The sequence below is a fragment of the Paenibacillus uliginis N3/975 genome, assembly GCF_900177425.1.
GTDB lineage: Bacteria > Bacillota > Bacilli > Paenibacillales > Paenibacillaceae > Paenibacillus_AQ > Paenibacillus_AQ uliginis.
In genome coordinates, this window is sequence record NZ_LT840184.1 from 3,251,277 (window position 1) to 3,366,619 (window position 115,343).

Annotated in this window: 109 protein-coding genes and 6 pseudogenes (2 of these 115 cut by a window edge); 77 read left to right on the forward strand and 38 right to left on the reverse strand. The window is 40.4% G+C overall.

Annotation, left to right across the window (positions count from 1 at the left end):
• Together B9N86_RS15275 and B9N86_RS15280 are read left to right on the forward strand one after the other, a co-directional pair.
• Positions 1-2,062, forward strand: a pseudogene (locus B9N86_RS15275) (AAA family ATPase); it begins 161 nt to the left of the window's first position.
• Positions 2,063-2,462: 400 nt separating this feature from the next.
• On the forward strand, positions 2,463-3,059 hold the full coding sequence (locus B9N86_RS15280) for a chloramphenicol phosphotransferase CPT family protein (RefSeq protein WP_208914044.1): 597 nt from the start codon (positions 2,463-2,465) through the stop codon (positions 3,057-3,059).
• A gap of 216 nt (positions 3,060-3,275) precedes the next feature.
• Here B9N86_RS15280 and B9N86_RS15285 read toward each other — a convergent pair whose 3' ends face one another.
• Positions 3,276-4,136 carry an AraC family transcriptional regulator gene (locus tag B9N86_RS15285; RefSeq protein ID WP_208914045.1) on the reverse strand — a complete coding sequence of 287 codons (861 nt, stop codon included), beginning with the start codon at positions 4,134-4,136 and terminating at the stop codon, positions 3,276-3,278.
• 403 nt (positions 4,137-4,539) lie between these two features.
• Here B9N86_RS15285 and B9N86_RS30355 point away from each other — a divergent pair, with 403 nt between their 5' ends.
• Both B9N86_RS30355 and B9N86_RS15290 read left to right on the forward strand, forming a co-directional pair.
• Positions 4,540-4,827, forward strand: coding sequence for an S-layer homology domain-containing protein (locus B9N86_RS30355; protein WP_244562709.1), 288 nt, complete (start codon positions 4,540-4,542; stop codon positions 4,825-4,827).
• Positions 4,828-4,914: 87 nt separating this feature from the next.
• Entirely contained in the window at positions 4,915-5,760 is an 846-nt protein-coding gene (locus tag B9N86_RS15290; protein WP_244562710.1) for a hypothetical protein, read from the forward strand.
• Positions 5,761-6,190: 430 nt separating this feature from the next.
• Here the strand turns inward: B9N86_RS15290 and B9N86_RS15295 are convergent, their stop codons facing one another.
• Entirely contained in the window at positions 6,191-6,700 is a 510-nt protein-coding gene (locus tag B9N86_RS15295) for an RrF2 family transcriptional regulator (protein ID WP_208914046.1), read from the reverse strand.
• Between the two features lie 449 nt (positions 6,701-7,149).
• Here B9N86_RS15295 and B9N86_RS15300 point away from each other — a divergent pair, with 449 nt between their 5' ends.
• On the forward strand, positions 7,150-7,680 hold the full coding sequence (locus B9N86_RS15300; RefSeq protein ID WP_208914047.1) for a GNAT family N-acetyltransferase: 531 nt from the start codon (positions 7,150-7,152) through the stop codon (positions 7,678-7,680).
• Between the two features lie 766 nt (positions 7,681-8,446).
• Here the strand turns inward: B9N86_RS15300 and B9N86_RS15305 are convergent.
• Positions 8,447-8,953, reverse strand: coding sequence for an RrF2 family transcriptional regulator (locus B9N86_RS15305; protein ID WP_208914048.1), 507 nt, complete (start codon positions 8,951-8,953; stop codon positions 8,447-8,449).
• Positions 8,954-9,173: 220 nt separating this feature from the next.
• On the opposite strand from B9N86_RS15305, the gene B9N86_RS15310 reads away from it, so the two are divergent.
• Positions 9,174-9,833 carry an FMN-dependent NADH-azoreductase gene (locus tag B9N86_RS15310; RefSeq protein ID WP_208914049.1) on the forward strand — a complete coding sequence of 220 codons (660 nt, stop codon included), beginning with the start codon at positions 9,174-9,176 and terminating at the stop codon, positions 9,831-9,833.
• A gap of 343 nt (positions 9,834-10,176) precedes the next feature.
• Positions 10,177-10,554, forward strand: a pseudogene (locus tag B9N86_RS30360) (MFS transporter); the annotation flags it as partial.
• Between the two features lie 22 nt (positions 10,555-10,576).
• Here B9N86_RS30360 and B9N86_RS30660 read toward each other — a convergent pair.
• Entirely contained in the window at positions 10,577-10,702 is a 126-nt protein-coding gene (locus B9N86_RS30660) for a hypothetical protein (protein ID WP_280175013.1), read from the reverse strand.
• A 127-nt stretch (positions 10,703-10,829) separates the two neighbouring features.
• On the opposite strand from B9N86_RS30660, the gene B9N86_RS15315 reads away from it, so the two are divergent.
• From B9N86_RS15315 to B9N86_RS15330, 4 genes are all read left to right on the forward strand, one after another.
• Entirely contained in the window at positions 10,830-11,759 is a 930-nt protein-coding gene (locus B9N86_RS15315; protein ID WP_208914050.1) for a DMT family transporter, read from the forward strand.
• 79 nt (positions 11,760-11,838) lie between these two features.
• Positions 11,839-12,144: a hypothetical protein gene (locus tag B9N86_RS30025; protein WP_210190583.1), complete on the forward strand. Its 306-nt coding sequence runs from the start codon at positions 11,839-11,841 to the stop codon at positions 12,142-12,144.
• Between the two features lie 57 nt (positions 12,145-12,201).
• A complete protein-coding gene (locus tag B9N86_RS15325) occupies positions 12,202-12,495 on the forward strand; it encodes a MazG-like family protein (protein ID WP_208914052.1) in 294 nt (97 codons plus the stop codon).
• Positions 12,496-13,161: 666 nt separating this feature from the next.
• Positions 13,162-13,827 carry a carboxylesterase family protein gene (locus tag B9N86_RS15330; protein WP_208914053.1) on the forward strand — a complete coding sequence of 222 codons (666 nt, stop codon included), beginning with the start codon at positions 13,162-13,164 and terminating at the stop codon, positions 13,825-13,827.
• 367 nt (positions 13,828-14,194) lie between these two features.
• Here B9N86_RS15330 and B9N86_RS15335 read toward each other — a convergent pair whose 3' ends face one another.
• On the reverse strand, positions 14,195-14,593 hold the full coding sequence (locus B9N86_RS15335) for a hypothetical protein (protein WP_208914054.1): 399 nt from the start codon (positions 14,591-14,593) through the stop codon (positions 14,195-14,197).
• Positions 14,594-15,479: 886 nt separating this feature from the next.
• On the opposite strand from B9N86_RS15335, the gene B9N86_RS15340 reads away from it, so the two are divergent.
• From B9N86_RS15340 to B9N86_RS15360, 5 genes are all read left to right on the forward strand, one after another.
• Entirely contained in the window at positions 15,480-15,833 is a 354-nt protein-coding gene (locus B9N86_RS15340) for a GNAT family N-acetyltransferase (protein WP_208914055.1), read from the forward strand.
• Between the two features lie 247 nt (positions 15,834-16,080).
• Positions 16,081-16,764: a Type 1 glutamine amidotransferase-like domain-containing protein gene (locus B9N86_RS15345; protein ID WP_208914056.1), complete on the forward strand. Its 684-nt coding sequence runs from the start codon at positions 16,081-16,083 to the stop codon at positions 16,762-16,764.
• Between the two features lie 50 nt (positions 16,765-16,814).
• Complete coding sequence (locus B9N86_RS15350) at positions 16,815-17,555, forward strand: hypothetical protein (RefSeq protein WP_208914057.1); 741 nt, start codon at positions 16,815-16,817, stop codon at positions 17,553-17,555.
• A gap of 61 nt (positions 17,556-17,616) precedes the next feature.
• On the forward strand, positions 17,617-17,841 hold the full coding sequence (locus B9N86_RS15355; protein WP_044876916.1) for a hypothetical protein: 225 nt from the start codon (positions 17,617-17,619) through the stop codon (positions 17,839-17,841).
• A gap of 575 nt (positions 17,842-18,416) precedes the next feature.
• A complete protein-coding gene (locus B9N86_RS15360; protein WP_208914058.1) occupies positions 18,417-18,812 on the forward strand; it encodes a hypothetical protein in 396 nt (131 codons plus the stop codon).
• Here the strand turns inward: B9N86_RS15360 and B9N86_RS15365 are convergent.
• A protein-coding gene (locus tag B9N86_RS15365) for an IS5 family transposase (RefSeq protein WP_208914059.1) occupies positions 18,747-19,516 on the reverse strand; the annotation gives its coding sequence in 2 pieces (ribosomal slippage) (positions 18,747-19,180 and positions 19,180-19,516; 771 coding nt in all). The genes B9N86_RS15360 and B9N86_RS15365 overlap by 66 nt on opposite strands.
• A gap of 257 nt (positions 19,517-19,773) precedes the next feature.
• On the opposite strand from B9N86_RS15365, the gene B9N86_RS30785 reads away from it, so the two are divergent.
• The 48 genes and pseudogenes from B9N86_RS30785 to B9N86_RS15605 all read left to right on the forward strand — a co-directional run bounded on the left by B9N86_RS30785 (position 19,774) and on the right by B9N86_RS15605 (position 64,289).
• Positions 19,774-20,001, forward strand: coding sequence for an integrase (locus tag B9N86_RS30785; RefSeq protein WP_342192552.1), 228 nt, complete (start codon positions 19,774-19,776; stop codon positions 19,999-20,001).
• On the forward strand, positions 19,991-20,176 hold the full coding sequence (locus B9N86_RS30790) for a tyrosine-type recombinase/integrase (protein WP_342192553.1): 186 nt from the start codon (positions 19,991-19,993) through the stop codon (positions 20,174-20,176). The genes B9N86_RS30785 and B9N86_RS30790 overlap by 11 nt, the downstream gene beginning before the upstream one ends.
• Positions 20,177-21,104: 928 nt before the next feature.
• Positions 21,105-21,362, forward strand: a complete 258-nt coding sequence (locus B9N86_RS30365; RefSeq protein WP_244562712.1) for a hypothetical protein — start codon at positions 21,105-21,107, stop codon at positions 21,360-21,362.
• A gap of 612 nt (positions 21,363-21,974) precedes the next feature.
• Entirely contained in the window at positions 21,975-22,910 is a 936-nt protein-coding gene (locus B9N86_RS15380) for a S66 peptidase family protein (RefSeq protein ID WP_208914060.1), read from the forward strand.
• A 664-nt stretch (positions 22,911-23,574) separates the two neighbouring features.
• Positions 23,575-23,715, forward strand: a complete 141-nt coding sequence (locus tag B9N86_RS15385; protein ID WP_208914061.1) for a hypothetical protein — start codon at positions 23,575-23,577, stop codon at positions 23,713-23,715.
• 193 nt (positions 23,716-23,908) lie between these two features.
• Complete coding sequence (locus tag B9N86_RS15390; RefSeq protein WP_208914062.1) at positions 23,909-24,118, forward strand: hypothetical protein; 210 nt, start codon at positions 23,909-23,911, stop codon at positions 24,116-24,118.
• Between the two features lie 347 nt (positions 24,119-24,465).
• Complete coding sequence (locus B9N86_RS15395; RefSeq protein WP_208914063.1) at positions 24,466-24,951, forward strand: VOC family protein; 486 nt, start codon at positions 24,466-24,468, stop codon at positions 24,949-24,951.
• Between the two features lie 487 nt (positions 24,952-25,438).
• A complete protein-coding gene (locus B9N86_RS15400; protein WP_208914064.1) occupies positions 25,439-26,002 on the forward strand; it encodes a helix-turn-helix domain-containing protein in 564 nt (187 codons plus the stop codon).
• Positions 26,003-26,617: 615 nt separating this feature from the next.
• The gene (locus B9N86_RS15405) at positions 26,618-26,776 is read left to right on the forward strand and encodes a hypothetical protein (protein ID WP_208914065.1); all 159 of its coding nucleotides are present in this window, start codon (positions 26,618-26,620) and stop codon (positions 26,774-26,776) included.
• Positions 26,777-27,574: 798 nt separating this feature from the next.
• Positions 27,575-28,801 carry a CynX/NimT family MFS transporter gene (locus B9N86_RS15410; protein WP_208914066.1) on the forward strand — a complete coding sequence of 409 codons (1,227 nt, stop codon included), beginning with the start codon at positions 27,575-27,577 and terminating at the stop codon, positions 28,799-28,801.
• A 687-nt stretch (positions 28,802-29,488) separates the two neighbouring features.
• Positions 29,489-29,836 (forward strand): VOC family protein, encoded by a 348-nt coding sequence (locus B9N86_RS15415; RefSeq protein ID WP_208914067.1) that lies wholly within the window; start codon positions 29,489-29,491, stop codon positions 29,834-29,836.
• A gap of 300 nt (positions 29,837-30,136) precedes the next feature.
• Complete coding sequence (locus B9N86_RS15420) at positions 30,137-30,619, forward strand: DUF2975 domain-containing protein (protein ID WP_208914068.1); 483 nt, start codon at positions 30,137-30,139, stop codon at positions 30,617-30,619.
• Between the two features lie 10 nt (positions 30,620-30,629).
• Positions 30,630-30,851, forward strand: a complete 222-nt coding sequence (locus B9N86_RS15425; RefSeq protein ID WP_208914069.1) for a helix-turn-helix domain-containing protein — start codon at positions 30,630-30,632, stop codon at positions 30,849-30,851.
• 23 nt (positions 30,852-30,874) lie between these two features.
• Positions 30,875-32,119, forward strand: coding sequence for a DUF4153 domain-containing protein (locus tag B9N86_RS15430; RefSeq protein ID WP_208914070.1), 1,245 nt, complete (start codon positions 30,875-30,877; stop codon positions 32,117-32,119).
• A gap of 187 nt (positions 32,120-32,306) precedes the next feature.
• On the forward strand, positions 32,307-32,984 hold the full coding sequence (locus B9N86_RS15435; RefSeq protein ID WP_208914071.1) for a hypothetical protein: 678 nt from the start codon (positions 32,307-32,309) through the stop codon (positions 32,982-32,984).
• 305 nt (positions 32,985-33,289) lie between these two features.
• The gene (locus B9N86_RS15440) at positions 33,290-34,006 is read left to right on the forward strand and encodes a dihydropteridine reductase (RefSeq protein WP_208914072.1); all 717 of its coding nucleotides are present in this window, start codon (positions 33,290-33,292) and stop codon (positions 34,004-34,006) included.
• A 608-nt stretch (positions 34,007-34,614) separates the two neighbouring features.
• Positions 34,615-35,241 carry a hypothetical protein gene (locus tag B9N86_RS15445; protein ID WP_208914073.1) on the forward strand — a complete coding sequence of 209 codons (627 nt, stop codon included), beginning with the start codon at positions 34,615-34,617 and terminating at the stop codon, positions 35,239-35,241.
• A gap of 294 nt (positions 35,242-35,535) precedes the next feature.
• Positions 35,536-36,018 (forward strand): DUF2975 domain-containing protein, encoded by a 483-nt coding sequence (locus B9N86_RS15450; protein ID WP_208914074.1) that lies wholly within the window; start codon positions 35,536-35,538, stop codon positions 36,016-36,018.
• A gap of 10 nt (positions 36,019-36,028) precedes the next feature.
• Positions 36,029-36,247, forward strand: a complete 219-nt coding sequence (locus tag B9N86_RS15455) for a helix-turn-helix domain-containing protein (RefSeq protein ID WP_208914075.1) — start codon at positions 36,029-36,031, stop codon at positions 36,245-36,247.
• Positions 36,248-36,445: 198 nt separating this feature from the next.
• Complete coding sequence (locus B9N86_RS15460) at positions 36,446-37,123, forward strand: response regulator transcription factor (protein ID WP_208914076.1); 678 nt, start codon at positions 36,446-36,448, stop codon at positions 37,121-37,123.
• Between the two features lie 69 nt (positions 37,124-37,192).
• The gene (locus B9N86_RS15465; RefSeq protein ID WP_208914077.1) at positions 37,193-38,932 is read left to right on the forward strand and encodes a DUF885 domain-containing protein; all 1,740 of its coding nucleotides are present in this window, start codon (positions 37,193-37,195) and stop codon (positions 38,930-38,932) included.
• A 19-nt stretch (positions 38,933-38,951) separates the two neighbouring features.
• Positions 38,952-40,223, forward strand: coding sequence for a sensor histidine kinase (locus tag B9N86_RS15470; RefSeq protein ID WP_208914078.1), 1,272 nt, complete (start codon positions 38,952-38,954; stop codon positions 40,221-40,223).
• 1,231 nt (positions 40,224-41,454) lie between these two features.
• The gene (locus B9N86_RS15475; RefSeq protein ID WP_208914079.1) at positions 41,455-41,790 is read left to right on the forward strand and encodes a hypothetical protein; all 336 of its coding nucleotides are present in this window, start codon (positions 41,455-41,457) and stop codon (positions 41,788-41,790) included.
• Positions 41,791-41,886: 96 nt separating this feature from the next.
• On the forward strand, positions 41,887-42,375 hold the full coding sequence (locus tag B9N86_RS15480) for a YfbM family protein (protein WP_208914080.1): 489 nt from the start codon (positions 41,887-41,889) through the stop codon (positions 42,373-42,375).
• 208 nt (positions 42,376-42,583) lie between these two features.
• Positions 42,584-42,877, forward strand: coding sequence for a P-loop NTPase family protein (locus B9N86_RS15485; RefSeq protein WP_208914081.1), 294 nt, complete (start codon positions 42,584-42,586; stop codon positions 42,875-42,877).
• Between the two features lie 268 nt (positions 42,878-43,145).
• A complete protein-coding gene (locus B9N86_RS15490) occupies positions 43,146-43,670 on the forward strand; it encodes an SDR family NAD(P)-dependent oxidoreductase (RefSeq protein ID WP_208914082.1) in 525 nt (174 codons plus the stop codon).
• Positions 43,671-43,717: 47 nt separating this feature from the next.
• The gene (locus B9N86_RS15495; protein ID WP_244562713.1) at positions 43,718-44,494 is read left to right on the forward strand and encodes a phosphotransferase enzyme family protein; all 777 of its coding nucleotides are present in this window, start codon (positions 43,718-43,720) and stop codon (positions 44,492-44,494) included.
• Positions 44,495-44,604: 110 nt separating this feature from the next.
• Complete coding sequence (locus B9N86_RS30665; RefSeq protein ID WP_280174936.1) at positions 44,605-44,733, forward strand: hypothetical protein; 129 nt, start codon at positions 44,605-44,607, stop codon at positions 44,731-44,733.
• A 572-nt stretch (positions 44,734-45,305) separates the two neighbouring features.
• Positions 45,306-45,733 (forward strand): annotated as a pseudogene (locus B9N86_RS15500) (recombinase family protein); the annotation flags it as partial.
• Positions 45,734-45,950: 217 nt separating this feature from the next.
• The gene (locus B9N86_RS15510; RefSeq protein ID WP_208914085.1) at positions 45,951-46,877 is read left to right on the forward strand and encodes a serine hydrolase domain-containing protein; all 927 of its coding nucleotides are present in this window, start codon (positions 45,951-45,953) and stop codon (positions 46,875-46,877) included.
• Positions 46,878-47,098: 221 nt separating this feature from the next.
• Complete coding sequence (locus tag B9N86_RS15515) at positions 47,099-47,575, forward strand: DUF4367 domain-containing protein (RefSeq protein WP_208914086.1); 477 nt, start codon at positions 47,099-47,101, stop codon at positions 47,573-47,575.
• A 391-nt stretch (positions 47,576-47,966) separates the two neighbouring features.
• Entirely contained in the window at positions 47,967-48,176 is a 210-nt protein-coding gene (locus tag B9N86_RS15520; protein ID WP_208914087.1) for a DUF6366 family protein, read from the forward strand.
• 785 nt (positions 48,177-48,961) lie between these two features.
• The gene (locus B9N86_RS15525; RefSeq protein ID WP_208914088.1) at positions 48,962-50,017 is read left to right on the forward strand and encodes a serine hydrolase domain-containing protein; all 1,056 of its coding nucleotides are present in this window, start codon (positions 48,962-48,964) and stop codon (positions 50,015-50,017) included.
• A gap of 86 nt (positions 50,018-50,103) precedes the next feature.
• Complete coding sequence (locus B9N86_RS15530) at positions 50,104-51,129, forward strand: polysaccharide pyruvyl transferase family protein (RefSeq protein ID WP_208914089.1); 1,026 nt, start codon at positions 50,104-50,106, stop codon at positions 51,127-51,129.
• Between the two features lie 228 nt (positions 51,130-51,357).
• A pseudogene (locus B9N86_RS30370) lies at positions 51,358-51,600 on the forward strand (MarR family transcriptional regulator); the annotation flags it as partial.
• A gap of 779 nt (positions 51,601-52,379) precedes the next feature.
• Positions 52,380-53,258 carry an EamA family transporter RarD gene (gene rarD, locus B9N86_RS15535; protein ID WP_208914090.1) on the forward strand — a complete coding sequence of 293 codons (879 nt, stop codon included), beginning with the start codon at positions 52,380-52,382 and terminating at the stop codon, positions 53,256-53,258.
• A 191-nt stretch (positions 53,259-53,449) separates the two neighbouring features.
• Positions 53,450-53,740 carry a hypothetical protein gene (locus B9N86_RS15540; RefSeq protein WP_208914091.1) on the forward strand — a complete coding sequence of 97 codons (291 nt, stop codon included), beginning with the start codon at positions 53,450-53,452 and terminating at the stop codon, positions 53,738-53,740.
• 403 nt (positions 53,741-54,143) lie between these two features.
• The gene (locus B9N86_RS15545; RefSeq protein ID WP_208914092.1) at positions 54,144-56,177 is read left to right on the forward strand and encodes a DUF5054 domain-containing protein; all 2,034 of its coding nucleotides are present in this window, start codon (positions 54,144-54,146) and stop codon (positions 56,175-56,177) included.
• 216 nt (positions 56,178-56,393) lie between these two features.
• Positions 56,394-56,648, forward strand: coding sequence for a hypothetical protein (locus B9N86_RS15550; RefSeq protein WP_208914093.1), 255 nt, complete (start codon positions 56,394-56,396; stop codon positions 56,646-56,648).
• Between the two features lie 23 nt (positions 56,649-56,671).
• Complete coding sequence (locus B9N86_RS15555; protein WP_208914094.1) at positions 56,672-56,872, forward strand: hypothetical protein; 201 nt, start codon at positions 56,672-56,674, stop codon at positions 56,870-56,872.
• 762 nt (positions 56,873-57,634) lie between these two features.
• Positions 57,635-57,814 carry a hypothetical protein gene (locus B9N86_RS15560; protein ID WP_425298547.1) on the forward strand — a complete coding sequence of 60 codons (180 nt, stop codon included), beginning with the start codon at positions 57,635-57,637 and terminating at the stop codon, positions 57,812-57,814.
• 724 nt (positions 57,815-58,538) lie between these two features.
• Complete coding sequence (locus tag B9N86_RS15570) at positions 58,539-58,802, forward strand: hypothetical protein (protein ID WP_208914095.1); 264 nt, start codon at positions 58,539-58,541, stop codon at positions 58,800-58,802.
• A gap of 327 nt (positions 58,803-59,129) precedes the next feature.
• A pseudogene (locus B9N86_RS30375) lies at positions 59,130-59,249 on the forward strand (IS256 family transposase); the annotation flags it as partial.
• A 211-nt stretch (positions 59,250-59,460) separates the two neighbouring features.
• Positions 59,461-60,477, forward strand: a pseudogene (locus tag B9N86_RS15580) (S66 family peptidase).
• Positions 60,478-60,662: 185 nt separating this feature from the next.
• The gene (gene wecB / locus B9N86_RS15585; RefSeq protein ID WP_208914097.1) at positions 60,663-61,193 is read left to right on the forward strand and encodes a non-hydrolyzing UDP-N-acetylglucosamine 2-epimerase; all 531 of its coding nucleotides are present in this window, start codon (positions 60,663-60,665) and stop codon (positions 61,191-61,193) included.
• 531 nt (positions 61,194-61,724) lie between these two features.
• Entirely contained in the window at positions 61,725-62,069 is a 345-nt protein-coding gene (locus tag B9N86_RS15590; protein WP_208914098.1) for a hypothetical protein, read from the forward strand.
• Positions 62,070-62,885: 816 nt separating this feature from the next.
• Positions 62,886-63,116 carry a hypothetical protein gene (locus B9N86_RS15600; RefSeq protein ID WP_208914100.1) on the forward strand — a complete coding sequence of 77 codons (231 nt, stop codon included), beginning with the start codon at positions 62,886-62,888 and terminating at the stop codon, positions 63,114-63,116.
• Positions 63,117-63,248: 132 nt separating this feature from the next.
• Positions 63,249-64,289 carry a HEPN domain-containing protein gene (locus B9N86_RS15605; protein WP_208914101.1) on the forward strand — a complete coding sequence of 347 codons (1,041 nt, stop codon included), beginning with the start codon at positions 63,249-63,251 and terminating at the stop codon, positions 64,287-64,289.
• A 307-nt stretch (positions 64,290-64,596) separates the two neighbouring features.
• Here B9N86_RS15605 and B9N86_RS15610 read toward each other — a convergent pair whose 3' ends face one another.
• The 9 genes from B9N86_RS15610 to B9N86_RS15645 form a co-directional block, all read right to left on the reverse strand.
• Positions 64,597-66,549, reverse strand: a complete 1,953-nt coding sequence (locus tag B9N86_RS15610; protein ID WP_244562714.1) for an alpha/beta fold hydrolase — start codon at positions 66,547-66,549, stop codon at positions 64,597-64,599.
• 60 nt (positions 66,550-66,609) lie between these two features.
• Complete coding sequence (locus B9N86_RS15615) at positions 66,610-67,191, reverse strand: TetR/AcrR family transcriptional regulator (protein WP_342192578.1); 582 nt, start codon at positions 67,189-67,191, stop codon at positions 66,610-66,612.
• 515 nt (positions 67,192-67,706) lie between these two features.
• A complete protein-coding gene (locus B9N86_RS15620; RefSeq protein WP_208914103.1) occupies positions 67,707-68,003 on the reverse strand; it encodes a hypothetical protein in 297 nt (98 codons plus the stop codon).
• A gap of 130 nt (positions 68,004-68,133) precedes the next feature.
• Positions 68,134-68,379, reverse strand: a complete 246-nt coding sequence (locus tag B9N86_RS15625; protein WP_208914104.1) for a hypothetical protein — start codon at positions 68,377-68,379, stop codon at positions 68,134-68,136.
• 639 nt (positions 68,380-69,018) lie between these two features.
• A complete protein-coding gene (locus tag B9N86_RS15630; RefSeq protein WP_208914105.1) occupies positions 69,019-69,201 on the reverse strand; it encodes a hypothetical protein in 183 nt (60 codons plus the stop codon).
• 291 nt (positions 69,202-69,492) lie between these two features.
• Positions 69,493-70,152 (reverse strand): alpha/beta fold hydrolase, encoded by a 660-nt coding sequence (locus tag B9N86_RS30795; RefSeq protein WP_342193877.1) that lies wholly within the window; start codon positions 70,150-70,152, stop codon positions 69,493-69,495.
• Entirely contained in the window at positions 70,043-70,525 is a 483-nt protein-coding gene (locus B9N86_RS30800) for an alpha/beta fold hydrolase (protein ID WP_342192580.1), read from the reverse strand. Before B9N86_RS30800 ends, B9N86_RS30795 begins: the two co-directional genes overlap by 110 nt.
• A gap of 336 nt (positions 70,526-70,861) precedes the next feature.
• Positions 70,862-71,929, reverse strand: coding sequence for a HAMP domain-containing sensor histidine kinase (locus tag B9N86_RS15640; protein WP_208914106.1), 1,068 nt, complete (start codon positions 71,927-71,929; stop codon positions 70,862-70,864).
• Entirely contained in the window at positions 71,926-72,600 is a 675-nt protein-coding gene (locus tag B9N86_RS15645) for a response regulator transcription factor (RefSeq protein ID WP_208914107.1), read from the reverse strand. Before B9N86_RS15645 ends, B9N86_RS15640 begins: the two co-directional genes overlap by 4 nt.
• A 150-nt stretch (positions 72,601-72,750) precedes the next feature.
• Between B9N86_RS15645 and B9N86_RS15650 the strand changes: the two genes are divergently transcribed.
• A complete protein-coding gene (locus tag B9N86_RS15650; protein ID WP_208914108.1) occupies positions 72,751-75,123 on the forward strand; it encodes an ABC transporter ATP-binding protein/permease in 2,373 nt (790 codons plus the stop codon).
• A gap of 163 nt (positions 75,124-75,286) precedes the next feature.
• Here B9N86_RS15650 and B9N86_RS15655 read toward each other — a convergent pair whose 3' ends face one another.
• From B9N86_RS15655 to B9N86_RS15665, 3 genes are read right to left on the reverse strand one after another with little or no spacing between them, the layout of a single operon-like run.
• Positions 75,287-76,402 carry a Ger(x)C family spore germination protein gene (locus tag B9N86_RS15655; RefSeq protein ID WP_208914109.1) on the reverse strand — a complete coding sequence of 372 codons (1,116 nt, stop codon included), beginning with the start codon at positions 76,400-76,402 and terminating at the stop codon, positions 75,287-75,289.
• Positions 76,399-77,502, reverse strand: a complete 1,104-nt coding sequence (locus B9N86_RS15660; RefSeq protein ID WP_208914110.1) for a GerAB/ArcD/ProY family transporter — start codon at positions 77,500-77,502, stop codon at positions 76,399-76,401. The genes B9N86_RS15655 and B9N86_RS15660 overlap by 4 nt, the downstream gene beginning before the upstream one ends.
• Positions 77,495-79,027 carry a spore germination protein gene (locus tag B9N86_RS15665; protein WP_280174937.1) on the reverse strand — a complete coding sequence of 511 codons (1,533 nt, stop codon included), beginning with the start codon at positions 79,025-79,027 and terminating at the stop codon, positions 77,495-77,497. Before B9N86_RS15665 ends, B9N86_RS15660 begins: the two co-directional genes overlap by 8 nt.
• A 376-nt stretch (positions 79,028-79,403) precedes the next feature.
• Between B9N86_RS15665 and B9N86_RS15670 the strand changes: the two genes are divergently transcribed.
• From B9N86_RS15670 to B9N86_RS15700, 7 genes are all read left to right on the forward strand, one after another.
• Positions 79,404-80,969 (forward strand): helix-turn-helix domain-containing protein, encoded by a 1,566-nt coding sequence (locus tag B9N86_RS15670; protein WP_208914111.1) that lies wholly within the window; start codon positions 79,404-79,406, stop codon positions 80,967-80,969.
• A gap of 255 nt (positions 80,970-81,224) precedes the next feature.
• Complete coding sequence (locus B9N86_RS15675; RefSeq protein ID WP_208914112.1) at positions 81,225-83,192, forward strand: iron ABC transporter permease; 1,968 nt, start codon at positions 81,225-81,227, stop codon at positions 83,190-83,192.
• A 13-nt stretch (positions 83,193-83,205) separates the two neighbouring features.
• The gene (locus tag B9N86_RS15680; RefSeq protein WP_208914113.1) at positions 83,206-84,231 is read left to right on the forward strand and encodes an ABC transporter substrate-binding protein; all 1,026 of its coding nucleotides are present in this window, start codon (positions 83,206-83,208) and stop codon (positions 84,229-84,231) included.
• Positions 84,231-85,052 carry an ABC transporter ATP-binding protein gene (locus B9N86_RS15685; RefSeq protein ID WP_425298548.1) on the forward strand — a complete coding sequence of 274 codons (822 nt, stop codon included), beginning with the start codon at positions 84,231-84,233 and terminating at the stop codon, positions 85,050-85,052. The genes B9N86_RS15680 and B9N86_RS15685 overlap by 1 nt, the downstream gene beginning before the upstream one ends.
• Before the next feature lie 334 nt (positions 85,053-85,386).
• Positions 85,387-86,472 carry a GerAB/ArcD/ProY family transporter gene (locus B9N86_RS15690; RefSeq protein ID WP_208914114.1) on the forward strand — a complete coding sequence of 362 codons (1,086 nt, stop codon included), beginning with the start codon at positions 85,387-85,389 and terminating at the stop codon, positions 86,470-86,472.
• Between the two features lie 3 nt (positions 86,473-86,475).
• The gene (locus B9N86_RS15695; protein WP_244562715.1) at positions 86,476-88,002 is read left to right on the forward strand and encodes a spore germination protein; all 1,527 of its coding nucleotides are present in this window, start codon (positions 86,476-86,478) and stop codon (positions 88,000-88,002) included.
• A 1-nt stretch (position 88,003) separates the two neighbouring features.
• A complete protein-coding gene (locus B9N86_RS15700) occupies positions 88,004-89,161 on the forward strand; it encodes a Ger(x)C family spore germination protein (protein ID WP_208914115.1) in 1,158 nt (385 codons plus the stop codon).
• 80 nt (positions 89,162-89,241) lie between these two features.
• On the opposite strand, the gene B9N86_RS15705 is transcribed toward B9N86_RS15700, so the two are convergent.
• The 8 genes from B9N86_RS15705 to B9N86_RS15740 all read right to left on the reverse strand — a co-directional run bounded on the left by B9N86_RS15705 (position 89,242) and on the right by B9N86_RS15740 (position 99,433).
• Positions 89,242-89,724 carry an SRPBCC family protein gene (locus tag B9N86_RS15705; protein WP_208914116.1) on the reverse strand — a complete coding sequence of 161 codons (483 nt, stop codon included), beginning with the start codon at positions 89,722-89,724 and terminating at the stop codon, positions 89,242-89,244.
• 89 nt (positions 89,725-89,813) lie between these two features.
• Positions 89,814-91,676: an ABC transporter ATP-binding protein gene (locus B9N86_RS15710; RefSeq protein WP_208914117.1), complete on the reverse strand. Its 1,863-nt coding sequence runs from the start codon at positions 91,674-91,676 to the stop codon at positions 89,814-89,816.
• On the reverse strand, positions 91,673-93,397 hold the full coding sequence (locus B9N86_RS15715; RefSeq protein WP_208920421.1) for an ABC transporter ATP-binding protein: 1,725 nt from the start codon (positions 93,395-93,397) through the stop codon (positions 91,673-91,675). Before B9N86_RS15715 ends, B9N86_RS15710 begins: the two co-directional genes overlap by 4 nt.
• Positions 93,398-93,699: 302 nt before the next feature.
• Positions 93,700-94,737: an acyl-CoA dehydrogenase family protein gene (locus B9N86_RS15720; RefSeq protein WP_244562716.1), complete on the reverse strand. Its 1,038-nt coding sequence runs from the start codon at positions 94,735-94,737 to the stop codon at positions 93,700-93,702.
• Positions 94,738-94,932: 195 nt separating this feature from the next.
• Positions 94,933-96,381 (reverse strand): cardiolipin synthase, encoded by a 1,449-nt coding sequence (cls, locus tag B9N86_RS15725; protein ID WP_208914119.1) that lies wholly within the window; start codon positions 96,379-96,381, stop codon positions 94,933-94,935.
• 393 nt (positions 96,382-96,774) lie between these two features.
• The gene (locus tag B9N86_RS30805; RefSeq protein ID WP_208914120.1) at positions 96,775-98,544 is read right to left on the reverse strand and encodes a DUF3658 domain-containing protein; all 1,770 of its coding nucleotides are present in this window, start codon (positions 98,542-98,544) and stop codon (positions 96,775-96,777) included.
• Positions 98,545-98,561: 17 nt separating this feature from the next.
• Positions 98,562-98,879 (reverse strand): ATP-binding cassette domain-containing protein, encoded by a 318-nt coding sequence (locus B9N86_RS30990; protein WP_208920423.1) that lies wholly within the window; start codon positions 98,877-98,879, stop codon positions 98,562-98,564.
• Between the two features lie 323 nt (positions 98,880-99,202).
• Positions 99,203-99,433 (reverse strand): hypothetical protein, encoded by a 231-nt coding sequence (locus B9N86_RS15740; RefSeq protein ID WP_208914121.1) that lies wholly within the window; start codon positions 99,431-99,433, stop codon positions 99,203-99,205.
• Between the two features lie 334 nt (positions 99,434-99,767).
• Between B9N86_RS15740 and B9N86_RS15745 the strand changes: the two genes are divergently transcribed.
• Complete coding sequence (locus B9N86_RS15745) at positions 99,768-100,394, forward strand: class I SAM-dependent methyltransferase (RefSeq protein WP_208914122.1); 627 nt, start codon at positions 99,768-99,770, stop codon at positions 100,392-100,394.
• Between the two features lie 181 nt (positions 100,395-100,575).
• Positions 100,576-101,988, forward strand: a complete 1,413-nt coding sequence (gene cls, locus B9N86_RS15750; protein ID WP_208914123.1) for a cardiolipin synthase — start codon at positions 100,576-100,578, stop codon at positions 101,986-101,988.
• A 111-nt stretch (positions 101,989-102,099) separates the two neighbouring features.
• On the opposite strand, the gene B9N86_RS15755 is transcribed toward cls (B9N86_RS15750), so the two are convergent.
• The 5 genes from B9N86_RS15755 to B9N86_RS15775 form a co-directional block, all read right to left on the reverse strand.
• The gene (locus B9N86_RS15755; RefSeq protein ID WP_208914124.1) at positions 102,100-103,689 is read right to left on the reverse strand and encodes an alkaline phosphatase family protein; all 1,590 of its coding nucleotides are present in this window, start codon (positions 103,687-103,689) and stop codon (positions 102,100-102,102) included.
• A gap of 255 nt (positions 103,690-103,944) precedes the next feature.
• On the reverse strand, positions 103,945-104,451 hold the full coding sequence (locus tag B9N86_RS15760) for an NUDIX hydrolase (RefSeq protein ID WP_208914125.1): 507 nt from the start codon (positions 104,449-104,451) through the stop codon (positions 103,945-103,947).
• Positions 104,452-104,545: 94 nt separating this feature from the next.
• The gene (locus B9N86_RS15765) at positions 104,546-105,358 is read right to left on the reverse strand and encodes an alpha/beta hydrolase family protein (RefSeq protein ID WP_208914126.1); all 813 of its coding nucleotides are present in this window, start codon (positions 105,356-105,358) and stop codon (positions 104,546-104,548) included.
• A 7-nt stretch (positions 105,359-105,365) separates the two neighbouring features.
• Positions 105,366-105,935, reverse strand: a complete 570-nt coding sequence (locus B9N86_RS15770) for a GNAT family N-acetyltransferase (RefSeq protein ID WP_208914127.1) — start codon at positions 105,933-105,935, stop codon at positions 105,366-105,368.
• Positions 105,925-106,425, reverse strand: coding sequence for a GNAT family N-acetyltransferase (locus B9N86_RS15775; protein WP_208914128.1), 501 nt, complete (start codon positions 106,423-106,425; stop codon positions 105,925-105,927). Before B9N86_RS15775 ends, B9N86_RS15770 begins: the two co-directional genes overlap by 11 nt.
• Before the next feature lie 259 nt (positions 106,426-106,684).
• Here B9N86_RS15775 and B9N86_RS15780 point away from each other — a divergent pair, with 259 nt between their 5' ends.
• Entirely contained in the window at positions 106,685-107,368 is a 684-nt protein-coding gene (locus B9N86_RS15780; protein ID WP_208914129.1) for a DinB family protein, read from the forward strand.
• A gap of 9 nt (positions 107,369-107,377) precedes the next feature.
• Here the strand turns inward: B9N86_RS15780 and B9N86_RS15785 are convergent, their stop codons facing one another.
• The 7 genes from B9N86_RS15785 to B9N86_RS15815 all read right to left on the reverse strand — a co-directional run bounded on the left by B9N86_RS15785 (position 107,378) and on the right by B9N86_RS15815 (position 112,926).
• Positions 107,378-108,256 carry a metal ABC transporter permease gene (locus tag B9N86_RS15785; RefSeq protein WP_208914130.1) on the reverse strand — a complete coding sequence of 293 codons (879 nt, stop codon included), beginning with the start codon at positions 108,254-108,256 and terminating at the stop codon, positions 107,378-107,380.
• A 1-nt stretch (position 108,257) separates the two neighbouring features.
• Positions 108,258-109,187, reverse strand: a complete 930-nt coding sequence (locus B9N86_RS15790) for a metal ABC transporter permease (RefSeq protein WP_208914131.1) — start codon at positions 109,185-109,187, stop codon at positions 108,258-108,260.
• Between the two features lie 3 nt (positions 109,188-109,190).
• The gene (locus tag B9N86_RS15795) at positions 109,191-109,919 is read right to left on the reverse strand and encodes a metal ABC transporter ATP-binding protein (RefSeq protein ID WP_208914132.1); all 729 of its coding nucleotides are present in this window, start codon (positions 109,917-109,919) and stop codon (positions 109,191-109,193) included.
• A gap of 2 nt (positions 109,920-109,921) precedes the next feature.
• Positions 109,922-110,848 (reverse strand): metal ABC transporter solute-binding protein, Zn/Mn family, encoded by a 927-nt coding sequence (locus B9N86_RS15800; protein ID WP_208920425.1) that lies wholly within the window; start codon positions 110,846-110,848, stop codon positions 109,922-109,924.
• Between the two features lie 470 nt (positions 110,849-111,318).
• The gene (locus tag B9N86_RS15805; RefSeq protein ID WP_208914133.1) at positions 111,319-111,888 is read right to left on the reverse strand and encodes a GNAT family N-acetyltransferase; all 570 of its coding nucleotides are present in this window, start codon (positions 111,886-111,888) and stop codon (positions 111,319-111,321) included.
• 17 nt (positions 111,889-111,905) lie between these two features.
• Positions 111,906-112,502 (reverse strand): AAA family ATPase, encoded by a 597-nt coding sequence (locus B9N86_RS15810; RefSeq protein WP_208914134.1) that lies wholly within the window; start codon positions 112,500-112,502, stop codon positions 111,906-111,908.
• A 31-nt stretch (positions 112,503-112,533) separates the two neighbouring features.
• Positions 112,534-112,926, reverse strand: coding sequence for a DUF2500 domain-containing protein (locus B9N86_RS15815; RefSeq protein ID WP_244562717.1), 393 nt, complete (start codon positions 112,924-112,926; stop codon positions 112,534-112,536).
• Positions 112,927-113,456: 530 nt separating this feature from the next.
• Here B9N86_RS15815 and qoxA point away from each other — a divergent pair.
• Positions 113,457-114,395: a cytochrome aa3 quinol oxidase subunit II gene (gene qoxA / locus B9N86_RS15820; protein WP_208914135.1), complete on the forward strand. Its 939-nt coding sequence runs from the start codon at positions 113,457-113,459 to the stop codon at positions 114,393-114,395.
• 69 nt (positions 114,396-114,464) lie between these two features.
• Positions 114,465-115,343, forward strand: the beginning of a protein-coding gene (gene qoxB / locus B9N86_RS15825; RefSeq protein ID WP_208914136.1) for a cytochrome aa3 quinol oxidase subunit I. 1,065 nt of this gene lie beyond the right edge of the window; only the first 879 of its 1,944 coding nucleotides appear in the window; the start codon lies at positions 114,465-114,467; the stop codon falls past the right edge of the window.

Below are 115,343 nucleotides of genomic sequence, written 5' to 3' on the forward strand. Positions count from 1 at the left end.
ATTAGAATGGAAATCCCAACCATTAAAAACAGTAGTGTATAATCAAAAATTTGTAGAGGAAAACTTTCACCAAGATACAGATATTAAAGGCATTTTTACTTTGGGTAGAGAATCGACTGAAATTAAACAAGCTATAGTTGATAAAAAGAAACTCCTTGATAAAGTGGATGAGGAAATTCGAAGATTAGTTTCAAATATAGGATCGAAACAAAAAGAGTCAGCTCTTAACGAAGATGAATTTACAGAAGATTGTTGAAAATTAAAGCGAAAATACAACGAGGTATTCTCAGAAGCTTTTTCTGGTTTACGAAACAATAAAGTAAATTTCATGAGAAGGTGTACACAGGTTTCTACAGGTTCTCCAGTTTGTGATTTTTTAGATCTCCAAGCTAAAGCAAACAAATTTTATAAAGGATCAATTGAAAAGCTTCCTCTCATTGATCCAATCAATATTGATCAACTTCATGCAATATGTTGTCACAGAATTTTTCGCACCCCTATTATTGGTAAGCAGGAGGTAGATATCGCTGTCCTCATATCTAAGCTGGCCATAAGTGATTGGGTGAAACAAGGACACCAACATTTAGCAGCAACAGAAGGATTATGCCCCTTCTGTCAACAGGATCTGCCAAAGGGATTTACTCAAAAGTTAGATGATTATTTTAACGAGTATTATGAAAAAGAAATGAAAGAACTTCAGGATCAAATTGGGAAATACAATCACTTCATCCAAAGTCTATTAACTCAAATATTCAAACTGATGTCCAAAGGTGAAGATACATACTTAGATCTTAAAGTGATCACACAAAATTGCGAACTTATCCAGTCCAAAAATGAACATAATCTGGATATATTCAAGCAAAAGCAGAGCCAACCTAGCAAACCGATTGAACCTATGACCTTTAATTCATTCGTCGAAGAAATTAATGTCGAGATTGATCGAGCAAACCAACAAATCAAAACACATAATGCTTATGTTGATAATCGAGAAGATGAAGAGAGACTTTTAAAAAGCCAGATTTGGGACTATATTCTGTATGAGAACCAACAGAATCATGAGAAATATGTACGTAAGGATTTTGCCTTAGGGAAAGCAATAGAGAGCCTTAATAAGACACTAGACTTAAAGAAACATGAGAAAAACACGTTGGTAACGGAGATTCAACAGTTGGAAGCACAAATCACCAGTGTTATCCCATCTGTAAATGAGATGAATCGGCTATTAAAGGCTTATCATTTTACAAACTTTAAGTTCGCTCATACCCAAAATCAAGGGAACTATCGTTTAATTCGATCCAATGGTCAGGATGTGAATCAAACTTTAAGTGAGGGTGAGAAAACGTTCGTTACATTTCTTTACTTTATGCATTTATTAAACGGGAGTAATAATAGTGAGCTTATAACAGAAAATAAAGTGGTCGTCATAGATGATCCAATTTCAAGCTTGGATAGTAATGTGTTGTTTATTGTTAGTAATCTTATTTCAAAGCTCATTGAAGATGTTCGAAATAATCAAAGCAATACTATTCAATTGTTTCTTCTAACTCACAATGTCTATTTTCACAAAGAGATTACGTTTTCTAAAAAAAGATCAAAGGATGGATCTAAAATGCAGGAAGAAACGTTTTGGATCATACGGAAAGTAAATGATATAACGGAATCTAAATCCTATGATAGCAACCCGATTAAAAGTTCGTATGAGTTAATGTGGCAAGAATTAAAATCGGCACAACATAATTCTTCAATCACAGTTCAAAATTTGATTCGAAGAATCATTGAAAATTACTTTAAGATATACGGTAATTATAGTGATAATGATATCATTGAAAAATTTGAAGAGGAAGAAAAAGTGATATGCAAATCCTTACTTTCCTGGGCCAATGATGGTTCTCACTTCGCAGGGGATGACTTGTATATTGAACATCCTATTGATACTGTAAATAGATATTTATGTGTCTTTGAAAAGATATTCATAGTGACTAATCATCACGCGCATTACAAAATGATGATGGGAATTGAGGACCTCCAAGAGGAAGTGACCGACCAAACCCAAGTATCATAGCATTTAAAAAGACAATACTAATAACTAACGGTATGTAAACTCGCCAGTTTGCATCCCGTTTTTTTTAGAAGTTGGATACGAAATGTGACACACACATGTCGGGGTACAAGAACATAGTCCCATTGAAAGTCGCTAAAATAGCGGCTTTTTTGTTTTATCGGTACAAGTTCTTGCCCCGAGTCGAGGACAAGAACTTGTACCGATTGCCGAAAAGGACAAGAACATGAGCCGATTACCGATTAGATAAGTATCTAACTATGTTTCCATGCAATTTCATTAAGCTAACGGGCAGGATAGTTCAAACGTTTCTCGAATATTTTATGAGTTGGATAATTTAATGAACTTTGTGAATATAACGTTATCTGAAAGATACGCAAATCTTATATGTGAGGTGATTCGTTTGAAGCAAGGACTCATAGTGTTGATGAACGGAACTTCAAGTTCAGGAAAAACTAGTATTTCTATGGAACTGATCAATCAGAAAGAGATTCTTTTTCATCATTTATCAATAGATGATTTTTTTTATAATTTCAATGATTTTATTGATAATAAATTTCCAGATCTTAAACCTACAAGAGAATTAGATGATCAAGGTATTGCACAAATAATTTTTGATCCCATAATTTCAATGTACTATTCGACAATTAAACTGTTTTCGGAAATGGGTTTGAATGTAATAGCAGATACCGTAATCGACAATGACAAGCGGTTTAATGATTATCTTGATGTACTTTTTGATCATCCTACATTATTTGTAGGTGTAATATGCTCAAAAGAAGAACTCATAAGAAGAGAGCAAATAAGAGGAGATAGAAAAATTGGACTAGCAGCTTCACAGTTCAGCAAAGTATATTGCATTGATGAATATGACCTTGAAGTAAATACTGAAGAGTTGAATCCAACAGAATGTGCCGAAAAGATATTAAGTTTTATTAAGTCCGATAAGGATTACTCGGCATTTAAGAAATTAAGTAAAAGAGATATTAGTGTTTCATAGAAGGCGAATCCATCAGATAACACCATATTCAAGCATTGGGGCTATCGCCCCTCGGTCTGCCCGAGGGATTTCGGAATTAAGCTAACGGGACACGATAGCACCATGACAATAGGCAGCCGAGATCATCGGCTGCCTATTCAGCTAACTGGCAGGATAGTTTAATGTAAATGAAAAAAGCAACACGTAGTGGTATGCACTCGTGTTGCTTTCAGTGTTCTAAGATCTAAGTTTCTTAACGATAGGGATCCAAATTTCAGTTTCATACATGTTGTTTCCTCTATCGTAAACCATTTCAAACTCGGGGGCATTTACGAGTTCGTAATTACAGGTTGGAAACCATTCCCCCCAAATACGTTTCCACAATTCAAGAATACCACTCTGTCCGTCTGGGTTGATTCCAGTTGTGAATATTGCGTAGGTTTGAGGTGCGATATGAAGTTTTTCAAACCCTCTCTGCAGTCCGCTCTGAGGTATAAAATAACCGATCATGTAGGAATAATTCTTGCCTTTGTTGTATTTTATTCCATGAATTTGATCATTTTCATTTAAATTCGCAGCATCACGAATTCTATCAACGGTTCCGTCAGAGACACACTTATTCCAAAAAGCAGGTATTTCAACAAACCCATCTATACTGACTACTGTGGATACGCCAAACATTTCAAAAGCTTCTTTTTCTTCAATTTTGTAATTCATTTCCACATCTCCTCGAATCGAAATATGAAAGGATAACCGAGGATAGGCTTTTAGTGTGACGCCTTTGTCGCGCGCTGACTTGGGCATCACACCGTGCATTTTTTTAAACGCTCTAGAAAATGCCTCTGGAGATTCGTAACCATAATTCAAAGCGATATCGATGACCTTTACATCGCTGTTTTGTAGTTCAAATGCGGCAAGAGTAAGGCGTCTGCGCCTAATATACTCAGAAAGCGGCACACTGGCTATGAACGAAAACATCCGTTGGAAATGGTAAGTTGAACAACAGGCAATTCTAGCTATTTGGTCGTAATCGATTGTTTCAGTCAGGTGTGTTTCTAGATATTCTATTGCGCTATTCATGCGATCCAACCAGTCCATACAACCATCCTTTCAAGATCAATTATAGGAAATAAAGAAAATTGAAACCTTGCAATCCATGCACCGAAATATCATGTTCGAGATTGTATTAATAAATCCTCTATTTTGGGTTACCAACTGAAGTCTACTTAGATATTGAACTAAAGGGATACGATAGCCCAATAAAAAAGCATCAACGTGATCAGCTGCTGTTTTCAACTAGCAGACTGACAATAGGGATCGTTGCAGAAATGCTGACGATCCTTTTTTGTATACCTTTACGGAAGTTCAACCAAAGTTTTAGATACAAAAAAGCCACTTGCTTTCGCAAGTAGCCTTTAACCGCTAAGCCCATGATGACCATAATAAATAGAGAGGGTGTTCTCCCTAATCCAAGAGCGCCTAATCAAAAGGAGAGAGTCCCATGAAAAAACAGTTTATCAAAATCGCAGGAATCGCACTGGCAGCAGCACTTACGGTATGCACGATGGGCATCACGACACCAAACGCACAAGCCGCTACAACTCAATTTTCAGACGTGAAATCGACCCACTGGGCCGCCAGCGCCATTACCAAAGGTGTATCTACAGGCTATGTCGATGGGTACACGAATGGTACATTCAAGCCGGACGCCAGCGTCACACGCGCGGAATTCGTGAAGATGGTCGTCTCGGCCATGAAACTTGAAACCACACCAGCAAGCGGTAAATGATACACCGAGTACGTTGACGCCGCAAGCAAAGCAGGCCTTTACGCATCCGCCGATTTCAACAATAACGAAGCGGCTTGGACGAAAGTCATGACACGCGAAGAAATGGCCCGCGTTGCAGCTCGTGCGATCGGAGAAACGACAAAAGAAAATGACAAATGGATGTATCTCGCCACGAAAGCCGGTCTGATAAAAGGCGTCGGTATAGGGCAGATCGCTCCGAAAGGGCTGACCACACGTGCGCAGGCGATCGTTGTAATCGAACGCATTCTTTCCAAGAACACCGGCACTGACCTCGACGTCGATAAGTATGCAGTCGGCAGTGCTGAAATCGCATGGCACGGTACGAACATCTTCACCGTGATGCCGGAAATGTGGGTAACAGCGGAAGCCCATCTGAAACAAGCTGGTAAGTCGTCGGTCGAAGAATTGTGGAACGAAAAGCTCATGACCATCACGTCGAAAGACGGGATGTATCAAGGCAAGCTTGACGCCCTTATCGCCATCGACCTTTCCGATCCCAACGACCCCAACCTTGGTTTGATTGCTCCGATCAATACGCTCAAATGGTTCAATAACCAACCTTCGATCAGAAACCTTATGGTCAAAGACCAGAAAAACAGTTACGTCCTGTATTTCAAAGGTGGGACGGTATTTAACAAAGATACAAAAAAATATAATCCACGAGAAAGACTACAATTCCGGGTCGATGGATTTGATAGTCCTGATCGCAATGCCTTTTTCGATAAAGGTGTGCTAAATGCAAGCGCCAGCATTTACCGCGATAGCCTGTTCGACATCCCTGCCGTTATAATCCCAAAAACGGGAACTGTGCAAAATTATAGCGATTTGGAAATTAGACTGCAAACACCAGCGGGTGGATGGTGGTTCAGCGAAAGTGTTCCGCTCCGTCTAAAAGGTAACCTGGAATATTGAGAAGAAAAAAGGCAGTCAGAACGCTAAACGGTGCGGATCAAACTGCCTTTGACTTTGACCTTTGCCCCGTGTGGGGGTGTTAAGCGAAGGACAGGAACGTAGGCGGTGTATTTTACCGTCTTAGAGCTGGTAGCATAAGCCCTTATTGTCTTAAAATCATTACTTGGCTCAAGCTAAGCCTATGCTGAAGCATATACAGAAAAAGGGCAGCCCCTTCAGGCCGCCCTTTTTAATATTCGGGAATTACTTCGTGCCGGCAAATTGGCCAACAAAGTAATGTTCGTGTTCAACGATAAATACCGTGCTGCAGATGTCCAAAGAAAATAAAGTATTAGACTGGTAACGCCCTATTAATTAAGCTAACTGGCAGGTTAGTGTAATAAATAGTAGTACTTTGCAAATACATTTTATTATAAATTTTTGTATTGCTTTAGTTTGAATTTTTATTCTTAAAATAGTTTTGGCTATCAGTTCGTACTTTCTCAGGTAAAACACGATCCAGTTCCTTATTTAACCAAGCAAGAGTTTTATTACGTAGAACCTTGCGCATATGCTCTTCTGCTTCAAGCATTGTCAAGTTAATCGTACATAAAGGATTGCTTTGAGTACATGAAGTACATTCTTCATTATCTCTATACATTAAATTAGTTTTTAATATGTTTTTACATTGAAAAATAGTTTTTTTTCCTTCAACCGCTTCAATTACATCCCAAAACGAAATTTCCTCAGGGATCTTAGCTAATTTATATCCTCCCTTTACACCAGGTGTAGAACTCACAATACCAGCCTTAGACAATTTACCGAAAACTTTCGAAAGATACGTTTCTGAAAGCCCTTGAAATTCTGAAAGATCCTTTATTCCTATGCTCTCCTCTTCTGGTATGTCTATTAAATAGACAAGGCTATGCAAAGCATATTCAACCATAACACTATACTGCATATATAAAATCACCTACCTTCATGTTAATAGGCTTACCAAAAACATAGTATAGCATCTTTGTAAATTTACATAAATTAAAACGCTGTATAAATTGACATACAATTGGGAAAGTCGTATTATGGATTATGTTGATCGACGATTAGTTCGATCGACAATTATATAGATGAACTTTCAATTTTAAGGAGGAAATTTCCATGAGTAAACTACTTATCATCAATGCACATCCAGAATTTGATTCTAAAACCTCAGCAAACAGGATAGTTTAAGATCATACGCGGTGATGATAAAGGTTGAAGCGGCATTGATAAATATGCTTTTGGGGGATTAAGCGTAGATAAAGCCTATAACCTCTCGTATAATGAAACTATCTTCAAAAATGAAGGGACTGAACTATGCGCAGATGTCAATATTTTCAACCTAACTATTAAAATATAATGGAGGTAAAAGTATTGATTACAGAGTTACACACAGAACGTTTACATTTGAGAAAAATGAAGGTATCGGATTCGTCTAGCTTGTTTAAAATTTGGTCTGATCCAGATGTTACTAAATTTATGAATGTTAGTTGTTTTACTAATGAAAATCAAGCAAAAGAAATGATTACTCTCCTTGATGATCTTTCTCAAGACAGCAAAGCTATTCGTTTCTCCATAATTAAAATAGAATCCAATGAAATCATAGGTTCTTGTGGTTATAATTCCTTGGATTTTGAAAATGCAAAAGCAGAAATCGGATATGACATTGCAAAATCATTTTGGGGAAGAGGATATGCTTCAGAAGCTATCTATTCATTGTTAGATTACGCATTCTCATCTTTAAAAATGAATCGAATCGAAGCAAAAGTTGAACCCGAAAACGTGAATTCAATAAAACTTTTACAAAAGCTAAACTTTACGTTTGAAGGAACACTAAGACAATATGAAAGAGTAGACGGAAAGTTTAACGATCTCAATATCTATTCAAAATTAATATCGGATTGATTTGATTATTCCTGCCTATTTTGAATTGTAAGTAGCATACATGAAAACTTACCGTTACAGAGCGTGGGGAAACCATATCACAAGGCATTAAACTAACGGGACACTATAGCTTAATTAAAACGCGGCTGCCGGCATGGATCGGCAGCCGCGTTGCGCTAACGGGCAGGATAGTTGAACAAATCGAACTTATTTTCGTCTAAGAAATGGTAGAAGATAATTAGATATGTCTAGATGGATTCAATCAGTGACTGCTGCCATATTCAATGCCTCATTGCATCACTAAATTTCCAGAGTGTCAGGTAGCGAGTCGGTATTGACAATAGGGTTAGACAATGTGCATAAAAAACAAAGAAGCCCTCATAATAGAGGGTTTCTTTGTTTTTTGCGATTCGATGCCGCATTTTGCATCATTTATTCAAATTCGATGGGAAACGTTTAGAGGGATATCAATATATTAAGCCCTACAACAAAAAAATATGGGTTCCTGTAGATATCAAAAAATAAAACGTGCGCATATAACCCGGAAGATAGACACCTTTGAAAAGGAGGTCGGCTTCAAGTTTACTAATGCTTCGTAATCTACTGATTGCGGATGCTTCTCCATACACTCTTTTTCTATCATAAAATTATTCATGTTTCCTATCCGATAATCCGAAAATTTCAGGCTGTCGAGGTTGGTAACTGATAAAAAATATATAAAGCCCTGAAAATTTGCAGAGAATTTTCAGGGCTTTGTTTATATTAATAATTACGTTATTAAAATGAGTCAGTTTGTGTTTTTTCTTATAAAGTATTCTCGGCTATCTGTCCGTAATTTTTCTGGTAAAACGTGATTAAGTTCATCATTTAACCATGCAAGGGTCTTATTACGAAGAAACTCACGCATATACTCTTCTGCCTCAAGCATAGTTAAGTTAATTGTACAAGAAGAATTGGCGGAATTACATGAAGAGCATTCTTTATCTAAATGCATAAGATTATTTTTCAAAATATTTTTACATTGAAAAATAGGTTTTACTCCTTCAACTGCTTCTATTACATCCCAAAAGGAAATTTCTTCGGGGGATTTAGCTAATTTATAACCACCCTTTACACCAGGTGTAGAACTCACGATACCAGCCTTTGATAATTTACCAAAAACTTTTGAGAGATATGTTTCTGAAAGCCCTTGAAATTCTGAAAGGTCTTTTATTCCAATACTTTCCTCTTCGGGTACGTCTATTAAATAAACAAGGCTATGCAACGCATATTCAACCATAACACTATACTGCATATAGACTCACCTGCTTTCACTGTAAAAAGGCTATCAAAAAATTATTATAAGCCCTAAGTGTTTTTTTGTAAATTACCAAAACTAACTTTAGAATATTGTCTATAGAATTTGACAAAAGACTATGTAGCATTTATATTATTGATTATGTTAATCGTCGATTAATACGATCGACAATAAAAAAATCAATCTAGGTACTTTTCATTCAAGGAGGAAAATACTCATGAGTAAATTACTTATCATCAATGCACACCCAAATTTTGATTCTAAAACCTCTGCAAGTCTGGATGTGTTTAATTACTTTTTAAAAGTTTACAAAGAAAATCATTCAAAAGACGAAGTCATTGAACAAATTAATCTGTACGAAGATGAAGTACCCCTGTTAGATAAAAATGTACTTAGCGCATGGGGGAAACAAGCAGAAGGAAAAGAATTAACAAGCCAAGAAAAAAAAGTAACAGACCGCATGAGTGAGATATTAAAACAATTCAAAAGTGCTAATAAGTACGTAATTGTTTATCCAATGCATAACTTTAATATCCCCTCAAAACTAAAGGATTATATGGATAATATAATGATTCCAAGGGAAACGTTTAAATATACCGAGACTGCAGCGGACAATGGAAGAATGTCTGTCGGTCTTATCAATGATGGAAGAAGTGTGGTTGTCATTCAAGCCAGTGGATCAATATACACCAATAATGACTTTTATACCGAAGTGGAGTACTCACATAAATTTTTGAAGTCCATGTTTCATTTGATTGGAATCGAAGATTATGAAATCATTCGAGTACAAGGAGTTGGTGTTCTGGACAGAAATGAAGTATTACAAAAAGGTTATAAAGAAGCTGAGGAGCAAGCTTTAAAATTAACAACTAAATAGGAAAATATTGAGGCAGCCGATCTTATGATCGTCTTTCGTTGATTAGATAATTTTATTTCCAGATAGGAACACGCGTTTATCTTTATAACAAATAAAGGGAAGCTCAAGCTATCTTCCAGCTTAAGCTTCCCTTTATATCATTTCCTTTTCTATTAAGCACCAACAGCTTGCAAACTAAGCGTAGTGGCATCGACGTTCAACTCAATTCTCCACTTTTCCACTATTGTGATAGTATTTCTCCGATTTTAACCCCAAACGTCCGGCGAAATTGCAGAAATCGACAAGAAACTCATTGAATTCAAATATTTGCTATCTCAATTAATGATATGGTAACAAGCAGCGGATCAATAAAAACGGCGTGTTTGCGTCATTTGTCACATCGATTCTATTATTTGTAATCGGGGGAGAGCGTTTCAGGGGTTTGGCGCGGGAGCCATCATTACGTGTGTTTATTACAGCATTACTTTAGGCTATCCTGATAAGCTGAGAACGAAAATATTCAAGCGCGTATATTTTACCTGCGTTAATCGGCCCTTATATCGCCGGGCTTTTAGCTCAGCACTTGTCCTGGAGATTTGTTTTTTGTCTGGTGCTTCCATTCATTGGCTTGGCTGTCTTACTGACTCTCCCCGCTTTCCGCAAACTTTCAGTAAGAGAGAAAGGGGTCAAAAAAAGCGGCGGTAAAGAAGTATATACGGTGTTGTTGGCTATTGGAACGGGCTAGCTGCTGACCGGACTCGGGTTTATAGCCGATTGGAAGGGGATAGCTTGGCGCCGTAAAATGCGACGGCGGCCTGAACATTCCGGATGGCGAAGTGTACACCGCACCGGTTCGTGATTACGTTCTGACGATCCGCCTTTTTGTACATGTTTGTACCGGTACAGGTTGTCTTTAATATTGTAAGCAGTTAGTTAGTGGTTTCGGTTATGCTGAACTCAGTTAGCCGGCCGGCTCTTAGCATTGATAATTAATCCAAGCAAAGGCGATGATTAAATATGACGCAAAGAAAAATTATTTATCTATGTGCACTATTATACGCGTTAATTATTGGTTTTTCCTTTCTGTTTACGAAAGTGGCGCTCGGCGTATCGAATCCGATCGATACGCTTGCATATCGTTTTACAATCTCATTTTTATCCATCCTGATTCCGGTTGCGGCGGGCTGGGTCCAATTGGGGCTCCACGGGAAAAAAGTGTGGCGCCTTCTGCTTATCGGACTGTTTTATCCGGCGATGTTTTTTGCCTTCCAAGCCTTCGGCTTGGTGTATGCAAGTTCGTCCGAGGGTGGAATTATTCAGGCTTCCTCGCCGATCTTCACTATGGTTCTGGCAGCGTTTTTTCTCAAAGAAAGAACGACTTGGCTGCAAAAATTGTCCGTCCTGGCCTCCGTCGGCGGGGTCGTTTATATCTTGATGATGAAAGGAGCATCGCTTAACGTGGCCAATACGAAAGGCATGGCGCTGCTTCTGCTGTCATCACTTATGCTTGCCGTCTACAGCGTGCTGGCCCGGTCGCTGAGTACGGAATTTACGGCGCTCCAAATAACTTTTGCCATGATGGCTTTAGGATTCATTTGCTTTAATGCAATGTCCATCATCAACCATGCAACTCAAGGCACACTGCCTGAGCTGCTCGAGCCGATTAAAAATAGAAGCTTCGTAGTCGCTATTTTATATATCGGAATTTTGTCGTCGCTGGTCAGCGCGCTGTTATCCAATTATGTGCTGTCCAAAATCGAGGCTTCCCAGATGAGCGTGTTCGTCAATGTGGGAACGCTTGTTTCGATATTGGCGGGCGTTGTCTTCTTGAATGAGCAGCTTGCCTACTATCACATCATAGGTGCAGTGTTCATTATTGGCGGCGTGCTGGGTGTCAATTACCGTGGGCGGAAGCGGCAGACGCTGAAAGGCAAAATGTCCGCTTGACGCTCTTGTCACAGCTCTTGTATCACATCGTCTATTCTAAGAAGCGTTTAAACTAAGAGGGAGGATCTATGTATGAAAATTGTTATTGCAGGGGCCAGCGGCGCTTTTGGAAGGCCCCCTATTGGTTAAGGCGGGACATGTAGTGGTTGGACTTACTCGCAATCCGGGGAATTTGGAATTTCTTCACTCGGAAGGTGTTCAGCCTGTACTGGTGGACGTCTTTGTTTGCTGTTCTGCGCGAAATCAAGGCCTGGGACGGATTTCTGGCAGGATGCGTGATGTCATTGATCTCATCCAACTTGCTCAGAATGGTGATAGACCATATGATCGACCAAGGCTTCATATCCTGCCCGTTAGCATAACACGGCTGCCGATTTATTCATAAATGGCAATAATAAAATTAAAATAACTTCAGAAATAATCAAAGAAAGAGGCGGAAATATTGGAACAGCTGCTAAAAGAAATTAAGTTACTCAGTGAAAAGGAACCTAAAACGTTAGAGCAAATGGCATTAAAGCTATCAGAGGAAGTTGGCGAAACCTCTCAAGCTGTACTATCTTACATAAAAGCAAGCGGAAGTAAGTACAAGCAATTAGGAATCGAAGATGTAAAAGAAGAATGTATTGATGTTATTTTAGTAGCCTTAGCTATGTTTTACAAATTATCCGAGAACGATAAGGAATTATACGAGTTAATTAGGAAAAAAATGGACAAGTGGGAAAACAAAATCAATTGACGGCGAAAAAAAGGATAATTACAACATTTCCCGAATAGAATCGAATGTTCGGCGAAGAAGAGGTAACCTCGAAAAAAACCGAACTTTTCACGGATGCCCAAATCCGTTTGGTTAGAGTGTTTCGGAATATATAACCAATTAACATAAACCCTTGTCCACGCACCTGAACAAGCTATTACATACGATACATCATAATTTATTTTGATTAAGCAGGTGAATCAAAATGTCATGTTCGTGTGGATGTGGAGGAAAGAAACGAAAGAATTCTGCTAGAAAAGTTCCCATGATTGGTGTCAGAGCCGGGATTCCGCCTGGTTGTATTGATTTTGATACAAATCCCAGAGGATACGCTGAATGTGTAGCGCGTGGAGGCACAGTTCACGTTGATCCAAGACAACGTATTTCTTTCTGTTGTCCTCCTCCTGGAAAACGCCCGTGTGGATGCGGCGGGAAGAAACGCAACAAATCCAAATTACGCAAAAAGCATTGAACTAACGGGCAGTTTAATGCAACAAGAGCCCAACACTATGACCAGGAACAGAATGTAAAGGCTTATTGGCAGTCTGTTCAGTTTAAGGCTAAAATACAACTGAAGGAATTTCGGGAAATATGGGGAATTCTATTTTTACCCCCTATGGGAGATATCACTAAAGTGAGGGAGATACAATGAGTCAAACCGTAAATAAATTGGAAAAAGAAATAACAAAAAGAGTGCGGATGAAATACCTCTTACATTTGCCAGATCATTATGAAAAAGAATCCTCAATTAAGTGGCCTTTAATCTTATTTCTTCACGGGGCAGGTGAACGTGGAGATGATCTGGAGTTGGTAAAAGCACATGGAATTCCTATGATAGCAGAACGCGATCCTTCTTTTCCATTCATTACGATTTCCCCTCAATGCCCGGAGGATTCTTTTTGGAATGCTGAACAAGACGGATTGATGGCATTAGTAGATGAGATCATTGCAAACTACAACGTAGATCCAGATCGGTTATACTTGACAGGGCTAAGCATGGGTGGTTATGGGACGTGGCACTTAGCAGCAGAATATCCAGGAAGGTTCGCGGCTATCGCTCCAATATGTGGTGGAGGTAACCCCAACCGGATACATGAACTAATAGGAACACCCACCTGGGCATTCCATGGCGCGAAGGATGATATAGTTCCTATTGCTGAATCAAAAAAAATGGTAGACGCACTTCGCGAAAACGGTGGAAATGTCTCTTTCACAATTTATCCTAAGTCGAATCACAACTCCTGGACAGAAACATACGATAATCCGGAATTATATAGCTGGTTTCTAGGTCATTCTTTAATGGTAAGGAAATGAAGTTGTTTTACACTAACGGGAAACTTGCTCGGCGGCAGCTCCTTTTTCGTTTGCTGAAGTAACGGGCAGATTAACGCAACAACCAAAAGGATAACTCGGAAAAGTAAAAAGAGCCTCCAACTGTCGGAGGACAAGAACATTCAAGCATAAGAAGTCGCCAAGTGGGCGGCTTTCTTATTTTAACGATGTAAGATCTTGTCCCGAGCTAAAGACAAGAACTTATATTCATAGAATCGCAGTTCCTCTAATTGTCATAAACTTGTTATCTGCTTTAGCAAAATCGATCTGGATTTCGACATTACCTTTTTCCGACACTCTAGCCAAAACCACACATAGCCGTAGCCTGTGTGGTTTTGTAAGATACGACTTAGTGCCTGGACCTAATTAGATAAACCTTATCTTTATCCAATTGACTGGGATATAAATCCATAAATGTAATAAAATCCAGTTCTTCACTTGGTAGTGAAGAGATAACATCCTGTAATTCCAATTGTAAGTTGTTATATTTATTGTTATCTAAGATGATGCAGAACGCTATATCGGTATCTATGTTTAATAATTGAAACAGTTCTTTTATCTCTTTGGATTGATTTCTTTTTGGATCGGACGTTACAAAATCGCAGGAGCATAGGTTAGTTATATCATAATAGAACTTCTTTGATTGTTTATTTTCCATATTCTTTGTTAAGTCTCTAATGTAGATATCCATGTCGATATGCTTTGCTATCAATGAATCTGGAATTTTATGATCTATTACAACATGCATAAAGTAACACATAGCAACCTCCAATTTTGAATAGATATTTTAATGAAAGAAAGAATGTCCTCAAAATCGAAGACCAAATGTTGTAGGGTAGTAATGGTCTTTATTAAGTATCATACCATTACTTCTAGGGCCCAGATCAAAATAAGCCGTTGAAGTTTGTATCTTGAGTTTGAAACACGAGACTTTTTATCAAGAAATTTTGAAGTCTTTGTTGGCATGAAAGCTTGCAATATTGGTATTGGAGTCGGCAAATGGGATGATTATTTAGGATACTTTTTGAAAGGAAACGGCCAATTAAACGAGTATAGATATTGATCAGGAGATATGTGAGATTTTGGGTTTAGGCAGCGAAGAGAGGGTCACACGAATCCACTGTTGTAATATGTAGCGATTTTTCAGGGTGCGAGCTTCCTGCAATGGAATATGATTTGGTTACAATGATTGGATCTGCACTAAATGAGATTGGGGTATACCGAAAAACATTTGAAAAAATTAGTAAAATGATGAAACCTAATGGACAATTCTTGTATATGGATTTTAATAAGTATCACAAGAAAGAAAAACTATTAAGCAAATTAGATCATTTGAATATGGAATTAGAACGATTAGAAGAATATAATCGGTATCCGAGTATCAGTTTTTATTGTATGAAAATTAGAAGAACAGATTAGTCTTTTGTAGTTTATTCGAAGATGCAGCATGCGTCGTATAACACAGTGTTCCAGCTTCCGGCTGACGCCGCTCGGTCTGCCTGAGGAATTTCGAGGAGGTAATTCAAGCAGACACATCGATTCCCCTAAGATAAGAGCTATCTAAGGGGAATCGACGTCAAGAACACAACAACGTTAGCCGAAATTACCGAAAACAGAGAAAGGTGAACAATATCATGGATAATCAAACCCCAATTAGGCTTCGCCCGGTAAATCTATATGAAGACTGTAAGCTTGCACTTCAATGGTATCAAGATCTTGAAGTTATTCATTTCTCAGAGGGGCCTGATGTAGAACCATATGATCTAATAACTGTACAAGCCATGTATGAATACCTGAATTCAATTGGAAAATTGTTAATTATTGAGGTTTTTGAAGACGGAGAATGGGTATCCATCGGAGATGTTACATTCTCGAAAGAGTCAATTCCAATAGTCATTGGTGATAGAAAGTACCGTTCCAGAGGGATAGGCACAGAGGTAATGAAGAAAATTATTGAATTAGCAAAGAAGAAGATTGGAAAGAATTAAAGGTAAAACAAGTTTATGATTATAATGAGCGATCTCATCGAATGTTTTCTGGTTTAGGTTTTGTGGTTACCGGTGTAGATTTGAAATAAAGTCGTACCGTTTGGAAAAAATTTGATATAATTGTGTCACAATCTATTACATTTGGCACCGCAAACGGGGCATATTGAGAGTATTGTGTTGGTGACAAGAAAACAGAATGAGTAACGCTGGAAATTAATGTTATTTACACTTTGCTACGGGGGTACTTATGAAAACTCACTATTATTTAGGTTGGTTTAACAATTTTTTTCCAGAGAATCTGGGCAGGGTGTTACAGGAGGATATAACTGATAGAAAATCGCTTGCTATGATTAGCTCGAATCCATTTTTTTATGAAGATGATGGTGCTACTGAACGCTCGTGGCTTGACCAGGCCGGCATTATGTTTGATGAATATCATTTAATTAACTATCGCGTACAGAAGGAAGATGCCCAAACGTTAATTCAAAATGCTTCAGTCATTTTCTTGTTGGGTGGAAATACTCTTAAACAAAATGGGTTTTTGATGGAATATGAATTGTCGGATTTGATTAAAAAAAGCAGAGCCGTAGTGATGGGAGCAAGCGCTGGTGCGATCAACATGTCCGCTAAATGGTTATGCTCGAAAAACTTTGGCTATAAAGTTGAAATAAGCTCTGTTTACGACGGAATCGGCCTTGACGATTTTTCCGTCCTGTCTCATTTTGATCTTGAAAATAACATTGCGTTGGTTCAAGGCGAACTGTCTCCCTTATCGGAAGAAATGAATATTTATGCGTCGAACAAAGATTGCGCTGTACGTGTAAAGGGAGACAAAATCGACATTTTAGGCAATGTATATTTAATTTCCCACTCAAAGATTCAGAAATTGGATGAGACGCTCTCGACTTTAGTGTTCGGACCAAAGCAATAACGAATGCGAAAACTAAACGCAAAGAAGATACATCGGCTATAACGCCTCTATTGCCTGAAGTACGGGCTGAAGGACATTTGAGATGGAACCAGATCAATAGATTAAGAGAAGCATACAGAGAGACTCCCAAGCGTGTCAAAAGTGAAGGTTTGACTTTGCCTATCGAATTTTCTTATGAAGAATCGGAATATGCGAACGAGCGATGGTATTTTAAACTATGGGATTTTACTAGTTTTGATTTCGAAGTTCTCGACTCTGATGTAAGAAGCAGTAAAGTAGACGACCAAGAATGTTTTGTTGAGTTTATTCGTGCAGAAAACCTTGATGATGAATTGGATGGTGATGGTCCATGGTTTCTCAATATTCTTAAAATGCGAATATTGGGGAATTGGGAAGCTAATCATACCAAGGCTGAAGACCGTACTGAAATATTAGAGTATTTAAAGCAATGGGGTTACGATGAAGAAGATACGTCAACAACAATCGCTCCATTTTTCTCTAGAAATCCAGGGTTGCTCACACAAGGGTTTCAGATCACAAGACGTCAACGAATCTCAGATAGATTATTAATCAATATCGAACCAATTTTTATAGCATGTATGTTTGCAAGATTCGCATTGGATATTATTACTTCTTCAGGTGCTCGCATTAACGAAGTGCTTCAATTATGCAGGTGGGGCAGCGATACGGTAGATGGTGGACACTTTTTTATTACAGAGAATTATGGACCTGTTGTGGATATTATCAAGCAAACATTGACAATATCGGATAAAATTCTAGAAAGGCAATGATAGATCGTTTTATTGTGAACTAATCTTCATTTATCTTAATTGGAAAAGAGGTTTTGAATCAATGAATAGCAATATTATTTGGGGGATAGTATTATTAGCGCTGAGTTTGTTTCTTAAGCCATTATTGGCGATTGTGGGGCTGAATGAAAGGTTGTTCGGATTGCACTGGCAAGGTGAAACTGTGTTTTCATTGAGTCCATTCTTAGTTCGGATTATTCTAGCAGTAATTGGGATTATCATGCTTATCATCGGCGGTATGCAAGTTGCAAAGCAGAAGAATAAATAGTTGAAAGGATAGAGAGCACAACAATTGATCTTGCCACAATATTGAACATTTATAACCAAGGTATTGAAGACCGCAAAAAATTATTATAATCCCCAAACGGGGATTTTTTAATGTTCGTAGAACAAAAGGAGCCAGTGAGGCTCCTTTTGTTTGTAATTATCACGATTTACGAAATGTGACACATCTCGAAAATCGATCAATTTAATTTTTACTAAGAAACACAGAGGATACGAAATGTGACACATCTCGAAAGATGTCGAGGGACAAGAACATAGGCCCATTGAAAGTCGCTATTTTAGCGGCTTTTTTGTTTTATCGGTACAAGTTCTTGTCCCGAGTCGAGGACAAGAACTTGTACCGATTGCCGAAAAGGACAAGAACATGAGCCGATTACCGATTAGATAAGTATCTAACTATGTTTCCATGCAATTTCATTAAGCTAACGGGCAGGATAGTTTAGTGAGAGAGTACAGAATTACTGATTAATACATTCTAAAGAGTTTATGGTATTTCGTGAATATACTCTCAAAGATAAGGTGATAAATTGCATAACACGATAAATAAGCAGCAATTTATTGATTGAAAAAGAACAACATTCTGTTGTGATTAAGGTCAAAAATACGGATGAACTTGTTCGAGGCATTTCTAGAAAAATGAATCAGAGTTATTTATTTATTGAAACAGAAGAGAGCCCTATTCTTAGATTAGCTATTGCTGATATTATTGAAATTTTTGCTATACAATCTCCACCTCAAAATCGCACTGTTTTACAATGGAAAAATGTGGAAACGAAGCTTGGTTTAATTATAGCTCAATTTAAAAATCTAAATGATAATGATCAAGAACAAATTATCTCAGAATTATCGAAATATTTTGGTAAGCCACTAATAATTTCAAGGAATGAACTAGGGCCTGTCTTCAAACCTAAGCCAACCAAACCTTGTCAAAAAAGCTCTAAACGTACAGGCTAATTTATCGAACCGGGTAGCTATCCGGCGGTAGTGTTTAATCTTGTTGAAAAAACATTCGATTTCATGACGTTCTTTGTAGAGCCACCAGTCACATTCACGCTGAATCTTACGAGATTTTTTGCACGGAATCACGGGCTGAGCCTGCTGCTCATGAAGAAAATCGAGAATATCATTGGTGTCATAAGCTCGATCAGCCAACACGTTTGCTCCAGCGAGTTCCATGCATTTCAACATGTCATAACCGGTCACACAATCATGATTTTGGCCGCCGGTGAGTTCAAAACGCAAAGGGTTACCCAGCGCATCTACAATTGCATGGATTTTGGTTGTTAATCCGCCTCTGGAGCGGCCGATTGCCTGAAATTGCTGCCCCCTTTTGCTCCGGCTCCATGTTGATGAACGCGAACAATCGTCGCATCGATCATCACATTTTCGAAGTCGGGTTCAATCGAAATCTGTTCAAGGACTCGCTCCCATACGCCTGACATTTGCCACCGACGAAACCGAGTGTAAACCGATTTCCAGGGACCATAATACTCCGGTAAATCGCGCCAAGGCGCGCCGGTTCTAGCAATCCAGAGCATGGCATTGAGCATGGTCCGGTTATTTTTTGCAGGTCGTCCTCCTTGTTTCTTTCGTTCGGCTGGCAACACGTCTTTGATAAGTTCCCACTGATCGTCATGTATTTCGTATCGTCTCTTCATAACCTGATTTTACCACTTATAATGCTAGTTTTATAGTTTGAAGACAGGCCCTAGCTACATATAAGTATGATGATATTGAAAAGATTGATAATGTGATTCTTTCAAAATTGTTTCAAAATCTTGTGAATTTGGATTTACCTCAAAGAATCTGCTTTGGACGCTTAGATCCTAACGGGGAACACTAGTTCAAATCAGAAAGATTAAAACCTTCTATTAGAAGCAAACTAGATTTAATAGCTCTAATAGGAGGTTTTGTTATGATCTTAAGTGAGTTGTGGCGACTGTATGAGACTGATAAATGTATCCAAGGATTTAGTCCGAAAACATTGAAAGCATACGCTCTCCAGCACAAAATGCTGATGAAGGAACTCGGTGACCTGGATATAACCGAGATAACTTTAACTCAGCTGAAGGAGTACTTAGCGAAACAATCTAATCGGTTGAAGCCAAGTAGCCAAGGACACCGGATTCGCTTTGTTCGTTGAAGTAAATCTATATCCGCATCGATTTCGTCATACCTATGCGTGCCAACTCCTCGATAATGGAGCACCTTTAGATTTCATTCAAGGCATGCTAGGGCATGAAAAAGCATCAACCACTCAAATATATGCTCAGCTACGCGGCGAACGACGACGAGAACTTTATCGTCGTTTTTTTTAGCATTTTGAATAACAGGAGATTCCCCTTAAAGTCCGCCGTTATTCAACTAAAGGGCAGGTTAGTTGAATAGATGGGGCCGACCATGGACGATAGTAAAATTGTAAGTTTTTATGATGAAACCCTACAATTTGAATGGCATAACGGGCAGAAAGGAAACAATTATGACTTGCATAATAGTACCATAATTTAACTTATAATGATTAACATATGATATGTTAAAATTATAATTATAGAGTATAAATTGGAAGGATAGATTCAATGAAAACTAAAAAGATTATTTTTAATATTTCACTAATACTTTGGTTAATATCAACTGTTTACTTTCTTTACAAATATTCTTTTGGTATGGGGTACTGGAAAAATCCTCTATTAGTTTCTATTTTCTTCTACATATTCGCTGTAATTATTAATAAAGGCTTTAACAAGATAATTACATGTATTTCCATATTTTATATTGGATTTGGAGTATGGTTCATAATTGATTTATTATTATCTTTGGGTGATGTTTTATCGGTAGATTAGAGAAACTGGATTCTAAAGGGAAACGCTGGTTGAAATCAAGACTAAAACCTTCTATTAGAAAGCAAACTAGAATTAATTGCTTTAATAGGAGGTTTTATTATGGTTTTAAGTGAACTTTGGCGTCATCTTGAGGCAGACAAACGAATCCAAGGGTTAAGCCCAAATACATTGCGAGCTTATGCTTTGCAACTCAAGATACTGGGTTAAGGACCTCGGGGATGTAGATATCACTGAATCTGCTGAAGGAATACTTAGCTAAGCAGTCCGATCACTTGAAGCCGAGCAGCTATCGCATCCGTTTTGTACGATCCTTAATCCGATTTGCATATGAAGAAACCTATTTACCTGACAATCCTTCGCTCAAACTGCGCGAGCTAAACTGGATAAGCGGATTCCTAAGTTTTTGATGGAGGAAGATGTCATTCATCTGAATATCTCATGTCAGACCTTAAGGGAAAGAGGGCTGTTTGAGTTTCTATATAGCACAGGAGGGCTTCAAGAGGATTATTTCAATCCTAAACTTAAAAAGGGTGCTGTCGAGGGACAAAAACATGTTCCCATTGAAAGTCGCTATTTTAGCGGCTTTTTTTGTTTTATCGGTACAAGTTCTTGTCCCGATTGCCGTAAAGGACAAGAACATAGTCCGACAATGTATAGCTCATAATGATAGGTTTTAAATTGAAAATAACAAAAATACGACCGGAGCGCAGTACGGAGCGCAGTACACTAAATCCGGTCGTATCTTTATCTCCGACGATAAGAACATATAGACATTGATAGTGTCTAATGACACAAAGTTACCTACAATGTGTCGGGTGTGGTGAAATGTAATAAACTCGCTAGTGAGAAAACAGGAGAAGAATAAGTGTTATTCAACTAATGGGCAGGGTAGTTTAATCCTTGACTAATCTATAAGGATACGGTTATTATTACCATAATGTTGATGAAATGGGGAAATACGTATGATTAATCTGGTCTTGAAACAACCCTATCATCACAAGAAGCGTTAACACATTCCTCAAAAATTGGGGATGGGTTAACGCTTTTCGCGCTACCCATCCTGCGAGATACAACGCGCAGGACCAAGGGTCCAGCGCGTTTTTTGTTTTAGCAATTAAAAGCACGGAGGGATAAAGAAATGACAATCATGACAGAAACCACAAAGCTGCCGCAATGTTTAAATGTTAACAGCTTCGTCAAGACATCAAGGTAGAATAACTCAACAAACTATATAAAGTTCAGCTCTGCATAAAGGGACCCTAAGGAGGGCAATTCGATGATTGCAAATAAACTAAATTTTGGAGATGAAATAAGGGTAATTGCACCTTCAAGAAGCCTAAGCATTATTTGGCAGGAGGTGTTTGATAAAGCCCTAAAATTTCTCACAAATAAGGGGTTTAAAATTTCGTTTTCAAAAAATTGTAGTGAGCTTGATGAAATTGATTCTTCGAGTATTCATTCTCGTATTGAAGACTTGCATGACGCGTTTCTTGATAAAAATGTTAAAGCCATACTAACTTGTATCGGCGGATTCAATGTGAACCAGATTTTAGAATATATAGATTACTCGTTAATAAAAAGGAATCCCAAAATAATATGCGGTTTTTCTGATATTACTGCTTTGCTGAATTCCATTTATGCTAAGACAGGATTAATCACTTATCATGGACCACATTTCTCATCCTTTGGATTTAACAAAGAAATTGAGTACACAAATGCCTACTTTGAAAAATGTCTATTAAAGAACGAGACCTTTATTATTGAGCCATCGAAACATACAAAGGAATATTATGTTATCCAAGAAGGCTTCACCCAGGGAAAAATTGTTGGGGGCAACCTTTGTACTTTAAACCTTTTGCAAGGAACAGAATTCATGCCTGACCTCGGAAATAAGATATTATTCCTTGAGGATGACAACATTGTAGGCGACTATTTCAGATATGAGTTCGAAAGAAACCTCCAATCACTCATTCAAACATCAGGCTTTGATGAAGTGAAAGGCATTGTAATTGGGCGCTTTGAGGATAGTTGCAAAATGGATATAAATACTATACGAAGAATGATTTCAACGAAAAAACAATTGAAAAACGTTCCAATCATTTCTAATGTAGATTTCGGTCATGAGTTTCCTTTTGCTACCTTTCCTATCGGTGGGGTTGTTAAAATTGAAGCCAATGCATCAAAAGTTTCCTTGGAAGTGGTAGAACATTAAGCTAACGGGAAACGATAGTTCAATCAACAAGCGGCAGTCTGTGACTTTATTTTCCAGTCCAAGAATGCCGCTGATTTCTATATTGGAGTCAGTCTAATACTTATTATTCGGAGCCTGACGGTTCAACAATTCAGAAATCCATGAAGGATCAACAAATCCAGTCTAAAACTTTATTTTCTTCGGACATGGGGGCAGAATTGAACATGTCTAATGACACAAAAGTGACCCCATTGTGGGTTTATGACACAAATGTGTACCCATTACTACGGACTCGGAATTTTACTCAAACAGAAATTATGGGCAGTTTCAGAAAAAGTGTAGGAAATTGCTACGTTTGGAACAATCAAAAAAGACAATCTGAAAAAACCATGAGAATTCCTTTAAGCACACTAACAACGAAAGCTTGTAAACCTTGCAAAAGATCCTACAAGCTACTATGACGCAGATAAATGGGGCATCCTCCGCGCTAAGATCGGAAATGAACTTCGAGAATTGTTGAACCTTGGATATCGTAAAGCTTCTACTAGCCAGTAAACAAGAATTCCTTACCAGAGAAGAAGCAAGCAACAATATGGCTTAAAGGCTGATCTGCCGTATGTAAAAGAATGCACTTGGATCATTAAGCTAACGGGCAGAATAATTCAATTATGGATTACAGTTTTTTATGGGCACCGCGACATGGATGAATATACCTCCGCCAAGCGCCGCCTGTTGGATTCAGACTGCTGACGACTTTGCCGTCTTAAACGGCGATAATCCGGCGACTGCTGCATTGCGTGGGCGGGGGCGGACCAACGGGCAGTAGAATTCAATTTCGTGTTAAAATAAATTGTGGAATAGTTACCCATATGGATTTGGAGGAATGCTCGTGGCATGGCCAACTCATATTGTTGCTTGAAAATGGTTTAAATACAATTAAAGCAATATAATTATTTTGAATTTTCATAAGAGGATTTATTTTCAGTGGTTGTTCATGTTAAGGGAGGTGAAAAATAGCTATGCGTAAAAAAGATAGGAACGTAACAGGTATTGTATTGGCCGTAATTTACTGTGTTGTTCTTTTTGAGATTTTAATTGATGCACCCCCTGGTGAAGCTCCAAATAATCCGCCTTGGGCATACGCAATGATTCCACTTGGAGCTGTTGCAATCACCCTTCTCTTTGATTATGTGATCAAGTTCGATTTCTTCAAAAAAAAGAAAGAGTGAAGGGAGTGTTATAAATGACCGGAACCGGTACGTACATGTGTCGGGGGAAAAGTAGATGTTCCCTTTGAAAGTCGCAATTAGCGGCTTTTTTTGTTTTTACGGTACAAGTTCTTGTCCCGAGCCAAGGACAATAACCTAGTCTGATTACCGATTAGATAAGCATTTAACTACATTTCACTGCTTTAGTTCATTAAGCTAACGGGCAGGATAGTTTAATACTTTTTGCGAATATTCCACAGATGGAATTATTTGCGAATATTCCACAGATGGAATTATTTGCTAAATTCGCAAATTAGACTTTAGGCGAAACTCTCGAAAGCATATATTAAAAACATGGGAGGAAAAAGATGATTAAATTTATCTCATCAGTTTTATTTGTTAAGGATATAGCAGTTTCACGGATGTTTTATGAAGAGATTTTAGACCAACAAATAGAGATAGACTATGGTGTCAATATCGGATACGTTGGTGGCTTTTCAATATGGAAGAAGGACGTAGCACATCAAAACATATTTAGAGATAACAAGGCTGAAATCGAATTGATAGGTAACAGGAAGCAGCAAATTGAACTGTACTTCGAAGTAGAATACATAGATAAGATATGTAAAAAACTTAAAGATCATCAGATTGAATTCGTTCATGACATGTTTGAACAACCTTGGGGGCAAAGAGTATTTAGAGTGTATGATCCAGATAAATATATTATAGAATTAGGCGAACCGATGAATGTGGTAATAAAGAGATATTATGAAACGGGTATGACATTTGAAGAGGTAGCAGAGAGGTCTTCAACTCCAATTAGTATTGTAAGAAGCGTAATTAATAATAAATAATTAGCACTATAGATTTTCAAGGTAGTGATGGCTTATTAGGGGAAGTCGAGAGCATCGCCTAAACCAGCTAATCAAAGTCAAGTTTTAGTATATTTAAGATTTCAGAAAACCAAAGATTACAGACTTAAATAAACCTACTTATATTGAAACATGTTGTCGGGGGACAAGAACATATTCCCATTGAAAGTCGCTAATTTAGCGGCTTTTTTGTTTTATCGGCACAAGTTCTTGTCCCGAGTCAAGGACAAGAACATGCTCCGATTACCGAATAGATAAATATCTAACTGAAGTTTACAGCTATTCATTAAGCTAACAGGCAGAATATCTTCATTAGTAATCAGTCTTTTGGATAGAAGTGCTGTACACAATTAACACTATCCGTGTGAAAAAAACGTTTGGTATTAATTAAGGCAGTATTGGTTTTGAAAAAAGTCTCGATAAGCAATATACTAAGCAATAATAATTCTTTTATAGAGGTGGAACTTAAATGGAAGTCGATGATTCAAAGCAAATTATATTACAAGTCGGCGCTGCCCTAAAAAAATTCAGAAAAGAAAAGAACATGAGCCTAGAGGAATTAGCGGAGTTGACTGGTGTAAGTAAACTCACGCTTGGAAATATTGAGCGTGGCGAAACTAATCCAACAATTGCCATTATATGGAGAATTTCAAAAGGTCTCTCTTTACCGTTTATGGCCTTGTTCAAATCTGAAGATCCTGTATGTCTTTACCGAGCAGGTGAGGGGTTGCGGTTTACTAGCGATCATAAGAATTGGATTGTTGAACCAATATTTAAAAACGCAAGTTACGATATTGAAATGTATCGTGCTTATTTACAACCAAATAGCTCGTATTACCCTGAAGGTCATCATATGAATTCAACTGAAATTGCGACAGTAATGACAGGTGCCATTGAAATTCATGTTAATGGAGAGGTTTATTTATTGAATCAATATGATTCGATCAGTTTCCGTGCAGACAGTCCACATTCTTATACTAATCATACGGATAGCGAAGCAGTGCTCCATATTTCATTAAAATATGGAATGTAATATTCGAAAAATTTGCTGGATTATTTTTATATACTGTTAGATCAAAATAAAGTGTTAGACTAGAGTTGTTGCTGTAGCGGCATTTTTAAGTTGAAAAATCGTCAGTTTATGAAAAATAAGTATTAGACTGAGGGTAAAAATGAGAACTATAGTAAGTTGGAATCGAAAAATAAAGTATTAGACTACGCAAACTGATCACGGCGCACCGGCATGCTGCCGATCGTTCCACCGGACAGTGCCCTCAAGCACTAGGAGTGTTGAGCAGTTGCAGTGGAATATGACGATGAAGTCAAAGGTGCCTTTGCTTAGTCTACAACTTTATTTTCCGAGTCTAATACTTTATTTTTTTGAACACAAGGAAAAAATCCTTTTACAATCATTGTCAGTACGTTATAATACAATCACCAGATGGATTACCCAACAAAAAAAGTGAAATATTGGAATTAATTAGTGAAGTCTAAGTAATAACTGATATTGATTAACGGAACATAGTGTTGGGTGATGGACACCATGTAAATTTAGGTTGGACTATCTCCTTTTCACAGTCATGTAGTTACCCTCGGCTCGTCATAGTCTTGAGCCGCTTATTACATAATAGATATCGGAGGTATGGTTATGGTCAATCGCAATAGAAAGAAAATTTTCACAGCCCTCAGCGCAGCTTTAATCGTCTCTATGCTGGCTACTGGCGTGATAGGCGCTGCCCAAGGTAAAACAACGTTAGAGGTAGCGAAGACAGCAGGGGATAAAAAGGTTGAAGTTATTAAAGCATAAGCGAGACCTTACTATGAAGAAGCTACCGTTATTATTAACGGTAAGGATCAAAACTACAGTCAACCCACAATTGTTAAGTAAGGTGCGACTCTAGTCCCAATTAGAGGGGTATTCGAAGCACCTGATGCGAAAGTCAACGGAATTAAAAGACTCCAACAGTGGTAGCAACTAAAGATGAAGTGCTCCCTGCCAAGTAGAAAGTGAAAAAAACAAAAAAAGTTAATTTATTAACCTCAGCTCGGTTAACCCAGCTGAGGTTTTTTCATTATGAAGCTCGTCGGTATTCGTTAGGTGGCAAGCCACACAAACACTCTGTATAGCGGTAGTTGTAATAGCGAATGTATTCGTTAGATTCCTAGCTATATATGTTGAACTTTCAAAACAAGCTGTCCGTGACGCCCAGGCTTGCTGCTGAACGATCCGTCGGACAGTGCCGTTAAGCACCATTATTACGAAGAAGCTGCAGTGGAACATGGCGATTAAGTCAAAAGTACCTTGGCTTAGTCTACAACTATATTTTCTGAGTCTAATATTTTAATTTTCAGTCTATAACTTTATTTTCTTTTCACATATACAACAAAGAAATCCATGTTACATGGGAATTTCTTTGTTGTTTTTTGTTTTTAGAAAAAGTTATATTTCAAGATATCACGACCTGATTTGGTATGTTATAAAATACTTATTGTATAAAAAAATATATTATAATATACTTGTTGTATTCGCGCGAATTATTAGTGAAAAATATATCAATCGGCAGGAAACAAAGAGTACGATTAATTTTGGAAGGAGAAATTTAGAATGCCGAATCAAATAGAAAAAAACCAGAAAAAACAAGCCGTTCCATCTTCTACGTGGCTGATAATTTTAGGCATTATTGTTATTGCGGCTAATTTACGTGCTCCTTTAACCTCGGTCGGTCCTTTAGTTAGTCTCATTAGGGATGACGTTCATATTTCAAATACTTTAGCAGGCTTGATAACTACGGTGCCATTGCTAGCTTTTGCCTTATTATCGCCTCTTGTTCCAAAATTAGGACGAAAATATGGAGTGGAACCCGTCATTTGTTTTGCTCTTATTTTTTTAACCGTTGGTATTATAATACGTTCTTTATCTGGGGCAACTAATCTGTACATTGGGACAGCGATTCTTGGATTTGCAATTGCAGTGTGTAATGTATTATTGCCAAGTCTAATCAAACGGGATTTTCCAAATAAAATTGGCTCCATGACAGGTATATATTCTATTTCAATGAATTTATGTGGAGCGATCGCTTCTGGAATCAGTGTACCACTAGCAGTGGGAGCAGGTTTAAAATGGCAAGGCGCATTGGGAATCTGGGGTATTCTAAGCTTTTTATCAATTCTCTGTTGGTTACCGCAATTTAGAAATCGATCAAAGCAAGTATCCACCTCTCGCAACAAGGAATCAATCAACAATGATGTGAATGTTTGGCGTTCGTCCCTTGCTTGGCAAGTAACCTTGTTTATGGGCATACAATCCATGATATTCTATGTGCTGATTGCATGGTTACCTGAAATTTTAAAACAGCAAGGAATTGATTCGAGTCAATCAGGATGGTATCTCTCAATTATGCAACTGGCTCTGCTTCCATTTACCTTTATTGTCCCCGTTATTGCTGGGCGCATGTCTAGCCAACGGTCGTTAGTGACCATCACCACCATTTTACTTTTGACGGGAACACTCGGACTACTTTATGGAAGTACCAATATAATTCTGTTGTGGATCATAATACTTGGAATTGGTGGAGGCTTCGCCTTTGGTTTGTCCATGATGTTTTTCGGCTTGCGTACAGAAAATGCTCATCAGGCTGCTGAACTGTCTGGAATGGCTCAATCGATCGGATACCTCCTTGCAGCAATTGGTCCAGCGTTGATTGGATATCTGCATGATGGGACAAATAGTTGGACCCTGCCACTCCTCATATTACTTGGTGCTTCTGTATTACTATTTTTGTTTGGTATTGGTGCAGCAAAGAACCAATTTGTGGGTGCACCTAAAAAGTAACTACGACTTACAAAGAAAAAGATGATTCAAAATGTTTGAGAAAATTCTTGTGGCCATTGATAAATCTGAAATAACTAATAATATCCTTGATGCAACCGTTGAAATTGCTAATAATAAAAAAATTTAAATTCAAGTTACTTTGGTGAATGTCAGTAATGTAAATGTAACTAGAGAAATGACATATATACCAGAGAAGAATTACTTGGAAGAAATGTTGAATGAAATGGAGAGGGAGAGTTTAGAACAACTGCAACAAACCAAATCCAAATTAGTATCTGAAGGGATTTTTACAGAAACTGTTCACCTCTAGGGAGACCCTGCTCATCAAATATTAAATTATGCAAAGGATACCAAACAGCAACTTATTATTATTGGAAGCCGTGGACTAACATGAAAAAAGTTGAAGACCCCTCGTGTAAGGGGTCTTTGTGTCTTGCGCGATCATGATAAATGCGATACCGGACTTGTTAAAAGATTTAGAAGATTTTTACCAGGAAATTGTGTAGTGTCTTACGCTAACGGGACACGATAGTTGAATCATGATATAAAGGCAGCCGGTCAAACGATAGCTGCCGTTTTCATTGAAGTAACGGGCAGTATAGTTGAAAAAGGAACTTAAATTTAAATCTTGAATATCTAATGTAATCGGATAGCTAAAAATTTGATGACAGACAGGAGTTGGATACAATGATAAAAGGTTTCGGAGGAATATTTTGGAGAACTAAGAATCTTGAAGTTATAAAAAAATGGTACAGTGAAGTGTTGAAGATTGAAATAGAAAATTGGAATGGGACTGTGATAAAACCCCAATTAGGAAATGAGACTATCTTTTCTTTCTTTACCGAGAATGACAGTTTTTTTCCAACAGAACAACAAGTGATGTTAAATTTCCAAGTGCATAATCTAAACGAGACTATTAAGCATCTTGAACATATTGGTGTACCTCTTGCAAAGAAAAAAGAGATTAGTGAATTTGGAAAGTTTATTTGGATTGAAGATCCTGAAGGTCGACTGGTTGAGCTTTGGGAGAAATAACGAGTTTTAATTCATTTGCTATTGAGCTAATGGGAAACTATAGGTGAATAGCACATTTTTTTGAGCAGGCTGTCGCAGCCTGCTCATTTTATTAAGCTAACGGGCAATTAGTTCAATAAGTTATAAATTGAATGTTTAAAGTTATAGAGCATTTCTTTGCAATGAGGAATGCTTTTTTTGTTAGAAAAAGGATATCCCTGTAACAACAATAATATAATACATTTCATTAAATTTTTATTGTAAAACGATAAAATATATGTTAAAGTCAAATTGACAATAACTAAGTGAGGTGCTTTTTTTGTGAAACGAGGAACAACACTCTTTTTAAAGATAGCTGTTATTATTATTGGAATTCCTGTTCTTGCTTTGTGTATATTTTTGGTGCCTGAGATAGCGAATTATGCAGTAGTATTGTATCCAGATATGACTTTTTTGAAATATCTCGTTTTTATCGGTTTGTATGTCACAGCAATACCTTTTTACTTTGCTCTGTATCAAGCTTTTAAACTTTTAAACTATATTGACAAGAATAAAGCTTTCTCGGATTTATCTGTAAAGACTTTAAAGACTATAAAATACTGTGCAATTACAATCAGTATCTTGTATGTTGTAGACATGCCACTCTTTTATCTCATTGGGGAAAAAGACGACGCTCCGGGCGTCATAGTAATCGGATTGGTCATTATTTTTGCTTCAATGGTGATTGCAGTCTTTGCTGCTGTTCTTCAAAGGCTTTTAAAAGAGGCTATTGATATAAAATCAGAAAATGATTTGACGGTCTGAGGTGAATAACATGGCTATTATAATCAATATTGACGTGATGTTGGCTAAAAGGAAAATGAGCGTAACTGAACTTTCGGCGAGGGTTGGAATAACGATGGCTAATCTTTCTATATTGAAAAATGGAAAGGCAAAAGCGATTCGATTATCCACTTTAGAGGGGATTTGTAAAGCTTTAGAATGTCAGCCTGGCGATATTTTAGAATACAGAAGTGACAAAGATACGCAAGGATAAACAATATAAGGGAAGGTATAACCATGGACATTAACAATCGGTTTATTGATAATATGGATAACCCCCATGAGCTAGAGAGAATGTTTAGAATAGAACCCGAAGCTTTTAAAAAATCATTCTCATACGCCTGGGAACAAAACCCTGATTCGCAGGTTCTTGCCGTTTGGTTTGAAAGATTGCATTTCAAGGAGACGGTAAATACAGAAAAAGCATCCTTGCTTCAGAAAGATTTCTTATTCATGGGCATTTTAGCATTTCTGGCCGGGATTAGCACCAGGATCATTATGCATTTTGTTGAACAGCAAGCAATATCCCCTATTATCCTTGTATTTGGTGTACTTCCCTTTATTGCCACCTATTTTGTATACAAGAATTCAGCCAACAAAAATATTCTTTACACCCTTGTAGCGTTATTCCTAATCTCAGGAATTTATATGAATATGCTTCCACTAGAGAATAAAGACAGTATTATCCTGGCTTATCTACACCTACCCATTTTCTTATGGGTATTAGTAGGGATTGCATTTACAGGAAATGAATATGGCATGGGCAGGACAAGATTAGCCTATCTTAAATTTAATGGGGAATTTTGCATACTCTACGCCAGCATGGCAATTAGCGGAATGCTGCTAACAGCATTAACCATGCAGTTATTTAGTTTTGTCGGCATGGATATATCTGAATTCTATTTTGAAAATGTCGTTTTATTTGGTGCTGCCGCGCTCGCTATTGTGGCTGCATACCTGGTATCAAGCAACCTTAAACTTGCTAAAAATATAGCACCCTATATAGCCAAAATTTTTAGTCCTCTTGTACTGGTAACATTGTTGGTCTATCTTATAACGGTGATTTGGGTCGGAAAAAATCCATTCTTGGACCGCAATTTTCTCCTATCCTTCAACGGAATACTCCTTAGTGTATTGGCCGTCACCATATTCTCCATTACCGAGAGTGGCACTGACGAGAAAAAGAGCATTTCTGATTATATAAATTTTGGCCTAATTGTTCTTGCACTTATCATTGACTGTGTGGCTTTATCAGCCATAGTGTTCAGGCTCTCTTCTTATGGGATTACGCCCAACAGACTTGCTGTTTTAGGCGTAAACATACTGATCTGTGCCAATCTAATTTGGATTATGCTCTCCTATATGCGATTTATACTTAACAAAACCGGACCTTCAACCATCCAGGATGCGGTTACTAAGTATTTGCCGGTCTACGGACTTTGGGCAGCTTTCGTTACATTTATATTTCCTTTAATCTTTTAATAGAAAAGCTCTGTAAATGCATATTTTTCTTTGTAAGAAGATAATAATAGACAACAAATTTTCCAATAAACGCAGAACGAGAGTTGAGGAGCTTGCCTTGAGGCAGCTCCTTTTTGCTTTGTTGAAGTAACGGCAGGATAGTGTAACATTACGGCTTTCTGAGCGTTTAAAAGTTGAGGTGGTTTTGATGAAGGTTGTATACACTTTCCTTTTGGTTATTTTGATCGCTGGTTGTACGCAATTAAAACCTAAGTCTCCTGTTTCAGAATCTAATTTAGAGTCTGAAGCATTGTATGCAGATTATATTAATATCGGAGATAAGCATTATCTAAATGCTTGGAAACTTGCGTTGGCCGACACAAATGGAATTACAGAAATTGGTGAAGTTGAGAAAGGATCTGTAATACCGGAAGGCACACCTGTATACGAAATCGCAGGCTATCCTGAACACGATGTAGTTGCAGTAAAAGCCGGCAATAACAATACAGGCTTAGTAACCAATATCTCTGGATATCTTGTCTACGTACTGCATAGGGAGGAAGGGAAGTCTCATTATCCCAATACCCATGATCAACAAATCAATCAGATCAATATTTATAGAGGTAGTAAATTACTGCGAGAACTGAAAGGCGAAGATATAGGTAGTTTTCTTACTTTATTCAACCAGCAAGGACCGCAAAATGAATTTCAATTCGAAAAAGGACCCGAATATTCTGTTCTATTTATAGGAGATAATGCGTTAGGCACTAACCACGGGGTAATGGAAAAGAACGGTCAGTTTGGGCTTTCTCATATTGAGAGCAAACTACCAGATGAGATCGCGTATTATTTTATGTGTCATATTGAACCGAAGTATTGTGCTTAACTCATCGGTAAGGCATTAACCTTAACGGGAAACGATAGCTCATTAAAGACAAGAAGGCAGCCGGTCAAAGTGATCGGCTGGCTTTATTCAAATAACCGGCAATTAGTTGAATATCAATCGCTCTGAACCATACCACAAGGAACGGCGAACTATATTGCGGAAGATATATGAGAAGCCCCTCTTATAAATTGTTAGTAATTTAAGTTACATAAATTATCTGAAATAATCAATCCTTTTAATTGAGAATTGTTATCACTTATTGTATATTAAAAACGATACATATAATTGAGTAAGGAGGATATATAATGCAAATATATTGGACTAAAATAAATAAGATTATTGAAGAAACACCTGAGGTTAAAACGTACCTGCTCGACTGTCCGAAAGACTTTACATGGGAAGAAGGTTCCCACACCCACTTCGCACTGGAAGGTTTTAATGCCGGAGATAAACCAAACCGTGGCCTGATTCGCCACATGTCAATCTCTACTTTACCGCACGAAAAATCAATCGGTATCACAACACGCATCAGAGAGCAATGCTCTGAGTTTAAAACGATTTTAAGAAATCTTGAAGTCGGCAATGAAGTTGCAATATTTAAAACTCATTCGAATGTACCGCTTAAAAGAGAAGACAAAAATGTTTACCTGCTGTCTTCAGGTGTCGGTCTGGCAACTTTCAGACCGCTTGTTCTTGATTATTTCGAACGTGCTGACAATGTCAATCAAATTCATTCCCTGAACATCGATTCATCAAAAGATTTCTTGTTCACTAATATTTTCAAATCCGTTCCTGGCAAGAAGTTCACATCACTGTTCGTCGATAATCGTAAAGATTACTATGAAGAAGTGAAAAAACTTGCTGCAGACAAAGATGGACTTTTCTATGTTGTCGGCAGCGACGAATTCCTCGTTCAGAACATTGAAGTATTGCGTGAGCAGGGCATCAAGCCGGAACAGATTATGCTCGACAAGCGTGAACAACAACTGCCTGAGTTTTTATCATTTGATTTGTCAATTTAAGCAAGACAAAATATTTTATTAGTGAATAATAACAGACTTTCCATTGATGGGCACAATTGTAGAGCAACACAGGTAGAAGGCGGGGGAGCAACTCTATGCTCACACCCGCCTTTTGACATAAGGTATCTATATAGTGCGGAAGAATTTCCAATCTTCCCGGTTAAATATGACGCTGCTGATTGTGTTTTTTTCTTCTTTTCTGTCCTTTAAAATAAAGATCGACCTAGCTTCGAAATGTATTATGGAACGGCAGGGTATGTTTCTGGGGAAATTTGGATTCCGGTTGTCGGGTGACAAAAACATAGTAACAATAGAAGCCGCTGATTAAGCGGCTTTTTATATTTATGTTATCAAGTTCTTGTCAAAACACAATGACAAGAACTTGATAACATTCCCGACAGATGACAAGAACATTGTTACATTCCCGATATGATGTCAGCGACGGCGGCTAATAAAGATGATTAGACGCCTTTTTATTAAACTAACGGGCAGGATAGCGTGGTGAGCACTGGAGTTTTGCATTGCATAAGAAACGTATGTTCTCTATAATCACCATAAGTGATTTCAAGAACAGGATGACGAAAAAACCGAAGAAGGAGTAGGTAAAGTTGAAGTTGAAAAATTCGTTACTTTGGATTGGCGGTTCACCGGATTCGTGGAAAAGTACAATAGCAAAATACATCGTCAAGAAATACAACCTTTCTTTGTATGATTATGACATGCATGAGGATAAGCATCATGAGGAACTGTCTGCCCATTCAATTGGAGCTAAAGAGATAATGTCCTCCTCCATGGAAGATAATTGGGTACATATTAGCCCGAAGGAAATGCTAAACAGGGCGAATGGATCATTTCGTGATCGATTTCCCTTGGTTATCCGTGATTTAACTGAAATACAAAGTGAGAGGCCAATTTTAGCAGAAGGCTTCGGCCTAACACCTCAATTGGTTGGGCCTCTTCTAGATAACCCAAAACAAGCGATTTGGCTGGTTTCGGATCAGGACTTTAAGATGACTTCTGCAAAGAAACGTAAAAAATTGTCAGGATTGTTCGAGATAAAAGAGATCGAGCACATTGCCCTGGATAATCTAAATAAAAGAGATATGCTGATTGATGCCCAGATAAGAGCAGAGGCAAACCAGCTTGGTCTAAAGGTTATAGAAATGAATTCCTCAACCCCTTTTGAAGTTATTGTTGGCTTGGTTGAGGAGCATTTTGGTGCCTATCTAGTCTGATCTTCGTTCAACTCCCTCGGGACACTATAGCTTAATAAATATCTAAAACGCGGCTGCCGGCATAGATCGGTAGCCGCGTTTCGCTAACGGGCAGTTTTTTTGAACAAGTTTAAATTTAACATTTTAAAGTAAGAGCATTTCTTTGTAATGAGAAATGCTCTTTATTTTTTTGCTTAAAATAAAAAGGGCATTCCGTTAACAATAAAAATATAATAAAAAACAATACTAATTTATTGTAAAACAATAAATCGCGTGTTAAAGTCGTTTTATAATTAAATTAGTGAGGTGCTCTTTATGAAACAGGGAACAACATTCTTTTTGAAAATGGCTGTTATGCTTATTGGAATCCCAATTCTTGCTTTGTGCATATTTTTAGTGCCTAAGATCGGGAGTTTTGCTGGAGAATTGTATCCAGATATCGCTTATATGAAACCTCTCGTTTTAATCGATATGTACGCGGCAGCGCTACCTTTTTACTTTGCTCTGTATCAAGCCTTTAAACTTTTAAGCTATATTGATAAGAACCAAGCATTCTCGGAATTATCCATTAGGGCTTTAAAGAATATAAAATACTGTGCCATCACAATCAGTACCTTGTACCTGCTGGGTATGCCACTCTACTATCTCATGGCGGAGAGAATTGACCCTCCAAGTTTCATACCAATGGGATTGGTCATTATTTTCGCCTCTATGGTGATCGCCGTTTTTGCTGCTGTTCTCCAAAGTCTTTTACAAGAAGCTATTAATATAAAATCAGAAAATGATTTAACGATCTGAGGTGATTATTATGGCGATTATCATCAATGTTGATGTGATGTTGGCAAAAAGGAAAATGAGTGTAACAGAACTTTCGGAGAGGGTTGGAATTACTATGGCGAATCTTTCCATTCTGAAAAATGGGAAAGCAAAAGCGGTTCGTTTTTCAACATTAGAAGCGATATGTAAGACTTTGAATTGTCAGCCGGGTGATATTTTGGAGTACAAAAGTGACGAAGACACTAAATAAAAACAGACAACAAATTTATTTAATTAACGGGGCACTTTAGCTTAATAAAAACTAAGACGCGGCTGCCCGGCAGGATTCAAACAGACACAAACGAAGAATCAAACACGCCGAACACAATGGAAATATTATCCGTAACAGACTCACAAACCTATTAAAATATGTTACACTATCCCATATTTGTTCATCCATGGAGGACTTATGAAGCTATTGATCGTAGAGGACGATATTGGGATATCGCACACAATTGCAAGAGTTATGCAGGATGAAGGGCATAAGGTTACGGAATGTCATAATGGAGAAGAGGGCTTGCATCAAGCATTGTACGGCGAGTTCGATTTAATTATATTGGATATTATGCTGCCTAAAGTTGATGGATTTACGTTCATCCAAGAGCTGAGGAAGCAAAGAGTGGATACCCCGATTCTTTGTCTGACGGCAAAGGATGGATTGAACGACCGGGTAAAGGGGTTAACGATCGGAGCGGACGATTATGTGGTGAAGCCATTCGAGATTCCCGAACTGATCGTCAGAGCTAAAGTGCTGCTGCGTCGTTATGGCAAGGTTAATCAAGAAGAGCAGATTAGCTACGGCCCGATTGCTATTCAAGTTAGAAATCGTGCAATAACGGTCACGGGAGAAGAGCTGACTTTAACAGAAAAGGAATATGAGCTGCTTGAGTACCTGCTCATGAATAAAGAGCAGATCGTGACGAAGGAGCAAATCTATTACCGAATTTGGGGACTCGATTCGGAAGCGGGAATCGGCATCGTGGAGCTCTATGTCCATTATCTTCGGAAGAAGCTGTCTTTTTGGCATGCCGATCAATATATCCAAACCGTAAGAGGCTTGGGATACATACTCAGAATAAACAAGTAGCTTTTCAAAGGGAAATCAAAGGTTCATCATATATATTCTTCTTATACTCTATAAAGGGGAGATTAATGCATGAACCTTGTAAGACAGATGTTTAAGAACACCAAATTAACTATTTTATTGGTAGCAGGATTACTTGTATTGCTGACTGTAGGTAGTTTGTTATGGAAGGATCAACATAAATCAGAGGACTTCGGCACTATGATTCAAAAGATGGCGGTTGCCACCCTGAATAAGGACCCCGAGTTGCAACTTAAATATGGTGTGGAAGAACTGAATGGTCTTCGATGGGATCCCACTAAGCTAACGGACCTGTCGGATACCGATTACGAACAATTAAACGAAGAGAGAAATGGTTTTCTTGAAAAATTGAATGACTTTGATGTTGCCAAGCTTTCCCCGGAAGACAAACTCACCTACGATATCCTCAAATGGAACCTAAGCGCGGCGCAGCAAGTATATAAATATTGGGACCTGAACACAAATGATTACCTTTCCCTATCCATTTTTCCGCCGTATTTCGCGAACAACTATCCGATTCGCAACCAAGCAGATGCAGAGAATTATATCGTTGCGCTGAACGGGTTTTCAGATAAAGTCGCGCATGTCATAGATAGAATTCAAGATAGACGGGAGAAAGGTGTTGTCCCTGCTTCTGAATTTCTGAAGGAAATGCTATCGAGTTATAGCAATTTGCGGAATACGAAACCGGAAGAAACGATTCTGTACAGTTTATATGCAGAGAAATTAACCGAGTTAAAACTCGATCCCTCCGAAGAGGAGAAGCTAAAAAAAGAGCTAGCGCAAACCCTTACTGATCATGTACTGGTTTCTTACGGTAAACTTGCCGATGTGATCAAGAACGATCTTATGAAGCAAGCATCCGTGAGCCAAGGAATCTGGAGTCAGCCGGACGGCAGCAAGTATTATTCTGCAAGCCTCAAACTTAATACGGGTACGGACCTCAGTCCTCAGGAAATTCACGAGATTTCTAAACGCAAGGTAGAAGAGATCATGAAGGAGCTAAGAAGCGGGGCTTCGGATCAAGCACAGACTACATCTGCAGCCAGGTTCCTAACCGGAGATGAATTGCTGCAAGCGTTAAATAGCAGTCTGTCGGATGCCACGCCCTATTTGTCCGATTGGTTTGAAGAGGAGCTTATCCCGGACCATCCAGTAGACGTGCGGGCGTATTCGGCTCTATTCACATCGGGAATGTATATCCCCTTATCTATAGATGGTGATAGGAGCGGGAGATTTGTCATTCCGCTCGAAAACCCGACCTCCGAAGAAATGGTTAAAATGCTTGCGTTGCATGAGGGTATCCCAGGACATCACTTACAATTTTCGATTCAATATGATCAACCAACCATTCCATTAGTCCGCAAAATGATGATGACGTCTGGATACGTAGAGGGATGGGCGGTCTATATGGAAAGCTTATGCGCGGAGAAGGGCTTGCTTGATCGGAACACGGTACTAATCCGTTTGCTGCAAAATTCCATAGGTACCGTGATAGATACGGGAATCCATGAGCTGAAGTGGACAAGAGAACAAGCTAATGAGTATCTGGTGAGTGCCATCGGAACGGAGAACGATGCTTTCATCGATTATGTCATTGCATTTCCAGGACTTAACGCATACTATGTGATCGGATCGGAGCAATTCCAATCCCTTCGAGAGAAGGCGAAAAGCGAACTCGGGGATCGCTTTGATATCAAGGCATTTCATTCCGTTCTTCTTCGAAACGGTAATATGCCATTTTCGATATTGGAGCAGCAAGTGAATCAATACATCAATTCCGCCAAATAAAAGGAGAGCAGACCCCGGTATGATTAAACGCACGCTAGTACGAATGACGATATGGAACAGCACGGTCGTATTTTGCTTGCTCATCATACTGGGGGGAGCGTTATACGGGCTGGCGCGTTATCGGATCTATTCCGACATTGACCGTCAGCTGGTGTTCAATATTGACCACATGCAACAAATTTCTCTAAGTAACGGGGAGCAAGTCATAAACGTTGATTCGAAGGAACCGGAACGTTTTATGATGTTATTCTATTGGGATTCCAACGATAAATTGCTTCGAAGCTTTTATTATAAAGTGCCATTTATCGAATTAAGTTCAATGCTTCTGGAAAAACAAAACCACATGGGACCCGAGTCGATACGCGTGGGTAAGAAAACTTATCGATTCGTGAGCAGACCCTATCAGGGCAATTTGCCATTAGTCGAGAAGCTGTCGAACACGCCTTTGAAAACAGTTCAGATATATACGGAAATTTCTACCGAGGCGTATTATTTGAATCGGTTATTATGGAGTATTAGTATCGGAATCGGTATCGGCGCGATAATATCTATCATCGCAGGTTACGCATTGGCTAGACGGGCGCTCATTCCGATTCAGAAGGCTTGGGACAAACAGCAGCAATTCGTTGCAGATGCCTCTCACGAGTTGAGGAGTCCGCTTTCGGTCGTCCGAGGGCAAACACAAATATTGTTACGCCATCCCGATCATACGATCGAGGAAGAAAGCGCTCCAATTTCAGCCATTCTGAAAGAAACCAAAAGAATGAGCAACATGGTAGACGGGCTGCTTCTTCTGGCAAGAGGCGATTCTCATGAGGAAGTCATCTCATGCAAACCTGTGCGAGTTGACGGGATTATTAAAGAGATTGCAAAAAATATGGAGCCGATAATGGATTACAAGCAGTTGCGGTTACAGCTTCATGTCGAAGGCTCGGAATCGCTCATAAATGGAGATGAGGATCGTCTCATACAGTTGTTCATGATTTTGTTGGACAATGCTATTAAATTTACGCAGGCGGATGGGCAAATCGATCTTGAGTGTCTTAGGCAGGGGAAATCAGTTCTCGTAACCGTCAAGGATAACGGAGTGGGTATTTCGGAACACGAATTGCCACTCGTATTTAATCGCTTTTACAAGGGAGATTCCTCTAGAAATAGAGGGGATCATGGAGCGGGTCTAGGGCTATCGATCGCGCGTTGGATCGTCGATCAACATCAAGGTTCTGTCCACATTAGCAGCGGGGTAGGGTGTGGTACGACCGTTAAGATTCGTTTTCCAATGATTAGTTAAATAGCAGAGTTGATGGATACCGCGGCAGCCGACCAGACAATCGGCTGCCGTTTTCATTAAGCTAAAGGGCAACTAAGTTGACGAATCTATGATTCTACTGTAATTTCATATAGTGTTACACATCATATGTGGAGAGAACTCATAATACTACTTATAAATGCAGAGCAGTATATAGCAGAACAAAATCAGATTTGGCTAAGGAATGAGTTTGAAAAATATACTTGAAGCATTTTAAAAAAACAACATCCAAAACGATGTTGTTTTTTTATTTGGATTTGTTTTGGTTTCTGCAATTACTTCTCCAAGTATAATCTAGATTTCGATCTTATATGGAAAATTTTAGTTCATTTTTATCATCAAAGACACTATAATAGTAATAGCTAAGTTGAATAGTGAAATCTCTTAAAGCATAGGCTTTCCAATTGAATATGAGAATTGAAAATAGGAAATAATTATTGTTAGAGAGGTGGAAATAAAACATGTTGAAAAAAAATAGTTGTAATAACCTCTATAATAACACTGTTTACAGCAGGAGCCCTAACTGCAAATTTATTAGTGGATCCTAGTAGTAATGATATGCCCTTGAGCCCCAAATTAAGTATTCCAGAACAGTCATCACCAAACTCTACCAGTACAGATACTCATTTAGGTACAGAATTAAGAAGCTCAAAAGATCCGGAATTATCTCCTAGTGCCAAAAATCTCGATAGTATAGCGCAAATTGGTTTTTGATTATGGAATTTTTTTAAGGGAGGATTCTTCAAAATAGTTGTAAAATTCATAAAAAGGAGCAGTTGTCGAGAGACACTAACTGCTCCTTTTTTTGTAATGTGTCACATCATATCTGTCGGGGGACAAAAACATGGTCCCTTTGAAAGTCGCTATTAGCGGCTTTTTTTGTTTTAACGGTACAAGTTCTTCTCCTGAGCCAAAGACAAGAACTTGTACCGATTGCAGTAAAGGACAAGAACATATTCCGATTACCGATTAGATACGTTTTTAATTATTTACACGGCTCTAATTTATTAAGCTAACGGGCAGGTTAGTATGAATTAGTGTGTAACTAGTCCTTAGTTTATTCCGTTATTCAAAGTAAGCATATAATTGGATTAAGCTATCCGGTTTACTTGGTTGGTTAATTAGAAATAAGGAAAATGCTATTTACGGAGAAGGCTATGTCTTCATGCGAACATAAGTGGTGATGCACTAAAAAAGAGGAGGGCAATGCAGAATGGAATTCAAACTTGGGGACGTTTCTTTTCATCTACCCCCTTTACACATTACGATTATCACAATAATTATTATTTTCTTTTTAATAAGGTGGAGCAAGCAATTAGAAACGAGACGTTTTACGGTTTTCATTTACTTTTTGATCAGTACAACGATTACTCCCATTTTTTCCTACGGAACAAAAGAAGGTGTCTTTCAGCTATGGATTCCCATAGGATTTATGGTGGTTTTCCCTTATTTGTTTCACAGCGAAAGAAATCATCCTTCTAAAATGAAAGCGAGTATTTTAGGATTTCTTATAGCATTGTATCAGTTAATTCTTCAATATGTCGGGTAGATTTTGATATTCCACGAAATAATTCACTGGCTATCAGAAGAATAAATCAGATAGGGCAGTATGGTTACTATAAAAAATAGAAAGAAGTCAGATAACATGGGAATGCGTGGATATTATGTAGCCATGGATGATAATCTGGTGCAGCAGATTGAAGCAGGCGACATTGCACTGAAGAATTTGAAAATAGGCGATTATCCGGGACTGAACATTGATCGAACCTGGGAGGCGATTCACTATTTGCTTTGTGGAGATATTTCCGATGGAGAGCTCCCTCTTGGCAATGTGGTTCCACTAAAGTCAGACAAAGGCATCGATTTTGGCTCATTTGGGGCGTTCACTTTACGCGCCGAGCAAGTTACAGGAGCACTTCAGGCTATGTCTGAGCTAGATGAAGCGCAGCTACGTTTGCGGTATGATTTCTCGGCATTGGTCAGGGAAGAGGTATATCCTCTTGAGCCGGATACTGTTTCAGACGAGGATACGGACGCATTCTTTTCCTACATGCTTCAGTATTTTAACGAAATCCGACGTTTCCACAGCCAAACGGTAGCCGAGAGCAAAGGTCTCATCTTCTATATTGTTTAGAAAAGGACCGGCATTAAGCTAACGACACACGATAGCAAAATGACAATAGGCTGCCGAGATTATCGGCAGTCTGTTCAGGTAACGGGCAGGATAGTCCCAACGAGCCATGGTCTATAATTATGGTGATTTGTTCGGTTAACAGGAGGAGGCTATCATTAAAATCCATATTATTGGCGGTTCAGGAAGTGGTAAGTCGTACATATCAGCTTTGTTAGGTGAAAAATTCAATACTCCACATTACGATTTAGATGATATTTTTTGGGACGATGAAGCAGATGTTTATGGGGTAAAAGCTTCAGAGGTACAGCGGGATAAAAAACTTAGAGAAATTGTTAGTCATGACTCATGGATCATAGAAGGTGTCTATAGATCATGGGTAGAACCGAGCTTATCAACTGCGGATAAGATTATTGTTCTTATGCCTCCCTTGCCTGTCCAAGAAGAAAGAATATGGAAACGATATGAAGAACGTGTTTCAGGAACCGTCGTAAGTAAAAAATGAGAGACTCTCGAAGGTATCAAGAACCTATTAGAGTGGAACAAAAAATATAATCTTGAAAAGCTCCCTCATTTTGTTGAAAGCTGTGGTTATGGAGAAAAGATTATTATCGTAACTGATAATTTGGATATTATTGAAATTGTTTTGAAATTAAACTAACGGGCAGGATAGTTACAAATAAAGGAAATCACAATAGAGGGCAAATAAACCTCATCAAAAAAAGGATTTAAAGAAGTGGTCATATATAAAGAAGAAACCAGCGAGGATCGTTATGTATGAAGATTTGAGAGGGAAAGTAGTATTTATTACAGGTACCGGATCGGGAATAGGTAGATCGACAGCATTGTCTTTTGCTCGGCAATGCGCCAGTATTTTTGTTGTTGATCTATATGAAACAGAAGGTAAAAGGACTATAGAAGAGTGCGAGTCCTTAGGTGGAAAAGGTGCCTTTAGAAAGGCTGATGTAAGTATAGGGTCAGAAGTAGAAGAAGCAGTAAGTACTTGTCTCCGTACTTTTCAAAGAATTGATATTGGTGTTAATAACGCAGGCATATGCATTGGTGGATTAACGGCTAAGTGCAATGAAGAGGATTTTGATAATGTTATAAGTGTAAATTTGAAGGGAACTTGGTTATGTATGAAACATGAAATACAAGCAATGACTCTGCAAGGACGTGGAGTCATTATTAAATACTGCTTCAATTGCTGGACTAGAGAGAGGGCGCTGCTGGACAATTACCTGGAAAGCGGTCAGCAGGAGGCCTTCCGTCAGGTGGTCGCCGAAATATTCGATTGAAAAAATTATGCAACTACTTAACTTATGAATGAAAGAAGGTATAGAAAATGATACGAGAAATTGAAGAGCAATTCACTGAAGAGATCCTTACCGAAGCAATAAAGCGATATAACATTAATAATGATACTGTTCGTTCATTGGGCGGTTATGAAAGCTTTGTTTATGAATATCAGAAAAACAATGCATTTTTCATATTAAAAATCACACATACAATTAGAAAATCAAGAAATTATATACGGGGTGAAATTGAATTTCTAAATTTTTTGTCGAATAAAGGTCTGGCAGTTTCAAATGCTGTTCCATCGACCAGGGGTAATATGGTTGAAGAAATTGCTGCAGAAAATGGATCGTTCCTAGCCATTTCATATGAAAAGTCTCTTGGAAAAGAAGTGTCGGATGAAGATTGGAATGAATCGCTTTACGAAAAATGGGGCGAATTTCTTGGGAAAATCCATCATGCCACAAAGGGTTATGAATGGAGTAATCCGGCGTTTAAACGACAATCTTGGGAGCAAGAAGTTCAATTAAAGGCGGAGAAATACCTGAGACCTAATGATGTAATGATTTCAATTCTAAAAGAAAGATTAACAAAACTTACTTCTCTGCCCAAGTCCAAAGATATATACGGTTTGACTCATACTGATTTTCATCAAAGTAATTTTTATCTGCATAACGGAGACATTTATTTGTTCGATTTCGATGATTGCGGTTATACGTATTTTGTAAACGATATTGGGATTACATTGTACTATGCACTTTTTTATCCGTTTAAGGAATTTGAAAATAAAACGGAATATTATAGATTGTTTTCCGCCATTTTATAAAAGGATATCTAAAGGAAAATACAATCCAAGAAGAAGAAATAGTATATTTACAAGATTTTATTAAACTTCGTCATGCATTGCTGTATATTTATTTTCATCAAGCAAACGATGTGTCAAAATTGGATGAAGAATCGATGAACAGGTTAAAAGAGCTTCAACGAGTAGCCGCTTCTGATGACCCTATGCTGCCGATTGATTTTGTTCAAGAATTTAAAAGCATTTATAATAGTATTCATTAACCTGGGAGCATCGCATTTTACTAACGTAGGGGCTGACTCAACACAGCCGGCTCATAGGGGCCGGCTGTGTGTTTTTTAACTTATATTTTTTCCGATAAAAAATGGTGTTTTTTAGTGTGTGACAACACTAATGTCGAGGGACAAGAACATTCTCCCATTGAAAGTCGCTATTAAAGCGGCTTTTTTGCTTTAAGGGTACAAGTTCTTGTCCCAAGCCGAGGACAAGAACTTGTACCCATTGCCGTAAAGGACACGAACTTTGTTCCGATTACCGATTTGATGATGATCTAAACAGATGTACATCTTGTAGGCATTTGTACGATCATGCATGAGAATGGCCGAATAAAATATTGAGGGTACAAGAACATGATTAATTTTGCTGCATTTTAATTCAATGATGCTTCTCTGTTTGCTATCTGTTAGAAAGAGTTTAGGAGGGGATCATCAGCCGAACTTTTTTTCAGATCCCTTTACAGGAAGTAGATGAACTTACCATAAAATTTTTTAACGATAATCCAAATCCGATTACAAATGTTGTGATGTTAGTCGCATGTTGTGTAGGTACAAGCAGGTTAGGGGATTTACAGGAAGGTGACATTGTTTATGTTACAGACTTAACTCGGATCACTCGAAGTACGCAGGATTTATTTGAATTGATTGATATAATACGAAGTAAAAAGGCAAGCTTAAAATCAATCAAGGATTCATGGCTAGATTTATCAGAGGATAATCCATACAGCCAATTCTTAATTATAGTAATGGCTGGTGTTAACCAATTAGAGCGAGATCTTATCCGTATGCGTCAACGTGAAGGGATTGATCTGGCTAAGAAAGAAGGCAAGTTTAAAGGCGGTTAAAGAAATATCATAAAAATCACGCAGGAATGAATTATGCAGTAAAACTATATAAAGAAGGAGGTATGACTGTAAATCAAATTTGTGAAATTACAAATGTGTCTAGGGCTTCATTATATAGAAAGCTGTCGGAAGGGAAACAATAATCGTTCCTTATTCCATTAAAGGGCCATTTAATGGAATAAGAATCTCAAGCAAAAATATTTTTGATAACATTGGTATGAAGTTTGTGAAGCATTACATTTAAACAAGTTATCACTAATGTTATAATTTATCTATGTCAATACATTTAAAACTACTCATTAGTAGGATTATACGAATTAAGGATTGTTAAGAAATATATATTTAATGGAGAGAGTTACAATGAATAATGAATTATTGAATGATTTGATTTCATCTGTAAATAGTAAGAATCTTCATGTTCTGAATGTAATTGTTAGGCAAAATGGAAATATAATTGCAAAACATGATTTTGAAGAAGAAAGGCCTGCTCTTTTATATTCAGTAAGCAAAACATTTACATCAATGGCAGTCGGTATTGCCATTAGGGAGAGCTACTTTAAAATTAATGACCATGTTATAGATTTTTTCTCAGATATTCAATATGACCCAAATCATGAATACCTAAAAGAGATGACTATTCATGATTTGCTTTGCATGGGAACTGGACATGCAGAATGCCCAGTTATGAAGGCTGATTGGAGTAGTGGTCAGGAATGGGATATTTCACAATTATTCTTTGATGAACCGATTGTATTTAAACCAGGTACTCATTTTACATATAACAATGCCGCAACCTATATGCTTTCAAAAATCATAAGTATTACTACAGGAAGTAACTTGGATGAATACTTAGATAGAAGAATATTTAAACATTTAGACATACCAAAACCTAAATGGGAGACATGTTCAAAAGGAATTCCACAGGGATTCTCAGGTTTATATTTAACAGCAGAACAATTATCCAGATTCGGGCAATTAATTCTCGATAAAGGTGTCTGGAAAGGTAAGCAACTGATTCCTTCAAGTTACATTGAACAAGCAACATCTGTCCAAATAAAGACCAACGATTTTAATCCTTATTTTGCTACGGCAGACCATCATCAAGGATACGGCTATCAAATATGGATGAACTCTTGCTCTAATTCATATCGTATGGATGGTTTATATGGTCAATATGTTGTAATGTTGCCAGATAAAAATGCAGTTATAACATATATTTCAAATGAACCACAAAATATGACAGGTGTTCTTGAACTTACATGGGAGACATTAATCGATAAACTATAATCTTATCGAGGATTATGTGTTGTTATGTTAATACGCATTCTTCTTATTATATGTTTCTATTAGCTTGTTCAAGTAAACAAGCTAATAGAAACATATTGTTATGCCATTAAAGGGCGCTTTAACGGAATAACGAAAAGAACCTTCATAAGATATTGTACGAGAATAAGATGTGTTTTTTTAAGCACACTATATCGTAAAATGCAGCTTAAGATGGAGGCAACATGAAGACTAAGACAATAATGACATGTATGCTAATGGTGCTTTTAATGTGCTCTGTAAGTTACGCTGAACCGAATAAACTAAAGAATACGACAAGTGGATCATCTATTACAGATGGGTATGGTTACTCTCCCTTGAAGATAAAGGAACCAATTATCCCTAAAGTCCCAAAAGGTTGGAGCCTTGTTACCAAAACGTTTGAGAACTGTTTTGTTTTAGTATACCTAGATCAGAATGATGAAAAATTTATCGTATCGATAAGTGAGTATAGCCGCAGACCTATCACTCCATTAACCAATACAAAACATACGATCGTTCATAATACCACCTATTTTTATGACGAATGGCAAAGTAATCAACGTGGGTGGATGCTTAGATGGGTTAAGGGAGATATTTATTTTGAAATGAACAGTGCCACATTAAATGTTGATGAGATGATCAAAATAGCCGAAACGTTAACTCAACAAGTAAAAGAATAAAAGAAAAAACTGCACCCCTTGAAGAGGATGCAGTTTTTTCATCTTCTGTATACACTTTTAACTTCGAAGCCATTCCATTGTGTCACATCATATTTTATTTTCATTTAAAAAATAGCAGGGGATATAATGTGACACATGTCGGGGGACAAGAACATGGTCCCATAGAAAGTCGCTAATTTAGCGGCTTTTTTGTTTTATCGGTACAAGTTCTTGTCCCGAGTCAAGGACAAGAACATGAGCCGATTACCGATTAGATAAGTATCTAACTATTTTTCCATGCAATTTCACAATTAAATCCCATTAAATAACATAATAGTGTTATAATTATATTACTTCATCAATATAGTGGTATTGGATATCTAATTAAAATTTTTTACCTAGGGGGTAAATAATGAGCAAAGATTATGAAACTCCTGAAAGAACAAGAGAAAGACTAAGACAAGAAGAATTGAAAAATAATCCATTTGGTCATATGAAAGACGGAATTGATAGGGCTCAGTATGGTAGTTTAGTCGATTTAGTAGGTAGTTTAGGTTGGAAAGGCACTTTAGTATTAATCATTGTTATTATTGTTGGTCTTTTAGTTGCCCAATATTTTTAAGTAAGAGAAATTTTTAGTGAGTAAACCAATAAGTTTTAGCCCGCAGTAACTGTATACTGGGGAGACTAGAAGCTGGCTTTTTCGCCAGCTTTTTTGGTTTTCTATTAGCAGATAATGAACCCTTTAATTTTGGAACAATTCTTTTGTCGGGGGACAAGAACATAGTCCCATTGAGAGTCGCTATTTTAGCGGCTTTATGTTTTATCGGTACAAGTTCTTCTCCTGAGCCAAAGACAAGAACTTGTACCGATTGCCGTAAAGAACACGAACATAGTCCGATCACCGATTAGATAAGTATCTAACTATGTTTCCATGCAAATTCATTTAGCTAACGAGCAGGATATTTCCAATATGTGGTGTATATGATTTAATGACATTTTCAAAGCGGAGGTACTTATGAATCCTGCTTTTGACACCTATATTTAGTCACTGTCCGGCCGGGAAGTGACCGTCATCGGCGCTGGCGTCAGCAACACACCGCTGCTGATCCGCATGCTCTGCTCGGCCGGCGCGCGCGTCAACGTGCGTGACCGCAATTTAGCTCTGCCCCGGGAGGAGTGGGACGATTTAGGCGTAAGGTTGCGCCTTGGGGAGAATTATCTGGATCGCGTTGAGGGCGGCATGGTGTCGAGGAACTGATTAAATTAATCCATTAAACCAACGGGGCAGGAAAATTGAGAGTGGTAACGAATACATAATTCGGATTTCCAAAAATAGGTGGATTAACGTGATTCCAACTTTCGAGTAATGAATGAATCATAAAATTAAAAGGAGTAACTTTTACTATGGAGGATTTACAAAATTTTGTTTCAGATTACACGAAAGATAGGAAACATTTACATCTTGTTATCGGGGTTATTAGGGAGGGAGATATTGAATACTATTCATTTTGTAATACTAAAAAGAAAAGTATGATCCCTCCTGAAAATATGTTGTTTGAAATCGGCTCCATAACCAAACTTTTTACATCAATACTTTTATTAGAAATGGAACGTGAAAAACTGGTTTCCTCGAATGACTTTGTTGGTAGGTACGTGCATCATGTTGAAAACGAATATTTGAATAAGATTACCTTGAAAAATCTTGTTACTCATACCTCAGGATTACCGATATTGGCAACAAATCACATTTTGTCTAAAAACAGATTGAATCCTTATTCAAATTATACCGAGGATGATTTATCTGCTTTTTTATCTAATGCTGACTACACTGATAGCATTGGTTCGTTTGAATATTCCAATACCGGTATGGGCTTACTGGGAAACATTCTATGTAAAGTGTCAGGAAGTACGTATGACGATCTGTTAAAAAAATATATAACGAGCCAATTAAAGATGGGTGAGACAGCCGTTATCCTTGATTCAGAACAGAAAAGCAGATTATTGAATGGACACACTTCAACTGGGAAAAGAGTCCCTCATTGGGATCTTTCTGTACATGAAGGAGCAGGGGCGATTAAGTCATCTGTTAGAGATTTGAGTTTATTTATCCAAGCCAATCTATATGATGATAATCCGATAGCCTCTACACTACAAAAAAGTCATCTCCCTATATTGAACGGAGATTCGAACCGATATTTTGGCTGGCATAATGATAAACTTCTAGATAAATGTATCCTCTGGCATAACGGGGCCACATATGGTTTTAATAGTTATTTAGCGTTGAATAAGGAACTTGGAATAGGGATTGTATTACTGTCAAATTATTGTTATGCATCGATTTCCATTGTTGATCATTATTTTGATCAATTAATAAAATTGATTACTAAAAAAGAGCCTTCTCAAGGAGTTTTTGTAGACCCTATAGGTAAAAAAGTAATGGAAGCAATCATACAGAGATAAATGTCATTAAAGTAACGGGAAACTTATGTAGACTTTTCGGCACTTTCATTCCTGTTTGTGCCGACTTAGTCGGATTGGAGATTATTATGAAAAGAGTTGGAATTGTTACTTTTTATTATAAAAACTATAATTACGGTGGCCAACTTGGAGCTTATGCACTGCAAAAAGCTATAGCTAAGTTAGGATTTGATTGTGAGCAAATTACATTCAAGTGGCAAAACGAATTCTACTTACAAGCATGTGAAAGCGCTAAAAGTGCTGAACATTTTAGGACTTTTTCCGAAAGCATTCCCCACAGCGAACGTTTATATACAGTATCTGATATTGCAGAATGTGTTGATGATTACGATATTTTTGTTTGCGGTAGCGACCAAATTTGGGGTCTTTCGCATGTTCTTTCCGATGACAATTTACCCTGTATGGCACTTTCTTTTGTTCCAGCATCAAAAACGAAAATTGCATACGCAGCAAGCATGGGAGGAGCAGAAATAGGGCCCGATCGAAAAAATATCCTTGCTCCACACGTTAATTCCTTAGACTTTGTTTCTGTTCGTGAAAATAGTGCAATCCCTTTTGTGAAAACGATGACAAATAGAGACGTTACTCATGTATTGGATCCTGTAATGCTTTTAGATCAATCCGAATGGGATGATATATCTGCTACTCCGCCAGAAAAACCCTATATACTCACCTATGATTTACGAGATACAGGGGTTCAGGATTATGCTGAAGCACTTTCAAAAAAGTACGGATACGAGATTATATCTCTTGCAACTGCTGGATCAGCTACGTTTGGTCCGAAGGAATTTGTAGGGTACATAAAACACGCTAAGTATTTTATTACTAGTGCTTTTCATGGGGCTGTTTTTGCCATTTTATATAAGGTTCCATTTTTGGTTTTCCCGGTATCTAATAATCCACAAGACCCCAAATCAATGGATACAAGACTGATAGCTCTGCTGGATGCGTTTGACTTATCTTCTTGCTATGCTTATGATTCATCAAATATTTCAAATATTGATGATGTTACTTTTCATCATATAGACGAATCAAAAACAAGTGCATTTCGTCATAATTCACTTCAATTTCTTAAAGATGCTTTGGAATCTTAAAATAAACTAAAGCTTGTGTGCGCTAGGCGAGGGCATTTACAAATGCGGATGAGTGTTGTCAAACATGAAGGAAGGGTTAAGTTATGAAAGGAATATTTGACGAATTTTGACCTTGATATTCAAAAAGGTCAGCATTGATGTGACGAATACAGGACCCCGGCACGGTACAGAAACAGTACAGTGTTATCTGCGGGCGCATCATGCTAGTTTGGGTAGGCCCAACTGTGAAGTGCTATCAGCCAACAGTTAGTAAAACTTGAAATTGAGGGTTATATTTACAGAAAGCAACATTTAGAAGATAAGCATACATTTTCAGTTGAATTAGGCGAAAAAGGATTGCTTTACAAAGAAGAAATGAAAATATTTATGTATCGGATTTCCGAAAAATATTATGCGAGTTTATAACCCGAAGAATTAACAAACTTTTTATCCGCACTTCAAAAGCTAACAAAAGTAATTGATAAACTGTAGTGATTATAAAAATTAACTACCGTACGTTTATTACCTTTCAACAAATGGAGTATTTAAAGCTTTATATATTTGTGAAAATCCACACTTAAACTAACGGGCAGTTTAGCTTGGTAAAAGCTATGCAATGTGATAGGGGAATTGGTCTATCTGTAGAATAAATACTCAATTATTGTTTATTGAGGGGACCTAACCTTATGAAGCTTTTTGCGAAGGAAGTTAAGAAGATTGTGATCAACAATTATGAGTTTCTTTGCGTAATCGACCAAAGACCTGAAAAGGACTTCATTAGTTTTAAAATATACCCGTCCGAAACGAAAACATCGTATTTCTTAATAATATTTTCTTGGAAAATCAACTGGGTAACGAATCTTTATCAACCGATGGTTTGTGCGAAGTTAATTCATCTTGCCATAAGCACTGGTTGGAACTATGTATACTGAACACTCTGTATTTAAGGTCCAAAATGGAGACGACCTAATTGGTCAATTAGGTTTAGATCAGTTAGAACGATAACTTCAATCGATGAACTAACGGAACACGATAGCTTAAAAAATATCTATAATGAGGCTGCTGGCATAGTTCGGGAGCCTTGTTGCGCTAACGGGCATTGTAAGTTAATTATGCGTACAGAAGCAAAATTCACGAGATACTATCCTTCCTATAGTAAGTGATACAATACCTTAACATATTATTTGAGCAAAATATTAATCCCTTTACTTAAAAGATGATCGAGGCGTATAATTCGTTAAGACATCGGAGTGAGAAGAGGGAAATTGATTATGAACAACGGGTTGGTTAATGCTATTATCGCGTATATCATGTGGGGGGTTCTCCCACTTTATTGGAAGTTGTTTAACGATGTGCCGGCAGGAGAGATTCTGTCACATCGGGTTGTCTGGTCGTTTGTCTTCATGGGTATTCTCGTCACCGTCCAGCGTCGCTGGGGTGACATGAAGCGGATTGCGGCTAGCCGCTCGCTCCTGCTGTCGCTCACCGCTAGCGGACTGCTGATCGCTGCTAATTGGCTCATCTTCATCTGGGCGGTCAACAACGGCCATGTCGTCGAGACAAGTCTAGGTTATTATTTGAACCCATTGCTTAACGTTCTGCTTGCGGTTGTCTTCCTTCATGAGAAGCCAAACCGTGGCCAATGGCTCGCGATTGCCATCGCTGGTGCAGCGGTGCTCATCATCGCCATCGACTACGGACGGTTCCCATGGATCTCAATCTCACTGGCCGTGACGTTTGGCTTGTACGGCCTCGCGAAGAAGAAGATCGGACAAGACGCTTCTGTAGGCTTGCTATCGGAGACGGCTGTAGTCCTGCCCGTTGCGCTCGGCTACTGGATCTATTTGGCCACCGTGGGAAAGACGACCGCATGGACGCTACCTGTATCCACGTTCGTCGAACTGCTTCTTTCCGGCGTGCTAACAGCGCTACCGCTGCTTTTCTTTGCGCGAGCGGCCGCCCGGATGGAACTGTCCACGCTAGGTTTCGTACAATATATCGGGCCGACGATCATGTTGTTACTGAGCGTATTCGCGTTCAAGGAATCGGTCTCGCCGGTTCTTCTCATCGGCTTCGCGCTCATCTGGACAGCGCTTGTCGTATACGCTACGGCATCAGTTCGCGGCACGAAACTTGCGAAGGCACGCTGACGGAATACACGTCCACCCATCCGGTACCATCATAACAGCTATTTTCGTCCGCAGGGGAGGAGATGGCTGTTTTCTGTTTGGGATTAAGCTAATGGCAGGGTAGTGAAATGGTCATATGGAATTAATATACAAACATTCGACTTTAATATTGGCTAGACACTTACAGTGACATACTTATAGGAGGTAATTATTTGTTCGGAAATATAGACTTTTCACCAGGTGTGATTTTTTGTGATGTAACAAATGATGCTTCTTGTTTAAAGGATGAAGACATATTTCAAGTTCGTTATGAGAACTTGCCAATAGACTTGGTAATCGACTTGGGTTGGTATAGGACAAACTATGCCATCATGGTGATTAAGGATATGGATTGGACGGAACCATTGCTTGTTAAGAAGTGTACGGAAGTATCAGACCTTGAATATATAATGAATGAATGTGCCCTTTTTGTAAGAATGCTTTTAAGAAACTCGCTAAGCTAACGGGGAACGATAGTTATATATCTATAAGATGGCAGCCGATCAATACGATCGGTTGCTTTTTCTTTATGCTAACGGGCAGTTTAATTAAACAATTCAATTAGAGTATTAATGACTTTTTCGCGATTGATTTGATTTTATCAGATTTTATCGTATGAAACAGGTGGTAGACACATTAAAATGTCAGGATTTTATAAAGATGTGTCCGTATAAGATAAATACTAGACGTATGGAATGACCTATTATTACTTCGAATACCTGTGGAGATGTTAAGTGAAATACCAATAATTAATTATTAAGAGGTGTTTTATGAGAGATCATGATTCAGAGTCCTAATTGGAATGGCCGAACCTTGTAAAAACAAAAGTGGAGTAAAAGCCTGAAAGCAATTATTTCACGACGTATTATGACTAAGAAAGGCGTGATTATAGAAATGAAAAAAATCTATGTGGTAAACAAAACTCATTTTGACATTGGATTTACCGATTTAGCAGAAAATGTCTTGCACAAGTATTGCCATGATTACATTCAAAACGCAATCACTTTAGCTGAAGACTTAAGAAAAGAGGGCAAAGACTTTGTTTGGACAACAGGTAGCTTTATTATTGAATATTACTTCAAAAACATGGATGAAGAAGCTTGTAAAAAGCTAGACGACGCCATAAAGAAAGGTTACATTCGCTGGCACGCAATCCCGTGTACGTTTGAATCTGAAACTATGACACCTCAAACTTTACATTACATGACTTCAATCTCAAAGAAGTTAGATGCTCGTTATGGATATAAAACAACAAGCGCAAAGATGACTGACGTCCCAGGACATACTATCGGGATTGTTGATGAGTTATATCGTCAAGGAATTAAATTCCTACACATTGGTGTAAATGGTTCGAGCTCAATTCCAGAAGTTCCAGATACATTTCTATGGAAGAATGGCGAAAGTGAGATAATTGTCTCTTATTCAGACGACTATGGTGGCGTAATCGGAATTGATTGCATGGATAACAAGCTGGCTTTTATGCATACTCATGATAATAGTGGTCCAGGAACAAAAGAGAAAATTAACGTCTTTTTGTCAAAAATGGCGAATGAGTATCCAGACTATGAGCTTGAAATGACTTCAATGGATCAGTTTGCAAATGAAATTTGGGAAGTACGTGACCAACTGCCAGTTATTTCAGAGGAGATTGGGGACACATGGATTCACGGAATGATGTCTGATCCGAAAATCATTCGTGATTATCGGATTTTAACTAATTACATGTCTGATAACAAAATAGAAAATGATGATGCTAATTTCTATTCGATGTTAGTTCCAGAGCATACTTGGGGAATGGATATCAAACGCTATTTCAGTGACTATATGAATTATGAAAAGAAAGACTTCCAACGAGCGCGTAGTTTAGACCAAATTACCGATCTTGATTTAACCTACGCTTATGGAATTGTTAAAGATGCAACTGTTAGCGAAATGCAATTCACTTATAATGAGTGGACTGATCGTTCGTACAAATTTTATGAGTCTTCATGGAAAGAACAACGCAAGAACGTTGATCGTGCAATAGCTTGTTTGGAGCCTAAAGATCAAAATAACATTAAAAAACTTATCGAAGTTCCATATCATATCTTTGAAAACCAAGGTATTGAATGTGGTTTGGAAGAATTGATTTCGGTAAACGGATATCAAGTTATGTTTGCTAGCGATGGTTCAATTAACCACTTAGAAAAGGATGGAACACTTTACTTTGATCAGGACAATAAACTCGGGGTTCTGAGCTATACAATTGCTGGGCAAAATGACTATGATAACCTACGTTACAACTATTTGCGTGAATTACAACATAATTGGTGGGCAATTGACTTCTTAAAGCCAGGAATGGAAATTCAAAAACGCATTCAATTGAATGAAAATTTCACACCACATGTTGTGAAATTAGTTAAGGAAAATGATTCGATTATTGCAACTTTAAAGTATAGCCAAAGAGCTGTGGAGGAGTATGGTGCTCCAAGAGTTGTAAAGGTTAAATATCAATTTGAAGATAAAGTTGAAATTGCACTTTTATTAAAGGATAAAGATGCAATTCGTTATCCAGAAATTTATTCTTTTGACATTACACCACGTTTGAATTCGCCGTACTTAACTAAGATTCGTAAAATAGATACCGTTATTTCACCTTTTGAAGTGGTAGGTCACGGAAATAAGTTGCAACATATGATTGAAGAGTTAATTTACGATGGTAGCGATAAAAAAATCAATATAAAACCTATTGATGCCCCTCTTTTGGGAATCGGAACAAATAATAATCTAAGTTATAACAACAAATACCATCAAGACAACAATAAATTTACGTTTACACTATTGAATACAACATGGGGAACTAATTTCACGATGTGGTATGAAGAAGATATTTTCGCTCGTTTTGAATTAGTGTTGGGATAAAAAATTTCCTGCGAACATAATTCACTCTGTTCACAGAATAAACGATTAACGGGACACGATAGTTGATTAAGATAAGAAGGCAGCCGATCAATACGATCGGTTGCTTTTTCTTTAAGCTAACGGGCAGCATAGTTCAATTGTAATTGTTTTCTCAATCCTGTTTATACATTGAAACTGTTAAATTGTATTTATATTGAACGAATAGGGGGATAAGAGATGAGCAAAGGGAAAATCTTATTTTTGAACGGAGTAACCCCATATACTGTCAAGTCAAATCCACTTGAAATAAAAGAATTGTTTCAGATGATGATTAAATCGGATAATATTGAAGTAGCGACCAAAGGAGCAGAATTAATAACTACATGCTACATCTTTTATCAAAAATTTGAAGATCTCTTACAGTGTTCCTTAGATGGTTCAATCCATCTAAAAAAGGGAGTTGCCTCTATCAGTGGTGGCTTCTTTGTGTAAAATTTGAATTTGAGGAGGAAACGATGAAAAACGATAAGCATAAATCTTTATCAGTATTTCTTGTTGTTGGATTTATTATTGGGGCTTGTATAGGCATGATAGTAAGTAGTTTCTTAGACCTTAACATAAGTTTCAGTATTGCACTGGGGGCAGGTTTTGGAATGTTATTAGGCATTGTGATTGGTTCTGTAATAGATTATGAACGACAGAAAAAAGAAAAGTAATTCCAGTTTGTCTACAATTTAATATTCACTATCACAAGCAGTTAGTTTCTATATGATTGACTGCTTTTTTGTTAACCAGAAAGGAGGAATTGACTATGACATGGAAAGCAATAACCTGGACATATGTACAAAATATTATGTAATAAACATATACACATTCAAGGGAGTGGCTTGAATTAATCGAAGAAGCACCTGACACATTTAGTTTAAGAGGAGATACCGTTTGGAAAGAAGAAGAGAATGAAGAAGGCTACTGGGAGCAGACGAGAAGTAGTATGCAGCGAGAAAAAATGCAAAGTGAATTAGAAAATTTGATTAGCTTAGCTGTCAAAGCTTCAAACAATAATCAATCTATTATTCATTTCGGAATCTAAGTACAACCGACGTTGCATTAAGCTAACGGGGAACGATAGTTCAACAAATCATGGAGCAGTTTGTGTCGTAGGACAAGAACATGCATGCATATGAAGTCGCGAAAATCGCGTCTTTTTTATTTTAACGATGTAAGTTCTTGTCCCGAGCTGAGGACAAGAACTTACATCGTTAGCCGAAAAGGACAAGAACATGTATTCATACCTGATTAGTGATTTCTAATGTTAATCGATCTCGCCAGCCCATTAAGCTAACGGGCAGGTTAACGTAAGAAACATAATTCTCATACTTCAATTCCAAGTTATGGTAATATAGAGTTGGAGTTATGAAAAATATGTTTTATCGTTAAGAATGGATGAATGTAAATAGTACATATGGAGGTAATTAAGTTTGAAGACTCACTACTATTTCAGTTGGTTTAATGATATTTTTCCAGAGAAGCTGGTCAAATTGTTGCATGAGGATATAACAGACAGAAAATCGCTTGTTATGATTAGCGCTCAACCGTCTGGTTATAAAGATGAGCAAGTTAACAGTGATGATGTTTTTTGTCGGGTGACAAAAACATAGTAACAATAGAAGCCGCTGATTAAGCGGCTTTTTATATTTATGTTATCAAGTTCTTGTCAAAACAAAATGACAAGAACTTGATAACATTCCCGACAGATGACAAGAACATGGTTACATTCCCGATATGTTTCATCGAGGGCGTCTAATAAAGATGATTAGACGCCCTTTCATTAAACTAACGGGCAGGTTAATGCAACTATTCAACCACTAAAAGCGTTATACCCAAAGGACTTAGCTTGGCAAGAACGCATATCTAATTTCGTGTAGGAAGAATAAATAATACATCGATATGGAGGAATAGCTATGGATACAAAGGAAGAAAATTTCTCGAATGATAACAGCATGGGATCAATCAAAAGTTTAACAGAAAATGAAGCGAAGACTGAACCTTATATATGCGATTTTGAAAGATAACGAGATCCCGAGTGAAAAATTGATTTCACATGTATTATCCATTTACGAGAAACAAATACCGAGAGTGGTTAAAGCAAGACAGAATAATAATTAATCATTTAGTAGATGAGTGAGTGCTTCGGTATCCTACGCTTTTTACTATGCTAACGGGCAGGATAACGCAAAGCAGGAGGCCATCGAAACTTAGCAGTCGATCTGTAAGGGTAGTTGAAATAGTTTAGAATTGTGTGGAGGCTAGACAGACGTAATAAATAGAAAAAAGGGAAACAAAGTTACCCTTAGCAAAGGGAGGCAGGAGAACGTGTCGAACATGGACAAAGAGAAACAGGCTCTGGAGAAAGCGAAAACGGTATATGAAACAGGCGAGATCATAACGTCGAAAGTGTACAAGATCTGCTCGGAACAGAAAGAGGGACTCGATCGTCTGTCAGCTGAGAGGCTCGAAAAGTTACGCGAGGAGGCAATGCCGAAGATTCACGTGCGGTATGAGCAGATGGTCAAGCTCCGGCAGCAACAGCCGAAGGCCGACGACGGTGGCAAGCCTCCGGGAAATTCCGCTAACGGAACACAATAGCACCATGACAACAGGCTGCTGATCAAAATCCAATAGTGCAAAGCTCTAATCTAAGGAGGAGTTATGAAATTATTCTCTAGAATTTTGTTTTTAATATCCTTGATTATTTTAGTTAATTATTCTTTTGACTTTTTAAAAAGTAATAATCGATCACTTCTAATTAGCTTTATTATAGGATTTATAGCTACATATATTTCAACATTTTTTGTTAAAAATGATAAACTTAACACTTATATTAGATGGACATCGGCTGTAATTGTAATCAGCATCTTCGCGTATATATTGATATTTGGAGTTATATGGTCATTCTCAAAAAGGCCATAATATGAGATTTGTGAGGACTTTAAATCAGTATACCGAGCAATGGATGAGCAAGCTGGTAAAGAAGCTCTAGAAACCTTCTGTGATAAGAGGAAATCTACTTATCCTAAGGTGGTTAAATCATTAAGAGAATGTGTAATGTCAGAAGAAAATATTGTTTTAGACGATCGAGGTCATTAAGCTAACGGGCAGGATAGTGTAATAGCTACAAAGAAATAAACTGAGTTGATTTACAGAAGGAAGGCGACATTCAAATAAGGGCCAGGATGTGCATATAGCATGTCGCATAGACAAGCCGCTAAAAAACCATATTTTTAAGATTGTGGAGGGTATGCAAATGATCCGTTATCCTTATTTGCAAGAATGTACCACTATTGGTGTCACAGCACCTTCATCAGGTGTAGAGGAGTCCTTACATCATACAGTCAAGCAAGCGATCAGCCGCTTAGAAGCCAAAGGATACAAAGTGCATTGCTGCGAGACGGTATGGACTCAAAAGAAGGCAAAATCTGCACCTGCTGCTAAAAGAGTGGAAGAGCTAAACGCCCTACTGGAGGATGAAAAAGTCGGACTGATCTTCCCTCCATGGGGTGGAGAGCTTTTGATAGAGATAATAGATAGAATCGAGTATGCCCGAATACAGCCAAAATGGATTATGGGCTACTCAGATATAAGTGTTTTGTTGCTGGCTGTTACATTAAATTCCGGCATCGCCACAGCGCACGGCGTTAACTTGGTGGATGTAAGAGGGGAGTATTCTGATGAGACGACTGCCATGTAGGAAGCCGTGCTGACTACACGAACAGGTGGATCCGTTCAACAGCTGTCATCTAAGTTGTATCAAAAGAGTTGGGATCACGATCACCCTAAGCCATATGTGTTTCATCTAACGGAACCGACAAAATGGCTGTCAACATTAAAAACGAATGTTCGAATGCAAGGGCGGCTGCTCGGTGGATGTATCGACGTCATTCGGCATCTGATTGGGACACAATATGGCGATGTACGGAAATTCCAGCGTGATATCATCCACAGCGAGCCGATTATATGGTTTCTTGAAAATTGCGAGCTGAGTGTAACCGACCTTCGACGTTCGCTTATTCAAATGAAACTGGCAGGTTGGTTTGAGCATTGCAGTGGCATTCTATTCGGTCGGAGCGATGCGAACAAGCGGATCGATGGCTACGAAGCTTTGGATGTGTACCGAGAGCTTGCGGAGGAGATCGAAGTACCAATAGTTTACGATATTGATTGTGGACATGTTCCTCCGCAGATGACGTTCGTTAATGGTGCAGAGGCAATAGTAGAAGTTAATAACGGTAAGGCTAATATGATACAGTTCTTCAGGCCATAAAAGTTGCTAAACTAAAGGGATATATCAAACATCATGGAGCAGTGTACCGGGTGGTAGCTGATCCATTTTTCATTAAGCTAACGGGCAGGATTGTGCAACTTTCAGTTATTTATTACGTTTACATTAATGAAATATCCAATATGTGCTATTTATAACCAAGTATAACTAAATTGGGGGTCTCAAGCTTGAACAAAAAGAAAATTATGGTCACTTTTGGTACAAGACCAGAAGCAACGAAAATGTGTCCTGTAGTTCAGGAGCTAAAAAGGTATCCGGAATGGTTTGAAACAAAAGTAGTCGTGACAGGGCAGCATCGAGAGCAGCTACATCAATCTCTAACGTATTTTGACATCCAACCGGATGTGGATTTAGCTCTGATGAAAGATAACCAAACATTAGCATCTTTCACTTCATCTGCAATATCCGGTCTTGATCAGATTGTAGCAGAGGATAGGCCAGACTTAATATTAATACATGGGGATACTCAAACAGCATTATGTGGAGGGTTGGTAGCTTTTTTTAATAAGATACCGGTTGGACATGTTGAAGCTGGATTGCGATCTCATAATAAATATTCACCATGGCCTGAAGAGGCAAATCGACAGATCGTTGATGTCGTTACCGATTTATTTTTTGTACCTACATTAATAGGTAAAGATAATTTGTTGCGGGAAGGGTATTGTAGTGACCGAGCACTTCTGTCCGGTGTTTATTGATCTGGATCCATCACAGTTCTTAAGTCAAGACGGGCTACTGTATGCGATCGTCGATGTCGCGTTGCGATAGGCCCACGCGAATTTGATTTTGTCGGACTAGAGAGAGTTGTAAACTAATGTCGGGTGACAAAAACATAGTAACATTAGAAGCCGCTGATTATGCGGCTTTTTATATTTATGTTATCAAGTTCTTGTCAAAACACAATGACAAGAACTTGATAACATTCCCGATTGATGACAAGAACATTGTTACATTACCGATATAATGTCATCAGCAGCAGGCAAGTTTAAAGATGCGATTGTTGTTAAGTTAACGGGCAGGGCAGGATGCTTTTGAATGATACTAATTATTCTAAAATTATTCTGTGATAAAGTAACGAAAATATTGCAATTGGGTCTATTGGTGAAGATGTATATCAAGAACAGATCGAAGCGAAAATAATAAACGTGTCACATTATATGTGAAAGCCTCAGCGAATAATTTTCTTATTTTTGTTAATTATAAAGGTAAATCTTTAAAGAGGTGATAAAGTGAATATAAAAACAACAAAAACACTCTTATTTCTATCGGCATTATTAGTTTCTATGAATGTGAGCGGTATTTGTTTAGCTACTCCAGAAGATCAGAATGAAAATTCAGTAAAGGACTTACGCACCTACACGTTACAAATACTATATGAAGAAATCAATGACTCCATATCAGAAAAATATGGAGTAGATTGGGCATTCTCCCCAATAAAAGTTTGCGAAATAAATGGCACAAATCTTACAGTTGAAGGGGATCTCTTAAAAGACCATAGAACCAAAAAACTTAGAATTAATTTAAGTAAGGACACATCAAATTATAAAGTTATAAAGGTTTCGGAAATTAAGTGATAAGAAGAGGGCATATAATGTGACACATTATAGAATAACATGTCGAGGGACAAGAACATGGAAGCAAACTATTGATATCAAAGATCCTTCTATGGAGTATTGGTTGAAGGGAGCAGGCAGGAGTAACTCAGAACGCTTTATATTTGATCCAATAACAGTAGGTTTAAATTTGTTTAACTCAAAACCAACCATCACTTTCATGAAGAATGAAATTCGAAAAATGAAATCGTATATTCCATCGATGGTTGCGATGAAAGTATTTGATAACCCAACACAGGAAAACAGAATACTTCGTGACTACGTCAATAACTATGTAAACAGATTTTCATTTTAAAGTAAAAAACAAACCCTCATTCATGAAAAGAATGAGGGTTTGTTTTTTCTTGGGTGGGGAATGTTATCAAGTTCTTGTCATTTATGTTATCAAAGTTCTTGTCATCCGACATATGATGCCATGTGTCTAATGACACAAAGTTACCTACATATTTAAAGTAAAGAAAGCCTGATGGATCAGGCTTTTTGTTATTTATGTGTAGGAGAAATTGTGTCATGAAAAAATGCACAAATGTGCCTACATTGTAGGATAATGACACAAAAATGCCTACATTCTGGCGGGACTAACAGTACGTATGTTGAACCAGTGCGCCCGGGTACAACCTTATTCAAGTTAAAACAAGCCAAAATGAAACGTTAGCGCTCGAGAATGGCTCCGCCGTCATTAAGCTAAGGCAGCATAGTTGAAATGATGTTAAAATGTAAGTGTAAAAAACAATACACAATAATGGTCACAAATGAAGTAAAGGGTTGTGGAAAAAGTTGAAGAAAAGATTTTCGACAGAAAAAGCAGATTGGTCTGATATAAGAGAAAAACAGTATCGACAAGACTGTCTAGATATCGTGCTTCAGTTCGGTGATATACTAAAAAAGATAGATGATAAAGTGTATTTGATAAGAAACGATGAACAAATCGAGATATTGAAACCAGATAAACAAAAATCATTTTGGTATGAAACTTGGTTAAAAATAAAGGATTACTACGGAGTATAATCTTTTAGCTCCGTATTTACTGTTACGCTAACGGGACACTATAGCTTAATAAATAACTAAAACGCGGCTGCCGGTATAGATCGGCAGCCGCGTTTCGCTATTGGGCAGTCTAACACTAAATAATGGTATAATATGCCTGGTGACAAGATGATTGAGGAGAGGAAAGTGGATCTTGATATGTATTATTTAAGAATAGTTTTCTTTGTTACTAATAATTACGACTTGGACCTCAAAGATGAGAAAATTTTGTTTCAAACAGAAGGTTCTTTATGTAACATGAAAGTTGTTCGGATATTTGGAAAGGTAAAAGTCATATTATTGTATGGTGGGTTTAGTACTGAAGAAGTTGCTGTTAGAGAAGGTGAAAAGCTCTTTTTTAATGTGAAAAAGAGTTTTATTAAACAGGGAATTCCAATTAATATTTCTGGCGGACTTAGGGTTCTCGATACAATTCAAACATCATTTGATACTGGGGAGATCACACAAGCTGGCTTAGAATATCTACAGTCAACAGTGCCCGAGTTGGCAAATAGAACAGTGAAAAGTGAAGTTTTAGGAATGGGCATATATCAATTAGATGAAGATATCTCGGAGGTCAAATTTGTAGCTCATGATGTGGAAATTATAAGAACAGTAAAGGTTCCAGTTATAAAGATGGAGGATTATAGAGAAGATGACAAACTTAAAATAGCCTATTCGCTATTAAATTCAAGTAATGCAGTCAACGATCTGAGAGCTAGTTTTATTTTGAAGGTTAGCTCGATTGAATCATTAGTGCCAGAGGACCTGCATAAAGACGAAAATTATTGTAGTGTCATTAATCAAATCAATAAAATGATAACAAAGGATAATATAAAACTAGAGCTATCAGATGTTGAACTAGACAAATTTATTCAAAAAGTAAAAGGTGCTGTCGGTGCTCTTAAGAAAAAATCCATTGGCGAGAAGTGCAGGGACTTAATTGTAAGGTGTAATATTCATAAGCAATATCAAGGTAAGGATGTAATTTCTTTTTTCAATGAGTGTTATAACTTGAGAAGTGAATTTGTCCATACCGGAACATTTAAAAATAAGGTTGATGAAACTAAAAAAATACGTGAATTGGAATTGTATTTGGAAGATTTAAATAGCTTAGTTCTTGATATCCTCGAGTGTTATGAATCATACATTTAATTGTAATTCATCTCTGCTTTGAATATCATACAATTACTTCCATTAAACTAACGGGCAGATAACATCAATTAAGTAGAGCCGAGGCAGCTCCATACGATAGCAAATAAAAAAGGATTCGGGGTTCATCCGAGTCCTTTTTTGGTATGTCAGAAGTAGATTACCGTTCTCTTGCAATCGTCCAAGCATTTAGTGTGGGGTTTTTCCGTATTAAGAGCCGCTGATTTAAGACGGTATTTCTGCGTAAAAGTCATGAGTCGCAGGAGATATTTCCGAGGGTCGGGCTCCCGGAGCGACATTTGGGTGAGCCCTATAGTCCCAGCTGCTGTAGATATTCCGCTGTTTCTACCGGGTGCGAAATCGGGAAGTTGTGGGCAGCCGGAATCTCCAGCGTGCGCACGGAGCGAAAAGACTCCGGCTGCCGGTATACCCGATCCTGGGTGCCCCACAGGATCGTAACCCCGTCCTTTCGCAGCGACACATCCTGCGAAAGGCGGAAGCTCTCTGCGCGCGTCAACGCAGAGAGGGTCTCCGCAGTCGTCTTCCGCACACGCGGCGACTGCAGCTCTTGCAGGACATAAGTGACATACCCCGGCGGTATGTCACTTATGTCTGTAAAGCAGCTCTGCGCCATCAGCTGCTTCTTGAGACCCGGCGCGCTCAACCTACGCAGCGCAGCCTCGGTCAGGAAGGCGCTCCGGTACATCTTTGGAGCGCGGTGCAGGACAGGCTGCAGCAGGTGGAGTCTGCGGATCCGTTCCGGTACGCACGCGTAGGCGTGGGCAGCCAGCAGGCCTCCCAGCGAATGGCCGACGAGCGTAACCGGGGTGTCGAAAGAACGAATCGCCTCTACGAGCGATTCGATGTGGCCTTCGAGGACGTTCCGCCCGTGGTGATAGGGCGAACGTCCGAAGCCTGGGAGATCGACCAGACAAACGGTCGACTCCGGGAACTGCTCAGCAAGCGGCAATAGGCAATCCGCACTGCTTAACGTGCCATGCACGAAGACGATGGTATTCGCTGCGGCAATGGATCCCTCTTGCTTTTTGTTCAACGCTCCATCGTCCGCCCTGTCCATCACGCTCCTCATTTCGGAAGCTGCCTCGTTCAATGAACCATAATACCTCGTCCCGTTTCGCTCCAGCGTAGCCAATGGACCTCTTTTCCCGCGCATAAATCCGTCTGTATCCACTTGCGAATGTACAAGACGAAAATCGAGATCTGCTATAGTGGCAGGCATGATCGAGGCATTCACGGTATGAGCTAGACAGTATCGATGTTGGATTTCACGAGCGGCAGCCAGGGGATATGCTTGATCCGCCTTGACAATAAAATCCAGCGATTCCTTCGGAATTCCCAGCTTCCGGCCGATGGAACTGCCAAGCACCTTGGATAGTACTCGAGGTGAGATGGAGCCAACCGGTTTACCCACACGAAGCTCTTTCGTAATGCCTGTCACGAGCTTCGTCATCGACGGACTGTCATTCTTCTCATCCAACAAATAGTAGGTCCCGTTAACCGGAAGCGCCTCACAGGCAAGGGCACTTATGAAGGCGGCGACATGATCGACATGAACGAGCGGCAACCAATGCGAGGATCCGCCAGGGACGATGCCCATCATTTTGCGCGCTGCGGATTTCACGAGAATACCCAGCCCCCCGGTTTGCACGGTTTCGCCGTGTTCTGAGCTTCCGATAACGACACTTGGGTGGATGACGGAGAGTGGAAAACCTGCTTGTTTGGCACTTTGGCGAATGCGCAAATCGGCAAAGAACTTCATCCGCTCGTAAGGCGGCTCTTGCTCTAAGTGAGCGATAATAGAATCCGGTGAAAGGATGTTATCGTCGTTAAAGGGACTTTTGAATCCAACGAGATGAATAAAATGCCGCAAACCCTTGCGTTTATGAATTTCCTCGGCGATGCCGAGCATTTCCTCCGCCGCCTGCAAGAAGACTGTACGCGCTTCGTCTTCGCCCAACAAAATATCCATGGGACCCCCCGCATGAATGATCACATCCGCCGTCTGCACCAGAGCCCGGTTGGACGCGCTCAATCCAAGGTGGGGCGCACTCAAGTCTCCGATGATAGGGTTTATTCGCCCCGCGTACTCACGTCCCAACCCCATTTGCTTACACACTTGCTCCCACTTTGCATTGGATCGTACAAGTGCATTGATTGTATGATTTTCTTTAGAAATCGCAAGCTCCTTTAATGCATACATACCGATAAACCCTGTACTACCTGTCATGAAAATGTGCGCCATCAACATCGCCTGCTTTCAATTGAATTTAGTACTGAACAGTGCTAATTAAGGGTAAAAAAATTACTTTAGCAATAACGCTAAAGTGTGAAAAGACTGCTCCAACAGAGTCGAGTCTTCACTCGCATGCTGGAGGAATAATCCGCCTTCAATCGCCGCGACGATGAATTGTGCAGTAGATCTGGCCGATAAATCGGCTTTGAATTCTTGTTTGTGGATCCCTTCAAGAACTAATTGTTCCACGATGCCGATTTGATCACGGAAAAACCGGCCGACCTTTTCGCGAATTATTGGAGCATCCAGCGGCATCTGTGTATACAGGGTGATAAAGGGGCACCCGCCTAAACATTCCAACTCTTGGTGTGTCAGCATACGAAGAATAGCTTTGAAACGTTCTTGCACGGTTAAACTCGACCGTTCGGCAATATCGTGAATCATTTCCGTATAGGTTTGTATGAGTTGATCCATGATAGCGGACAACAGGTCTTCCTTGCTTTTGAAATAATAATAAATGTTCGTCTTGGATACTTTGCTCGCCGTTACGATATCATCCATGCTGGTCGCGAGATAACCTTTTGACAGGAACAAGGTGGTCGCGACTTGAAGGGCAAGATCGCGGTTGCTGGGTTTATACTTTTTTATCATATTAGCACTATACGGCACTAAAAAAACTTTGTCAAACCCGACATGCATATCCTGCTCCAGAAAGAAGGTAATAAGAAGCTGGAATTCAACTATACCCCAGCTACAAATGATCTGAAAAATTTGAAGTATATGAAAATCTAAGAATACGGGAGAAAAACGGAGATATGCTTTTTGTTCAAAGAGGGAGGATAGTTCAATATGAAGCTGTAGTGGAAGCGGATCCGGTATCGAATAAGATTTCTACGGGCTCGTTGCTGTGAAACTATCATCCCATAAACTAAAAAAAGCCGCGATTATGCGGCTTTTAATGGCATAATTTTTTTGACTTCTAGACTGCCATATCCCCATGAATATAAACCTTTACTTGGTTTGTGCAATGCCGGATATACTTATTGTCATTATACAAATTAGAATGAGTTGTTTTTTTGTTATAATGAAATTAGTAAGAGTAGGTAATGTAGGTAACTTTGTGTCATTAATGTAGGCACATTTTTGTCATTAGACAGAAGTTATATTCATTTGGGGGTTTTTCCGGGATTTAGAAGACATATGTACAAAATACGAGTTTTGTGTAAAAGTAGTAAGTAATATAGAAATTCGCCAGCCATTAGGTACGCTCGAATCTCTAAGGTGCTCGGTTTTTCTTCGATGCCTTCGTCCTGAATCATTTTTTCGTATAGCTGCCTTGCTTCGGCTAGAGTACATCCGGTTTTCTCTTGCACATATTTACAGACATGGAGCAAATAATTCTTTTGTAAATATTCCAAAACCTCAGCAGAATCAACCATAACGCCATTTATTTCATAACGCATATCATGAACTCCTTAATCTGTCTTTAATTTTTTTATCAATTAATCCCGATTCGATCAAATTGGCTCATCTCGAACATAGTTTGTTGATTATATTGTAACAAACTTCTACGTCCAGTCATTAGACATATTTCTAATATTTTACCAACAGCTCACCGGCAACTATGAATTGCTTCATTTTCTCAATAATATCGAAATGATCATTACTTTTAATTCCTTTGAGTATGACTTGATACACGATTGAATCAACAGTAGTCGGCTTCGGAAATTCAAATACAGCGTATTCATAAGCTGAGCAAACCTTTTCTTCCTTGGTGTCTACCTTCGTTACGCCAGAGCTGGTAATGATAATATCGGTGTTTCCGATCGTATATGACATTCTGGCCTCCTAACTCCGGATGAGCATCTTTATAGGTTTTCAGAACCTCCTCAGCGAATATATAAGCTTTTCGGTCCCCTATCATTTTAACATCAAATTTTATATCGTTTTTTTCACCAGCGTATATAAGGAACTCGTTGAAATACCTATCCGTTTTTTCAGGCACCCCTTCCTTCTATCCCAATAGCCGGTCATACAATCACTTCCCACTTTCTTCGGCATTTTTTTGCACAACAAGCGCTGCGTGCTGGTGTGCCCCACTTAAACATATTTCATCACTAAAGACAATTACTTGAAGCAGATTCTCGATAAAGATCCTGATGTTAGTATTTTTTTTGATGTATAAGAACTCTCAAATTAGATTTAATGGATGCAATGGGCTACCAAATGCCGAACGTAAACTTCTCCACGAGACCCCCTCCTCCTTTGTGACATTCATAACAACAAAGAAACCATTCCCTCAAGGGTATGGTTTCTTTGTGTAGGTAGGAGTGAACTTCGCGCTCATTCAGGACAACGCACTCGCTTCTGTTCGAGCTAGTAATAGCGAGACGGCTTGCTCGCCAATTGCAGTCTGATGATAATCCACACTTGGGTTTCACTTAATGGCGTATTCTCCTCGCCAATAATCTCGAAATCTTACGGGTAACTGTAGCCGTACGTCTGGGCGGAAGCTATAACGTTCTCATAATACGAAGGCAGCAAGAGAACTTGATAATGCAACTCATGCGCTTTCTTTAGAATGCCGTTAATGAGTTCATCATAACAAGAGTTATTGTTATACGGCACAATGACACCGGTCAGACCCCATTTAGTTGACACTGAAAAAAGACCCTAAGCTGCAAGCTGGTGTCGGTACTCTACCGGCGTCAGCTTCTTTAATTTTCTTGTAGGATTGATATTTCTGAATAAATTCCTTTAGGCAATGTTGCTTCCACTATAAAATCCCTCTATTCGACGTACATTGTGACCATGCGGTTTCAATCCCTCCCATGTGTAACTGGTTACACATGGACTTGTCAATTAACTAACATTTTGTTAATTGTGTGAAATGGTTGCGGTAGCCAAGCCTAAGCGAGGATTATCAAATAAAAAATGACACAACAACGGACTTCATTTCCGGTGTTGTGCCAATAATCCCCGCACGATCTCAACTACTAAATCGGGTTCGTCATGCATAATCATATGGCCGCTGTTCTGAGCTATAATTAGTTCGCTGTCGGTGGATATGTCCAGCAAGCCCTTTTGCTGCTCCTGCCAAATATCTTCCAGCTGGCGGCTGCTCTCTGCGGACATGCCGAATGCGGTGGCGTCGTTAGGAATGGTGTGAGTGACGATTCTAACGGGAAGGGATCCGAGCTGTTGATCGCGGATAGCATCTTCTACCTCGGTCATGTGTCTGTCTTCTTCTTCCGCCGTCTCCAAGTAAGCTGACGCTGCGTCCACATTGATATAGAGCGGCCTCTCCTCTGCCGGCAATTGAGCTAATAGGGAATTCTGAAACAACCGCATAGCCCCCGACGCTTTTAATAACTTCACCAAGGCTGTAGGCGGCACTCCCATCTTATCCGGATCCAGTCCTTCACGTTCAAAGATAGCATCCGTTGCCTGCGAGAATTGTTCCGGTCGCGCATCCAGCAGTACCAATCCGGCGACTTCATCCCTATACTGCTGCGCGAACAGTCGGGAATACATGCCACCCTGGGAATGGCCGACGAGAATATACGGCCCGCGAATGCCTTCCTGCTGCAACGCGGTATGCAGCTCTTGCACGATACGGTTGCCGTTCCGTTCCGTATCCGCCTTGCTCACTCCAGCCATAGCCGGCCCGGTCGTATGTGACGACCGTCGCATCCTTCACCAACTGCTCAGGAATATCTCTCCAAATGTGGCTAGACTCCCGGCTGCCAGCCTCGAAGATAATCGTCGGCGAGCCAATCCCGATCTTCTTCACATGCAGGCGAAATCCACCGACATCAACCAGCTTGCCCGGCGGGGGATAGTTTTGCTTGGCCTGCAAAGATGCGAACCGTTCATATACAAAGCCGAGACCGATGATACACACGAGTACAGCCAGGGCTGTCACCAGTATTTTAGCCCAGTTCTTCCGACTGGTTCGCTTTGCCTTGACGGTGGTTGTGTTCATACGATGCCCCTTTCTGTTTCGTGAAGCGGCTTGGATGAGCCGTTGTGTCGAATGTTTATTTTTACCATTATCAATTTCAATAATTATACTATAATACATTATTATAACAGTCAAAGATTAATCATAACACCTCAATCGATTATAGGCTGGATCTTCAAAGGACACTCCCCTCGGCCAGCGCTGATAAAAAGGATCTCTCTCAACCTCTGTGTATCATCTAAAAAAAAGACTATTCGATTTTGTCCTGCAGTATCTGCACGTTCTAAAAGATACTTCAGAAGTCTTTCTCTTTTCATGCTACGGCCTCTCTTTTTCTTTTTGCACTAACGAAGCAATTTACTTTAAACACGTCAATACAACAGTAAATATGCTGCCTTTATCCGGCTCACTTTGCACCCCAACGTCACCACCGCAAAGTTCCACTATGCGTTTTACAAGTGGAAGTCCAAGTCCATATCCTGTTTTGGAATGAGAAGTATCGCCCTGATAAAATTTATCGAAAATATGAGCTTTAGTCTGATCGTCCATGCCAGATCCGTTATCCTCAATAACAAACCGAATCTCGTCATTTTCATATGCAAGGGTAATATTTATTAAGCCACCCTGATAGGAAAATTTAATGGCGTTATCTATAAGGTTAAGCCATAACTGCTGTGTCAAATCTTCATTTCCGCTATAAATCACCTTATCTAAGTCCACATTTACGGTAATCTCTTTTGCAGACCATTTGGGCTCCATTAATACGATTGACTTTCTAATTTGTTCATCCAGCCTGAACGGGGCTTTATCCGCAATAATTTCAAGGTTCTCGTATTTTGACAGTGTAAGAACATTGGTGGAAAGTGCAGCTAAACGCTCTGATTCCGTTATGATAATGTCTAGATACTCCCGTCGTTCTTCGTCTGTAAGATTATTTTCCTTGAGAAGCTTTGCAAAACCACGTAGAGATACGATAGGTGTTTTAAATTCATGGGAAAAGTTGTTGACAAAATCGCTTCTCAGTGTTTCAGTGCTCGAAAGTTCTTGTGTCATTTTATTAAAGCTCTGAGATAATTCTTCCAATTCACCGATGCCTTTTATATCTACCTTAACGCTAAAGTCTCCTCCGGCCACCTTATGTGTGGCATCAATTACCTTGCGGATTGGATTCAGCGCTTTTTTGCTGAGAAAGGCCGTAAGTGCAGTTCCAAGCAAAATGCAGAGACCAAAGAGTATAAATAACGGGAATAGAGGATTTCCACCTCTCGGATCCTGTGCAGGATGACCGGAAAGAGAAATAATGCCAATATGCTGTAATAGGACGACACTTCCTCCAATCAGCACAAATGTTGACACCATAACACCGAACACAAACATCACCAATGTTATGGCAAGACTCAATCTCTTCTTAAAAAATTCTCTCATGTTTTTTTCACCGCCTTATAGCCAAGACCCCGAACTGTAACAATATCAAACTCTGGCCAATCTCGAAATCTGTCCCTCAAGCGGTTTATATGAACATTAAGTGTGTGGTCATCGGTTTCGGATTCCATTCCCCAAATCTCATCCATAAGTTGAAGACGGGTAAAAATCATATTCGGATAAGAAAGCAGCTTATATAATAGGTAAAACTCTTTTTGCGGTAGTGTAATAACCTTATCTTCACGGGATACAGTGAGAGCATCATAATCAAGTACAACCTTGTCGACTGTCAGCTTATGTTCACTGGCAATCTTTGCTCTGCGAAGAAGTGCCTTAATACGAAGTACCATCTCCTCCTCATCTACAGGTTTTGTCATATAATCATCCGTACCAACAAGAAAACCCTTCCTTTTGTCCTTTGGTTCCTGCTTAGCTGTAACCATCAAGATAGGCAGATTCTCCCAAGAAAGCCGGAGTTGCCGTGTTAATTCATAGCCATCCATATTCGGCATCATTAAATCAAGCACCACTAAATCAAAGTGCTGCTGTTCCATTAAATTAAGTGCGATGATGCCGTCCTCCGCCCAGTATGTTTCAAAACCGTTCTGTTTTAAAACGGCACACATTAACTTTCTGGTATTAGTATCATCTTCTACAACTAGTATTTTAAGCATATAAAGTGCCTCCATTTACCTTATTATTGCTAATTAATTTTACCATCAAAAAGTAAACTGAAAATCAAGTGAATCGCTCCATCCAATTGATATTGAGTTTACTTTACACTGCTACCCTATTGGTGCACACAAAAAAATGGAGGAATGTTTATGCTGAAACTCAAACTGGAGAAAATTAAAAAAACATATAATAGCGGCGAAGTCGTTACTGCTTTAAAAGGTATATCACTTGGATTTCGAGAAAATGAACTTGTTTCCATACTCGGTCCGTCGGGCTGTGGTAAAACCACACTTCTTAATATTATTGGCGGTTTAGACCAGTATGATAGTGGCGATTTAATAATAAACGGTTTGTCCACAAAAGAATATAAGAACAGTGACTGGGATGCTTACCGTAACCGTTCTATAGGCTTTGTATTTCAAAGCTATAATCTAATCGGACATCAAACGGTATTGCAGAACGTTGAAATCGCTATGACTTTATCTGGCGTATCAACTTCCGAAAGAAGACGCCGGGCGAAGCAGGCACTAATAGAAGTCGGGCTTGCCGACCATTTGAACAAGAAACCAAATCAATTGTCTGGCGGTCAAATGCAGCGTGTTGCCATAGCAAGGGCGCTCGTGAACGACCCCGATATTATCCTTGCGGATGAGCCGACTGGGGCACTTGACAGTCATACCAGTATTCAAGTCATGGATATATTAAAGGAAGTGGCCAAAACACGTCTTGTCATCATGGTCACCCATAACGGTGAACTGGCAGAGGAATATTCAGACAGAATTATCCGTTTTTTAGACGGTGAAGTTCAGTCGGACAGTAATCCAATTGTGGAAGCTGAAACAGGAAAAGCATCCGTACAAACACCAAAAAAACAGAAGTTCAAGAAAACCTCCATGTCACTGTTAACAGCAACGGTGCTTTCCTTTAAAAATCTACTGACAAAACGAGGCAGAACGCTTATTACAGCATTTGCAGGAAGCATTGGCATTATCGGTGTTGCGCTTGTGTTGGCTCTTTCAAACGGACTGTCTACCTATATGAGCAGTATGCAGTCCGATACACTCAGCAGCTTTCCCATCACCATCGGCACAGGCGAGCAAACCGTAGATTTGACCGAACGTGGTCCTGGTGGTCTTGAAGGAAATAATGATGCTGCAGGATATACAGAATATCCGAATGATAACGTTATGTACTCCTATGACAGTGAGAAAAACAGTACAAAGCATAGCAATATCATTACCGAAGACTATCTTAATTATATCGGAAAACTTGAAACTGATTTACCTAATGCAGTCAACAACATTTCCTATATGCACGGAGTAAACATCAATTTGTTGGCAAAAGGAAAAGACACAGCCGTAAAGTTTGAAACAACTTCAGCTCCAAGCGGTATGGGAATGATGATGGGTGGCAATAGCACCTACTTGCAGGAACTTCCTGAAAATAATGACTTTATTTTATCTCAATATGATTTAATTGGTGAAGGAAGCAGGATGCCTACAGGAAAAAACGAAGTCGTTTTAGTTGTTGATAAATATAATCGCATTGACAAAGCATTTTTTGAAAAACTTGGTATTACTGAGAATACCGAAAATTATAAGCTGACCGATTTTATTGACAAAACAATTTTAAAAGTAATACCGAATGATGATTACTATACTAGGAATGGAGATTTATTCACTGCGGCTGCGCCTACAGATTATGAAAAACTGTATGACAGTGATACTGGAACAAAACTCACGATTACCGGCATTCTGCGTTCCAAAAAAGATGTGTCAAGCAGCTATTTGTCACCGGGTATTGCATATACTACGGCTCTCACCGCAGCTGTAGTTGAAGATGCGCAAAAGAGCGAAATTGCAACCACCCAAAAAGATTCGGATAAGAATGTTTTGCTTGGCGCTCCTTTAGACAATAAGGCGAAGGACAATGCATTGATAATGCTTGGAGCTGATTCCACTCCAACGGGTATCAATATTTATCCAAAAGATTACGAAAGCAAAGACAAGATAAAAGAATACCTTGATAAATACAATGATGGTAAATCAAACGATGATCAACTGATTTATTCTGATATGGCGGAAATGATTTCTTCCATAACAGGAACACTACTTAATACCGTAACTTATGTTTTGAGCGGATTTGCCGCTATTTCTCTCTTGGTTTCCACAATTATGATCGGTATCATAACGTATGTTTCGGTAATTGAGCGCACCAAAGAAATCGGCATCCTTCGCAGTGTGGGTGCACGTAAAAAAGACATTTCAAGGGTATTTAATGCGGAAACGCTGATTATAGGATTCACGGCAGGAATGATTGGGGTAGGTCTTTCATATCTGCTTGAAATACCGATCAATACCATTATATCTAATCTAGCAGGAATATCTGGAGTTGCAAGTCTTAGCCCACTTCATGCAGCAGCGCTGGTTGCCGGAAGTATGATACTCACCTTAATTGCTGGATTTATTCCATCAAGAATGGCTGCAAAGAAAGACCCAGTTGTTGCACTTCGAAGCGAATAATACAATAATTAACGACATAAACAAATAACCTTGTTAAAAAATATAAACGAACCGGTAAAGGGATTATTCCTTAACCGGTTCGTTTGCTTTTGTGGGTGGTTTACCGCTTTATTCTACCTCGACCATTCGCTGAAAAGTTTCCTCCCTTCCTCTCTGCTTATTTTTAGTTCATAATTCCGTGGCTCACAATCTCTACCGTTACTTTAGGATCAAACTCCACCTTTGGGTAATCCTCTACCCAATTCAGATTTTTCCATGTATCCGGATAGTAAGCCATTAATCTTCGACCAATCCCAAACCCGTCAAAATTGGCCTGCTGCATTTTTTTCGTAATAGCTTGAGCTCTTCTCGTCAGTTCTTCCGAGAGTTTCTTGTTTAACTCTCCTAAAACTCGCCGATCGTTTAAATGATCCTTCGGATATTCAATGGCAGTCACTTTTAAATTCAAATCCAGCGTCACATTAATATTTCGGTAGCCATTAACGTTTACTTTCATCTTCCGTTTTAATCTTTGAATGTTCATCGCGATATATTTTTCCGGTTCTCTATTTCCCTCCTGATTTATTTTAAGCGTCAAGCTACTAGTCTTAGCTAATTTATCTTTCATCAGCAGGTACAATAATGAATCTTCTGACTTTAACGTACCTTTCATGATATCCCCACTAAAAAGTGCTATCCCGTAAATCAAAGGTTTTGTCTCACTTTTAGAAATATACGGTACAGCAAAATCATCACCTGAATCCAGCATGCTTGGGCATATAATTTGAAGGTTTACCGCTGGAACAATCGTTCTATTCTCCGCACTTCGGATCAGCTTGCTGAAATGCTCACTGATTAGTTTTGTACCTGTTAATTTCATATTGATGGCATCTTTAGCATTACCCTTAACGACAGCAATCTTCGCATTCAGAGCGCTTTTAGGATCACGGTAGAGAACATCGAGATACGGATAAATACCTTTTCTCGCTAAAGCCTCACCGAATAGAATGACACGAATCTTGGAAGCCGATAATCTACCGGGTACTTCACGGTCAGTAATATCCCGAGTATGTCTGCTTGTATTTCCACTCACCGTATGAATTTCGCTATACTGCTTCTGTCCGCTTTCCGAACCGCTCACATCAAGTATCGCAGAAGTCGTCTGAATCTTCCCATCAGAAGTCAAATCTAAACCCACTATAAATATAAGTCTGTCATCCTTCAACAATTGCTGGTCCCAACAACCCGATAGCAGCGATGCCATGAAGCAGACTGCAAATATGATTATACCCAATCTCACCCCGTACTCCCCCTAGCTTCCTTTACCTTGAACAGAACGGAAATCATAAGTAGAACGAATGGGATCCCAAATACAATCACATAATTAGCGGTGGATAAAAATTGTCTTAATATATCAATCAAGAGTGGATCATGTAAGATCAGGGCAATAACAAATACTAGGGCCACCGTGTAAGGAACTGCTTTCCGATGACTGCTCTTCGCCTTAAAGAGATTAGCGATTCCCCTGGAAGCCATGAACATATAACCCATTAATGAAGTAGCCGCCACAACCGCCCATAGGGAGAGAAAATAAAGGTCTGGCCGCTCAAACACACTGAAAGATAACGCTTTAACCATGTAAATTAAAGGTTGAGGAAGCAGTTCCATCTCCGGTGGACTGAATACGATAAGACTGGTAAAGACCGCAAAGGTATACAGCATAGTGGTGAAGATATTCGCTATGGTTGCTGCCTTGAATTTCCCAGCGCTCCCTCCTTCCACGAAGGGATAACAAATCAAAAGAATCTCATACCCCGAAAAAGAGGACATGGCTTCATGTGCGCCCTTTGTTATTTTCCATATACCTGCTTGTCCCACTGGCAATACATATAGAAAGTTAACATGGACATACGCATACGCTGTAATGATGATTACTGCAATGTTGCAGAAGAAGACGAGTACAAAAAAACGGGCAATCGTTTGAAGGCTCTCTCGGACCAAATAAAAACATACGCCCATCATCATGCCTATGATGATCCATCTGGGCGTATCGAATAATACCCAGTCTTTTACCGTTCTGCAAAACGTAATAATGATAAAGCTGGACACCAACATAAAATAAGCTGCATATACGAATTGAATAAATTTACCTATATATTTTCCCAATAGAGTAGGCAAATAATCATACAGCGTAAACGAAGGAAACCTTCTGCTTAAACACCACATAACGACAATAAACAATTGAGCTAGCATACCCGCCAACAGCACGGATATCCATCCATCCCCTTTTGCTACTTCATGCACCCTGCTTGTCAATCCTAACAGCCCGATACCAATTTGAGTCTGGATAATCAAAAATACAAGCTGCCCCGACGTAACTTGATCCTTGTTATTAGTCATCTTTCTGCTGCTCCTCCCCTGAAGATCGCTGTTGATCTAGTCTTTGTGGAGCTGGATCATTTGAACGCTGCTTCAACATCCATTGAGGTAACCGGATGATCGTATCCTTCCAATCCTTCCATCGAAACGGTGCTACAGGGGAAAAATAGGGCGTCCCAAACGATTCTAATTTACATAAATGGATTACAATAATCATCAAGCTGTAGACAATCCCGAAAAATCCGAATAGCGATGCGGCTACCATGACAGGGAAGCGCAGCATTCGAACCGAAGCACTCATCTCATGAGAAGGTACCACGAAAGAAGCAATAGCCGTTAACGCGACAACAATGATCATGGCGTTCGATACCATACCTACTTTAACAACAGAATCTCCGATGACGAGACCGCCGACGATCCCAATCGTTTGTCCTACCGGCCCAGGGAGGCGAATGCCAGCTTCGCGAAGCAATTCAATCGTCAGCTCCATAAACAGCGCCTCAAGGATCGGTGGGTACGGAATATGCTCAACGCTGCTTTTGACCGGCAGCAGCAAATCCTGTGGAATCACTTCGTAATGAAAAGACACCACCGCAATATAATAAGCCGGAAGACCGATAGCGATGATAAAACTGAATACCCGGATGAATCGGATAAACGACGCTTGCACAGAACGGAAACTATAATCGTCCGGTGATTGATAAAAAGCAAAGAAGGTCACAGGCATAATTAAGGCCGTAGGGCTGCCTTCAGCTAGCAGCGCGACTCGGCCTTCCAGTAAATTCGCTATGACTCGGTCGGGTCTCTCCGTATGCAGCAGCTGCGGAAAGGGTGAGAAAGATTTGTCTTCAATATATTCTTCGATAAATTCGGAAGATGTGATATTATCCGCGTCAATATTGCGTATCCTTTGATCAACTTCCTCGATGAGCTTGGGATTGGCCAGGTTCTGTAAATAGACAATCACCACTTCACTCTTTGTTTCATTTCCAAGTTTATAGCGTTTCACAACCAAATTTCGATTCTCGATATGTTTGCGAACTAATTGTAGATTTATAAGGACATTCTCTACAAAACCTTCGTGTGAGCCCTCCACAACTTTCTCGTTGTTCGGTTCGGTGATACTACGAACATGACTCGATCTCACCTCAATAGCAAAACATTCTTCCATGCCCTCAATAAATAGCACTGCATATCCATTAACTAATAAATCAATTACTTTCTCAAGATCACCATGCTTGTCGGCACGCATCGCGATTAATATTTCTTCTAAATCTCCATCTCTTCTTTGCAAAATCGGTTTTAATATTTCCTCGCGAATTTTACTCTGGTCACACATGGTGTACATAAAGAGGAACTCGCTCGTATGCCCTGGAATCGATACCGTTTCGCGTGCTAATTCATCTGTATGAAATAGCGCTTCTTTCAAATATTGAATATTCTCCTGCACTGTTGGAAATACCGGTTGGGGTGATAACACGGACTTTTTCGACATAGGTCTGCTTTTTCTTCGATTGTTATTAAACATTGTTTTAAAAAAGCCCATAGCCCTGCCTCCTTGTCATCATATGACAGCTAAAATATATATTCCCCCCAAAAACAGGTAAATATTCTTTAGTCTGGGGTTTACATCTATTCGGATAGCTTCTTTCCGAAGATAGCAGAAAAAACAAATCGGCTTCCCTCCTGCGTTAAGGAGAGAGCCGATTTTTGTTTGAAAAGACATCTGTCACATCTTCAGCAAAACACATAAATAATATGTTATTATTTAACGGAAATAATTAATAATGATTATCATTATTAATTAGAACACTCTTAAGAAACAGTACATAATCATGTGTTTCTACTTTTCCGTTGATATACTAGATTATCTTTTGTAACAAATAATGATATAGAGAACCTTACATTCCCAGGAGGACAATATGAATGAGCAGATTTACCGATTGGTAGAAGCATTTGAGTTGGCATTGAATAAAGAGAGCAGCCCTTATGAAAAGCAGATTACACAATCTACAATAATTGTTATTGCATCTGGTATCTCCAAAATTTATTGTAATCAGGACAAAGAAGAAACATTAATTTACGGGAATATATTTTTCACCAAAAAAGATAGCTACATTCGGATTGAGCCGATTATGGCAACAGATGTCGTACTGTACATTATTACCTTTCAGATGTATGAGTTGATTACCTCCCCTTTCGACGAACTGCTATACCGGAAATCGGAGCATAATCTACCATCAATAGGACTGATTCAATCTCATATACCGGAATCCTACATGAAAGCTGCAGGAGACCTGGCTTCAGAGTTGGAGGTTCTAAGTCCTATACAGCAACAACTTGCCCTCTTGGAACTATTATGTCCGGTTCTAACTGGTAAAGAACTCCCTGACACTAACGTTGTGCTGGATGAAGCTATTGCCTATATACATAAATCGTACACGACTTCCTTAAATCGGAATGATCTTGCTGCAAGAATCGGATATCATCCTAATTATTTTTCACGGGTTTTTCGGGAGAAAACAGGAAAGAGCTTTCAAGATTACGTCAAAGATCTCCGGATACACAAAGCTAAGGAGCTACTGCTGATATCCAGTATGAGTATATCTGAAGTAGCTCGCGCTACGGGATTTAAGGACAGCCTATATTTTAGCCGAGTATTTTATGAAGAGACTGGTGAAAGACCTAGCATGTATCGCACTTCTTCTAAGCGCATTGTTGCCATTGGCTTTGCGGAGACTCTGCTTGCCATCGGTATCCGGCCGGTAGCGATTGATGAAATGTCATGGAAAAAGTCCCCCTATTTACAGAGGTATTTCTCGAAACAAGAAGTCTTCGACAATGCTGACTTGGATGCCATAAGGAGATCTAAACCTGACATCATCGTTTGTCCGGCACATATTCGGAGGCGTCAGTTGCTGGAGTACGAGAGTATCAGTCTAGTTCTTGCTAAGCCCTGGTTGGAACCGGATCCACTGACGCAGATTAGAGAATTCGGGGAGCTTTTCCGCCGGGAACAAGAAGCCGAGAACTGGATTATCTATTTGTATTCTATAGCTGATCAATATAAAAAAAGGTTGAAGGAAAAAGGAATAGCCCAGCAATCGTTCGCCTGTTATGAAATTGCTTATGGGAAATGTCATGTATTGGACTTGCTTTCCAGAGGAACATTTGTCGCCTATCAAATGCTGGGTTTACAGCCGCCCGAGCAAATCCGCAAAGATGTTATCAATCAAAACAAACCCCTTGTTATTAACATGAAAGAATTACCGGACTATACTGCTGATACAATGTTGATCACCATTTATGAGGAGATGGGAAACACCGTTAATCAGAACATATTGCATTCAGATTCTTGGAAGGCTGCAGAACAATCTTCACAACACCGAATGCTATACCCCCCTTATGATCAAATTCGTCCTAATAGTGGTATTTCCCTCGAAACACAGCTGCATACGATCGCAGGTCTGCTTCTGGCAGACCTGTGATATTACATTAATCCATAATTTTAAGTAAGCATAATACATCGACGCTCTAATGGGCGCTTGTTATAATTATCGATGATAATCATTATCAATTACACAGAAAGGACATCAGTATACATAATTATTTATTACATCAAAGGAGTGATTCTGTATATCCGATATGTATAATTGCGTGTTGAAACGCATCACGTGATTGAAATTAAATAGTTTTGACTCGCGTATAGAAAACGTTATGGCAGTGATGTAAAGGAGTAAACAATGGCTCTATCTAAAAATGTACTAATATGGTTTATTGGTTTGTTTCTTCTCCTTCTACTCTCAGCGATCCATGTGACCCAAGGGCAGGCTGCTTTTGGGATAGCCGATTTGTTGAAAGACATGTGGAAGCCTGGGGAAATTCAGAACATTCTGTTAACCATACGTCTTCCAAGGGTTGTCATTGGGGTTTTGGCCGACTCCGCGTTGGCCTGTGCCGGTGTTCTGTTGCAGACCGTTACACGTAATCCGCTTTCGTCGGCTGGAACACTAGGTGTTAATGCAGGGGCCTATTTTTTTGTCGTATTAGCCATGGTTGCTTTTCCCCAAATGCTTGCGGAATACCGTTTCCTCGTTGCTATTATGGGGGCTGCTGTGGCCGCACTCATTATCCTCGCACTCGCTGGGAAGCAACTAGATCCGGTCAGAACCGCTTTAACGGGTATGATCTGTACTATGATTTTCTCGGCGTTGACAAGTAGCCTACAGCTAATGTTTGAAAAACAGACGCAAACCGCATTTTTGTGGGGGTCAGGGAGTCTCGTTCAACTAGGATGGTCAGGTGTTCAATTTGCAAGCGGGCTTATCCTGATTACACTGCTGATCATGGTGTTATTCAGCCGATCCTTTGATATTTTGGCTTTGGGCGAAGATGTTGCTTCCTCCCTCGGCTCTAATGTTCGGGGAATCAAATGGCTGGCTTGGGTTCTTTCCATTGTGGCAGCTGCGGTAACGGTCAGCGTTGTTGGTCCTATTGGATTCGTAGGCTTGATCGCTCCCCATCTGGTTCGTCTATTCGGTATACATGATCATCGGCCTCTTCTTATCCAATCCATGATATGGGGTGCTGTCCTTATCATTGGAGCGGATGTGTTGGGAAGATTTCTCTCCTCGGGTTCAGAAGTGCCCGTTGGTGCAATGACCGCCCTCATTGGAGGCCCTTGGCTCATGCTGCTAGCATATCGTACCGGTAAAAAACATTCCGTTCGCGCGAATCACATGGGTGGAGCTCAATTTCCTCGCTCTTTCCCGCTTCTCGTATTGATAGCTATTGTGATCTCCGTGATAATTCTCGCGGTGAGTCTATCCTTTGGTGGGACTACTTGGACACCGATTCGCTCTTGGTTTGACGGCTCGATCTGGTCATCCAGTGCAGTACAATTTCGCTTACCTAGGGTCTTCGGCACTTTTTTCGTAGGTGTTCTGCTGGCATTAAGCGGCTTGCTGCTTCAAGCCGTTTTGCGCAATCCACTTGCTGATGCCTCTATCCTTGGAGTGACCTCCGGTGGTGGTGTGGGCGGCTTGCTGATCATGCTTGTTTTAGGTGCCTCCGCTGCATGGATACCGGTAGGAGCGATGACGGGCGCAGCGTTGGCTATGGCTATTATTCTATTCGTTACAAGGCGTTCCAACTGGGAACCGATTATGCTCGCATTAATGGGAATATCCGTCTCAGCTATTGCTTCGGCGGTCATCCAGGTACTTATTGTTCGTGCTGATATATATATCACGCCAGCCCTAGTATGGCTTGCTGGAAGTACATACGGAATAAGCTGGAATGATCTTGGACTACTGGCGGTCACGGTGATTATCGTTGTCCCCATTACTCTTCTTTGTTCAAGACAACTTGATTTATTAGCTTATGGTGATGATGTGGCCACAGGACTTGGGATGAGGGTCGGTGCTGTAAGGCTACTAGCCATTGTACTTGGAGTTACAATGGGCGGCATCGCAGTAGCCATTGTCGGTACAATAGGATTTGTTGGGTTGATCACTCCCCACATTGTAAGACGTTTGACTGGGCAGCATCATTTTAAACTGATCATCCTCTCCTCTATTACCGGTGGATTTTTACTTGTTCTGGCCGATTTTTTAGGGAGATTCCTGCTGGCACCAAAGGAAGTGCCATCTGGGCTCATGATTGCGCTGATCGGCGCACCATACATTTTATATTTGCTTCGCAAAACTTAGGAGGAAATCAACAATGAAGAAATTGCTCACTAGACTGATGCTGGTCATCAGTATGCTTACCATTCTGGCCGGATGTGGAACCGCTAAGGAATCAACAGGCAGCGAGACAAAAAGTACAAGTGCAGCTGCAAGCGACAATAACAAAACGGTAGAGAATAAGCACACTATTAAGGATGCACGCACCACACTGGAGTTTGATAAGATACCGGAACGCATCGTTGTTCTGCAATGGCAAGAAGCTGAATTTTTGCTCGCGCTTGGCATTCAGCCCGTCGGGTTTGCAGACATTCCTAACTGGGATCTCTGGGTAAATATCGAGCCGAAACTTGCGGCGGATGTCGTGGATGTAGGATCACGTGTGGAGCCTAGCCTTGAAGCTATTGCCGAACTTAAACCTGATCTGATTATCGGTACTCTTTCTTGGCATGAAGGTTATCTAGAACAACTGGAGAGCATCGCCCCGACCGCACTGTTCGAAACATCCATCAATGGTACGAACTATACCAATGAATATGATAAAATGCTGGACACTTTCCGCGAGTTCGGTACATTCTTTGACAAGGAAGCCGAAGCGGAGGCCGTTATTGCCAAACTGGAGAAAACGATCAGCGATGGTCAAGAAAAATTAAAGGATGCTGAATTTCCTACCAAAGAATTCCTTGCCGCCATGGCATATTCCGGTACACAAGCTCCTGAATTTCGCTTATATAATAACCGCTCTCAAACCGCTACACTGATAAGCAAACTGGGTTTGACTAACGCTCTGACTGAACCGAAAGGCGATGGAACATTTGACGTGACCAATGTGGAGGCATTAACGGCCTTCAAAGATGTACTGTTCATGCATATTGTGCAGGATACGGATAATGTATTTGAAAATAATCTGAAGGGTGCCAGTGTGTGGGAAGATCTTTATTTTGTTCAAAAAGACCAAATGTATGGTCTCGGTGGTGATACTTGGCCTCAAGGCGGGCCATACTCTGCAATAACCATTGTGAACAAAACTGTGGAATCCTTAACCTCTGCCGAAGGAAAATAATGATGCAGCATAACCTATTAACCACTGAACACATGACATTAGGGTACGGTTCCAGCATAATCATTAATGAACTGAGCATTGAAATCCCTGTCGGCAAAATAACGGTCCTAATTGGTAGCAACGGCTGCGGTAAATCTACAATTCTTCGCTCTCTTGCTCGGTTGTTAAAACCGATTCAGGGACAAGTATTTCTCGATGGACAGCCGATCAGCGAGCTCAAAAGCAAGCAACTGGCTAAAAAATTATCCATCCTGCCCCAAGGGCCACAAGCACCCGAAGGGGTTACTGTAAGGCAACTGGTCAAGCAAGGAAGATATCCCTATCAAGGACTCCTTCAAAATAGCTGGTCCGTAAAGGATCAAGAAATGGTCGAGCAGGCACTTACTGTAACAGGAACTCAGGAGTTTGCAGATCAGCCTGTATCCTCACTTTCAGGCGGACAACGTCAACGTGCTTGGATTGCAATGACTCTTGCACAGCATACTCCCATCATTTTGCTGGATGAACCAACCACTTACCTGGACATGGCTCATCAAATCGAAGTACTTGATCTGTTGTTCAAGTTAAATCGAGAGGAACAGCGTACCATTGTCATGGTGCTACATGATCTGAATTTGGCCTGCCGCTATGCCGATCATCTTTTGGCGGTCAAGAATAAAACCGTTGTCAAGGTTGGAGCTCCGGAAGATATAATGACCATAGAATTGCTTAAAGACGTATTCGGCTTGCAATGTAAAATCTACAGAGATCCGATCTTTAACACGCCTTGCTTCTGCCCCCATGGTCAAGGGAGAAAGTTGAAGGCGTTACAATACACATGAAGTTGTGTGGTTTTGAAATTAAGACAGTGGAAAACAAATCGGCTTCCCTCCTACGTTGAGGAGAGAAGCCGATTTTTGTTTGAAAAGACTATACTTGAATTTCAAACTGCTTAGAGTACAGGTGTGCATACGCTCCATCACGTGCAAGTAACGCATCGTGCGTACCTTGTTCCACAATACCGTCCTAATTCGCTCTGCTATTACCGGATCGTAGAAAGTCGATGAGCAATGACTGGCTCTGTTTTATCTACTCCCACATATTGCATCCTCATACATAAAAAATAGCAAGTGGAGAATACTCTCAGTATCAAATTAGCACCTGGAGAAAATCACAATGACCAACACCAAACGAATATCCTTATTAGGCATTTTCTTCATAATGCTTCTAGCCCTGGGAATTACCAACCACGTCATTATGATTCCTATTTTGCTTCAAACCGCTGGTCGTGATGCGTGGTTCGGCGTTTTAATGTCGATGGTTTTACATATAGCTTGGGTATATATCATTTACTTTATAATGAAGCAGACAAATCAACAGCCCATATTTCCCTGGTTCAAGGAGCGCTTTGGCTCTGTGCTGACGTGGATTTTCATCATTGTTACTACCGTTTATTTCTTTCTCATGGCACTTGTCATGTTGAGAGAAACAACGACATGGGTTAGAGTATCTTACTTGCCGCAAACACCTACATCAGTTGTCTCGATTGTTATCATTCTCCTGTGTATCTATGTTGCCAATAAAGGAATACGATCTATTGCGATCATTTCTGGTATCCTGATCCCGTTCGTATGGATTCTAGGCCATTTTGTAGCTGTAGTAAATCTCCAACACAAAGATTACTCCTTATTAACCCCTCTTTTTGTTGACGGCTACAAGCCTATGTTAAAAAGCATGGCAATTGGCTTAGGTGGTTTTATGGAGATCATTATCTTAATCTTTATTCAACAACATATGTCCCGCAAAATTAGTTACTTATCCATTGTCATTTTGTCTGTTCTGCTGGGTGGTCTTACCATCGGACCACTTATGGGGGCTATAGCTAATTTTGGTCCGACCATTGCGTCGCAATCCCGATATCCTGCGTATGAACAGTGGATGCTGGTCACGATAACAAAATATTTTACCCATGTCGACTTCTTAGCTTTGTACCAGTGGATGTCTGGTGCATTAATACGGATCTCCCTCTTCTTATTCATTATCTCCGGCAGCATTCCATTTAAAAAACCAAAGCGGCGCCTTCTTTTCTTATTATTATTAGGTGCTCTCTTAAGCGGCGTGTCATTAATCCCAAGTGTCGATCATGAGCTGGAAATGTACGTATTGGGCAAATACTCTTCCGTTTCCCTTATATTTTTAACGACATTCACTTTAGTCATCGCGTTATCAACTACAATTAAAGTCAAGACAAAAGGTGATTAGACGATGAATAACAAACCCCGAAATCAGATGTTTCGCAAAAAATCCAAACAAAACGGAACCGCTGTCAACAATGATTCTGTTACTGAAACGCTGAATGAAGAATCTTTGCGCGCTCTATTTGCAGATTCTTCCGATGTCATCATCACAGATTTCCCGACCAAGCAAGATGGGGGAATTTCAACACTATTACTGCATAGTGATGGAATGATCAATTCCACGGTGATGACCCAACATGTACTTCCCAATTTGGAATGGATACTGGAAACTTTCTCGAATTGGGAAGAACTCATTCACGAGCTTGACAAATCGATGAGATGGAAACGGATTAAACAGCATTCAGATGTCGAGAAGCTTCTGTTTATTGGACACCTAATTGCATTTTTCCCTGAACAAAAATGCTTTTATTCCATTGATATTGCTCAAGTCCCTAAAAGGATGCCCCAAGAATCGAATACAGAAGTTGCAATCAAAGGTGCCAGGGATGGATTTACGGAAGATTTAAACACCAATGTAGCATTAATTCGTAAAAGGCTGCGAACGGCGTCCTTGCATAATGAACAATTTATTATCGGCGAACGAAGTCAAACCAGAGTATCTTTACTTTATATTTCGGATATTGCTCGTCCGGAAGTCATTGAGGAAGCTAAGAAACGATTGAATAATCTTAAAGTTGATGCATTGATAAGCTCGGGACAGCTGGAAGAAGGGATATCTGATTATACACTATCCATATTCCCGCTGTTTGACCATATTGGGAGACCAGATTTTTGCAGCGAGGTGTTGTTGTTAGGGCGCTTTGTTATTATGGTGGACGGATCTCCGATGGCATTGATCGCTCCTTGTAATTTGCTTTCGATATTAAAGTCGCCGGAAGACACTTATTTCCCTTACCATATAAATATTTTCGAACGATTGCTTCGGCTTTTTGGTTTGTCCATAGCTATTTTTTTGCCAGGCTTTTGGATCGCCTTAACTGCATATAATATGGACCAGCTTCCATTCCCACTTCTTGCAACAGTTGCTAATTCAAGATATGGACTTCCGTTTTCTACGCCAGTAGAAATTATTATAATGCTTAGCATGTTCGAGCTATTCAGGGAAGCAGGCGTTCGTCTTCCTAAGGCAGTCGGTCAAACAATCGCCGTACTGGGCGGGTTGATCATTGGTGATGCTGCGATTCGTGCCGGTCTTACTTCCCCCACGATGCTCGTTGTTTCAGCCACAACAGCCGTCGCCACTTTTACATTAGTAAACCAAACGTTGAGCGGGACTGTCAGCATCATCCGAATATATATACTCCTTTGCTCCTCCATTTTCGGTATGTTAGGCTTCTTTATTGGTATGATGAGCATTATAGCTTATCTATCTGTTTTAGAATCCTTCGGTCTTCCTTATCTGGCACCTTATTCCCCGCTGACTTTGAGAGATCTGATGTCGGCCTTTCTTTCCAAACCATGGGCTTTCAAGAAAAAGAGACCAGAGATGCTTAACACCATAGACAACACATCACAAGAAGGGGAAACGGGATGAAATGAGAGTTTACCTTAGATTAATAAAAATAACATCTGCATTGATGCTCCTGAACTTGCTTTGCGGATGCTGGGATATCAAAGAAGTACAAGACGTGAATTATATAACCGCTCTGGGTATAGATTATGAGGATGGGAACTTCATCGTATATACTCAAATGCTTGATTTCTCTTATGTTGCAAAGGCTGAAACCGGGAAATCGGATAAGCCTGCTCAAGTATGGACTGGAAAGACTTCAGGAAAAACGTTAAATTTGGCTATAAGCCAAATTTTTAACTCAGCACAGGAACGAACCGTTTGGAGCCACATCTCATGTGTTATCATGAGTGAAAATTACTTAAAAACAGATATTCTGAAAAACAACGACACGATCAACCGTTATCAGGAGGTTCGCTGGACTCCATGGGTATTTGGAACGAAAGAATCGATCGAACGACTATTAACGACGACGGCATTTTTCAATCTTTCCCCCTTGAAAACATTGTTACACGAACCATCGCAGGAATATAAACAGAAGTCCCAGATCGCTCCCATTCGATTTTTTAATTTTATTTCACAACTAACTGAACCCGCTACCACAGCAATACTTCCCAATTTGGCCATTGATTCATCAACATGGAAATTAAATGAAAAAAAAGATCCGAAACTAATTATCGATGGCGGCTATGCCATGTCGGAAGGAAAGTACAACGGATTGCTTAATGATAAAGAACTATCGGGGCTACGTTGGTTGCAAAAGGAAATGCGTCGTTCTCCAATAGCCGTTAAAAAAGACGGAGTATATACCGCTTTTGTGTACCTGGAAAACCCGAAGATTCGGAGATCATTAAAAATCGTTCATGGCGTTCCTAGATACCAAGTTCACATCGAATTTAGAGCAAATGTAACTGAGGCCCTGGCAGAAATAACGGAGACCGAAATCGAGAAAATGGCAGCTGAAGTGATAAAACAAGAAATATTAGATACCTATAACAATGGATTAAAAATAAAATCAGACGTATACAGCTTAAAGCATCTTTTGTTTAAACAAAAGACTGGAATCTGGAAGAAGCTGCAACAATCAGGTGATGACCTGCTGGATGAAAATTCGTTGGATTTGGTTACCGTAAAAGTCAATCTTGAGTATGTAGGAATGACGAAGTTACCTAAAAAGTCATAGGAATTTATGAAAAAGCCATAGCTGATATCCCTTGGGATCGGCTATGGCTTTAATTATACTCCAGCGTAGATCATTGTCTTCTAATCTTGACTAAATCTCTCTATGAGTTGCGTATATTCCTCATACCATCGTTTCCATTCGTTTTCGCGTGATTCTAGAGTTGTACCATCCAGCAAAGCGCTGATAACATCCAAGCATACATGCCAACCAGCAAGATCCTTTGGGGTATGATCCGTGATTTGACTGATCTCTTCAATTAAGCTGAAATCACATCCTGTCATCGTTGGATAAAGTTCAAAACGTACGCGATTATTTCCCCAAGTATATTCCAATACGGAAAGATGGTTTAGCTCCATGATTTCCATTTCCTCAAATGTACCATCCTGCATGTCAAACTTAATAACTCCTCCTTTGCGGAGATCTTCAACCCGAAGTTCGGGAAACCATTGCTTCAGTTTTTCATTCTCTGTTAACATAGCCCAGACTTTTTCATCCGAATGTTTCAGATTACGCTCGAATGTAGCAACATATCCTTCTTTAGCTTTTTGTATGACAGCTAACATGTTAATCCTCCTCAAACCGTATGATTAGTTACTATATCTCATGTTTATTGCTTGGGATTATACATTCAAATGTCTCTATTATCTAATCATTAGCCCGCTTCTTCTCCGTACCATAGCTGGCGGAAGCTTTCGCTTGATACAAGGAGCTCCTCAGCGGTACCCTCTGCTGCGATCTCTCCGCCTGCAAGGACAATGATATGGTCAGCGTGGGAAAGTGCCACTTTACGGTGAGATACAACTAGGCAGGTCACTCCGCCCCGTTCGCGGAACAGCCGCTCCCATAGTTTGCGTTCTGTATCAACATCTAATGCGCTCGACAGGTCATCGAATACATACAGCTGTGCATCGCGCACTAGCATACGGGCAGCAGCTGTTCGCTGGGCCTGACCTCCAGATAGCTTTACACCTCGAGGCCCAACGATCGTATCCAAACCGTTCTGAAGATGAATGATGTCCTCTTCCATGACGGCTGAATGCAGCGCCCGCTCTAAACTGCCTGGCTGCTCCTTTACTCCCAGCAGAATGTTGTTACGAAGCTTATCACTGTATAGCCGCGGGATTTGTGCAGTATAGGCGCTTTGCGGCGGTATGAAAAAGTCTGCCGGGGACTCAATTCTTTCCCCATTCCAGCGGATCTCACCCGTTTCAGCCGGAAGAAGTCCGAGCAGTGTGCGCACGAGCGTTGTTTTACCGCTGCCAATCATACCGGTAATTACCGTGAAAGAACCTTGTTTCAGTGTTAGATCAATGTTCTGGATTCCGCGGCCTGTTTCCGGATAACGATAGGACAGGCTGCGTGCCTCCAGCACCATAAGCATAGGAGCTTGGATAAACGGTGTAAGAAGGCCGTCCTCCGCGACCGAAATCGCCGGAGTTTCTTCTAATGTATCCTTCATCCCGGAGTAGTTGTTCCGATCTTGGTCAGCCACGAAAGAACTATTATTTGCTGGTTGCTTTGGACGCCCGATACCGATGTAGTTGGCTGCCGTAAGCAGTGATGCCGGTGCACCACTTAGCATCGATTTAATACGTTCAAAGCTTATCCCTAATTGTTTGTAATGAGTCATGAAGTTACCTACATTTGAAATAAGCTGTGTGACGAAAGTTAAATAATATACGAACAGAGACAAGTCACCTACAGTAAAGCCGCCGCTGCGCATTTTATAACCGGCCAATACCAGAATCAGACCGGTACCCAGATTAACGGAATTCGTAAAGACAGACGAAAGCGTCTCCGTGAGAAGTTTATCTTTAACCATCGACTGGCGGCGGTTCTCGCTAAGCTTAACGAATCGATCGATAACGCGTTTCTCAGCCCCTGCGACTTGAATGGCTTGCACGTTGGCGAACATTTCGCTGATGGCTCCTGTTACCTTGGCGGTGGATTCCCGGCTTGCAGCCCTATATTTCTGAATTCGGGTGGTTGCAATCTGAGCCGCTGTCACTACGAGAATCAACGGTACGAATACCAGCACCGTCAGCTGTAGATCAATGGAGATTAAGATCCAGCTTGCTACTACGACAAATCCAATGAGACCTAGCGTATCAACGGACCAACTTGTGGCCTCCTCCGCCTGTTCCACATCATCCCGAAAATTGCTGATAGCTTCACCGGGAGAGCATGGTATGGCACGTGCACCCGGCTCCTTGAGTACATGGGCGAGCATATTTCGCCTAACGAGAGCACTGACGCGAAAACGGAAATGAACATCCGTCATGAAGCCCCCATATATCAAAGCAATACGTCCAAGTGCCGCACCGACCAACAAAGCTGCGATACCCCACACGCCATAAGATAAAGTATAAGTACCTTCCAAATGATCAAAGAAAGCTTTCGTAAGTAGTCCAGGAATGAGAGGTGCCATATGAATCAGCGACCAGGCCAGAAGGTTCAACAAATACAAGCCGGGCCGGTACATAATAAGCCGCCAGAAAAAATGTCTTGTTTTCACGCCAACACCTCCTCCATTCCAACGGCAAGCATCCGGCTGAACCTGGATTCCGGATCGGCAGCCAGTTTCTCACGGTCACCACTCTCCACAGTCCGACCGTTCTCAAGAATTAGAATGCGATCTGCTCTCTGCACCGTAGCCAGACGGTGCGCGATTATAATACACGTCTTCTCGCGCAGTAAACGTGTTATTGCTTCCTCAATCCGGGATTCCGTCAATGGGTCTAAACGCGAAGAAGCTTCATCAAGAATAACAAGTCCCGGTTCAGTCAGGAATACCCGTGCAAAAGCCAGAAGCTGTGCTTCACCAGCCGAAAGGCTACCACCTCCTGATGCCAATCCTGTATCCAATCCTTCAGGGAGAGCATTGTACCAATCTCCAAGTCCTAACTGATTCAGCACTTCTACAATCTGTTTGTCCGGTATCCCGTTATCAAACAATGTCAGATTGTCCCGTACAGAGCCTTCTAAAATTTCGATGTTCTGTGTTACCATCGCTACTTTTCGTCTTAACTCGTGAAGCTTACAGCTGCGGATATCCGTACCCGCGAGCTCAATACTTCCCCATTGCGGATCATAAAAGCGCAGTAAAAGGCGCGCAATCGTCGTTTTTCCACTGCCGGTGCGCCCCAATAGCCCCAGCGTCTGTCCCGGTTCCAGAGAAAGGTTCAAATCATCAAGCGTTGTCTGTCCATCTTCCTCGTACGAGAACGTAAGACCGCGGAACTTCACAGACAGCGGCCCATCAGGGAGTGGCGCGCCCGGTCCATCTTTAATAATCGGTTGGATAGCCAGCAGGTCCCGAACGCGCAGCAGACTAGCATCGGCTTTCTGCAGATCCTCGAGCTGGGTACGGATCTTCTCAATTGGCTTCGCGAGCAGCTCCGTGTAATAAAAGACAAGATAAACAGATCCGATCGTCAGGCCACTCTGTCCATTTTTCCACAGGATGGCGCATACGATAAAGGCCGCTGCATTACCTAAAGCGAACACAAGAATCGTTGTACTCCACATCATGAAAAAACCGAGAAAGGCCCTTACCCGTACCGGCAGCATGCGGCGCGACATTTCATAAAAGCGATTCATGACATATCCGGCTGCACCATTAGCCCGAATGTCCTCCGTCCCTTCCAAATGCTCACCAATAAAGCCGTAGAAGTCAGCGTTCAGTTGTCTCCACTGCTTCCAGACCGGAATGGCAAATCGGCGAATGTATTGAATAACATACACGCTGCCAATGACAAATACGGTCATGACAAGCCCGATCCACACATTTTCCCGAAACAGCAATACAAGTATGCCGATCATGAGCATCAGATTTCCGAACAGATGAATGATGAAGCTGGAGAAGAAGTTGGCTAGTGCATTAACGTCTCCATCCACTCTTTCAATCAGAGAGCCGGACGTTTGTGTTTTATGGAAACTCATATCCAGAGAGAGACAGTGCTCCACAAGTTCTGAGCGGAGTTTATTGGTTGTTTTCCAACCCAAGTTCTCGCTAAAGTAAGCGGCTGCTACAGAGATTCCTTGCTGAAGAACGGAGAATGCGATGAACAAGCCTGCTGCATAATAAAGGGGGGTCAGACTTCCTTCCCCCTGTGCCGTATCAATGAAGTAACGGATAATCTGAGGGTTGACGAGCTGCAATCCTATGGATAAGAATAGGAGCACGGTTAAGCCAGTTAACAGCTTCCGCTGCGGTAATACATAGCGAACAAGCATATCCCGATACATACCAAAACTTTTATCTTTCTTGTTGAGATCATGCTTGGGTTCTTCTCTCAAATAAACACTTCCTTCCATAGCGAAGAAATCGTTTGCAAGTCACAAAATAAAGGCGTATTTCATTATACCTTGGCTAAACGGAATAGAATACAAATATTTACTATTCGCCTTTATACGCCAACACTTACAATTACAGAAGGCTTAAATAAAAAAAGAAGCCATGCCTTATACTTAAGGCCATAGCTTCTATCATTTTTACGTCTGGTTATACTTCGACTCTAGAATCTGTATCCTTTCGCTCAATAACTTCTGAGCAGTGCATGCTGACAAGCGGTCTGCAGGTCTCTCCAGGTTCGATTGATTGTACTGTTCTCCATAGCAGCCGACAAACCGAGCAGCGGAAACAACTCTTGTCCGCATTTTAACGACACTTGCGCCGTAGAAACGCATTGTCCAGAAACCCATCCTTCCGTTTTCGGAGAGAGTTGTCCATCCTGCATCAGGTCATTCCAGGACTTAACAATACTTTCGTGAAAGACGATTTCACTCTGCCGTAAAGCCTCTTGCTGTTCATTCAATTTACTTAGAACGTATGGATGATCTGTCTTTTGCTTCAATAACTCTTGAGCTGATTCCAGGAAATGCTGTGCAATCCCTAGCGTAACGGCTGCAAAAGATGCTTGTGCAAAAGGCAGGAATGGATATTTATAAATCATTTCATTCTCGTAAGCCTTCGTTTCCGTTATAACAAACGTCATGTCATCAGGTACGAAGATATCCGTGACCGAAATACGATGGCTGGAGGTCGCTTTTAGTCCAAATGCGTTCCAGTCAGGATCAATTTGTACTTGCTCCGGCAAAAGAATGAAAGAGCGAATCTCCTGATCCTCTCCTGATCTGGTATTCCCGCTTGATCCATTCGATTCCACCACCGCATTCGCTGTAAACACCGTCGCATGGGTGGAACCACTGCAATATTTCCAGCTCCCGTTAACCAGGAACCCACCTTCTACACGTTGTGCTGTTCCGGACGGAGTGCCGCTGCCAGCAATGACCGCTGTTCGATGAGCATATACTCTCTGACTTACTTCAGGAATCATAAATGATGCAAAAAAACCTCCACCGGCACCGATGGTGACCAGCCATCCAAAACTGCCATCAATGCGTGAACAATTCTGAAAGATCTGTACGGCTTCCGGTAATGAAGTCATCCGTCCTTCCAGTTCATTGGGCACAAACAGATGAAACAACCGAAGATCGTAAATGAGCTGAAGCACTTCCTCGCATGCGATCCCTTCCTGCTCCATTCGTAACGATTGTTCTCTTATATTGTTCATTTGTTGCTGTGTTAGAAGCATCTCTCCACCGCTTTCGTCAATTTCGTCACTCTTATTCTATCATGAGTATCCTCGTGGTCTCTAACCAATGAAAAACGCCCCTCGCAGGGGCGCTATTGGTTTAGCATATTCATTCGTATTATCCAATTCAAATGAAAACGGGATAATTGGTTATTGTCATACGGTGGTGCTTCCTTACAAAATTGGTGACAACAGACGCGATATAGACTCTTTAATCCGAATCCATCGCGAGCGTTCCAAATATTTCTCCATCGTTAGCAATGTGGATACGGAAATATCCTGCCTGAATTCATGACTTAACTGCTGGGCTATTCCTTCATCGTATACAAAAGCATTCACCTCAAAATTAAGTTTGAAGCTTCGGAAATCAACATTGGCTGTTCCCACAGATGCGATTTCTTCGTCGACCACTAATGTTTTGGCATGGATAAATCCATTACTGTATAGATAGACGTTCGCTCCAGCCTTTAGCAGTTCTCCAATGTAAGAAAGTGTAGCCCAGTACACAAACATATGATCCGGTTTATCCGGAATCATTATATTCACTTCTACCCCGGACAAGGAAGCGACTTTCAAGGCGTCAAGGACACTTGCATCCGGAATAAAATACGGCGTTTGAATGTAGATGGACGTACGAGCCGAAGTGATCATTTTCAAATAACCGTTCTTGATATGTTCGTACTCCGATTCGGGTCCGCTGGTTACAATCTGAATGCCCACATCGCCTTTGGCCGGTATATGAGGAAACAGACTTGGGAAGTAAGTAATATCGTGAATATGGGAAGCCTGATTCCAATCCAGTATGAACCTGGTCTGTATTGAATACACGGCTGTTCCTTCAATTCTAAGATGTGTATCCCGCCAATAGCCGAATTTAGGATCAAGTCCGAGATATTCATCACCTACGTTAAACCCGCCCACGTAACCGATTTTACCATCGATAATGACCAGCTTGCGGTGATTCCGGTAATTCAGACGAATATTGATAAGACGAAATTTGGACGGGAAGAATGCTTCAGCTTGTCCGCCGGCATCCCGAAGATCTTTAAGAAACTTTTTATTGATCCGTCTGGAACCAAGCTCATCATACAGTACACGGACTTTAACGCCTTCTTTGGCCTTCTTGGTCAACAACTCCATCAATTGTCTGCCCAGATTGTCCTTCTGAATAATATAGTACTGAACATGGATAAAATCTGTAGCCTCCTCGATATCTCTAAACAAGGCTGCAAACTTCTCCTTACCATCCGTATAAATCTTCACCTGATTATCTTCACTGAGCACAGCTTGATTATTAAGCAGGTTCATGGTGATTAAATCTTTATAAAGAGCTGAAGAGTAATTCCGGAACTGAAACTGTTGCGAACGAAACTGTGACACTTGGGATTTCAAGCCCCGATCCAAACCTCTTTTTTTAATGTCGTCCCAATAAAACAACTTCTTGCGTCTGAAGTTCTGGGCAAAGAATAAATACAGCAAAAAACCGGCGATAGGGATTAACAGCAGCACCAACAGCCATGCCCACGTTGCCCCGACGTCTCTTCTCTCCTGAAAAATAACGACGAACGCAAATACAATGTTCAAAAAAATAATGAGCCCAAGCAGCCAGGTTGTGATGTTCATATCAATCTTCCTTCAAGTATATTTTATGTATTAAACTCGCTCCATATCCAATTGGTAGGGCATCAAGCATAAGCATACCAATATGGTGGCACGACTGTCCAGATAATAGCCACAATCTTATTTAATTGACATCGTGTTTATCACTACGCAGATTCGACGTAAATTAGTACACTTAGTGGGACGTATCACGAGCGGGGCACCATCTTCTAAACATAGTTATATCCACTTTATACATTAACGCGGTGTCACATTAAATGATAAAGACATAAAAGAAGGCTGTCGAGACTTTCTTGACAGCCTGGCCGCGATTATCGCGGTTTCTATTCGTTGAGTGTTTGTTTTGGAAATTGAAGCGGAACTGCTTCTGGAACAAGCATAAATGTGTATCCATATTCATTGATTGCTGTATCGCTGAGTCATATTTGCGAGAACATCCAATAACTCTACCCGCTTCTCAAAATGTTTTTGGTAGCTATCAATGATCTCCACAAGCTGAGCCCGAAGATCATCTTGCTCCACATTTTGATCGGATTCATTATATACAAGCTTCCGAAGTTCATCTACCATGGTTTTTTCTTCAAAATGGGTTTCGCCCAGACCTTCCAGAGCAGATTTGAGGATTGCATATTGTGCGGACCGAGGGTTAGATGAACCACCTGCAGCTTTTACTCCCTTCTCGTTCAGAGAGATGCTGTAATAACGCATGCCAGTGAGTTCTCCCTCATAATCCAGCAATCCGTCATGAATGAGCTCGCGCACTCGATACTCGATGAAAGAATCCGAAACCCGCTGCTCCGAATACCCAATCACTTGTCCGATAATACGGGCTGATTTTTTGAAGGTACCATCCAATGCACCTAACTCCAGCGCGGCCTCCAAAATATTGCGATCAAAATAACTTTCGGGTACGGTCTGCAGCTTCTTATCTTTAAGAACCCGAAGTGTACCTTGTTCCTTCGTCAAGCGAAACCAATCTTGAGCCAGATCATCTTTGGCCTGCAAGGTAAGAACCTGTTCGCTGCCCAAAAGCAACGCAAGTTTACTATGTACAATTTCACCTGTATGAGAATATTGAACCGTCTCAGAACTTAAGGCGTCGGTTGTATGAATGACAGAAACATGAGTTTCCCGAGGTAGAGTAGCTATTAGTCTTCTTAGACCCGTTTGCTCTGAAGCGGAGCCTCCTACCCAAATGACAAGTGGAAACTTGGCAAGCTGATCCGGCATAGACTTCCAAGCGAACGCTGCTTTCATAAGCGTATCCATCAACTCGTCGCGCTCTTCTGTCCCGGAGGACCTCTCGCGGAACCAGCTCATTCGATCTGCAGCTCCTTGAGGATCACTAACATCTGGTAGAGGTCCCACCATCAGATCATCTTCCAGCATAACAGGCACCTCACCTGGATGATCGCGAAGAGTCATTCGAAGAGAGCCTAACGAAGATGCATCGAAGACGATATGAACCCGCTGAAGCTCACCACGAAATTTCAGAGACTCTTCTATGTATGATTCATTGGCCAGTCCCCACTCCGAATCAAACGACCATAAAAACTGTTTCATTCGTTCATGCCGATCCTCAGCCAGCACCCTAGCGGTATCGGTGTTCATCATTGATTTTAGCTTTAACAACTTTTCATAGAAGTGATTAATAGCCGTACTTCGACCACTGCGGTATTCTTCCCGAGTAAAGCTATCTCTGGGTTTAAGCTCAGGATCATAAATGGCCTGACCTTTCCAGCCGGAGTAGGCAAATGTGCGGGATATACCGATAGCACCCAAGGCATCCAGCCTGTCCGCATCCTGAACAATCCTGCCTTCCAGTGTCGCCGGAGGCTCCCCTGCACGGTTACCGAACGACATCGTAGCGATAATATCCAAAACATGTTCCTGCACATCTAAGGCAACGCCGACCTGCATGAGCCAGTTCAACACTTTATTCATTCCAGCTTCTTTCGATTCGTTCAGCTTCTCATCTGCAATATCGTGCAGCAGTGCAGACAATTCGCATATGTATTCATCTGCGCCTTCTGTCATAGCGAGCATTTTAGCGGTCCGGGTTACACGGACGATATGCCACCAATCGTGGCCACTACTGTCATGCTCCAGTTCTTTTCTTACAAAAAGTCTTGCTTGTTTCAATACTTCATCGTGTTGATTACTCATAACGATATAAGCACCTCCTATGTATTTTCACTCAATAATCTGCTGTCTGATGGGTGAATGGTCTGATACCGATAAGCGCTTGGAGTAAGCCGAATCTTTGTCTCTGGCCTCCGGATAGTTTGCCGAGCTTTGTCCTTCTTTCGGTGAGGCAAATAACCGGTCACTTCCCGTACTTCTCGGGTGGTCATTTTACGATTACAGAACATTTGTTCGGTACACCGTTCAAAGTACACCACTGAACCATGGTCAGGAGTAACAACAGTTGTCAGAAGCTGAATGAATAAGCTTTTGCCAGAGCCGTTAGGTCTGATTAGATAGGTAATGCCCGGAGAAATAGGATAACGTTATACTGTCAACAACCCTGTGCCCATCCCGGTTCGCGGTCACATGATCACATTCAATTGAGATCAGTTCATCTACTCATTCCCCCGCTTTCGCTGACTCAAGAGGAAGACGAAGATTAAAACAGCAAGAAGTAAACAACATAGACCACCGGATGATATAGAAGTCATTGGACTGCGGAGAAGTCAACATTTCCACGGTATAAGAACATGTGTTCCTAATCTCTACAATAATTCCGATGGAAGAGAGCATAACTACAGCTTTCCATGTAAAAATGAAGCATGGAGACATGAGCACCTTGATCCATAAGTAACAGCTACAACGGAAAAGCGACCAAAATTTGAAAACAAGTGACCAGCACAAGCCGTGCCAGTGTCTGCTCCATCATACTATATTTTCCCAACTGTTGCCCCATGCTCCGGGAAACGAAAGTTTCCGCTGGGTAACCGGTCTGTAATGGACCATCCATCTTCGAAAAATTGGCGGTTGACGGAATGGATTCTTGAGTCTGCGTTAGGTAATCGGCTTGAAATGGACCATCTGCCATTAAATAATTGGCGGTTGACGGGTCAGACTCTTAAGTTTCCGCCCAGTAACCGGTCTGAAATGGACCATCACACTTCGAAAAATTGGTGGTTGACGATGCAAAATTTCGATCTCGTTGAACAGATTCCTTTTCTACAAACGAAGAAAAGGTTCCCCAATCTAAAATTTTTAGTCGTCATGTAACTAAGGAGCCGATAATTTCAAACTGAACTTTACTTCTCTTCATTTTCCCGGATAAAAATAAAGGTACCTGTTGGATGCTATTATGTAAAAGTTTCTTGAATTTTTTTCGGTTTGGAAGGTTAGATTATTGTCGTTGACTTCTATTAGGAAGGATGGTGATCTCTTTCAACACTTCGTTTGCACCCCAGCTTTATCATTGGTTCGTTCGTCCGAAATGGTTTACCAAAAAATATATTCATGATCACGTACAGTCCCGATTCACATTTAACAATAAGGTCGTGCTTGACTTTGGTTCTGGTACAGGGGCTAATTGCTCGATGGTTCAGCCGATCCATTATGTCGGTACCGACCCGGACGCCAAACGTATTGATTACGCGAGACGGCAGTATCCGAATCACACGTTTCATGTTCTTGAAAACGGCCGGCTTCCTGTTGATAATGAGTCTGTCGATTACATTCTCATAATCGCAGTATTGCACCATATTTCGTCCGAACAAATTGCAAGTTACATGAAGGAATTTAAACGAATTTTAAAACCGGACGGAACAATCATTGTAATGGAACCTTGTAAATGCAAAAAAAAACCAGTATGTAATTGGTTTATGAATCTCTATGACAATGGCGAATATATCCGGAATGAAGAAGAATACATTCAATTTTTTCGAGAGAATGAATATAATTCACATGTCATAAACCGATTTCGAAAATGTTTCTTGTATCACGAGTTATTTTTCTCGGCAACTCCCAAATCATTGTCACAGGGTGGTAATAAACCATGACAGTCGCATGCCAAGTCAAAACGTATGTCTTTGGAGTAGTTTGCTCTGAACACTCAAAATCAAGACGCTATCCTTTAGCAGCCACGGGGTATCCCTTCATGGCTGTTTTTATTTTACAACATTAAAAACAAGAACGTTTATACATATGTTCGATGACCTTCCGAGGAGGCGAAACAGAAAATTGTTTTGGATCATGTTAGCTCTACTATTGATTATCATCCAATTTGCAACCATTATCATTATCGAATTTCGCCGTCCGAGCAATGCGGTTGCATGGCTAGCCATCCTGTTTATGTTTCCGCCAATCGGGTTTCTGCTGTATTATTTTATGGCGCAAGAATATCGTGGACACCCTGCCCTTCAGCAGAAAGAAAATATGTATTGGGAACAAATCAGGACAGATCTCATTCACCGAAGCAAACAGAAAATACAGAATGAAAGGCAAGAAACCATTTGGCAAGACGACAATTTGCATACTTTTCTGAAAAACTTACCGATCCCCTCTATTACCGCTTGTAATGAAACGACGGTATACGCCGAGGGAGAACAAGCCTTTGAAGCGATGTTGGATTCGATGGCCGGAGCTGAGCATCATATCCACATTGAATTTTACATTATCCGCGACGACCGGCTCGGTTCCCGTTTTGAACGGTTGTTAATCCGAAAAGCATTGGAAGGGGTAAAAGTGCGTTTTTTATATGACGGATTCGGAAGCCGACGGCTGGGAAAAGCCTATTTGAAACGACTGCAGGATGCAGGCGTGGAAACGGGGTGCTTTTTTCCGCCATTGACCACGTTCGTCGATAAGCGACTCAATTACCGTAATCATCGCAAAATTGTGGTGGTGGACGGCAAAATCGGCTTTTTTGGCGGCTTGAATATTGGGGACGAATATGTGGGGAAGGATCCGGAAATAGGCTACTGGCGAGACACTCATTTTCGTATTGAGGGCGATGCTGTACTCTGGGTCCAATATACCTTTTTAACGGATTGGCACTTGGTCAAAGGGCTACTCTTAACCGATCCCGTCTATTTTCCCATGCAGGAAAGTCGGGGGAAGGAACTTGTGCAAATCGTGAAAAGCGGTCCGGACGAGACCATTCTGGAGCTTATTTTCTCCCTAATCGTTTCGGCGAAGAAGCGTGTTTATATAGAAACGCCATATTTCATTCCCGATTCTGGTGTTTTGTTGGCTTTAAAAACGGCTGTCCTCCGAGGAGTCGACGTTCGAGTCATAGTCCCTGGACCTCCTGACAAAAATATCGTTCATAGCGCTACTTTGTCCTATGCCCAAGAATTATTGCAGGCAGGGGTTCGGTTCTACGGTTATCAAAAAGGGTTCATCCATGCCAAGGTTATTATTTCCGATGACTTGGCATGCTGTGGCAGCGCAAACATGGATATACGCAGCCTGAGCGGCCAATTCGAAATCAATGCGGTTTTTTTTGACGGGAAAGTGGTCGACCGTTTGGTACAAGATTTTTACCGCGATCTTGACGGAAGCAAAGAGATTTTGTTATCAGAATTCGAAGATCGACCCAAAATTCAAAAGATCAAAGAAATTTTCGCTCGATTGCTCTCAGCGATGTTTTAGGGAATTTTAACCGCTAAATAACTGGCCCTGCCGTTTAGTTCAGACAATCGCAGTATAGCTTTTAAAACAAAAAGACTCTGCGTCGCTATAAAAGCGAGCGCGAGTCTTTTTTCAGAAAAATAATTTAAGCAGAAATGATTTTAAATCAACGATTCGCAAATATTGGGGTTTTTGATCAGTTCCGCACACGATAAGGGGAATTAGTGATTCCTCTTGACTAAGAGATCCATGGCCTCCGCCGCCATTGTGTGTCGGAGAGCTTCTGTCTGCCAATTCATAGCCCGGCTTTGCGGTAACCACTAAAAATTCCCCCGAGTGGGAATTCAAAGCCCCGGATAATCTCTGCAATACATCAGGGTATTGACCATAGTTTATCGTTTGATTCGCAGTATCGATTTTTAAATCCAGCACATCCGAATCATGTTCGACCGTCCATTTTTGTTGGTAAGGATCAAGCAGCTGTCCACTAGCTTTAAACATGACCTCTCTGGATGTTTCTCCTTGAACTGCGTGAATCCAATTGTTTTCTTTCCATGAAACAATATCTACGCGTGGGTCAGCACTCAATAAGTTAGCTATGCTTCTTAACGATTTATCCGTATTAAGCTTATATACATAAGCCATCGTTTCATTTACGGCAAGGACGATCTCTACTTTGTCCGTTACGGTTTCACCTGGTCGCAAAACATGATAATCCTTGAAAAGGGTAGGCAAATCGATAACCGGGTTTTCTCGGGCAGGTAGAATTTGGGTCATTCCACTATCCCCTGCGATAATAAAAATCGCTTTGCTTAAGGCTTCTTCCGGCGAACCGAATGTTTGCAACATTGAGTGAAGCTGTTGGTCCACTTTTTTGACTCCATTTAAATCAGACGGACCTTTTTTATGAAGTTTCTGATCCAAATCAGGTAAATAAACATATAAAAAATCTGGCAATTTATTTGCTTTTATCAAATATTTTAACGTTTCCACTGAATATGAATTGTTTATTCCTATACGACTCGTTAGACCATCAGGCAGATTTTGAATGCCTTCGAGTGGATTCGTCAATGAACCAAGGGCCAAATAATCTGGTCCTTTCACTTTGATTTCTTTTGGCAAGATAGTAGGGCCTTGAATCCAGGGTGGTATCGACAGCGTATGATCCTTCGTACCCCGATATATCAAACCGTTGATGGAACCTGATTTCAGTCCATGTCGAGCCAAGTCTTCAAAAATGGTAGGTAGTTGTTGATTCAGATGTTTGCCATTCAAGTTGATTAATGCGTCAACCATAACCGGATCTATCCCATGTCTGAACACTTCCATCGGCCCGGTTCCGTAATTGATCACTTTCTTATCGTCCGAGGAATACCATACGAGTCCCGGCACACGATGACCATCCGGATAAGTTCCTGTCAGCAGAGAGCTATCGATCGTTACGGACATCGTTGGAAAAGAGGTAACCACGTCCTTGTAATACTGACCATGTTCAATTAAATATCGTAATGTGGGAAGCTCATTTTGTTCGATTCCTCTATCGATCGCTTGAGCCATTAAAGAATCAACCAGCAGAAATATGACTTTCTTTGCGTGTTCTCCGTTAATCGACTTCACTTGGGTTAGATCTTGTTCTTTCGTTTTCGTCTCCTGTTTTTGGCATCCAAAGACCGAAATTAAAACAAAGAGCAGCAGCACCATCCGAACCGTTTTTTTACGCATGAATACCGTTCACCTACCTAATCACAAAGAGTCAAAAGTTTACAATGTATAGAGTACGTCATATGCTAACTTTTATACTCACCATTCGACAGTTCGAAATTCTGATATATCTAAAAAGGCTGCCCCATACTACAGTCAAACTGTAGCTAGGGCAGCCTTCTACTGCAGGAAACTCAAACTATCTAAAAATCAAAATCCGGTAAAGACGGTCGTTTCGGCTCGAGTGGCATGAAAGCTATACCGAGTATCCAAAAATTAAACCTCCAAATAACCTCGTAACTTCAACTGCAATATCGCGTAGACCAGCTCCGAGTCTTGAATCTCATTCTCTTTGATCTGGCGGATACAATCCTGAACGTCCAAGCGTATAACTGCGATATTCTCATAATCTTCAAGCTGCTGATCCTTGGTACTAATCACTTCTTCGGTAAAATAAACATGGGTAATCTCATTGCATCTCCAAGAAGCGGGAAACAGCTTTCCAAGATAGATCATAGTGCCGCACTGCATTCCTGCTTCTTCTAAGAATTCACGTCGTGCAGCCGCTTCCAAATCCTCTCCTGATTCTACGCCTCCGCCCGGCAGCTGTACGACATGGCAGTCTACCGCTTTTCTGAATTGACGGATCAAGATGAACTGGTTGCCATCTCGGGCCAGAATAACAACGGATTCCGGATTTTGTTTGGAGAAATACACCTTGCCATAGCTGTCTTCGTAAATCGTAACGCCATTCTTTCTAAGTAAGATCTTCTTATCTTCCATTGTTTTGCTCTCCAATTCCTAATACATCTCGTTTCACATATAGAAATGCAGTTTAAAATAACAATACTTAAATTACAGAAATAGCTGCTTGAGATTACAAATACTTGATAAACCATTGGCATGCTTCTTCCATCATACTCTCAGATACATAGTGCCCTACACCATCATGAACGGATAACTTTAAATGATCAGACTTCTGTGCATATACGCTTTTTAACTCCCTATATAGATCAATGGTGTATTTTTTCGGCTGATCCAAGTCCTGATCTCCTGCAAGTATAAGGAGCGGCTTGGGATAAAAGTTCTTAATTCGTTTTTCCGGATCAATATCCGCTATATTTTTCATAATTCTCAAGGTTTCTTCATGTGATTTACACAATTCGTCCGACCATTTCGAATAGGTTAAGGTCTCAAGCCATACATCTTCGAAGCGTTTGAGAAAAGCAGGTAATCCGATCATGGGGACGGCTGTTTTCACACGATCATCCTGAGCTAAAATGGAGTATGTCGCGTATCCACCCATGGACATGCCCGTCACACCGAGTCGCTTGGTATCTGCTCTTGGATCATTGTGAAGATTCTCAATAATAAGGTTTATATCTTTGCAGCTCTGTTGAACCACTTCAATCATATGCAGCCACGTATCCAGACCGGTATCCGGCGGATAGACCTGTCTCGCACCATCCATTGCCTGGATAGACTGTCGTTCTCCATGATCCATTGCATCAAAAGAAATAAAGTATATGCCTTGCTCTGCCAGTCGGTGACCCAACTCAAGACCTTGTTTTCGGGTTCCAAAATAACCGTGAAGATAGATGACTACAGGCATATCCTCCAGCCCCTCAGGGTATACCGTAAACAGAGGGATATTTTGAATATTGTATTGTTCAGTTATTATTCGTTTCATTCAGTTCTTACCTTTCAATTACTTTGATATCAGTAGCACTTGCCAGAAGACTCCTGTCAAACTCATCCTTTAATATCGAGTATAGATAAGAGTCATGGTATTTACCCTTGTGATACATATGCTCCCGTAAATGCCCTTCCTTAATCATGCCATTACGGATCATTACACCGGCTGATCCGATGTTTGCCGGCCGGCAGGTTGCATAGATTCGATGAGCACCCAAGTCTTGAAATCCTAAGGTTAACACGGCCTTCGCCGCTTCCGATGCGTATCCTTTGCCCCAGTAATCCGGATGAAAACAATAGCCAATCTCCGCATTCTTTCCTTCCATATGTAACCCGCAGCCTCCAATAATCTTTCCATTCTCCTTAAGAGAGACGCCAACCTCATATCCTACACGCGGAATAGTTTCCTGCATGGCAATTGTCCGTTCGATGAATTCCTGTGTCTCTTCCTCGGTGTTCGGTCCCCAGATCATAAACTCCGCGACCTTCGAACTGGAGGCATAAGTATGAACTTCCTGCCAATCTTCCTTCGTAAAATCGCGTATTACAAGCCGCTCTGTCTCAATATACATACCCAATCTCCCCCGATATAAATTCCTGGGTTTTCTTTCCGTTATCATCGTGTTCTTGATATTCACCTTTTGTGCACTCCGAAATAACCTTGGTCCAGAAACGCTGAGCAGGTATATTCGTTGCTAATTGGAACACTTCCCATGCTCCTGGATGCAGATCAAACAATTCTTTGGCGACCTGTTTACCCACACCAGACCGGCGGTATTTTTTCATGATGAAAAACTCGGCCATAGAGAAATACGTCTTCTCCTCCGTTTGAATTTGTCTGACAAGAGCAAAACCGGCATATTTACCGTTTATCTTCAGTAGATAAGGAAAACGGATGTCTGTTTCGCTCCAATAGCTATCCAGATGAGGGTAGTAACCGAACTGTCCGTCGCCTTCCACATCAATATCGATAAATTCCGAAAAGTCGTAGAAGTAATACTGCATTAAATTTGCAAAAATATCTTTTTCATCTTTAACAGCAAGATATAATTTATAATCCATTTTGATCACATTCCTTATTATAAGGTAACCTGAGCATCACACATGTAACGTTTTGTATACCCAGGATTTGTTCTCTATTGTATCATCAAAATAACTCTAAAATGTTATAATTTGCAATCACAAATGCTTAGCACACAAAAAAACCGAAGAGCTTAAGGCTCTACGGTTTTCTGTATGGACATGAGGATGAACCAAAACTCAACAATCACTTCACAATTTTAGCATTTATTATTCATCAATTTAGGGATGGTGCTTCTCTATGAATTTAGAACAACGCAAAGCTTGGAATGCGAATCATAAGCAATTAACGAATATCATTACAAAGCCTGCTCAACATCATCAAGCAGTACAATTATTTTTAAAACAGCATGCTTTATTGTATTCATCGAAGATGACAGGATCAGAGCTTCAAAGTCTGGAGGATGAACTATTAACAGACATTAAAGAAGAAACTTTTCGAACTTATCCTGTGCGTATGACAGATACAAGCAATTCGATCATATGGCATATTTGGCACAGCGCCAGAATTGAAGATATGACAATGAATATTCTGGTTAACGATAGTGACCAAGTTCTCATGACAGAAGATTGGCAGCATAAGATGAAAGTTCCCTTCCATCATTCGGGTAATGACATGTTGGCTGAAGAAGTTGCCCTCTTAAGCGCTGCTATGGATATTGAAGCATTATTGTTATACCGGATTGCAGTAGGACGCAGAACACGTGAAATCATACAATCACTGCAACCCGGACAGTTGAAACAAAAGGTTGAATCAGCTCGACTCCAGAAATTAATAGAACAAGGTGCAGTGAATGAAAAATCACAATGGCTTGTTGATTATTGGGGCGGCAAAACCATTGCCGGTTTGGTTCTTATGCCCGCTACAAGACATCATTTTATTCATTTGAACCGATCTATTCGTATCAAGCATAAGGTTCAATGACCCACTCAGCTATGCATCTGACACAGTATACGGTCTTAGATAACGGGACAGTATTCCGTGTTTAGGCGACAGAAGGAAACTGAGCAGGAACACGATTCCGGTGGCAAATGCCATTGATCCGGAGATGGAGGTGTCTAGCCATACCGCAATGTAGTACCCAGCGACCGCCGATACTACACCGAATGTAGCACTCAGCACTAACATGATCGACATGCGATCAGTCCATAAGTAGGCAGCGGCAGCTGGTGTAATTAACATGGCAACGACCATAATCGCGCCTACCGCATCAAATGCAGCAACGGTTGTCACAGATACAAGTGACATAAACACGTAATGCATAAGAACAACGGGTATACCAATGCTTGCCGCTAGAGCAGGGTCAAATGAAGTGATCTTCCATTCCTTATAGAATGCGAGAATAACCAAGATAACTACCAGTAATACGACGGACAGAATAAATGTCGCCTCAGGGACTTCTCCAAGCCAAGGAATCTGGATTTTGTTCCACGGCACAAAGGTGATCTCACCCATCAATGCGTGCTTCACATCCAAATGGGCATTTCCAACTTGGGTAGCAATAAGAATGACCCCAACTGCAAACATCGTAGTAAACACCACTCCGATGGAGGCATCCTGCTGAACACCTCGTGAGTGAAACCACTGCACAAGCACGGCGGTCAACAAGCCGGCAATGATGGCTCCTACCAGCATATGAGTTCCTCTAAGCTCCCGGGTGATCAGAAATGCGGTGACGATGCCGAGCAGAACCGTGTGGCTAATCGCATCGGCCATCATTGCCATTCGGCGCAAAATAAGAAATACGCCGATAATACCGCAGGACAATCCGACAAGAGAAGCGGTTAGCAGTATCCACGCTGTGTAACTCATCTTAATCCGCCTCCTTAATCGAAACCGTCTGTCTAGACCATACTTGAGACTGCTCAACATGCTGCTTTCTCTGCGAGCGAAGCTGCAAGGCTTGAATCAGCAGCCCTTTCTCTGCGCCGAACACAAGCGATATAACAAATAGTACAGAAGATGAGACGACGATGAACGGCCCTGTAGGCCAGCCTTTGCCAAGCGTGCTAATCATCGTTCCCGTCATTCCCGCTCCCCCGCCAAAAACAGCAGAGAGAATAACCATCCATTTAAAAGAATGTGTCCAGTAACGGGCACTGACAGCAGGAATGATAAGCAGCGCCGACATCAATATGACGCCAACCGCCTGAATTCCGATGACGATTACCAGTACAAGAACGGCCAAGTAAACGGTGTTCATTAGACGACCGGACAAGCCCAATCCTTTGGCAAAGTCAGGATCGAACAAGAACAGCTTCCACTCCTTGAATGCGATAATTACAACGAGCATGACGAGCACTGCTAGCATTAGCATGGTGTAGACATCCTGACGCACCATGGAAGCCGCCTGGCCAAAAATAAAACTGTCCAGACCACTCTGGTTACCTCCGGCCGATCGGTTAACGATAGTCAGCAGCATAATTCCAAGGCCGAAAAATACTGACAGAATCATGCCCATGGCCGTATCTTCCTTGATCCGGGACGAGGAGCGGATCCATTGGATCATGAAAGCACCGATCAAGGAACTTACGGCTGCCCCTGCGATCATAACAGGTAGACTTTTCGTTCCGGAGAGTGCAAAGGCAATTACAACACCAGGCAATGCCGCATGTGATAACGCATCACTCATCAAGCTTTGTCGTTTCCAATAAGCGAGGCATCCAATAACTCCCGCTGCCATCCCAAGAATCAATGTACTTAATAGAACCCATTGTGTATTCGGTGAAAAAAGCGTATCCATTGTTTACGCCTCCTTCATCCAGCGCAGTGCCCCGCCATAAGCTTTGTACACATTTTCTTTTGTAAAGACGTCCTCCGTCTTGCCGTGGGCCACGACACCTCGGTTTAGAAGCAGCACATGATCGAAATAGTCCTCCACGGTTTGGAGGTCGTGATGGACAACCATTACGGTTTTGCCTGACATCTTCAGTTCCTTCAATGTCGTCATAATGGCACGTTCTGTGGCCGCATCTACGCCAGCCAGTGGTTCATCCATGAAATACAAATCTGCCTCTTGGACTAAAGCCCGAGCCAGAAATACCCGCTGCTGCTGTCCCCCGGATAGCTGACTGATCTGCCGCTCGGCATAGTCTGCCATCCCCATTTGCTCAAGTGATGCCATGGCTTTTTCCTTGTGACTGCGCCTAGGCCATTTCAGCCACCCGACCTGACCATACAATCCCATCATGACAACATCCAGTGCATTGGTCGGAAAATCCCAATCTACTGACCCGCGCTGCGGCACATATCCAACGCGTGTCTTTGTTTTACTGAGTGTAGAACCGAAAAAGCTGACGGTGCCTGAAAGTTTCGGGTGAAGCTCCAGCATGACCTTTAGAAGCGTAGATTTCCCCGCACCATTCGGCCCTACGATACTGGTCAGTGAGCCCGGCTGAACATCGAATGTGACATCGTTCAGCACTTTGTTTTTACGATAAGATGCCGTTAATCCTTGAACGTTAAGTACAGACATAATCACTCACCTTTTCCTGTTAATGATTTATAAATCGTGTCCACATTATGGCGATACATTCCAATATAAGTGCCTTCAGGTGTTCCCTCTTTCCCCATTGCATCCGAGAACAGTTCACCGCCGAGTTTAACGTTCAGTCCTTTACTTGCCGCTCCTTCAATGACCGCTTTTATCGAATTTGGATTAATGCTGCTTTCTACAAATACGGCTGGGATGCTGTATTCGAGTAGTGTTTGAATGGTCTCGTCAATATCAGAAATCCCGATTTCATCCTCAGTACTCAGTCCCTGTAGTCCAACAACTTTCATATCATGCATTCTTCCAAAATAACCAAAAGCATCGTGTGCTGTGACAATAACACGTTTGTCTTTCTCGATCTGCGCCAGCTTATCCTTAGATTCTTTACTCAGTGCGTCGAGCTCTTCGAAATATTTGACCTTATTACTTTCAAAGTATTCTGCGTTATCCGGAGAAAACGTCTTAAGCTCTTCAACGGCAGAATCCAGAGCCTGTTTCCACAAATCCAGATCAAACCAGATGTGCGGATCTACCGCTTTGGCATCATCCGTCAGCAACTGTTCTTTCGGTATGACTTCTCCGATAGCAAGAACAGGTCTGCTCTTACCGATCTGCTCGAAGATTTCCGTCATATTCCCTTCAAGATTCAGACCGGAGTAAAATACGACGTCACCGCCTTCAAGCTTCTGGATATCCCCTTGCGTTGCGTTATACAAATGCGGATCCACGCCAGGACCCATCAGACTCTGCACACTCACTTTGTCACCGCCGATAACCGAAATCGGCTCCGCAATTTGTGCAATGGTCGTTACAATCTGGATCTTCCCATCCACTGATTCCCCATTAGCCTTCTCCTGACGAGCAGAACATCCTGCGAGCACAAGTGAAAACCCTAATACCATAATACTCATGAACTTTGCTGTTTTTTGATACATCTTGTTCTTCACCCTCTTCTCCTTCTAATGTGTATGGGAAGTTTTGTATAGTGTGCCCTCATAAAACAAATATGGACAACAACAAATGTTTTTCCCTAAGGCAAAATTAATTCTATTTCCAAAGTAATTTCAAAATAGTTATTTGTCAAGAGGTTATATCTTTTAAAAACCTGCTTAATCCGTCCTACACAAGGATCTGATAATATAATAGAAACTTCTTATAACATGCGTAATATCAGCCTAAACAGCAGAAAAAGTTACATATACAGGAGCATGTTTTTTTCATTAGGTAAACATTTTTAACTACATAAAAAAATTTTGAAATATGACTCTAAACAGAAATGCAACACAAAAAAGCTCCCATTCGATAATTATTCGACCGAATATTTCAGGCCTGATAATTATTGAACAGGAGCTTTTCTATTATTAATTGATTTATCGAAGTTCTAGTACTCATGTCCGCGCACTTTAGCATAGATCATGAGATCCATAAGCTCCCCGCTGCCATCCCTCTTCCAATTCCGATGTATACCTTCAAGCGAAAAACCAGTCCTTTCCGCTACATGTTGACTGCGAGTATTTTTGTAATCAACCCGAATCTCAACCCGATTAGCTTCTAGTTCACGGATTGCGTAATCCGTAATACCGTTTACGGCTTCAGTCATCAGTCCCCTTCCAGAGCATGAGCTGCGTATCCAGTACCCGATCTCAAACTTACGTGCTTCCCAATCGATTCGGTGTAAACCGCTGCTGCCCACGAATGAGCCCGTCTGTTTATCAAAAAGATGCAGTACCAAATCCGTTCTTTCCTGGAAATTCAATCTGGCTTTTCGAACAAAAGCTTCCGATTCTTCCACTGAGGGAATGTTATTCGCAAAAGGAAGCCACCTTCGCAGATCTTCCGCACTCTCCCTGACAGCTTCGTTAACAGCCACACCATCACCCCATAACGGAGCACGAATAAGCAGTCGGTCCGTTTCAAAACTTTCAGGAAACTCAAGCAGTATCAAGCTCATTATTCTGAGCCCCCTCATCAATTGAATAAACGAATCTGTTTAATCTGCGTCAGGATTCGGTCCAATCTTTTTCTGGCATCCGTTCGGTGATCTGGAAGAAGATCGATAGCAGACATAGAGGCAATCTGCTCCACAACAGCATCAATGCTCATCGAATCAGTGTCTAAATGATGTCCAAACACTTCATGAGACAAGCCCTGAATACACCGATCAATTTGCTGCGCTGGCCAACTTTCTGACCCATCCCCCCGACTTCTAAGCCGCTTGAGTAAGACTTCCCTTGAAGCACAGAGCGTGTAATGATGTATAGTCACACCTTCGCGCCTTAACCGGCCGACAATCTCATCAAAGTATTGAGTATCCGTAATCGTCATAGGGACGATTATGATTCGGGATGACGTCTCATCCAAATAGCGCAGCATAGAGTAGTTAAATTCTCTCCACATCGGGTAATGCTGAAAATCACTTACTTTAGATTCGTCCGGTACATTTTTACGTATAAAATAACCTGCATTCTCGGGATCGAACAAAAATGAGTCGGGGATTCTTCGATTCAGTTCGTAAGAAGCCTGGCCTTTTCCCGATCCAAAAGCCCCGTTAATCCATATAATCATAATTTCACTCCGGTATGTATTTTTTAATAGTTTAATCGACTACCTTAGCAGGTTCATCATAGCGGGCGTAATCTATAAATCTGGTACCTTGGTATGTAAGTATACCAATATCTCCCTCAACAAGCATCCCGAATTTTTTGGCCTTCACTTCAAACTCCTGCCGTGAATGGTCTTCAAATTCAAAGGTAATGTAATAACTTGTCGATGCTCTTGAATCGCCAGATCCACCCCAAACTTGCGTCCGTTTAGTGACGATCTCACTTGGCTTGTTCAACATTTCAGCTGCATTGTTAGATGACCAAGTGATCAAGCCTTGAACTCCTTTGGCAAGAACGATGACAACAACGACCACCACAACAATGCCAGCAAACATGGGAATAAATGCCGGAGCTCCGCCGAATCCTGGGCTGCTTAATGCCTCCATCTCGATCTTCCCTTCATTTAATTTTCGATCAGTACTACTTTTAATAACGTCCTTAGGCCCGGAATAGTTACAAACAGCAGTAAAAAAATACCTCTAATCACGACTCAATGATTTTGATCTATTACAAATTAATAGAATAACTAGATACTTATAGAAAAATGAATTTGCATCTTCTTACGCTTCACCAGACTTTGCCTGCGGTTCCTCCAATTACATAACTGGCTAAATGTCTTGTCCTGCAAGGACTAAAGAGATTTTTCCGCTCTGAAATTGTGACAAATCTGGTAACTATCGCGAATGTATGAACAAACTATGAACTCACCGTAAACCGCAGTATTACAGTGATCTGTCTCACATTCAGTTCGTTTTGTAACAATTTGAACACACAATGTTACACACTTCGTCATTATTAAACCATTAAATGTCAATGTAGCAAGTAAATTCATTTTGCAAAGCACTGACGGACTTCTTACTATAGCAATAGGAATGAATAACGCTTGAAGAACGAGTAGGAAGGAAAGGGGTACAACATGAAAAAAAGAGGGCCGTTATTTGCATTGTTCCTGAGCTTAACCTTGCTCTTATCGGGATGCAGCTCGCTTACAGTACTAGATCCTAAGGGACCAGCTGCAAGGACCCTATCTGAGACCATCATATTATCCATAATCATGATGCTCGGAGTTTTAGCTGTAGTTTACGTCTTATTTGTCTTTATGCTAGTGAAATACCGGGCTAAGAAATCTAATGAAGGTTATGTGCCTCCACATGAAGAGGGCAGCAAGTGGTTAGAGATAACTTGGATTACTATTCCTATTATTATTGTAGCCTTTCTGTCGGTAGTAACTGTGAAAACCACGGTTGCCGTTGAAAACGTTCCAGAGGGCTATGAGGACCAGAAACCTCTTGTTATCTACGCCTCTTCCTCGGACTGGAAATGGCACTTTAGTTATCCGGAGGAAGGCATTGAGACCGTTAACTATGTGAACATCCCGACAAATCGTCCGATTGAGTTCCGGAATTATTCCTTCGGGCCGATCACCAGCTTATGGATTCCTCAGCTGGCAGGACAAAAATATGCCATGAGCGACATGTTAACTAAACTCAATCTGGTTGCTGATGTCCCTGGATCTTACATCGGTAAGAACTCGAACTTTAGCGGCGAAGGATTCGCACACATGGAATTCGAAACACTGGCAATGACTCCTGCTGAGTTTGATGAGTGGGTGAAAGACGTTAAGGAGACTGCACCTGAATTAACCGAAACCGAGTTCAATAAGCTTCTTGAAACGGATCACGTCGGTAGAATGTCCTTCTCGAATAACCACCTGACTTTCAGCCCTCCACCTGCTGAGCATGGTCATCACGGAAATGCAGCTCATCAGGAGAACGGAACAGAGCATTCCGATCCGGACAGTGAACATAATGATAACCCGGACGAACATAGCTCAACAAACCATGAAGGACATTAATGTTATGGAGGATCTGCTCCTCCATAAGACGAAATGCACTTCGGACATCCAGAAAGGAGTTAAGCCCTTATGAAATGGGACGAATTTTTCGTTACCGGTGAACCATTAATCTACGGCGCCATGGTGAGTATCGCACTCGTCTCGCTCGCAATTCTCGTAGGTCTAACCTACTTCAAAAAATGGGGATATTTGTGGCGGGAATGGCTAACTACAGTAGATCATAAGAAAATAGGTGTAATGTATATCATATCTGCATTACTTATGCTGTTCCGTGGCGGTGCTGAAGCACTTTTGATGCGTGCTCAAACATCCATGCCTGATATGAAAATTTTGGACGCACAGCACTATAACGAAATATTTACAACACATGGCCTTATCATGATTCTCTTTATGGCTATGCCATTTATCTTTGGTCTGATGAACGTAATCATCCCGCTGCAGATTGGCGCACGTGACGTTGCTTTTCCGCGTCTGAACGCAATCAGCTTCTGGTTGTTCTTCGCAGGAGCTATGCTCCTTAATCTCGCCTTCGTTATCGGAGGATCACCTGACGCAGGTTGGACCGCATATTTCCCTCTGGCCAGCAATGAATTCAGCCCGGGTGTAGGTATGAACTATTACTCCCTCGCCCTTCAAATATCGGGGATCGGGACACTGCTTACCGGTGTAAACTTTATTGTTACCATTCTTAAAATGCGCGCACCAGGCATGACTTTGATGAAAATGCCGATGTTTACCTGGTCCATTCTCATTACTTGTGTCATCATTATCTTTGCATTCCCAGTATTAACGATTGCACTGCTTCTGATGATGTTTGACCGACTTTTCGGTTCCCAGTTCTTCACGATGGCGAACGGCGGTATGGATATGCTGTGGGCCAACCTGTTCTGGGTATGGGGTCACCCTGAAGTATACATTGTTATTCTGCCTGCCTTCGGTATTTACAGT

Excerpts from the sequence above, each read along its gene's own strand:
- B9N86_RS30800 (WP_342192580.1), bottom strand. The coding sequence starts at position 70,525 with ATGAACACAACCACCGTCAAGGCAAAGCGAACCAGTCGGAAGAACTGG.
- B9N86_RS15475 (WP_208914079.1), top strand. The coding sequence starts at position 41,455 with ATGGAATTCAAACTTGGGGACGTTTCTTTTCATCTACCCCCTTTACAC.
- B9N86_RS15805 (WP_208914133.1), bottom strand. The coding sequence starts at position 111,888 with ATGAGCTTGATACTGCTTGAGTTTCCTGAAAGTTTTGAAACGGACCGA.
- cls (WP_208914119.1), bottom strand. The coding sequence starts at position 96,381 with ATGAACATCACAACCTGGCTGCTTGGGCTCATTATTTTTTTGAACATT.
- B9N86_RS15460 (WP_208914076.1), top strand. The coding sequence starts at position 36,446 with ATGAAGCTATTGATCGTAGAGGACGATATTGGGATATCGCACACAATT.
- B9N86_RS15470 (WP_208914078.1), top strand. The coding sequence starts at position 38,952 with ATGATTAAACGCACGCTAGTACGAATGACGATATGGAACAGCACGGTC.
- B9N86_RS30365 (WP_244562712.1), top strand. The coding sequence starts at position 21,105 with ATGGAGGAAGATGTCATTCATCTGAATATCTCATGTCAGACCTTAAGG.
- qoxA (WP_208914135.1), top strand. The coding sequence starts at position 113,457 with ATGAAAAAAAGAGGGCCGTTATTTGCATTGTTCCTGAGCTTAACCTTG.
- B9N86_RS30355 (WP_244562709.1), top strand. The coding sequence starts at position 4,540 with ATGAAAAAACAGTTTATCAAAATCGCAGGAATCGCACTGGCAGCAGCA.
- B9N86_RS15745 (WP_208914122.1), top strand. The coding sequence starts at position 99,768 with ATGGTGATCTCTTTCAACACTTCGTTTGCACCCCAGCTTTATCATTGG.
- B9N86_RS15340 (WP_208914055.1), top strand. The coding sequence starts at position 15,480 with ATGGATAATCAAACCCCAATTAGGCTTCGCCCGGTAAATCTATATGAA.
- B9N86_RS15455 (WP_208914075.1), top strand. The coding sequence starts at position 36,029 with ATGGCGATTATCATCAATGTTGATGTGATGTTGGCAAAAAGGAAAATG.
- B9N86_RS15550 (WP_208914093.1), top strand. The coding sequence starts at position 56,394 with ATGAGCAAAGGGAAAATCTTATTTTTGAACGGAGTAACCCCATATACT.
- B9N86_RS15570 (WP_208914095.1), top strand. The coding sequence starts at position 58,539 with ATGGACAAAGAGAAACAGGCTCTGGAGAAAGCGAAAACGGTATATGAA.
- B9N86_RS15625 (WP_208914104.1), bottom strand. The coding sequence starts at position 68,379 with ATGTCATATACGATCGGAAACACCGATATTATCATTACCAGCTCTGGC.
- B9N86_RS15650 (WP_208914108.1), top strand. The coding sequence starts at position 72,751 with ATGCTGAAACTCAAACTGGAGAAAATTAAAAAAACATATAATAGCGGC.
- B9N86_RS15775 (WP_208914128.1), bottom strand. The coding sequence starts at position 106,425 with ATGGATTATAAATTATATCTTGCTGTTAAAGATGAAAAAGATATTTTT.
- B9N86_RS15380 (WP_208914060.1), top strand. The coding sequence starts at position 21,975 with ATGATTGCAAATAAACTAAATTTTGGAGATGAAATAAGGGTAATTGCA.
- B9N86_RS15605 (WP_208914101.1), top strand. The coding sequence starts at position 63,249 with ATGCCTGGTGACAAGATGATTGAGGAGAGGAAAGTGGATCTTGATATG.
- B9N86_RS15800 (WP_208920425.1), bottom strand. The coding sequence starts at position 110,848 with ATGAGTATTATGGTATTAGGGTTTTCACTTGTGCTCGCAGGATGTTCT.
- B9N86_RS15315 (WP_208914050.1), top strand. The coding sequence starts at position 10,830 with ATGACGCAAAGAAAAATTATTTATCTATGTGCACTATTATACGCGTTA.
- B9N86_RS15310 (WP_208914049.1), top strand. The coding sequence starts at position 9,174 with ATGAGTAAATTACTTATCATCAATGCACACCCAAATTTTGATTCTAAA.
- B9N86_RS15660 (WP_208914110.1), bottom strand. The coding sequence starts at position 77,502 with ATGACTAATAACAAGGATCAAGTTACGTCGGGGCAGCTTGTATTTTTG.
- B9N86_RS15330 (WP_208914053.1), top strand. The coding sequence starts at position 13,162 with ATGAGTCAAACCGTAAATAAATTGGAAAAAGAAATAACAAAAAGAGTG.
- B9N86_RS15695 (WP_244562715.1), top strand. The coding sequence starts at position 86,476 with ATGAATAACAAACCCCGAAATCAGATGTTTCGCAAAAAATCCAAACAA.
- B9N86_RS15640 (WP_208914106.1), bottom strand. The coding sequence starts at position 71,929 with ATGAGAGAATTTTTTAAGAAGAGATTGAGTCTTGCCATAACATTGGTG.
- B9N86_RS30805 (WP_208914120.1), bottom strand. The coding sequence starts at position 98,544 with ATGAGTAATCAACACGATGAAGTATTGAAACAAGCAAGACTTTTTGTA.
- B9N86_RS15405 (WP_208914065.1), top strand. The coding sequence starts at position 26,618 with ATGGTCAATCGCAATAGAAAGAAAATTTTCACAGCCCTCAGCGCAGCT.
- B9N86_RS15385 (WP_208914061.1), top strand. The coding sequence starts at position 23,575 with ATGGGCACCGCGACATGGATGAATATACCTCCGCCAAGCGCCGCCTGT.
- B9N86_RS15290 (WP_244562710.1), top strand. The coding sequence starts at position 4,915 with ATGACACGCGAAGAAATGGCCCGCGTTGCAGCTCGTGCGATCGGAGAA.
- B9N86_RS15815 (WP_244562717.1), bottom strand. The coding sequence starts at position 112,926 with ATGGAGGCATTAAGCAGCCCAGGATTCGGCGGAGCTCCGGCATTTATT.
- B9N86_RS15440 (WP_208914072.1), top strand. The coding sequence starts at position 33,290 with ATGCAAATATATTGGACTAAAATAAATAAGATTATTGAAGAAACACCT.
- B9N86_RS15530 (WP_208914089.1), top strand. The coding sequence starts at position 50,104 with ATGAAAAGAGTTGGAATTGTTACTTTTTATTATAAAAACTATAATTAC.
- B9N86_RS15795 (WP_208914132.1), bottom strand. The coding sequence starts at position 109,919 with ATGTCTGTACTTAACGTTCAAGGATTAACGGCATCTTATCGTAAAAAC.
- B9N86_RS15450 (WP_208914074.1), top strand. The coding sequence starts at position 35,536 with ATGAAACAGGGAACAACATTCTTTTTGAAAATGGCTGTTATGCTTATT.
- B9N86_RS15430 (WP_208914070.1), top strand. The coding sequence starts at position 30,875 with ATGGACATTAACAATCGGTTTATTGATAATATGGATAACCCCCATGAG.
- B9N86_RS15520 (WP_208914087.1), top strand. The coding sequence starts at position 47,967 with ATGAGCAAAGATTATGAAACTCCTGAAAGAACAAGAGAAAGACTAAGA.
- B9N86_RS15765 (WP_208914126.1), bottom strand. The coding sequence starts at position 105,358 with ATGAAACGAATAATAACTGAACAATACAATATTCAAAATATCCCTCTG.
- B9N86_RS15465 (WP_208914077.1), top strand. The coding sequence starts at position 37,193 with ATGAACCTTGTAAGACAGATGTTTAAGAACACCAAATTAACTATTTTA.
- B9N86_RS15610 (WP_244562714.1), bottom strand. The coding sequence starts at position 66,549 with ATGGCGCACATTTTCATGACAGGTAGTACAGGGTTTATCGGTATGTAT.
- B9N86_RS15305 (WP_208914048.1), bottom strand. The coding sequence starts at position 8,953 with ATGCAGTATAGTGTTATGGTTGAATATGCGTTGCATAGCCTTGTTTAT.
- B9N86_RS15355 (WP_044876916.1), top strand. The coding sequence starts at position 17,617 with ATGAATAGCAATATTATTTGGGGGATAGTATTATTAGCGCTGAGTTTG.
- B9N86_RS15295 (WP_208914046.1), bottom strand. The coding sequence starts at position 6,700 with ATGCAGTATAGTGTTATGGTTGAATATGCTTTGCATAGCCTTGTCTAT.
- B9N86_RS15675 (WP_208914112.1), top strand. The coding sequence starts at position 81,225 with ATGGCTCTATCTAAAAATGTACTAATATGGTTTATTGGTTTGTTTCTT.
- B9N86_RS15400 (WP_208914064.1), top strand. The coding sequence starts at position 25,439 with ATGGAAGTCGATGATTCAAAGCAAATTATATTACAAGTCGGCGCTGCC.
- B9N86_RS15345 (WP_208914056.1), top strand. The coding sequence starts at position 16,081 with ATGAAAACTCACTATTATTTAGGTTGGTTTAACAATTTTTTTCCAGAG.
- B9N86_RS15670 (WP_208914111.1), top strand. The coding sequence starts at position 79,404 with ATGAATGAGCAGATTTACCGATTGGTAGAAGCATTTGAGTTGGCATTG.
- B9N86_RS15715 (WP_208920421.1), bottom strand. The coding sequence starts at position 93,397 with ATGCTTGTTCGCTATGTATTACCGCAGCGGAAGCTGTTAACTGGCTTA.
- B9N86_RS15705 (WP_208914116.1), bottom strand. The coding sequence starts at position 89,724 with ATGTTAGCTGTCATACAAAAAGCTAAAGAAGGATATGTTGCTACATTC.
- B9N86_RS15700 (WP_208914115.1), top strand. The coding sequence starts at position 88,004 with ATGAGAGTTTACCTTAGATTAATAAAAATAACATCTGCATTGATGCTC.
- B9N86_RS15525 (WP_208914088.1), top strand. The coding sequence starts at position 48,962 with ATGGAGGATTTACAAAATTTTGTTTCAGATTACACGAAAGATAGGAAA.
- B9N86_RS15555 (WP_208914094.1), top strand. The coding sequence starts at position 56,672 with ATGAAAAACGATAAGCATAAATCTTTATCAGTATTTCTTGTTGTTGGA.
- B9N86_RS15780 (WP_208914129.1), top strand. The coding sequence starts at position 106,685 with ATGAATTTAGAACAACGCAAAGCTTGGAATGCGAATCATAAGCAATTA.
- B9N86_RS15810 (WP_208914134.1), bottom strand. The coding sequence starts at position 112,502 with ATGATTATATGGATTAACGGGGCTTTTGGATCGGGAAAAGGCCAGGCT.
- B9N86_RS15495 (WP_244562713.1), top strand. The coding sequence starts at position 43,718 with ATGATACGAGAAATTGAAGAGCAATTCACTGAAGAGATCCTTACCGAA.
- rarD (WP_208914090.1), top strand. The coding sequence starts at position 52,380 with ATGAACAACGGGTTGGTTAATGCTATTATCGCGTATATCATGTGGGGG.
- B9N86_RS15645 (WP_208914107.1), bottom strand. The coding sequence starts at position 72,600 with ATGCTTAAAATACTAGTTGTAGAAGATGATACTAATACCAGAAAGTTA.
- B9N86_RS15435 (WP_208914071.1), top strand. The coding sequence starts at position 32,307 with ATGAAGGTTGTATACACTTTCCTTTTGGTTATTTTGATCGCTGGTTGT.
- B9N86_RS15685 (WP_425298548.1), top strand. The coding sequence starts at position 84,231 with ATGATGCAGCATAACCTATTAACCACTGAACACATGACATTAGGGTAC.
- B9N86_RS15615 (WP_342192578.1), bottom strand. The coding sequence starts at position 67,191 with ATGATAAAAAAGTATAAACCCAGCAACCGCGATCTTGCCCTTCAAGTC.
- B9N86_RS15410 (WP_208914066.1), top strand. The coding sequence starts at position 27,575 with ATGCCGAATCAAATAGAAAAAAACCAGAAAAAACAAGCCGTTCCATCT.
- B9N86_RS15680 (WP_208914113.1), top strand. The coding sequence starts at position 83,206 with ATGAAGAAATTGCTCACTAGACTGATGCTGGTCATCAGTATGCTTACC.
- B9N86_RS15620 (WP_208914103.1), bottom strand. The coding sequence starts at position 68,003 with ATGCGTTATGAAATAAATGGCGTTATGGTTGATTCTGCTGAGGTTTTG.
- B9N86_RS15415 (WP_208914067.1), top strand. The coding sequence starts at position 29,489 with ATGATAAAAGGTTTCGGAGGAATATTTTGGAGAACTAAGAATCTTGAA.
- B9N86_RS30660 (WP_280175013.1), bottom strand. The coding sequence starts at position 10,702 with ATGTACAAAAAGGCGGATCGTCAGAACGTAATCACGAACCGGTGCGGT.
- B9N86_RS15510 (WP_208914085.1), top strand. The coding sequence starts at position 45,951 with ATGAATAATGAATTATTGAATGATTTGATTTCATCTGTAAATAGTAAG.
- B9N86_RS15285 (WP_208914045.1), bottom strand. The coding sequence starts at position 4,136 with ATGGACTGGTTGGATCGCATGAATAGCGCAATAGAATATCTAGAAACA.
- B9N86_RS15720 (WP_244562716.1), bottom strand. The coding sequence starts at position 94,737 with ATGAACAATATAAGAGAACAATCGTTACGAATGGAGCAGGAAGGGATC.
- B9N86_RS15515 (WP_208914086.1), top strand. The coding sequence starts at position 47,099 with ATGAAGACTAAGACAATAATGACATGTATGCTAATGGTGCTTTTAATG.
- B9N86_RS15740 (WP_208914121.1), bottom strand. The coding sequence starts at position 99,433 with ATGGCAGATGGTCCATTTCAAGCCGATTACCTAACGCAGACTCAAGAA.
- B9N86_RS15425 (WP_208914069.1), top strand. The coding sequence starts at position 30,630 with ATGGCTATTATAATCAATATTGACGTGATGTTGGCTAAAAGGAAAATG.
- B9N86_RS15390 (WP_208914062.1), top strand. The coding sequence starts at position 23,909 with ATGCGTAAAAAAGATAGGAACGTAACAGGTATTGTATTGGCCGTAATT.
- B9N86_RS15790 (WP_208914131.1), bottom strand. The coding sequence starts at position 109,187 with ATGGATACGCTTTTTTCACCGAATACACAATGGGTTCTATTAAGTACA.
- B9N86_RS15480 (WP_208914080.1), top strand. The coding sequence starts at position 41,887 with ATGGGAATGCGTGGATATTATGTAGCCATGGATGATAATCTGGTGCAG.
- B9N86_RS15335 (WP_208914054.1), bottom strand. The coding sequence starts at position 14,593 with ATGCATGTTGTAATAGATCATAAAATTCCAGATTCATTGATAGCAAAG.
- B9N86_RS15785 (WP_208914130.1), bottom strand. The coding sequence starts at position 108,256 with ATGAGTTACACAGCGTGGATACTGCTAACCGCTTCTCTTGTCGGATTG.
- B9N86_RS15545 (WP_208914092.1), top strand. The coding sequence starts at position 54,144 with ATGACTAAGAAAGGCGTGATTATAGAAATGAAAAAAATCTATGTGGTA.
- B9N86_RS15690 (WP_208914114.1), top strand. The coding sequence starts at position 85,387 with ATGACCAACACCAAACGAATATCCTTATTAGGCATTTTCTTCATAATG.
- B9N86_RS15770 (WP_208914127.1), bottom strand. The coding sequence starts at position 105,935 with ATGTATATTGAGACAGAGCGGCTTGTAATACGCGATTTTACGAAGGAA.
- B9N86_RS15490 (WP_208914082.1), top strand. The coding sequence starts at position 43,146 with ATGTATGAAGATTTGAGAGGGAAAGTAGTATTTATTACAGGTACCGGA.
- B9N86_RS15760 (WP_208914125.1), bottom strand. The coding sequence starts at position 104,451 with ATGGAAGATAAGAAGATCTTACTTAGAAAGAATGGCGTTACGATTTAC.
- B9N86_RS15395 (WP_208914063.1), top strand. The coding sequence starts at position 24,466 with ATGATTAAATTTATCTCATCAGTTTTATTTGTTAAGGATATAGCAGTT.
- B9N86_RS15665 (WP_280174937.1), bottom strand. The coding sequence starts at position 79,027 with ATGGGCTTTTTTAAAACAATGTTTAATAACAATCGAAGAAAAAGCAGA.
- B9N86_RS30785 (WP_342192552.1), top strand. The coding sequence starts at position 19,774 with ATGATCTTAAGTGAGTTGTGGCGACTGTATGAGACTGATAAATGTATC.
- B9N86_RS15755 (WP_208914124.1), bottom strand. The coding sequence starts at position 103,689 with ATGCGTAAAAAAACGGTTCGGATGGTGCTGCTGCTCTTTGTTTTAATT.